Annotated in this window: 80 protein-coding genes, 1 tRNA gene and 1 riboswitch; of the genes, 48 read left to right on the top strand and 33 right to left on the bottom strand. The window is 72.1% G+C overall.

The window, feature by feature from the left end; all coding sequences use genetic code 11:
• The first annotated feature begins 377 nt into the window (after positions 1-377).
• The 11 genes from ACZ7EC_RS31985 to ACZ7EC_RS31935 all read left to right on the top strand — a co-directional run bounded on the left by ACZ7EC_RS31985 (position 378) and on the right by ACZ7EC_RS31935 (position 13,152).
• Positions 378-1,031 (top strand): SurA N-terminal domain-containing protein, encoded by a 654-nt coding sequence (locus tag ACZ7EC_RS31985; protein WP_471068428.1) that lies wholly within the window; start codon positions 378-380, stop codon positions 1,029-1,031.
• A 110-nt stretch (positions 1,032-1,141) separates the two neighbouring features.
• Positions 1,142-2,128: a nucleoside triphosphate pyrophosphohydrolase gene (locus tag ACZ7EC_RS31980; RefSeq protein WP_471068426.1), complete on the top strand. Its 987-nt coding sequence runs from the start codon at positions 1,142-1,144 to the stop codon at positions 2,126-2,128.
• A complete protein-coding gene (locus ACZ7EC_RS31975; protein WP_471068423.1) occupies positions 2,125-3,408 on the top strand; it encodes a cytochrome P450 family protein in 1,284 nt (427 codons plus the stop codon). The genes ACZ7EC_RS31980 and ACZ7EC_RS31975 overlap by 4 nt, the downstream gene beginning before the upstream one ends.
• A 213-nt stretch (positions 3,409-3,621) precedes the next feature.
• A complete protein-coding gene (locus ACZ7EC_RS31970) occupies positions 3,622-4,728 on the top strand; it encodes a transglycosylase family protein (protein WP_471068420.1) in 1,107 nt (368 codons plus the stop codon).
• Between the two features lie 176 nt (positions 4,729-4,904).
• Positions 4,905-5,074, top strand: a riboswitch (cyclic di-AMP (ydaO/yuaA leader).
• 4 nt (positions 5,075-5,078) lie between these two features.
• Entirely contained in the window at positions 5,079-5,795 is a 717-nt protein-coding gene (locus ACZ7EC_RS31965; protein WP_471068417.1) for a transglycosylase family protein, read from the top strand.
• A gap of 594 nt (positions 5,796-6,389) precedes the next feature.
• Positions 6,390-7,670 (top strand): phosphopyruvate hydratase, encoded by a 1,281-nt coding sequence (eno, locus tag ACZ7EC_RS31960; protein WP_471068414.1) that lies wholly within the window; start codon positions 6,390-6,392, stop codon positions 7,668-7,670.
• Positions 7,671-7,825: 155 nt separating this feature from the next.
• Entirely contained in the window at positions 7,826-8,302 is a 477-nt protein-coding gene (locus ACZ7EC_RS31955; protein ID WP_397985584.1) for a septum formation initiator family protein, read from the top strand.
• A gap of 46 nt (positions 8,303-8,348) precedes the next feature.
• Positions 8,349-8,888, top strand: coding sequence for a DUF501 domain-containing protein (locus ACZ7EC_RS31950; protein ID WP_397985585.1), 540 nt, complete (start codon positions 8,349-8,351; stop codon positions 8,886-8,888).
• Complete coding sequence (locus ACZ7EC_RS31945) at positions 8,885-9,826, top strand: Ppx/GppA phosphatase family protein (protein WP_471068410.1); 942 nt, start codon at positions 8,885-8,887, stop codon at positions 9,824-9,826. Before ACZ7EC_RS31950 ends, ACZ7EC_RS31945 begins: the two co-directional genes overlap by 4 nt.
• Before the next feature lie 444 nt (positions 9,827-10,270).
• Complete coding sequence (locus ACZ7EC_RS31940; protein ID WP_397985589.1) at positions 10,271-11,644, top strand: NAD(P)/FAD-dependent oxidoreductase; 1,374 nt, start codon at positions 10,271-10,273, stop codon at positions 11,642-11,644.
• A 209-nt stretch (positions 11,645-11,853) separates the two neighbouring features.
• The gene (locus ACZ7EC_RS31935) at positions 11,854-13,152 is read left to right on the top strand and encodes a class I SAM-dependent methyltransferase (protein WP_471068407.1); all 1,299 of its coding nucleotides are present in this window, start codon (positions 11,854-11,856) and stop codon (positions 13,150-13,152) included.
• Positions 13,153-13,224: 72 nt separating this feature from the next.
• Here the strand turns inward: ACZ7EC_RS31935 and ACZ7EC_RS31930 are convergent, their stop codons facing one another.
• Both ACZ7EC_RS31930 and ACZ7EC_RS31925 read right to left on the bottom strand, forming a co-directional pair.
• Complete coding sequence (locus ACZ7EC_RS31930) at positions 13,225-15,750, bottom strand: ABC transporter permease (RefSeq protein WP_471068404.1); 2,526 nt, start codon at positions 15,748-15,750, stop codon at positions 13,225-13,227.
• Complete coding sequence (locus ACZ7EC_RS31925; protein ID WP_471068401.1) at positions 15,750-16,520, bottom strand: ABC transporter ATP-binding protein; 771 nt, start codon at positions 16,518-16,520, stop codon at positions 15,750-15,752. The genes ACZ7EC_RS31930 and ACZ7EC_RS31925 overlap by 1 nt, the downstream gene beginning before the upstream one ends.
• A gap of 397 nt (positions 16,521-16,917) precedes the next feature.
• On the opposite strand from ACZ7EC_RS31925, the gene ACZ7EC_RS31920 reads away from it, so the two are divergent.
• Positions 16,918-17,004: transfer RNA gene (locus ACZ7EC_RS31920), tRNA-Leu, on the top strand.
• A gap of 508 nt (positions 17,005-17,512) precedes the next feature.
• Complete coding sequence (locus ACZ7EC_RS31915; protein WP_471068398.1) at positions 17,513-18,394, top strand: Bax inhibitor-1/YccA family protein; 882 nt, start codon at positions 17,513-17,515, stop codon at positions 18,392-18,394.
• A gap of 101 nt (positions 18,395-18,495) precedes the next feature.
• On the opposite strand, the gene ACZ7EC_RS31910 is transcribed toward ACZ7EC_RS31915, so the two are convergent.
• On the bottom strand, positions 18,496-18,726 hold the full coding sequence (locus tag ACZ7EC_RS31910) for a DUF4287 domain-containing protein (RefSeq protein WP_397985597.1): 231 nt from the start codon (positions 18,724-18,726) through the stop codon (positions 18,496-18,498).
• 99 nt (positions 18,727-18,825) lie between these two features.
• Here ACZ7EC_RS31910 and ACZ7EC_RS31905 point away from each other — a divergent pair, with 99 nt between their 5' ends.
• Positions 18,826-19,137: a hypothetical protein gene (locus ACZ7EC_RS31905; RefSeq protein WP_471068395.1), complete on the top strand. Its 312-nt coding sequence runs from the start codon at positions 18,826-18,828 to the stop codon at positions 19,135-19,137.
• A 63-nt stretch (positions 19,138-19,200) separates the two neighbouring features.
• Here ACZ7EC_RS31905 and ACZ7EC_RS31900 read toward each other — a convergent pair whose 3' ends face one another.
• The 3 genes from ACZ7EC_RS31900 to ACZ7EC_RS31890 all read right to left on the bottom strand — a co-directional run bounded on the left by ACZ7EC_RS31900 (position 19,201) and on the right by ACZ7EC_RS31890 (position 22,734).
• Positions 19,201-19,977, bottom strand: a complete 777-nt coding sequence (locus ACZ7EC_RS31900) for a hypothetical protein (protein ID WP_471068392.1) — start codon at positions 19,975-19,977, stop codon at positions 19,201-19,203.
• Positions 19,978-20,286: 309 nt separating this feature from the next.
• A complete protein-coding gene (locus ACZ7EC_RS31895; RefSeq protein ID WP_471068390.1) occupies positions 20,287-21,507 on the bottom strand; it encodes an acetyl-CoA C-acetyltransferase in 1,221 nt (406 codons plus the stop codon).
• A gap of 207 nt (positions 21,508-21,714) precedes the next feature.
• Complete coding sequence (locus ACZ7EC_RS31890) at positions 21,715-22,734, bottom strand: SGNH/GDSL hydrolase family protein (protein WP_471068387.1); 1,020 nt, start codon at positions 22,732-22,734, stop codon at positions 21,715-21,717.
• A 158-nt stretch (positions 22,735-22,892) separates the two neighbouring features.
• Here ACZ7EC_RS31890 and ACZ7EC_RS31885 point away from each other — a divergent pair, with 158 nt between their 5' ends.
• Positions 22,893-24,284: a cystathionine beta-synthase gene (locus ACZ7EC_RS31885; RefSeq protein ID WP_397985602.1), complete on the top strand. Its 1,392-nt coding sequence runs from the start codon at positions 22,893-22,895 to the stop codon at positions 24,282-24,284.
• A gap of 61 nt (positions 24,285-24,345) precedes the next feature.
• On the opposite strand, the gene ACZ7EC_RS31880 is transcribed toward ACZ7EC_RS31885, so the two are convergent.
• Together ACZ7EC_RS31880 and ACZ7EC_RS31875 are read right to left on the bottom strand one after the other, a co-directional pair.
• The gene (locus ACZ7EC_RS31880; RefSeq protein ID WP_471068383.1) at positions 24,346-24,537 is read right to left on the bottom strand and encodes a DUF397 domain-containing protein; all 192 of its coding nucleotides are present in this window, start codon (positions 24,535-24,537) and stop codon (positions 24,346-24,348) included.
• Positions 24,534-25,370: a helix-turn-helix domain-containing protein gene (locus ACZ7EC_RS31875; RefSeq protein ID WP_471068381.1), complete on the bottom strand. Its 837-nt coding sequence runs from the start codon at positions 25,368-25,370 to the stop codon at positions 24,534-24,536. The genes ACZ7EC_RS31880 and ACZ7EC_RS31875 overlap by 4 nt, the downstream gene beginning before the upstream one ends.
• A 121-nt stretch (positions 25,371-25,491) precedes the next feature.
• Here ACZ7EC_RS31875 and ACZ7EC_RS31870 point away from each other — a divergent pair, with 121 nt between their 5' ends.
• Both ACZ7EC_RS31870 and ACZ7EC_RS31865 read left to right on the top strand, forming a co-directional pair.
• Complete coding sequence (locus ACZ7EC_RS31870) at positions 25,492-25,950, top strand: hypothetical protein (protein WP_471068379.1); 459 nt, start codon at positions 25,492-25,494, stop codon at positions 25,948-25,950.
• Positions 25,951-26,041: 91 nt separating this feature from the next.
• The gene (locus tag ACZ7EC_RS31865) at positions 26,042-26,290 is read left to right on the top strand and encodes a hypothetical protein (RefSeq protein ID WP_397985607.1); all 249 of its coding nucleotides are present in this window, start codon (positions 26,042-26,044) and stop codon (positions 26,288-26,290) included.
• Between the two features lie 402 nt (positions 26,291-26,692).
• On the opposite strand, the gene ACZ7EC_RS31860 is transcribed toward ACZ7EC_RS31865, so the two are convergent.
• The gene (locus ACZ7EC_RS31860) at positions 26,693-27,139 is read right to left on the bottom strand and encodes a hypothetical protein (RefSeq protein WP_471068376.1); all 447 of its coding nucleotides are present in this window, start codon (positions 27,137-27,139) and stop codon (positions 26,693-26,695) included.
• 84 nt (positions 27,140-27,223) lie between these two features.
• The gene (locus ACZ7EC_RS31855) at positions 27,224-27,868 is read right to left on the bottom strand and encodes a carbonic anhydrase (RefSeq protein WP_471068374.1); all 645 of its coding nucleotides are present in this window, start codon (positions 27,866-27,868) and stop codon (positions 27,224-27,226) included.
• A 301-nt stretch (positions 27,869-28,169) separates the two neighbouring features.
• Between ACZ7EC_RS31855 and ACZ7EC_RS31850 the strand changes: the two genes are divergently transcribed.
• Both ACZ7EC_RS31850 and ACZ7EC_RS31845 read left to right on the top strand, forming a co-directional pair.
• On the top strand, positions 28,170-29,012 hold the full coding sequence (locus ACZ7EC_RS31850; RefSeq protein WP_471068370.1) for a MurR/RpiR family transcriptional regulator: 843 nt from the start codon (positions 28,170-28,172) through the stop codon (positions 29,010-29,012).
• A 148-nt stretch (positions 29,013-29,160) separates the two neighbouring features.
• Positions 29,161-29,715 carry a hypothetical protein gene (locus ACZ7EC_RS31845; RefSeq protein WP_471068442.1) on the top strand — a complete coding sequence of 185 codons (555 nt, stop codon included), beginning with the start codon at positions 29,161-29,163 and terminating at the stop codon, positions 29,713-29,715.
• A 25-nt stretch (positions 29,716-29,740) separates the two neighbouring features.
• Here the strand turns inward: ACZ7EC_RS31845 and ACZ7EC_RS31840 are convergent, their stop codons facing one another.
• The 5 genes from ACZ7EC_RS31840 to ACZ7EC_RS31820 all read right to left on the bottom strand — a co-directional run bounded on the left by ACZ7EC_RS31840 (position 29,741) and on the right by ACZ7EC_RS31820 (position 33,462).
• Positions 29,741-30,115 carry a roadblock/LC7 domain-containing protein gene (locus ACZ7EC_RS31840; RefSeq protein WP_471068367.1) on the bottom strand — a complete coding sequence of 125 codons (375 nt, stop codon included), beginning with the start codon at positions 30,113-30,115 and terminating at the stop codon, positions 29,741-29,743.
• A gap of 11 nt (positions 30,116-30,126) precedes the next feature.
• Positions 30,127-30,615, bottom strand: a complete 489-nt coding sequence (locus ACZ7EC_RS31835) for a roadblock/LC7 domain-containing protein (RefSeq protein ID WP_471068365.1) — start codon at positions 30,613-30,615, stop codon at positions 30,127-30,129.
• A 31-nt stretch (positions 30,616-30,646) separates the two neighbouring features.
• Positions 30,647-31,528, bottom strand: a complete 882-nt coding sequence (locus ACZ7EC_RS31830) for a transcriptional regulator (protein WP_471068362.1) — start codon at positions 31,526-31,528, stop codon at positions 30,647-30,649.
• The gene (locus tag ACZ7EC_RS31825) at positions 31,525-31,908 is read right to left on the bottom strand and encodes a hypothetical protein (RefSeq protein WP_471068359.1); all 384 of its coding nucleotides are present in this window, start codon (positions 31,906-31,908) and stop codon (positions 31,525-31,527) included. Before ACZ7EC_RS31825 ends, ACZ7EC_RS31830 begins: the two co-directional genes overlap by 4 nt.
• A 180-nt stretch (positions 31,909-32,088) precedes the next feature.
• Entirely contained in the window at positions 32,089-33,462 is a 1,374-nt protein-coding gene (locus ACZ7EC_RS31820) for a type III PLP-dependent enzyme domain-containing protein (RefSeq protein WP_471068356.1), read from the bottom strand.
• 138 nt (positions 33,463-33,600) lie between these two features.
• Between ACZ7EC_RS31820 and hutU the strand changes: the two genes are divergently transcribed.
• Genes hutU through hutI form a run of 4 tightly spaced genes read left to right on the top strand, consistent with a single transcriptional unit; the run spans position 33,601 to position 39,111 of the window.
• Positions 33,601-35,265: a urocanate hydratase gene (gene hutU, locus ACZ7EC_RS31815; RefSeq protein WP_471068353.1), complete on the top strand. Its 1,665-nt coding sequence runs from the start codon at positions 33,601-33,603 to the stop codon at positions 35,263-35,265.
• Positions 35,262-36,554, top strand: a complete 1,293-nt coding sequence (locus ACZ7EC_RS31810) for an allantoate amidohydrolase (RefSeq protein ID WP_471068350.1) — start codon at positions 35,262-35,264, stop codon at positions 36,552-36,554. The genes hutU and ACZ7EC_RS31810 overlap by 4 nt, the downstream gene beginning before the upstream one ends.
• Complete coding sequence (locus ACZ7EC_RS31805) at positions 36,551-37,885, top strand: formimidoylglutamate deiminase (protein WP_471068348.1); 1,335 nt, start codon at positions 36,551-36,553, stop codon at positions 37,883-37,885. Before ACZ7EC_RS31810 ends, ACZ7EC_RS31805 begins: the two co-directional genes overlap by 4 nt.
• A 50-nt stretch (positions 37,886-37,935) precedes the next feature.
• Positions 37,936-39,111 carry an imidazolonepropionase gene (hutI, locus tag ACZ7EC_RS31800; protein WP_471068344.1) on the top strand — a complete coding sequence of 392 codons (1,176 nt, stop codon included), beginning with the start codon at positions 37,936-37,938 and terminating at the stop codon, positions 39,109-39,111.
• A 90-nt stretch (positions 39,112-39,201) separates the two neighbouring features.
• Here hutI and ACZ7EC_RS31795 read toward each other — a convergent pair whose 3' ends face one another.
• The gene (locus ACZ7EC_RS31795) at positions 39,202-40,098 is read right to left on the bottom strand and encodes an RNA polymerase sigma factor SigF (protein WP_471068341.1); all 897 of its coding nucleotides are present in this window, start codon (positions 40,096-40,098) and stop codon (positions 39,202-39,204) included.
• Positions 40,099-40,345: 247 nt separating this feature from the next.
• Here ACZ7EC_RS31795 and ACZ7EC_RS31790 point away from each other — a divergent pair, with 247 nt between their 5' ends.
• Together ACZ7EC_RS31790 and ACZ7EC_RS31785 are read left to right on the top strand one after the other, a co-directional pair.
• A complete protein-coding gene (locus ACZ7EC_RS31790) occupies positions 40,346-40,732 on the top strand; it encodes an STAS domain-containing protein (protein ID WP_471068338.1) in 387 nt (128 codons plus the stop codon).
• 412 nt (positions 40,733-41,144) lie between these two features.
• On the top strand, positions 41,145-41,741 hold the full coding sequence (locus ACZ7EC_RS31785; RefSeq protein ID WP_471068336.1) for an ATP-binding protein: 597 nt from the start codon (positions 41,145-41,147) through the stop codon (positions 41,739-41,741).
• Positions 41,742-42,047: 306 nt separating this feature from the next.
• Here ACZ7EC_RS31785 and ACZ7EC_RS31780 read toward each other — a convergent pair whose 3' ends face one another.
• Positions 42,048-43,553 (bottom strand): peptide MFS transporter, encoded by a 1,506-nt coding sequence (locus ACZ7EC_RS31780; RefSeq protein WP_471068333.1) that lies wholly within the window; start codon positions 43,551-43,553, stop codon positions 42,048-42,050.
• 498 nt (positions 43,554-44,051) lie between these two features.
• Between ACZ7EC_RS31780 and ACZ7EC_RS31775 the strand changes: the two genes are divergently transcribed.
• Both ACZ7EC_RS31775 and ACZ7EC_RS31770 read left to right on the top strand, forming a co-directional pair.
• Positions 44,052-44,729, top strand: a complete 678-nt coding sequence (locus ACZ7EC_RS31775; RefSeq protein WP_020940464.1) for a response regulator transcription factor — start codon at positions 44,052-44,054, stop codon at positions 44,727-44,729.
• Between the two features lie 41 nt (positions 44,730-44,770).
• Entirely contained in the window at positions 44,771-46,042 is a 1,272-nt protein-coding gene (locus ACZ7EC_RS31770) for an ATP-binding protein (RefSeq protein ID WP_471068329.1), read from the top strand.
• 55 nt (positions 46,043-46,097) lie between these two features.
• Here ACZ7EC_RS31770 and ACZ7EC_RS31765 read toward each other — a convergent pair whose 3' ends face one another.
• On the bottom strand, positions 46,098-46,604 hold the full coding sequence (locus ACZ7EC_RS31765) for a GtrA family protein (RefSeq protein WP_471068327.1): 507 nt from the start codon (positions 46,602-46,604) through the stop codon (positions 46,098-46,100).
• A gap of 218 nt (positions 46,605-46,822) precedes the next feature.
• On the opposite strand from ACZ7EC_RS31765, the gene ACZ7EC_RS31760 reads away from it, so the two are divergent.
• The 3 genes from ACZ7EC_RS31760 to ACZ7EC_RS31750 all read left to right on the top strand — a co-directional run bounded on the left by ACZ7EC_RS31760 (position 46,823) and on the right by ACZ7EC_RS31750 (position 49,772).
• On the top strand, positions 46,823-48,013 hold the full coding sequence (locus tag ACZ7EC_RS31760) for a 5-(carboxyamino)imidazole ribonucleotide synthase (RefSeq protein WP_471068324.1): 1,191 nt from the start codon (positions 46,823-46,825) through the stop codon (positions 48,011-48,013).
• A gap of 77 nt (positions 48,014-48,090) precedes the next feature.
• A complete protein-coding gene (purE, locus tag ACZ7EC_RS31755) occupies positions 48,091-48,588 on the top strand; it encodes a 5-(carboxyamino)imidazole ribonucleotide mutase (RefSeq protein WP_471068439.1) in 498 nt (165 codons plus the stop codon).
• A gap of 5 nt (positions 48,589-48,593) precedes the next feature.
• Complete coding sequence (locus ACZ7EC_RS31750; protein WP_471068437.1) at positions 48,594-49,772, top strand: dipeptidase; 1,179 nt, start codon at positions 48,594-48,596, stop codon at positions 49,770-49,772.
• A gap of 71 nt (positions 49,773-49,843) precedes the next feature.
• Here the strand turns inward: ACZ7EC_RS31750 and ACZ7EC_RS31745 are convergent, their stop codons facing one another.
• Together ACZ7EC_RS31745 and ACZ7EC_RS31740 are read right to left on the bottom strand one after the other, a co-directional pair.
• Positions 49,844-50,236, bottom strand: coding sequence for a VOC family protein (locus ACZ7EC_RS31745; RefSeq protein WP_471068322.1), 393 nt, complete (start codon positions 50,234-50,236; stop codon positions 49,844-49,846).
• A gap of 24 nt (positions 50,237-50,260) precedes the next feature.
• A complete protein-coding gene (locus tag ACZ7EC_RS31740) occupies positions 50,261-50,629 on the bottom strand; it encodes a VOC family protein (RefSeq protein WP_471068319.1) in 369 nt (122 codons plus the stop codon).
• A gap of 83 nt (positions 50,630-50,712) precedes the next feature.
• On the opposite strand from ACZ7EC_RS31740, the gene ACZ7EC_RS31735 reads away from it, so the two are divergent.
• Positions 50,713-51,225 carry a CGNR zinc finger domain-containing protein gene (locus ACZ7EC_RS31735; RefSeq protein ID WP_471068316.1) on the top strand — a complete coding sequence of 171 codons (513 nt, stop codon included), beginning with the start codon at positions 50,713-50,715 and terminating at the stop codon, positions 51,223-51,225.
• A 726-nt stretch (positions 51,226-51,951) separates the two neighbouring features.
• Here ACZ7EC_RS31735 and ACZ7EC_RS31730 read toward each other — a convergent pair.
• Positions 51,952-53,295, bottom strand: a complete 1,344-nt coding sequence (locus ACZ7EC_RS31730; RefSeq protein WP_471068314.1) for a UDP-glucose dehydrogenase family protein — start codon at positions 53,293-53,295, stop codon at positions 51,952-51,954.
• Between the two features lie 199 nt (positions 53,296-53,494).
• Here ACZ7EC_RS31730 and ACZ7EC_RS31725 point away from each other — a divergent pair, with 199 nt between their 5' ends.
• A complete protein-coding gene (locus tag ACZ7EC_RS31725; RefSeq protein ID WP_093680693.1) occupies positions 53,495-54,652 on the top strand; it encodes an acyl-CoA dehydrogenase family protein in 1,158 nt (385 codons plus the stop codon).
• A 155-nt stretch (positions 54,653-54,807) separates the two neighbouring features.
• Entirely contained in the window at positions 54,808-55,164 is a 357-nt protein-coding gene (locus ACZ7EC_RS31720; protein WP_471068311.1) for a four-helix bundle copper-binding protein, read from the top strand.
• 84 nt (positions 55,165-55,248) lie between these two features.
• On the opposite strand, the gene ACZ7EC_RS31715 is transcribed toward ACZ7EC_RS31720, so the two are convergent.
• Entirely contained in the window at positions 55,249-56,502 is a 1,254-nt protein-coding gene (locus ACZ7EC_RS31715; RefSeq protein WP_471068309.1) for an LCP family protein, read from the bottom strand.
• Between the two features lie 119 nt (positions 56,503-56,621).
• Between ACZ7EC_RS31715 and ACZ7EC_RS31710 the strand changes: the two genes are divergently transcribed.
• Positions 56,622-57,179 carry an acyl-CoA thioesterase gene (locus tag ACZ7EC_RS31710; RefSeq protein WP_471068306.1) on the top strand — a complete coding sequence of 186 codons (558 nt, stop codon included), beginning with the start codon at positions 56,622-56,624 and terminating at the stop codon, positions 57,177-57,179.
• 49 nt (positions 57,180-57,228) lie between these two features.
• Here the strand turns inward: ACZ7EC_RS31710 and ACZ7EC_RS31705 are convergent, their stop codons facing one another.
• Positions 57,229-58,731 (bottom strand): LCP family protein, encoded by a 1,503-nt coding sequence (locus ACZ7EC_RS31705; RefSeq protein ID WP_471068303.1) that lies wholly within the window; start codon positions 58,729-58,731, stop codon positions 57,229-57,231.
• Positions 58,732-58,857: 126 nt separating this feature from the next.
• Here ACZ7EC_RS31705 and ACZ7EC_RS31700 point away from each other — a divergent pair, with 126 nt between their 5' ends.
• Positions 58,858-59,886 carry a glycosyltransferase family 2 protein gene (locus ACZ7EC_RS31700; protein WP_471068300.1) on the top strand — a complete coding sequence of 343 codons (1,029 nt, stop codon included), beginning with the start codon at positions 58,858-58,860 and terminating at the stop codon, positions 59,884-59,886.
• A 78-nt stretch (positions 59,887-59,964) separates the two neighbouring features.
• Here ACZ7EC_RS31700 and ACZ7EC_RS31695 read toward each other — a convergent pair whose 3' ends face one another.
• From ACZ7EC_RS31695 to ACZ7EC_RS31680, 4 genes are all read right to left on the bottom strand, one after another.
• Complete coding sequence (locus ACZ7EC_RS31695; RefSeq protein ID WP_471068434.1) at positions 59,965-61,590, bottom strand: LCP family protein; 1,626 nt, start codon at positions 61,588-61,590, stop codon at positions 59,965-59,967.
• A gap of 135 nt (positions 61,591-61,725) precedes the next feature.
• A complete protein-coding gene (locus ACZ7EC_RS31690; RefSeq protein WP_471068297.1) occupies positions 61,726-63,588 on the bottom strand; it encodes an LCP family protein in 1,863 nt (620 codons plus the stop codon).
• A gap of 231 nt (positions 63,589-63,819) precedes the next feature.
• Positions 63,820-64,983, bottom strand: coding sequence for an LCP family protein (locus ACZ7EC_RS31685; protein WP_471068295.1), 1,164 nt, complete (start codon positions 64,981-64,983; stop codon positions 63,820-63,822).
• 187 nt (positions 64,984-65,170) lie between these two features.
• Positions 65,171-65,917 carry a TIGR03089 family protein gene (locus tag ACZ7EC_RS31680; RefSeq protein ID WP_471068292.1) on the bottom strand — a complete coding sequence of 249 codons (747 nt, stop codon included), beginning with the start codon at positions 65,915-65,917 and terminating at the stop codon, positions 65,171-65,173.
• Positions 65,918-66,100: 183 nt separating this feature from the next.
• Between ACZ7EC_RS31680 and manB the strand changes: the two genes are divergently transcribed.
• The gene (gene manB / locus ACZ7EC_RS31675) at positions 66,101-67,183 is read left to right on the top strand and encodes a mannose-1-phosphate guanylyltransferase (protein WP_471068289.1); all 1,083 of its coding nucleotides are present in this window, start codon (positions 66,101-66,103) and stop codon (positions 67,181-67,183) included.
• A gap of 237 nt (positions 67,184-67,420) precedes the next feature.
• Here the strand turns inward: manB and ACZ7EC_RS31670 are convergent, their stop codons facing one another.
• From ACZ7EC_RS31670 to ACZ7EC_RS31655, 4 genes are all read right to left on the bottom strand, one after another.
• On the bottom strand, positions 67,421-68,446 hold the full coding sequence (locus ACZ7EC_RS31670; RefSeq protein ID WP_471068286.1) for a DNA-3-methyladenine glycosylase family protein: 1,026 nt from the start codon (positions 68,444-68,446) through the stop codon (positions 67,421-67,423).
• 88 nt (positions 68,447-68,534) lie between these two features.
• Positions 68,535-69,857, bottom strand: a complete 1,323-nt coding sequence (locus ACZ7EC_RS31665) for a coenzyme F420-0:L-glutamate ligase (protein ID WP_471068283.1) — start codon at positions 69,855-69,857, stop codon at positions 68,535-68,537.
• Positions 69,854-70,813 (bottom strand): 2-phospho-L-lactate transferase, encoded by a 960-nt coding sequence (gene cofD, locus ACZ7EC_RS31660; protein ID WP_471068280.1) that lies wholly within the window; start codon positions 70,811-70,813, stop codon positions 69,854-69,856. Before cofD ends, ACZ7EC_RS31665 begins: the two co-directional genes overlap by 4 nt.
• A gap of 34 nt (positions 70,814-70,847) precedes the next feature.
• Positions 70,848-71,366 (bottom strand): cysteine dioxygenase, encoded by a 519-nt coding sequence (locus ACZ7EC_RS31655; RefSeq protein WP_471068278.1) that lies wholly within the window; start codon positions 71,364-71,366, stop codon positions 70,848-70,850.
• Between the two features lie 696 nt (positions 71,367-72,062).
• Here ACZ7EC_RS31655 and ACZ7EC_RS31650 point away from each other — a divergent pair.
• From ACZ7EC_RS31650 to ACZ7EC_RS31640, 3 genes are all read left to right on the top strand, one after another.
• Positions 72,063-72,326, top strand: a complete 264-nt coding sequence (locus tag ACZ7EC_RS31650) for a WhiB family transcriptional regulator (RefSeq protein ID WP_003975777.1) — start codon at positions 72,063-72,065, stop codon at positions 72,324-72,326.
• Positions 72,327-72,550: 224 nt separating this feature from the next.
• Entirely contained in the window at positions 72,551-76,318 is a 3,768-nt protein-coding gene (locus ACZ7EC_RS31645; protein WP_471068275.1) for a glycosyltransferase, read from the top strand.
• On the top strand, positions 76,315-77,832 hold the full coding sequence (locus ACZ7EC_RS31640; RefSeq protein ID WP_471068271.1) for a DUF5719 family protein: 1,518 nt from the start codon (positions 76,315-76,317) through the stop codon (positions 77,830-77,832). The genes ACZ7EC_RS31645 and ACZ7EC_RS31640 overlap by 4 nt, the downstream gene beginning before the upstream one ends.
• Positions 77,833-77,934: 102 nt before the next feature.
• Here ACZ7EC_RS31640 and ACZ7EC_RS31635 read toward each other — a convergent pair whose 3' ends face one another.
• The gene (locus tag ACZ7EC_RS31635) at positions 77,935-78,390 is read right to left on the bottom strand and encodes a metallopeptidase family protein (RefSeq protein ID WP_471068431.1); all 456 of its coding nucleotides are present in this window, start codon (positions 78,388-78,390) and stop codon (positions 77,935-77,937) included.
• A gap of 327 nt (positions 78,391-78,717) precedes the next feature.
• Here ACZ7EC_RS31635 and ACZ7EC_RS31630 point away from each other — a divergent pair, with 327 nt between their 5' ends.
• The 8 genes from ACZ7EC_RS31630 (at position 78,718) to ACZ7EC_RS31595 (ending at position 87,153) form a co-directional block, all read left to right on the top strand.
• Positions 78,718-79,140: a DUF3499 domain-containing protein gene (locus ACZ7EC_RS31630; RefSeq protein ID WP_079661865.1), complete on the top strand. Its 423-nt coding sequence runs from the start codon at positions 78,718-78,720 to the stop codon at positions 79,138-79,140.
• A 181-nt stretch (positions 79,141-79,321) separates the two neighbouring features.
• Positions 79,322-80,686, top strand: a complete 1,365-nt coding sequence (locus ACZ7EC_RS31625; protein ID WP_471068268.1) for a phosphomannomutase/phosphoglucomutase — start codon at positions 79,322-79,324, stop codon at positions 80,684-80,686.
• A gap of 130 nt (positions 80,687-80,816) precedes the next feature.
• A complete protein-coding gene (locus ACZ7EC_RS31620; protein WP_020940431.1) occupies positions 80,817-80,987 on the top strand; it encodes a Trm112 family protein in 171 nt (56 codons plus the stop codon).
• A gap of 110 nt (positions 80,988-81,097) precedes the next feature.
• The gene (locus tag ACZ7EC_RS31615) at positions 81,098-82,225 is read left to right on the top strand and encodes an SIS domain-containing protein (protein ID WP_471068265.1); all 1,128 of its coding nucleotides are present in this window, start codon (positions 81,098-81,100) and stop codon (positions 82,223-82,225) included.
• Positions 82,226-82,345: 120 nt separating this feature from the next.
• Complete coding sequence (gene manA / locus ACZ7EC_RS31610) at positions 82,346-83,497, top strand: mannose-6-phosphate isomerase, class I (protein ID WP_471068263.1); 1,152 nt, start codon at positions 82,346-82,348, stop codon at positions 83,495-83,497.
• Positions 83,498-83,624: 127 nt separating this feature from the next.
• Positions 83,625-84,605, top strand: coding sequence for a cation diffusion facilitator family transporter (locus ACZ7EC_RS31605; protein WP_471068260.1), 981 nt, complete (start codon positions 83,625-83,627; stop codon positions 84,603-84,605).
• A gap of 296 nt (positions 84,606-84,901) precedes the next feature.
• Positions 84,902-86,359 carry an adenosylhomocysteinase gene (gene ahcY / locus ACZ7EC_RS31600; RefSeq protein ID WP_471068257.1) on the top strand — a complete coding sequence of 486 codons (1,458 nt, stop codon included), beginning with the start codon at positions 84,902-84,904 and terminating at the stop codon, positions 86,357-86,359.
• A 182-nt stretch (positions 86,360-86,541) separates the two neighbouring features.
• Entirely contained in the window at positions 86,542-87,153 is a 612-nt protein-coding gene (locus tag ACZ7EC_RS31595; protein WP_471068255.1) for a hypothetical protein, read from the top strand.
• Between the two features lie 141 nt (positions 87,154-87,294).
• On the opposite strand, the gene ACZ7EC_RS31590 is transcribed toward ACZ7EC_RS31595, so the two are convergent.
• Positions 87,295-88,263, bottom strand: coding sequence for an RDD family protein (locus tag ACZ7EC_RS31590; RefSeq protein WP_471068252.1), 969 nt, complete (start codon positions 88,261-88,263; stop codon positions 87,295-87,297).
• 148 nt (positions 88,264-88,411) lie between these two features.
• On the opposite strand from ACZ7EC_RS31590, the gene ACZ7EC_RS31585 reads away from it, so the two are divergent.
• The gene (locus tag ACZ7EC_RS31585) at positions 88,412-89,419 is read left to right on the top strand and encodes a stage II sporulation protein M (protein ID WP_471068249.1); all 1,008 of its coding nucleotides are present in this window, start codon (positions 88,412-88,414) and stop codon (positions 89,417-89,419) included.
• The last annotated feature ends 324 nt before the right edge of the window (positions 89,420-89,743 follow it).

Here is an 89,743-nt window from a genome sequence, read left to right as displayed (position 1 = left end):
GGCGTTGTCGTCGGTTGCCATGGCTCCGCCATGTCGCCCTCCTCCGCCTTGCGATGCACGGCACCAGACCCCGCTCCCTGATCCGGCCTGATCCAAACGAAAGACCCTAGAGCCCTCCGGCGGCCTACGGCTGTCCGGACCCGCCCCCGACAGGACGGATCTGCCGGGCAAGCTCTGGTACGCGCTGTACGACAACGGGGGCGCGCCGGTGCCCGAAGCGGCGGTGAATCGTTGGTCGAATGGGTTGGCCGCAGCAGTGCCACTGCCTACCATCGATCACCGCAAGACTTTGTGCGCCCGCCCGTCGCCCGGCCACCACTCCTGGCGGAGGCGCTGGCGCGCCGCACCTGTCCTGCACGCTTCCCCTGGAGGTCTCCTTGCACCGCCGCCGTCGCACCGCGCTCCTCCTCACCGCCGCGATCGCCGCCGCGGCCCCCCTGCTGACCGCCTGCGGAAACGACGCGCATCCGGGTGCGGCGGCCGTCGTCGGCGGGCAGCGGATCACCGTCGCGCAGCTGGAGAACCGGGTCGACGAGGTCCGCGCCGCCCAGCGGGCCGCGGTGCCCGACCAGGGCCAGTACCAGCAGGTGCTCGCCCAGACCAGCGGCCTCACCCGCGACACCCTGCACAGCATGGTCCTGGACCGGGTGATCCACCGCGCCGCGCGGGACGCCGGGGTCTCGGTCACGCCCAGGGAGGTCCAGCAGCTGCGGGCCGGCCTGGAGCAGCAGGCGGGCGGTTCCAAGGGCCTCCAGACCGCCTGGCTCCAGAAGTACGGCATCGCCCCCGCGCACCTGGACGAGAACCTCCGCCTCCAGCTGGAGGCGCAGAAGCTCGCGGCCCGGCTCGGTACCGACACCAGCCAGCCCGCCTTCTGGAAGGCCCTCGCCAAGGCGTCCGGGGAGCTCCACATCGACGTCAACCCGCGCTACGGCACCTGGGACGTGCAAAAGAGCAGCCGGGCGGACGCGAAGACGCCGTGGGTGCGGGAGGTCACGTCGGCGTCGGGCGGCACGCCGGTGACGGCGTAGGCGGTGCGACCGGCGGGGATCGTCGGCCTGGCAGGCATACGATCACACGACTCCCTCGCCCCTGTGGACAACCGGAACCGCTTGTCGGGGCGGTGGGTTACTTTCGGAGCGTGAACGCATCCAGCCCCGCCGGCCCCGGCCGCATCGTCCTCCTCACCACCAGTCACCGCGTCGCCCCCGGCCTGCTGTCCTGGCCCGCCTGGCAGGCGCTGCGCGCCGCCGACGCCGTGCTGTGCGCGGACGGCGCCCATCCGCAGCTGCCGTATCTGCGGGAGGCGGGCATAGCGGTGTCCGAGGCGGCGCCCACGGCGCAGGAGCTGGTCGACGCCTGCGCCGGCGGGCGCACGGTGGTGGTCGTGGCGACGGGTGAGGGGGAGCCCGCCCTCACCGACGGCCTGGCCCGGCTGGCCGGCTCCGGCCGGGTCGCCATGCCCGAGCTGGAGCTGCTGCCCGCCTCGTACGACCTGCCCGGCGCCCGCCTGCTGGACCTCGTCCAGGTCATGGACCGCATCCGCGTCGAGTGCCCCTGGTCCTCCCGGCAGACCCACGAGGGCCTCGCCAAGTACGGCATCGAGGAGGCGTACGAACTGGTCGAGGCGATCGAGGCCGGCGACCGCGAGGAGCTGCGCGAGGAGCTGGGCGACGTCCTCCTCCAGGTCGTCTTCCACTCCCGGATCGCCGAGGAGCACCCGGAGACCCCGTTCTCCATCGACGACGTGGCCGGCGGCATCGTCGCCAAGCTCATCCACCGCCACCCCCACGTCTTCGGCGACGCGACGGCGGAGACCCCGGAGGCGGTCAGGGAGCAGTGGCTGCGCACCAAGGCCGAGGAGAAGCGCCGCACCTCCGTCACCGAGGGCATCCCCCTCGGCCAGCCCGGCCTCGCCCTCGCCGCCAAGCTCGCCTCCCGCGCCCGCACCGCCGGCCTCGACGTCCCCCTGCCCCAGGGCGACGACGTCGGCTACGCCCTGCTCGCTCTCGCCGCCCGCGCCGAAGCCGCCGGCACGGACCCGGAAACCGCCCTGCGCGCCGCGGCCCGGACGTACCGGGACGCGATACGCAGGGCGGAGGGGCTGCCGGATACGGTCGAGGAGTGACCGACCAGCTTCGCCCCGACGACCCCGCGCCCGCCGCTCCCGAGCTGTTCACCTGGGAGTTCGCGGCCGACCCCTACCCGGCGTACGCATGGCTGCGCGAGCACGCGCCCGTGCGGCGGACGCGGTTGCCCAGCGGGGTGGAGGCGTGGCTGGTCACCCGGTACGCGGACGCCCGGCAGGCACTGGCCGACCAGCGGCTGAGCAAGAACCCGGCGCATCACGACGAGCCCGAGCACGCCAAGGGCAAGACCGGCATTCCGGGCGAGCGCAAGGCCGAGCTGATGACGCATCTGCTGAACATCGACCCGCCGGACCACACCCGGCTGCGCCGACTGGTCAGCAAGGCGTTCACCCCCCGCCGGGTCGCCGAGTTCGCGGACCGGGTGCAGGAGCTGACCGACCAGCTCATCGACCGGTTCGCCGAGCGCGGTTGTGCCGACCTCATCCACGAGTTCGCCTTCCCGCTCCCCATCTACGCCATCTGCGACCTGCTCGGCGTCCCGCGCGAGGACCAGGACGACTTCCGGGACTGGGCCGGCATGATGATCCGGCACGGGGGAGGCCCCCGCGGCGGCGTCGCCCGGTCGGTGAAGAAGATGCGCGGCTACCTCGCCGAGCTGATCCACAAGAAGCGCGAGGCACTGCCCGCCGAGCCCGCCCCCGGCGAAGACCTGATCTCCGGTCTCATCCGCGCCTCCGACCACGGCGAGCACCTCACCGAGAACGAGGCCGCGGCGATGGCCTTCATCCTCCTGTTCGCCGGCTTCGAGACCACCGTCAACCTCATCGGCAACGGCACCTACGCCCTGCTCACCCACCCCGAGCAGCGCCACCGCCTCCAGGCGGCCCTGGCCCGCGGCGACGACGAGCTGCTGGCCACCGGGGTGGAGGAACTGCTGCGCTACGACGGCCCGGTGGAGCTGGCCACCTGGCGGTTCGCCACCGAGCCGCTCACCATCGGTGGACAGCGGATCGCGCCCGGCGACCCGGTGCTCGTCGTCCTGGCCGCCGCCGACCGGGACCCGGAGCGGTTCGAGGACCCGGACACGCTCGACCTCGGCCGCCGCGACAACCAGCACCTCGGGTACGGCCACGGCATCCACTACTGCCTGGGCGCCCCGCTCGCCCGCCTGGAAGGGCAGAAGGCGCTGGCCACGCTGCTGACCCGGCTGCCCGACCTGCGGCTCGCCGCCGACCCGGCCGAGCTGCGCTGGCGCGGCGGGCTCATCATGCGGGGACTGCGCACCCTGCCGGTGGAGTTCACCCCGCCCACCCGGTAGTCCGGGCCCGCTCAGCCGAGGCGCCGCCGTGCCCGACGGGTGAGCCGGAAGGTGACGCAGCGGAGGGGCCGACGTTCACCTCTGTGATCTTCGCGTGATCTCTGCGGCATGAACTTGTGACAAGTGATCGTGTGCCGATACCTTCACCCCTCAGCGCGGCGGGCCCGCATCATCCGCCGCGCCGGTCCCCGCCGTCGCTCGAAAGGCTCCCGCATGATCTCCGGGAACGGTCGTCACCGCCGCCCCCGTCAGGCCCCGGCCCTCCTCGTCGCGGCCGGCGTGACCGGCTCCGCCATCGCCATCCCGCTGCTCGGCGCCACCGGCGCCCACGCGGCCGACGGCACCACCTGGGACAAGGTCGCCAACTGCGAGAGCGGCGGCGCCTGGAGCGCCGACCCCGGCAACGGGTACTACGGCGGCCTCCAGATATCCCAGGACGACTGGGTCGCGTACGGCGGGACGCAGTACGCCTCCTCGGCCGACCAGGCCAGCCGCTCGCAGCAGATCGCCGTGGCCGAGAAGATCCTCAAGGACAAGGGCACCGCGCCCTGGGCCACCTGCGCCCTGCTGTCCGGGCTGACCTCGAACTCCGGTTCGGTGAACGTCGATCCGGGCGTCGGCGACGGTGACAGCGGCAGCGGCCAGACCGGCGGCACGACCGACCCCTCCGGCCTGCCCGACCCCTCTTCCCCGGCCGGTACGCCGAGCGGCGACCAGGACGGCACCGGAACCGGCACCGGTTCCGGCAAGGCGTCCACCGACTCGTCCAGCCCCTCCTCTTCACCGAGCCACGCCTCGGGCTCCGGCTCCGGCAAGCAGACCGGCAAGCACACGAGCCCGCAGCCGGGCAAGCGCACCGGCACCGGCACCGGCACCCCCGCCCCGGACCCGTCCGGCCCCTCCGGTTCGACCTCCTCGGCCCCCTCCGCCTCCACCCCGCCGTCCGCGCCGGCCCACGGCTCCGGAACGCCCACGCCCTCCACCGGCACCCCGGCCAACCCCGAGCAGGCCGCGGGCACTTGGAATCTGGTCGACACCGGAGCCCTCGGCGGCGGGCGCCACCGCGGCGGCAGCGCGGACGAAAGCGCGGCAAACGGACAGAACGACTCTGCCTCCGGCCGGCACGCGACCCACGAGCCGGACAGCTACACCGTCCGCCAGGGCGACTCGCTGAGTGCCATCGCCGACTCCCTTGACGTGGACGGCGGATGGCACGCGCTCTACGCCGCGAACAAGAAGGTCGTGGGCGCCGACCCGAATCACATCACCGCCGGTCAGACCCTGAAAGTCGGTGACGAAACGGGCGCGGACCAGGGCTAGTTGACGCCCCACTTGATCGCTAAATGTCCGGTTTGGCGAAAGTGTGGGATGAGTCTCAGAAGCCCTGATCGTCTTTGAAATTCCGCGGATCACCTGGCTACGGTCAAGGCCGCTCGTCACCACGAGCCCCGGCGGCCGCAACGCCGAATCCTGCCAGCGGCTTCCGGGAACAGTCGTCGCGTCAAGCGCCGCAGGCAGGAGCGGGGGACCCAAGGTAGGCGCCGGGCCCGGCAGTTGATGCCGGACCGGCTTGGGGTGAAGCCACACCTCCGGGAGGAGGGGTGGCCGGGCAACTCAACCGGCCCGAACCCGACAGCTCACCTCGCAGGCGTCGGTGAGGGGATCGTTCCATGCTGTTTTCCGGCAAGGGCAAGCACCGCCGTCCGTCCAAGGCCGTCCGCGCCGTCACGCTCGCCGGTGTCACCGGTGCCGCCGTGGCCGCTCCGCTGATGGCGGCCGGCGGCGCCTCCGCCGCCACCGCCTCCCAGTGGGACACGGTCGCCCAGTGCGAGTCCGGCGGCAACTGGGCCATCAACACCGGCAACGGTTACTTCGGCGGTCTCCAGTTCTCCGCCTCCACCTGGGCCGCGTACGGCGGTACCGCCTACGCGCCGACCGCCGACAAGGCCAGCAAGTCGCAGCAGATCTCCGTCGCCGAGAAGGTCCTGGCCGCGCAGGGCAAGGGCGCCTGGCCGGTCTGCGGCACGGGTCTGACCGGCACTCCGTACAACGGCTCCGCCCCGACGACCACGTCGTCGTCCGGCACCGCCACCCGCTCCACGGACCAGCAGGCCGCCACCCGCTCCACCGAGCGCACCACCCCGGCCCCGTCCAAGTCCACGAGCACCTCCACCGGCTCGTCCGCGGGCAAGACCGTCACCACCCCGACCGGCAAGAAGGTCAAGAAGGGCGACGGCGAGTACAAGGTGGTCAAGGGCGACACCCTCAGCTCCATCGCGGCCGCGCACCACGTGGCCGGCGGCTGGAAGAAGCTGTTCGATCTGAACAAGGACATCATCGACAACGCCGACCTGATCTTTCCGGGTCAGCAGCTCCACTTGAAGTAACCCGGCCCGGCCACGGCCGCCGCGAGCCCCGCACGGGGCTCGCCCGGCTCCGCTCACCCGGCCCGACGGGCCCCTCGCAGCGCGACGGGCCCATCGCAGGGGGCGGCCCCCGACGTCGTACCCCGGTGTCGTACCCCCGCCGCCGCGCCCCCGAGGGCCCGCCCCCCGGCGGCCCGGAGGAACCCCGCCCCTGGTGACCCGCCCCAACGGCCAGGGGCACCCACCCCCCGGTGGGCCCCCATCCCCCAGCGGGCCCCCACCCCCCCGGCGGCCTCCGAGCCCCAGGGCCCACCCCCCCCGGTGGCCCCCAGGCCCCGGCCCCGTCCCCCCAAAGCCCCCCACCCCGGCGCGATTCCCCCGTTCGCGCCGGGGTGGGGTCTTGCGTTCTCCCGGTCTCCCGGTCTCCCGTCGGACCCTGTCCGGGTCCTGTTTTGTTCCGGTAGTGAACAATAGGTACCGTCTGCATGTCCCCGTCGCTCACCAGGCAGTCGGTCGGTGGTCCGCGACGCCGGGACGGTTAGGCTCTAGTCGCAAGGGCGCAGCCGCACGGCCGCCTCCCGCACTTCCAGCGTCACATCCAAGAAGGAGATGCTCGTGCCGTCCATCGACGTCGTCGTAGCCCGGGAAATCCTGGACTCCCGAGGCAACCCCACGGTCGAGGTCGAGGTCGGCCTCGACGACGGCAGCACCGGTCGTGCCGCCGTTCCGTCCGGCGCCTCCACCGGCGCCTTCGAGGCCATCGAGCTGCGCGACGGTGACCCCAACCGCTACCTGGGCAAGGGTGTCGAGAAGGCCGTCCTCGCCGTCATCGAGCAGATCGGCCCGGAGCTGGTCGGCTACGACGCCACCGAGCAGCGCCTGATCGACCAGGCCATGTTCGACCTGGACGCCACCGACAACAAGGGCTCGCTCGGCGCCAACGCCATCCTCGGCGTCTCCCTGGCCGTCGCGCACGCCGCCTCCGAGGCGTCCGACCTGCCCCTCTTCCGCTACCTGGGCGGCCCCAACGCGCACCTGCTGCCGGTGCCGATGATGAACATCCTGAACGGCGGCTCGCACGCCGACTCCAACGTGGACATCCAGGAGTTCATGATCGCGCCGATCGGCGCCGAGTCCTTCTCCGAGGCGCTGCGCTGGGGTGCCGAGGTCTACCACACCCTCAAGAAGGTCCTGAAGCGCCAGGGCCTGGCCACCGGTCTCGGTGACGAGGGCGGCTTCGCCCCGAACCTCGGCTCCAACCGCGAGGCCCTGGACCTGATCCTCGAGGCCATCAAGGAAGCCGGGTACGCGCCCGGCGAGCAGATCGCCCTCGCCCTCGACGTCGCCGCCTCCGAGTTCTACAAGGACGGCAAGTACCTCTTCGAGGGCAAGGAGCGCTCCGCCGCCGAGATGACGGAGTACTACGAGGAGCTGGTGGCGGCCTACCCGCTGGTCTCCATCGAGGACCCGCTGTTCGAGGACGACTGGGCCGGCTGGAAGATCATCACCGACAAGCTCGGCGACAAGGTCCAGCTCGTCGGCGACGACCTGTTCGTCACCAACCCCGAGCGCCTGGCCCGCGGCATCGAGGAGGGCACCGCCAACGCCCTGCTCGTCAAGGTCAACCAGATCGGCTCGCTGACCGAGACCCTGGACGCCGTCGAGCTGGCCCAGCGCAACGGCTTCAAGTGCATGATGTCCCACCGCTCCGGCGAGACCGAGGACGTCACCATCGCCGACCTGGCCGTCGCCACCAACTGCGGCCAGATCAAGACCGGCGCCCCGGCCCGCTCCGAGCGCGTCGCCAAGTACAACCAGCTGCTGCGCATCGAGGAGATCCTCGACGACGCCGCGGTGTACGCCGGCCGCAGCGCCTTCCCGCGCTTCAAGGGCTGAGCGAACCCTCCGGGGCCGCCCGCCGGGCCGCCCCTCGGGCCACCTCTTGGCCAGTCGTACGTACGTCCCCGTACCCGGTCCCGTACCGTGTCCGGGGACGTACGCACGTGTGCGACCGCCGGACAACGGCGTGAAAGGGGAGGCGGAGAGCCGACATGGCCGCAAGGGACCGGGACCGTTTCTCCACCGCGACCAGGCTGCGGCTGCTCGGCGAGCAGACCGCGGCCCGCGTCTACCGCTCGCAGACCAAACGGCAGGCGCGCCGCTCCCGGCTGACCGGCCGGGCCGCGCTGCTCGCGCTGGTGCTGTGCTCGCTGGTGGTCGCGCTCGCCTACCCGATGCGGCAGTACGTCTCCCAGCGCGCCCAGATCTCCGACCTCCAGCGGCAGCAGGCCGAGGCCCGCGAACGCGTCGAACAGCTGCGCGACCTCAAGGCGCGCTGGCAGGACGACGCCTATGCCGAGCAGCAGATCCGCAAACGTCTGCACTATGTGATGCCCGGCGAGACCGGGTACGTGGTGGTCGATCCGGGCGCGGCCCGGCAGTCCCGTACCGATCTCCGGGCCGCCCACCGGCCCTGGTACACCAACATCTGGGACGGGGTCGACAAGTCCGACGCCTCCGCCCAGTGACCGGCCTCCCGCCGGCGACCCACAGAAAGCCACTCTGAAAGCAGTCATGGAAACCCCTCCGCCGCCCACCCCGCGCACCGAGCCCACCGACGCGGACGTCGAGGCCTTCAAGCAGCAGCTCGGCCGCCCCCCGCGGGGTCTGCGCGCCATCGCGCACCGCTGCCCGTGCGGCCAGCCGGACGTCGTGGAGACGGCGCCGCGCCTGCCCGACGGCACCCCCTTCCCGACGCTGTACTACCTGACGTGCCCCAAGGCCGCCTCGGCCATCGGCACGCTGGAGGCGAACGGCGTCATGAAGGAGATGACCGAGCGCCTGAAGACCGACCCGGAGCTGGCCGCCGCCTACCGGGCCGCGCACGAGGACTACATCCGGCGCCGGGACGAGATCGAGGTGCTGGCGGGCTTCCCGAGCGCGGGCGGCATGCCGGACCGGGTGAAGTGCCTGCACGTCCTGGTCGGCCACTCGCTGGCCGCGGGCCCCGGCGTCAACCCGCTCGGCGACGAGGCGATCGCGATGCTGCCGGAGTGGTGGCGCAAGGGCGCGTGCGTGACGCTCGCGCAGGACCCGAAGGAGGAGGCGCGGTGACCAGGGTCGCGGCGATCGACTGCGGTACGAACTCCATCCGGCTGCTGGTCGCGGACGCGGATCCGGCGACCGGTGAACTGACCGACCTGGACCGCCGGATGACCATCGTGCGGCTCGGCCAGGGCGTCGACCGCACCGGCAGGCTCGCCCCGGAGGCGCTGGAGCGCACCTTCGCCGCGTGCCGGGAGTACGCCCGGATCATCAAGGAGCACGGCGCCGAGCGGCTCCGCTTCGTCGCCACCTCCGCGTCCCGCGACGCCGAGAACCGCGACGACTTCGTGCGCGGCGTGCTGGACATCCTCGGTGTGGAGCCGGAGGTCATCAGCGGCGACCAGGAGGCCGAGTTCTCCTTCACCGGTGCGACCAGGGAGCTGGCGGGCCGCACGGATCTCGCCAGGCCCTATCTGGTGGTGGACATCGGCGGCGGCTCCACCGAGTTCGTCGTCGGCGACGACCGGGTGCGGGCCGCGCGCTCCGTGGACATCGGCTGTGTGCGGATGACCGAGCGGCACCTGGTGCACGGCGGCGAGGTCTCCGACCCGCCCACCGGGGAGCAGATCGCCGCGATCCGCGCCGACGTCGAGGCCGCGCTGGACCTCGCCGAGCGGACAGTGCCGCTGCGCGAGGCGCGCACCCTGGTCGGCCTCGCCGGCTCGGTCACCACGGTCTCTGCCATCGCCCAGGATCTGCCGGACTACGACTCCGCGCGCATCCACCACTCCCGGATCCCGTACGCCCGCGTCCGCGAGATCACCGAGCGCCTGCTGCACTCCACCCACGCCGAACGCGCCGCCATCCCCTCCATGCATCCGGGGCGGGTCGACGTCATCGGCGCCGGCTCCCTGATCCTCCTCGCGATCATGGAGCGCACGGGCGCCGAGGAGGTCGCGGTCAGCGAACACGACATCCTCGACGGCATCGCTTGGTCGGTGGCGTAGACCGCATTTGTTACCAGTCGGTAGCATCCGCCTGAGCAGGTCGGATAACGTTTGAGCGCCTTCGAGGGGCCCTTCGGGGCCCCTCGTTCGCACCCCGGTGGAAACCTTCGTGAAGTTCTTCACAAGGAAATGGGTCCTGACCGCCGCCCGGAGAGGGCCACTTGGCCCTTCCGGGGGGTCAAAACCCGTTTGAACATGTTCAGGTGAGGCGCGCAAAGATGGCCGGAAGGAGGGGTTCCGCGGACCGTCCCGGAGTCCCTACGATCACCTCGCGGACTCGGAGCAGCAGCTCACACGGCCTTGACAACGGTACGAACCGCCTCGCGGTTCCCCCTCCGCGACATGATCTGCGTCACGCGGGCCGCGGAGTTTAGCACAGCCCCTCCAGAAGCTTGTGAAGGGGCGCACGAGCCACCCCCCTTGAGCGGGTGGATACTCGATGCCATGAGCACCACGGAGCGTCCCAGGATCCTCGTAGTAGGCGGTGGGTACGTAGGCCTGTACGCAGCTCGGCGCATTCTCAAGAAGATGCGCTACGGCGAGGCGACCGTCACGGTCGTCGACCCCCGGTCGTACATGACCTACCAGCCCTTCCTCCCCGAAGCCGCCGCCGGCAGCATCTCCCCTCGCCACGTCGTCGTCCCGCTGCGACGCGTGCTGCCGAAGGCGGAGATCCTCACCGGTCGGGTCACCACCATCGACCAGGACCGCAAGGTCGCCACCATCGCCCCCCTCGTGGGCGAGGCGTACGAGCTGCCGTTCGACTACCTGGTCATCGCCATGGGCGCGGTCTCCCGCACCTTCCCGATCCCCGGCCTCGCCGAACAGGGCATCGGCATGAAGGGCATCGAGGAGTCCATCGGCCTGCGCAACCACGTCCTGGAGCAGCTGGACAAGGCCGACTCCACGACCGACGAGGAGATCCGCCGCAAGGCGCTCACCTTCGTCTTCATCGGCGGCGGCTTCGCGGGTGCGGAGACCATCGGCGAGGTCGAGGACATGGCCCGCGACGCGGCGAAGTACTACAAGAACGTCTCCCGCGAGGACATGCGGTTCGTCCTCGTGGACGCCGCGGACAAGATCCTTCCCGAGGTCGGCCCCAAGCTCGGCCAGTACGGCAAGGAGCACCTGGAGAGCCGGGGCGTGGAGATCTACCTCTCCACCTCCATGGACTCCTGCGTCGACGGCCACGTGGTCCTCAAGAACGGCCTCGAGGTCGACGCCAACACGATCGTGTGGACCGCCGGCGTCAAGCCGAACCCGGCCCTGTCCCGCTTCGGCCTGCCGCTCGGCCCGCGCGGCCACGTCGACTGCGAGCCCACGCTCCAGGTCAAGGGCACCGACTACATCTGGGCCGCGGGCGACAACGCCCAGGTCCCGGACCTGGTCGGCCGCAAGGCTGGCAACGAGAACGCCTGGTGCCCGCCGAACGCCCAGCACGCGCTGCGCCAGGCCAAGGTCCTCGGCGACAACGTGGTCTCCGGCATGCGGGGCTTCCCGCAGAAGGAGTACGAGCACGCCAACAAGGGCGCGGTCGCCGGTCTCGGCCTGCACAAGGGCGTGGCGATGATCGTCCTGGGCAAGACCAAGATCAAGCTCAAGGGCCGCCTCGCCTGGTACATGCACCGCGGCTACCACGGTCTGGCGATGCCGACCTGGAACCGCAAGATCCGCATCTTCGCCGACTGGACGCTGGGCATGTTCCTCAAGCGCGAGGTCGTGTCGCTGGGCGCCATGGAGAACCCCCGCGAGGAGTTCTACGAGGCTGCCAAGCCGGCGCCCGTCGCCGCCGCGAAGACCGAGGCCAAGGCTTCCTGACCGCCGGTCGCCTGACCATCCGAAGGACCTCCCGCCATCCGTGGTGCGGGAGGTCCTTCGGCGTTTCCGGCGGCCTTGGGCGCGGGTCCAGCCAGGTGGCTACTGCAACCATTTTGCCCAGTCGTAACTCCTTCGCGGGACTGTGTGGAAGGCTCCACGGTGTTTACGTGGTATCCGGCATCCGGGATCTCGTCTTGGAGGTGTGCGTCATGGCCGACGCCGCGTCGCGGCTGAGCAGTCTTGCCGAGCAGGTACTGGGGGTCCCGCTCCCGGTACGGCTGCGAGCCTGGGACGGATCGCAGGCCGGGCCTCCGGGCGCCCCCACCCTCGTCGTGCGCAACCGGCGAGCGCTGCGCCGCATCCTCTTCAAACCGGGGGAGTTGGGCCTCGCCCGCGCCTGGGTCGCCGGAGACCTGGCCATCGAAGGGGACCTGTACACGGCGCTGGACGCCATGGCGGGACTGATCTGGGAGCGCGGCGAGGACGGCCGTACGCTGTTCCAGGCGCTGCGCGACCCCGCCGTACGGGCCGCGGGCCGCGAGCTGCTGAAGCTCGCCGGGCCGCCCATCCCGCCCGCGCCCCCCGCGGAGGAGGTGCGCAGGCCCCGGCATCTGCACACCCGGCACAGCGACAGACGGGCCATCAGCCACCACTACGACGTCGGCAACGACTTCTACGAGCTGGTCCTCGGCCCCTCGATGGTGTACTCCTGCGCCTACTGGGAGTCCTTCGGCGAGGGCGCCACCCTGGAGGACGCCCAGCGCGACAAGCTCGAACTGGTCTGCCGCAAGCTGGGCCTGAGGGAGGGTCAGCGGCTGCTGGACGTCGGCTGCGGCTGGGGCTCCATGGCCCTGCACGCGGCCCGTGAGCACGGCGTGCACGTCGTCGGCGTCACCCTCTCCCAGGAACAGGCCGGTTACGCCCGCAAGCGCATCGCGGACGAGGGCCTGAGCGACAGGGTGGAGATCAGGGTCCAGGACTACCGGGACGTCTCCGACGGCCCCTTCGACGCCATCTCCTCCATCGGCATGGCCGAACACGTGGGCGCCGAACGGTACCTGGAGTACGCGCGCCAGTTGTACGGCCTGCTGAAGCCCGGCGGACGGCTGCTCAACCACCAGATCGCCCGCCGCCCGCAGACCGACGAATCGGCGTACTCCGTCGACGAGTTCATCGACGCCTACGTCTTCCCGGACGGCGAGCTGGCCCCCATCGGCACCACCGTCACCCAGCTGGAGCGCGCCGGGTTCGAGGTACGCGACGTGGAGGCGCTGCGCGAGCACTACGGCCGGACCCTGCGCGCGTGGGTGGCCAACCTGGAGGCCGACTGGGACCGCGCGGTCCGGCTGAGCAGCCCCGGCCGGGCGCGGGTGTGGCAGCTGTACATGGCCGCCTCCGCGCTCGCCTTCGAGCACAACCGCATCGGCGTCAACCAGGTCCTCGCGGTCCGCACCCCGGTCTCGGGCGCCTCCGGACTGCCGCCGCGCACCCGCACCTGGCAGGCCTGAACCCGGCGGTACGACGAGGGGCCCCGCTCCGCTGACGGAACGGGGCCCCTGCCGGTGCCGTACGGCCGTCCGCTACTCGGCCTTGATGGCGGACAGCATGTTCAGCCTGGCCGCGCGGCGGGCCGGCCACAGGGCGGCCAGGATGCCGACCACGCCCGCGAGCAGCAGGAAGACCACCAGCCGGCCCCAGGGCAGGACCAGTTCGTACGTGGGCATCTTGGTGCCGAGCAGCTCACCGGCCGCCCAGCCGAAGAACACGCCGAGACCGATGCCGAGCACCCCGCCGAAGACCGAGATCACCAGGGACTCCAGCCGGACCATCCGCTTGACCGACCGGCGGTCCAGGCCGATCGCGCGGAGCATGCCGATCTCCTGGGAGCGCTCGAACACCGACATCGCCAGGGTGTTGACGACGCCGAGGACCGCGACGATCACCGCCATGCCGAGCAGGCCGTAGACCATGTTCAGCATCATGGTGAAGGCCTGGGCGATGCCGTCGGAGATGTCCTTCTTGTCCTGGATCTTGATCGCCGGGTTGGTACCCAGGGCGCTCGCCAGCCGGTCCTTGGTCGCGGTCGAGGCGCCGTCCGCCGTCTTGACCATGACCTGCATGTCGGTGGGCCGGCTCAGATGCGGGGTGAGCACCTTGTTGTCGAGCATGATGCCGTGGATCATCTCGTTGCCGTCGTAGATCCCGGCGACCGTGAAGGTGTGCGCCTTGCCGTCCTCGAAGTGGGTGCTGAAGTGCGAGCCGGGCGTCCAGCCGTACTCCTTGGCCTGGTCCTTGTCCACGACGATGCGGTCACCGCCGACCGCGAAGCTGCCCCGGTCCATCTTCAGGTCCGTCAGTTTCGCGATGGACGAGCCGTCCACGCCGGTCACGAACTCGGTCTTGCCGTCGATGCGGGTCTCGGCGTTGCGCAGCGGGCTGCTCGCCGTGACGCCGCCGGTGGTGGCGATCGTGCGTGCCACGTCCGGGGAGAGCGCGGAGCCGTTCGCCATGGAGACCACGTAGTCGGCGCGGATCGCGGAGGCGGCCATCTTGTCGATGGACGACTGGAGGCTGCCCGCCATCACCGTCATGCCGGTGATCAGGGTCAGGCCGATCATCAGCGCGGAGGCGGTGGCCGCCGTACGGCGCGGGTTGCGCACCGAGTTCTGGCGGGCCAGCTTGCCCGACACGCCGAACGCGCGCAGCAGCGGGGCGGCGGCCGCGATCAGCGGGCGGGACAGCAGCGGGGTCAGCACGAACACGCCGATGATCAGCAGGACGGCGCCGAGACCCATCGGGCCCTCGCCGGCGGAGGCCTCCATGGACGTGGCGGCGACGATCACCGCGGCACCGGCCGCCGTGAACAGCGCGCCGATCGTGTTGCGCAGCACCAGCGACTTGGTGGTCGCCTGCGCGTGCACGCTGTTCATGGCCGCCACCGGCGGGATCTTGGCGGCGCGGCGGCCGGGCAGCCAGGCGGCGAGCATGGTGATGAGGATGCCGACCGCGAGGGCGGACGCCACGGTCCCCGGACTGATCACGAGCGGTCCGTCGGGCATGCTCGCGCCGAAGGAGCCCACCAGGGCGCGCAGTCCCGCGCCGATGCCGATGCCGGCGGCGAGGCCGGCCACACCGGCGACCGCGCCCACCACGAACGCCTCGATCAGCACCGAGCGGGTGACCTGGCGGCGGGAGGCGCCGACCGCCCGCAGCAGGGCCAGCTCCCTGGTGCGCTGGGCGACCAGCATGCTGAAGGTGTTGGCGATGATGAACGTGCCGACGAACAGGGCGATCCCGGCGAAGACCAGCAGGCCCTCCTTCATGCTGCTCATCGAGTCGGCGATGGTCCGCGCCTGGTCGGCGGCGAGCTTGTGGCCGGTGGTGGTCTCCACCTGGTGCGTGGGCAGTGCCTTGTCGAGCGCGTCCTTGAGTGCGGTCTGGGTGGTGCCCGGCTCCGCCTTGACGTCGATCTCGTCGTAGCCCTTCTTGTGGAACAGCTGCTGCGCGGTCGGCGTGTCGAACAGGGCGAGGCTGCCGCCCGCGGTCACGTTGCCGTCGTCGGTGGTGAAGATGCCCGCGACGGTCGGGGTGAGCACGGGACCGTCGACCGAGAGCCGCACGGTGTCGCCGACCTTGTAGCCGGCCCGCTGGGCGGTCTTGGCGTCGAGCAGTACCTCGTGCGCGCCGTGCGGGGCGTGTCCGCTGGTCAGCGGGTACCGGGCGTCCTTGGTGCCCCAGTAGTTGCCGCCGCGGGACTGCCAGTCGCCGCCGACGAGCTTGCCGTGCTTGTCCGCGACGGCGGTGAAGCCGCCGACCACACCGGTGGCGGAGGCGGCGCCGGGCACCTTGGCGGCCTTGTCGAGTACGGCCCGAGTCAGGTCGGGCGTCCGGCCGACCTTGTCGCCCTCGGAGTCCTGGTACTTCGCCGTGACGGCGACGTCGACCTGGTCGAAGCCCTTGGCGGAGCTGTTCTGGTAGGCGTCGGAGATGGTGTTGGTGAAGACGAGCGTCCCGGAGACGAAGGCCACGCCGAGCATCACGGCGAGCACCGTCATCAGCAGCCGGGCCTTGTGCGCGAGGACGTTGCGCAGGGCGGTGCGGAACATCAGCTGGTACGGCCCTTCGCGTCGAACTGCTTCATCGTGTCGAGGACCGAGTCGGCGGTCGGGCCGTACAGCTCGTCCACGATCCGGCCGTCGGCCAGGAAGATCACCCGGTCCGCGTAGGCGGCGGCCACCGGGTCGTGGGTGACCATCACCACGGTCTGGCCCAGCTCGCGCACGGAGTTGCGCAGGAAGCCGAGGACCTCGGCGCCGGAGCGCGAGTCGAGGTTTCCGGTCGGCTCGTCGCCGAAGATGATGTCCGGCTTGGAGGCGAGGGCGCGGGCGACGGCGACGCGCTGCTGCTGGCCGCCGGAGAGCTGGGACGGCCGGTGGCTCAGCCGCCCGGACAGGCCCACCATCGAGATGACCCGGTCCAGCCAGGCCTTGTCGGGCTTGCGCCCGGCGATGTCCATCGGGAGGGTGATGTTCTCCAGCGCGGTCAGGGTCGGCAGCAGGTTGAACGCCTGGAAGATGAAGCCGATCTTGTCGCGGCGCAACTTGGTGAGCTGCTTGTCCTTCAGGGAGCCCAGCTCGGTGTCGCCGATGCGCACGGAGCCGGAGGAGAAGGTGTCGAGGCCGGCCACGCAGTGCATCAGGGTGGACTTGCCGGAGCCCGAGGGACCCATGATCGCGGTGAACTCGGCCTGCCGGAAGTCGACGGAGACCCGGTCCAGGGCGACCACCCGGGTCTCACCCTGCCCGTAGATCTTCGACAGCTCCGTGGCGCGGGCGGCCACGGTGGTGGCCGTGCCTGCGGTGGGTGTGGTGGTCACGGGACGGTGCTCCTCGGGACGGTGGGTCGTGGGGACCTCTCCATCCTCCCGGCGCCCGGAAGGCGGGGAGTCAGCCGCTGTTCCGGTTCACGGGGGCGACTCGGGTCGGACCGCGGGGTGCCGCGTCATACCTGGGGAGGACGCCGGACCCTGAGGCCGGGGGAGGGGCGCCGGCGCCGAGAACGGGGGGAGCGCCCTTCTTCAGACGGTGAAATTCCGTCATTCCGCATACGCGTGCACGTGTGTCACGTCACGCTATTGGCAAGTGCGGATGGCCAGTTCCGTGGTCTGATGCACCCTCAGACGTCAATAAAATAAGACAACATCGGTCCGCCGTTCCGCTGTTCGGGGGATGCGTCCCGATAGGCTCAAACCCTCGAAGCGGAGCCCATGGCCTGCCCGGATGGTGGAATGCAGACACGGCGAGCTTAAACCTCGCTGCCCCTTCGCGGGCGTGCCGGTTCAAGTCCGGCTCCGGGCACCAACCCTTCCACGCCGCGTGATCGCGGAGACGGCCCTACGGGGCCGTTTTTCGTTTCTCGCGCAGGAGTGCGAAGAGATCGCGATGCCCGCCGGTGCCCGCCGCGGCACGCGCCCGAGAGTCGGCTTGCGCGCGATCGCCCGCCTCGCTAAGGGCCGGTCGCCCGCGGACTCCGGGGCGCCGGGTCGCCGACGTCCGTTCCGGGGCCCGCGGGTGGTGTCCGTCGCGGTGCCCTGATGTGCCCGGCGGGTCGCCTGCGCACGGCCCGGATGCTGCGGGACTGGGCGGCCGACCCCGCGGCGGAGGTCGAACGGCGCGCCGCCGCGAGCCGAGCCCGGTCAGGTAGCAAGTTCGTCATGGAAGGCGATCACCCATGGCCGGGACGTACCGCTCCGCGTAGCGTGTGCGTCAATACGGCAGGGGAAAGATCCTCCTCAGGTAGCATGATCCATCCTTTGCCAATCCATTACGCTTGAGCCAAGGCTGCGCGAGGCAGCCATGGAGGAGTGAGATGAGGAGCAGTAACCCGGTCTTCTCGCGACGGGGCTTCAGCCGCGACCACGGCTACGCCGGCTTCAACACCGCACCGCAGGCCGGGTACGTAGGAGCCGACCCGTACGCGCAGAACCCGTACGCGCAAGGTGCCCAGGCCCCGCAGAACCCGTACGCCCCCGCCGGCTTCGGACAGCCGGACGTCGCGTACGGCGCCCCGGCCGGCACCGGCCGGATGACCATGGACGACGTCGTCGTCCGCTCGGCGATGACGCTCGGTACCGTCGCGCTGGGCGCCGTTCTCGCCTGGGCCCTGCTGCCGGTCTCGCCCACGAGCTACGGCCTGGCCGTCGGCTCCGCGCTGATCGCGTTCGTGCTGGCGATGGTCCAGAACTTCAAGCGCACCCCGGTGCCCGCGCTGATCCTCGGATACGCGGCCTTCGAGGGCGTCTTCCTCGGCGTCATCAGCGAGATGTACAACAGCCGCTGGCAGGGCGCCCCCTTCCAGGCGGTGCTCGGCACCATGGCCGTCACCGGCGCCACCCTCCTCATCTACAGGGCGGGCTGGATCCGCGTCACCGCGCGCTACGCCCGCATCGGCCTCGCCATCGCGATGGCCTTCGTCGGCGTCATGCTGGTCAATCTGCTGCTGGTCGTGTTCGGCGTCGCCGAGGACGGCGGACTGCGCAGCTTCGGCCCGCTCGGCGCGGTCGTCGGCATCATCGCGATCCTGCTCGGCGCGTTCTTCCTGACCCTCGACTTCAAGCAGATCGAGGACGGCATCGCGTACGGCGCGCCGCGCAACGAGTCCTGGCTCGCCGCGTTCGGACTCACCGTCACCCTCGTGTGGATCTACCTGGAGATGCTGCGCCTGGTGGCGATCTTCACCAACAACGACTAGCGACCAGCGACCGACGGCGACCAGCGCGCGTACGGCGCGCGGTCCAGGCAAGGGCCCCGGACTCCCCGTCCGGGGCCCTTCGCCGTCCGGGGGCGGGTGGCTCAGAGCAGCTTGCGGGCCGCCCTGCGCAGGTCGTATTCGTGCACGATGGCCTTGGCGTGGCCGTACGCCAGGTCGTACTCGTGCCTCAGCCAGCTGACCTTCTCCTCGAAGCGGAACAGGGCGGGGCCGTTCTCGACGGTGCGCAGCCAGTCGGCGACCTCACGACCGGTGCAGTGCGGGATGCGGGCGAGCATATTGCGATGGGTCTCCTCGGAGAAGACTTGGGACATCGGCACCTCCGGGCGCAAAGGGGATGTAAGCCGGTCCTTCACGTCACCGTGCCCGAGGGTTCGCCGCTTGGCAACAGTGCGGCGCGTTACGCTCGGCGCGTGGTTGATACGACGCCCCTGAGCCAAGCAGTGGATCACTTCGCCGACCGGCTGCGTGCCGCGCCGCAGAGCAGGCTCCAGCGCAGCGCCGCCGCCGAGGCGCTGGCGCTGGCCCGCGAGTTGTCCCGGCGGGCGCAGGCGGTGGAGGAGCCGGGCGCCGAGCCGCGGGAGATGCCGGACGCGGGGATGTTCGCGGTGGCGGACCAGATCCTGGTGGCCGCGCACGACTTGGCGCTGGTGCTGGAGAGCGACGACGAGGTCGGGGAGGCCGTGCGGCTGGTCGAGGAGGCACGGGCGCGGGCGGGGGTCTGAGCGCGCCGCCAGGTCGGGAAAAGGACGGGAAGTCAGGCGCCGCGCGCAGTCGGCGCCTTCGCGCTACAGGGACGCGATGACGCGGTCCGCGAGGATGTAGACCATCTCCCCGCCGCACGCGAAGGTGAGCGTGTAGGCGCCGGAGACGCCCGAACCGCCCAGCAGATAGGGGGCTTCGCCCGCCTCCACGGCCCGCGCGAGGCGCTCGGCCGTCTCCCGGTGACCCGGCGTCATGCACAGCGTGGTGCCGTCGGCGAAGACATAGACATCGAGGGTGCCGAGCGGGCCGGGGCGTACGTCGGACAGCTCCACGCGCTCGTCGGCCAGGTGCTCCAGCGTGCCGGCCGTGCGCTCGTGGTCGCCCGCGGCCGACTGGGCCGGGACGAAGTCCGGGTGGGAGGGGTGCCGGCGGCGGGCCGCGGCCAGCTCCGGGGACTCGCCGGCGAACTCGTCGGCGTCGGCGGTCTCCGCCACCGACTCCAGGCCCGCGAAGTCGGACGGCCGCGGCAGGAACGGCTCGTGGTCGGACAGGCCGAGCACCGAGGGGGCGTCGGAGGCGTCCCGCGCCTCCTGCGCGGCCCAGAAGGCGCGCGCTTCCGCGAGTTCCCGCTCCCGCTCCTCCGCGAGCGCCTCGGCCACGGCCGCGCGTATCCGCTCGGTGTCCGAGTGGGTACGGGCGTGCGGCAGCAGCGCGTGCGTCGCCGCGGACTGGTTCTCCGCGAGCTGTGCCTGGAGCTCCGTGAGCTGGCGGCGCAGCTTCAGCACGGTGCGCAGGACGGCGACGCCCACGGCGCCCGTGGCGGCCGTGGTGAGCAGCAGGGCGATCGGCATGGCGCTCACTGACGTACTCCCAGGTTCAAAAGTCGACCCCCGACTTCCTACATCAGCTTGAAGGGCGGACTACCCAACTGTCAGTGCGTAACGTCACGAAACGGACAGTTCTCTGGCTCCGTGGACCCGCCGGACGGCATGCCGTCCGGTGCTGACCTGCGCCGATGTCCGGGACGGGGAGATAGGTCACATCCTGGGGGAGATTGGATCACAGAAAGGCCCAGAACCCGGTGGTTTCGCGGGTTCTGGGCCGATCCCTGACGTGAAGTGCCCGGTCCGCTACGGACCGTTGGCGCCGGTCGGTGCGGGCGGGCCGGGTCAGCTGAGGCGCTCGATGACCATCGCCATGCCCTGGCCGCCGCCGACGCACATCGTCTCCAGGCCGAACTGCTTGTCGTGCCACTGAAGGGAGTTGATCAGCGTGCCGGTGATCCGGGCGCCGGTCATGCCGAAGGGGTGGCCGACGGCGATCGCGCCGCCGTTGACGTTCACCTTGTCGAGGTCGAAGCCCAGCTCGCGGTAGGAGGGGATGACCTGGGCGGCGAAGGCCTCGTTGATCTCGACCAGGTCGATGTCGTCGGTGGTCAGACCGGCCCGGCGCAGCGCCTGCCGGCTCGCCTCGACCGGGCCGAGGCCCATGATCTCGGGAGAGAGGGCGGAGACGCCGGTGGAGACGATGCGGGCGAGCGGGGTCAGGCCCAGCTCGCGGGCCTTGGTGTCGCTCATGATGACGAGGGCCGCGGCGCCGTCGTTGAGCGGGCAGCAGTTGCCGGCGGTGACCAGGCCGTCGGGGCGGAAGACCGGCTTCAGGCCCGAGACGCCCTCCATGGTGACGCCGGCGCGCGGGCCGTCGTCCTTGCCGACGACGGTGCCGTCGGGCAGCGTGACCGGGGTGATCTCGCGCTCCCAGAAGCCGGCCTTGATGGCCTCCTCGGCGAGGTTCTGCGAGCGGACGCCGAACTCGTCCATCTCCTGGCGGGTGATGCCCTTCCAGCGGGCCAGGTTCTCGGCGGTCTGGCCCATCGCGATGTACGCGTCCGGCACCAGGCCGTCCTCGCGCGGGTCGTGCCAGGTGGTGCCCTCCTGCTGCGCGACCGCCGCGGTGCGGGCCTCGGCCTCGGCGAAGAACGGGTTGCGGGTGTCCGGGAGGCTGTCGGAGCTGCCCTTGGCGAAGCGGGAGACGGTCTCCACACCGGCCGAGATGAAGACGTCGCCCTCGCCCGCCTTGATGGCGTGCAGGGCCATCCGGGAGGTCTGGAGGGACGAGGAGCAGTAGCGGGTGATGGTGCAGCCGGGCAGGTGGTCCATGCCCATCTGTACGGCGACGATCCGGCCGAGGTTGTTGCCCTGCTCGCCGCCGGGCAGACCGCAGCCGAGCATCAGGTCGTCGATGTCCTTCGGGTCCAGCTCGGGGATCTTGGCGAGCGCGGCCTGGATGATCGTGGCGGTGAGGTCGTCGGGGCGCAGATCCTTGAGCGAACCCTTGCCGGCGCGGCCGATGGGGGAGCGGGCGGTCGAGACGATCACGGCTTCGGGCATCGGGGCTCCAGGTGAACGGGTTTTGTTGCAGGGCCGGTCTGGAAGTTACCCGGCCGTAGTTGACAGGTCATCGGTGTCGGGGTGTGACGCTGACCGCAGTTTCTAAGCGCTTGCTTTGGCCTGCGTGGGGCCGCGGGCCGGGTGGGGGCCGTCGCCGGGCCGGGCGAGCGCCGTCACAGGTACCGGTCACCCACCCGATCGGCGCCGTCAGGTGGACCGTGCCGCAGGCTCGGCCTCCGGGACGCGGCGGCGGTGGCGTCGCTTGAGCAGCGCCCAGGGGCCGCGCGGTCCCGTCGGCATCGCGGCCGTGACTTCCGTACCGGCCTCCGCCGCCGCCTCGGCCGCCGCGCGGGCCACCGGCAGGAAGCCCTCGCGCCGGGTCAGGTCCGGCCGGTCCTCCTCCGCCGGCCACAGGCCCAGCGCCGCGCACACCGTGGGCAGCACGGCCATCGCCGCCGTCGCGTAGCCCTCGGCCGAGGGGTGGTAGTTGTCCGGGCCGAACAGCTCGCGGGGATTGGCCGCGAACTCAGGGCCCAGCAGATCGCCCAGCGAGACCGTGCGCCCGCCCTGCTCCACCACCCCGATCGTCTGCGCCGCCGCGAGCTGCCGCGACGCCCGCCGCGCCAGCCAGCGCAGCGGCTGCTGCACCGGCTCGATGGTGCCCAGGTCGGGACAGGTGCCGACGACCACCTCCGCGCCGGCCGTGCGCAGTCTGCGCACCGCCGCCGACAGATGCCGTACCGAACGCGTCGGCGGCATCCGGTGCGTCACGTCGTTCGCGCCGACCATGATCACGCAGATGTCCGGGGCGGGCCGTCCGCCGGACAGCACCAGCGCGACCTGCCGGTCCAGATCGTCGGACTGCGCCCCCGGCAGCGCCACGTTGCGCAGCTCCACCGGGCGTTCCGCGACCGCCGCGAGCCCGGAGGCCAGCAGCGCGCCGGGAGTCTGCCCGGACCGGTGCACCCCCTGCCCCGCGGCCGTGGAGTCGCCGAGCATCACCAGCCGCAGCGGCGGCTCGCCGGGCACGTCGTACACCCGGCCGTACATCCCCTCCGCGCCCGGTACCCGCTCGCCGGTGCCGTTGCCCACATGGCGGCGGGCCAGCCGTACCTCGGCGAGCAGCAGGCCGACCGCGGCCGCCCCGATCAGCCCGGCCCCGCCCCCGCCGTACGCCGCCCCGGCCGCGATGCGCCGGGCCACCCGCGCCCTCGACATGTTCGTCATGCGTGGCCGCCACCTCCTCGTAGCCGTACACCCACTCCTTGCCCCGTACAGGGCGTGCGCCAATCTCGACGGGGAGTGAACGACCGCCCGAGGCGGGCCGGGGGCCGTAGGCTGACGGCACCACTACGACCACTTTTTTGCAGCGACCGGAGACAACGGTGCGATTCCACGACTCGATGATCAGCCTCGTCGGCGACACCCCGCTGGTGAAGCTCAACAACGTGACCAAGGGCATCCAGGCGACCGTCCTGGCCAAGGTGGAGTACTTCAATCCGGGCGGTTCCGTGAAGGACCGCATCGCCCTGCGCATGATCGAGGCCGCCGAGGAGAGCGGGGAGCTGAAGCCCGGCGGCACCATCGTGGAGCCCACCAGCGGAAACACCGGTGTGGGTCTGGCGATCGTGGCCCAGCAGAAGGGCTACAAGTGCATCTTCGTGTGCCCCGACAAGGTGAGCACCGACAAGATCAACGTACTGCGTGCCTACGGCGCCGAGGTCGTCGTCTGCCCGACCGCCGTGGACCCCGAGCACCCGGACTCGTACTACAACGTCTCCGACCGCCTGGTGCGCGAGACCCCCGGCGCCTGGAAGCCCGACCAGTACTCCAACCCGAACAACCCGCTGTCGCACTACCACTCCACCGGCCCGGAGCTGTGGGACCAGACCGAGGGGAAGATCACCCACTTCGTGGCGGGCGTCGGCACCGGCGGCACCATCTCCGGCACCGGCCGCTACCTGAAGGACGCCAGCGACGGCAAGGTCAAGGTCATCGGCGCCGACCCCGAGGGCTCCGTCTACTCGGGCGGCTCCGGCCGGCCGTACCTGATCGAGGGCGTCGGTGAGGACTTCTGGCCGACCGCCTACGACCGCACCGTCGCCGACGAGATCGTGGCCGTGTCCGACAAGGACGCCTTCCAGATGACCCGCCGCCTCGCCAAGGAGGAGGGCCTGCTGGTGGGCGGCTCCTGCGGCATGGCCGTGGTCGCCGCGCTGCGCGTTGCCGAGCGGCTCGGCCCGGACGACGTGGTCGTGGTCCTGCTCCCGGACAGCGGCCGCGGATACCTCTCGAAGATCTTCAACGACGAGTGGATGGCGGACTACGGCTTCCTGGAGGACGAGGGCCCGAGCGCCCGCGTCGCCGACGTCCTGAACGACAAGTCCGGCGCCACGATCCCGTCCCTCGTGCACATGCACCCGGAGGAGACCGTCGGCCAGGCCATCGAGGTGCTGCGCGAGTACGGCGTCTCGCAGATGCCCGTCGTCAAGCCGGGCGCCGGTCACCCGGACGTGATGGCCGCGGAGGTCGTCGGCTCGGTCGTGGAGCGCGAGCTGCTGGACGCCCTGTTCTCCCAGCGCGCCTCCCTGGAGGACCCGCTGGAGAAGCACATGTCCGCCCCGCTGCCCCAGGTCGGCTCCGGCGAGCCGGTCGGCGACCTGATGCAGGTGCTGGGTGCGGCGGACGCGGCGATCGTCCTCGTCGAGGGCAAGCCGAAGGGCGTCGTCAGCCGCCAGGACCTGCTGGCGTTCCTGGCCAAGGGCGGCAACAAGTAGTACGACCGACACGGGCCCCTTCCCGAACGGGAGGGGGCCCGCTTTTTCGTGCCCGGTGCGTTCAGACGCTCTGGTGAGAGGCGAACCGGACGAACGCGGACCAGGCGTCGGCGCGGAAGGTGAGGGTGCCGGCGTCGCGGTCCTTGGTGTCGCGGACGGGAACGGTGCGGGGGATGTTGGTGGCGACTTCCACACAGTCGCCGCCGTTGTTGCTGTAGGAGGACGTGAACCAGCGGGGGAAGTCGGTCGTCACGGGGTGCCCTTTCGTGCCTCATTGATCATGGCCACCGATGCCGCCTGCGGCAGAGCTTCGGCCTGCAACTGATGGTAGGCCGACAACAGGGGCAGTACGGCTGCCGTATCGCGTTCCACGTGCCCTCGCAGCTGGGATTCCGCGTACGCGACGACGGACAGGTCCGACATCGTCAGCAAGTTCATGGGAAAGTCGAATGTGCGACGCTCTCCTATGCCGTACGGGGCGATCTGGAGGACGGTATTCGGCAGTTCGGCGAACTGTGCCAACCGATCAAGCTGCGCGTTCATGACTTTGGGGCCGCCGACCGGTCTACGAACGCAGCTCTCGTCCATCACCACCAGCATCATGGGCGGCCGGGGACGCTCCAGGGCCGCTTGCCGCTCCGCCAGGAACGCGACGCGCTCATCCGCCTGTTCGGGTGTGATGGCGCCTCGCTGTGCTGCGCTGTTCGCCAGTACACGTGCGTAGTCCGGCGTCTGGAGCAGTCCAGGGATGATCCCAATCTGAAACAGCCGGATCTCCGCAGCCCTGCCCTCGTACTTGATGTACTCCGGGAAGCCCTCCAGCAGGTTGCCGTGCTTGATCTCGCGGTACTCACGCTCGAACGACTCTGCCGTGTCCGAGATGCCGAACGCTCTGTCGGCACTACGCGAAAAGCGGAGGGTTGGAGGCTTCCGACCAGTTTCGATGGCCGAGATATGCACGCTGGAATATTCCGTGAGGGTGGCGAGGTCCTCCTGGGTCCAGCCGCGTGCCTCCCGCTTGCTGCGCATACGCGCCCCGAAGGCCGCCTGCGGCGAGGCGTCGGGGTTCAACTCCTTGCGGTTCAAGGGTCGTTCGACGTCCTTCCGTTCCAGCCTGACCAGTTGAAGGGGTTTCCACTGTAGGTCACGCTGAAGGCGCTCGGTAGCGATTCCGCTACACAGAGCAGTGGTTGAGAAAGGCTGGGCGATGCATCCCCACAGCAGCATGGCCATCGAGGTCGCGGAGATCACCAACTCACTCGCGGCGGCCCTGGACGAGGCCGCCATCAAACTCCCCCAGTTCCACACCAGATTGGCGCCGAACGAGTGCCGTGACTTCGTCATCCGGCTGGGTGACTGCAACGTGAGGCAGGGGCGTGCCCTGCTCGGCCTGCTGCTGGACGGGCTGACGCTGCGGCAGCAGCACGCCGACGCGTCCCCGGCGGCCACCCCGGTGAGACCCGCGCCCAGCGAGCTGGAGCCGCACGACATGCTGGTGAGGCTGAAGGGCGCGTTCAGCGCGGCCGGTTGGCTGGTCGACGTGGACGTCATCCAGACGGCCTCGGGGCCGCGCCTCGCCTTCCGTAACGGCCTGGGGCTGGACCACGTGGACGAACTGATCCTGACGGTCGAGGCCGGTGTCAGGGCGAGGGTGATCAAGCTTTGACCATGACGCTCGCGGTGTACCGGGTGGACCGCCAGGGGAACCGGCAGGTGGTGCGGAAAGAGCACGAGGTGACTCCCCTGAAGGCGCCGGAATGGTCCAGCGCCTGGCCGCCGTGCCGGTGCCCGAGGCATCGCCGGCACGACCGCCCATGAGGTCCCGGCCCCTGACGCGGGGCTTCTGCCTCCTCTGCCGCCATACCAAGGACGTCTTCTGGATCGGTCCGGTCGAACACGACGGACAGCGCGCGCCGGCCTATGCCTGCGAGGACTGCTGCGCGTTCGTACGGGCCTACATCAACCAGTCCAACCGGCGCTGGGACCAGCGCCCCGCCATGCCGTGAGACGCCGCCGCCTCCGCCGACCGGGGCCCCTGCCGACGGAAAGTTACGGCTGACGAGTGACGGCAGCTCGGTACCGCTGCTGACCGGTCGCGCGCCCGGAGCCTCGACCACGGGCCCGTGACCTCGGCGAACGCGGAGTGACCGCGGCCGTTCGCGGCATCGCGGAAGTGGTACGAAGGCGTCACGTGTACGCAGCACTCGCTTAACACGCGTCCGGCAGATTGGGGGGTGTCGGCGTCACGGACCTCCGGAGCGGCTCCCGGACCTCCATGGACGCCAAGGGCGCGCGGCCCGGCCCTGACCCGGCCCGCGCCCCCCGCGGGGACCGCCGTCGTCCCGCCCCCCGGCAACGGGGGTGCGGCGGTCCCCGCGCAAGACCTTCCGCGCGCGGGGGAGCGGGGGCTACTCGTCTCCACCGGACCCGCGGGACCGTCCCGGCAGCAGCTCGGGGTGCTGGCGTATCGCCTGGATCGCGTTGACACCGACGATCCCGATCCAGGTGGCCACTATTCCGGAGAAGCCCGCGAGGCCGCCGGCGATCGCGGACAGCGGGACGGCGAGGATCAGGGTGAGCAGGGCGAAGCCGTACCGCTCGCCCCAGGAGTCCACCGGGTTCCGCTGGCGGGCGGTGCCGCGAACGGCCGCCATCTGCTGCTCGGCGAGCTGCCGCCGCACCCGCCGGTCCACCGCCCCGTCGAGCCGCTGCTCGACCTTCTCCAGGAAGGATTCGACCAAGGCGGAGTCGTATTCGTCCCCCAGGTCCCGGCGGGCCCGGACGGTCGCGTCGAGGTCCTTCCGCAGCTCGGCGTCGCCTTTGAGTCCGACGTCCTGCGGGTCACGTGCGCTCATGCCCTCACCCTAGAAAACGCCGGGCCCCGGGCGCACTGGGGAAAGCCCCCCTCTCCAGGTGGTGCGAACCCCTCGTCGGCCCGTTCAGGGCAGCAGGGACACCAGCCCCGGCCCGGCGTCCATCCGTGCGGCCACCACCCGGGCGGCACCGAAGGCCGGGTCGGCGCGGATCGCGTCCCGCACCCACGTGGTCTGGGCCCGCAGGGTGTGCTCGGCCCAGTCGCCCGGCCGGTTCCGGGTGCGGCGGGCGGCGGGGGCGATCTCCTCCACCAGCAGCTCCAGATGGCCCGGCACCGGCGCCCCGGTGCGCAGCCGCTCCAGGGTGGCGGCCACGGCGGCGCACCGCTCGTGTCCGAGGACCAGCACGAGCGGTGCGCCGAGCTCCTGGACGCCGTACTGGACGGAGCCGAGTACGGCCTCGTCCAGCACCTGCCCGGCGGTGCGGACGCACAGCAGGTCCCCGAGCGCCTGGTCGAGGACCAGCTCCGGCGGGGCGGGGGCGTCCACGCAGCCGACGACCACCGCGCACGGCCGCCGCCCGGCGGGCCGGACGTACGGCTGCCGTGGACGGCCGGAGACGTAGCGGGCGTTGCCGGCGAGGAGTTCACCGAGGACGGCGGCGGCGGTGGGCCGGGGCGCGTCCGCGTCGGGCGCGGGGACGAGCGAGGGACAGGGCGGACGGGGAGCGGGCGCGGTCGGCGTCCGTAAGGCCCGGTGGGGGGTGGCCATGACGCTTCCTCGGTGGTCGTGCCAGTAGGAATCACTCTAGGCACGCGCATCGTCACTCTCGGTGGCTGTTTAACGACACTTGGCCGTATCCGCGCCGGATCATCGCCGCCGGGATACCGCCCCTTGAACGGCGCGACGAGGTCCGGGCGGAGGTTGAGCCCTCCTAAATGCAGAGAGTCGGCGGAGCCCCTTCCTGTATAACGGCATACAGGAAAGCATTGTCTGAATATCGGTCCGTGTCGGTGCGGCCTCGGGGCTGTACTCTCCCGAGGCGGCGAGGACCTCCGAGGGGGAGTACGTGATGAGCGTGACCGACAGCCCGGCCAACCGGTTGCAGGCGCTTTTCGAGGGTCACCGGCTCACGCCGACCCAGCGCCGTATCGCGCACAGCATGGTGCGGCGCGCCGCCGACGTGCCCTTCCTGTCCAGCGTGGAGCTGGCCGAGCTGGCCGGGGTCAGCCAGCCGTCGGTGACCCGGTTCGCGGTCGCCCTCGGCTTCGACGGGTATCCCGCGCTGCGCCGGCACCTGCGCGAGGTCGTACCCGCCGAGCCCGCGCCCGAGAACGGCGTGCACAACGAGTACCAGCTCGCCGTCGAGGCCGAGATCGAGAACCTGCGCCACCTCGCGGACCTGCTCGCCGACCCGCGCCCGGTGCAGCAGGCCGGGCGGATCCTCGCCGCCTCCCGCCCGCTGCCGGTGCTCGGCCTGCGCGCGGCCGCCTCCCAGGCGTACGGCTTCGCGTACTTCGCCGCCAAGGTCCACCCGGACGTCCGGCTGCTCGACGAGGGCGGCACGATGCTCCAGGACCGCATCGACGCGGCCGTTCGCGCGGGCGCCGGCGCCCTGCTCTGCTTCGCGCTGCCCCGGCACCCGCGCGAGGTGGTCGACACCCTCGCCTACGCGCAGGAGGCCGGCCTGACCGTCGTCACCGTCGCCGACTCCGCGTTCGCGCCCGTCGCCAAGCACTCCGACCTGCTGCTGCCCGCCGCCGTCGGCACCGGCCTCGCCTTCGACACCGCGTGCGCGCCGATGCTGCTGGGCCGGGTGCTGCTGGAGGCCGTCTGCGACGATCTGCCGGAGGCCCAGGCCCGGCTGGAGGAGTTCGACGCGAAGGCCGCCGCGCGGGGTCTGTTCGTGGAGTGAGTCCTGGCGCTCTCAGGTTTGTCTCACGTTCGCCCGCTAAGGTCCCCGCCGGACACAGGTACTGTGCGGACTCGTGACACGGGAGGTCGACGTGGCGCGCGGAGAGCGTGGAGAAGGCAGGGAGCGCGGCGGCCGGGGACTGGCCCGGCTGGCCGTCGTCGTCCGGGCGGGAGCCGGCCCGCTGTGGTGGTCCGGGGTGGTCGCCGCGGGCGTCGGCGCCGCGCCCGAGGGATGGACGGGGCGCCGGACCGGGGCGCTCGCCGGGGCCGCGCTGTTCCTCCTGGCCACGGCCGTGGTGGCGCTGGCCCGGCGCCGCCGGTACGCCGCCCTCGTCCGGGGCGTGAGCCGCGCGGGCAAGTACGACGTGCTCCAGGACCGCGCGGTGACCGTGCGCAACTGGCGCCGCGGCCACCGCTGGTGGCTGGTGCTGGCCTGGGCGCTCGCGATCGGCTCCGCCTTCGCCGTGCCGGTGGCCGGCGGACTGCTGCTGGCCGGGTGCGGCACCGGGCTGTGGCTGAAGGCCGCCTGGCTCGGGCGGCGCGAACGGGTCCTGGAGAGCCTGCTCTGGGTACGGGTCGACTGGCTCGACGGACACGCCGGCCGCCCGGCCGGCAAGGCGGTCAGGGGGCTGCGGGCCACCGGCATCGCGGCCGGCGACGCGGCTCCGGGCGGGGCGCGCCGCCGTACCGCGGCCCTGGTCTGACCGGCCTGAGCCGAGCGAGAGGTCCTCAGACCTCCAGGCTCTCCTCGATCCGCTTCAGCTGGTGGCGGGCCATCGCCAGGTTGGCGCGGCCGGAGTCCAGGACCAGGTAGAGGAACAGGCCGTTGCCGCCGCGCCCCTGGAGCAGGCGGATCAGGTGGTACTGGTCGGAGAGCGTGATGAGGATGTCCTCGATCTCGCTCTTGAGGCCCAGCATCTCCATCGTGCGCATCTTGGCGCGGATCACATCGGTGTTGCCGGCGGCGGCCACGTTCAGGTCGAAGGTGTTGCCGCCGCCCATCGTGCCCAGCGCCATCCCGCTGGTGTAGTCGACGAGCGCGACGCCGGTGGCGCCCTCGATCGAGGTCAGCGCCTCTTTGAGGGCGGTCTCGGTGTTGGCCATGTCGGGTCCTCTCAACTGTCGGTTGTGGTGCGTGCGGTGGTCGTGCGCGGGGTCCGCGGGGCGCGGGCGCGCGTGGCGGCGGTGGCCTGGCGTGCGGGCGCGTTCCGGGCGGCCGCGGCCTCGGCGGCGTCCAGGAGTTCGCCGATCCGGGCGCCGGAGCGGCGGCCCTCCAGATGGAGCCGGCCGACGTTGACCCGGTCCTGCGCGAGCAGGGTCAGCACGGCGCTGCGCCCGGCCGCGTAGGTGGCGACGTAACCGCGCTCGCCGCGCACCAGCAGTTCCCGCAGGCCGCCGTTGCCGGTGGCGTCGGCGACCCGTACGGAGACGCCGAGCGCGGCCGCGGTGAGCGCCGCGAGCCCGTCGGGATCGACGCCGGGCGTGTCATGGGCGACGACGAGTCCGTCGACGCCGGCCGCGAGCGCGCCGGTGAGCTGCGGCACGCGGGTGCGCAGCCGGTGCAGCTCCTCCAGGACGGTCCGAAGGTCGTCCTCGGACACCATCAGCTCTCTCCTCTCGGCGGGGCGTGGCCGTTCAAAGGGCCTCCAGCGCATCCCTGAGCCTCTTCAGCAGCGCGATGTCGGGGTCGGTGACCGGAAGCAGGGGCGGGGGCAGGTTCCGGGCCTGCTCCGGTGCGGTCGGGGCCGGCGGCGCGGGGGTAGGCGCGGCCGGCGCCAGGGGCCTGAGGTGCCCGGCCGCCGCCAGTCTGCGGACGTCGACCAGCGTGTGGAACGCCTGCCGGCCCAGGTCCAGCGCGATGTCGGCGGCCGTACGGGTGCCGTCCACGCGGTCCAGGACGGCGCGCTGGCGGGGGGCGACGGGGGCGGGGCGGCCGGGACGCTTCGCCGGCGGGCCCGTGCGCGCCGGGCGGGTGGGGGCGGGGTCCGCGCGGACCAGCGGCGCGGTGTCCGCGGCCGGGTCCGGCCACAGGCGGTGCAGTTGCAGCCGGCGGCGCAGGGTCTCGCGTTCCAGGGCGACCACCGGGACCGAGGGCAGCGGGCCGGTGCGGGGCTCGCCGTCGTAGTGGAAGCGGCCCGGCGTGCTGCTCGGTGCCAGGGCGAAGTACCCGGCGTCGTACAGCGCGTCCAGATGGCACAGCTCCAGCGCGCCGGCGGGTAACAGGCCGGACTCCAGGAGGAGTTCGGCCGCCCGTAACGGGCCCTCGGCCGCACCGGCGGCCCGCTGCCATGCGGCGGTGGCCAGGGTGCCGTGGGCCGTGAGGAGCACGTCGAGCCCCGGCGCGAGCGGGCTCTCGGCGTGCACCACCCGGCCCTCGGCCAGGTACAGGGTGCCGTGCTCGCGGACCAGGACGCCGGTGGCCCGCTCCTCGGCCAGCCGGTTGAGCATCGGGGACAGCGCGCGGGCGGCGGCCTTGTCCCGCACCGGCAGCGGCGGCGGCGTACGGACCATGGTCATCCCAGCACCAGGCGGGCGGCCATCTCACCGAGCCGGATCCGGGCGAGCGCGAGATTGCCCTCCTCGCGCCCCAGCCACAGGTGCAGGAACACGCTGCTGTCGAAGGAGGTGTCGACGAACCGCAGCAGGTGGTAGCTGTCCGCGTTGCTGACGATCAGGTCCTCCACCGGCGGCCGGTCCGCTCCCGGCGCCGTGAACGTGCCGTGCTCCGCGGCCAGCCGGGCCAGCTCGGCGGCCTCGGCGGCGGCCGTCTCGTGGTCGCCGCCGGGCGCCTCCCCGACCGTGCCGAGCGCGAGGCCGCTCGTCCAGTCCACCAGCGCGGCACCGCGGGCACCGGGCAATCGCATCGCTTCCAGCAGGCACTCGTCGATTCCGGGCACCGCGTGGCTCCCCTCCCGCCTGGGACTCCGGATGAGTGACCCCGACACTACGCAACGTGTGGGGGAGGGGTGAGCTGTTTGGCATTTTCCGTTGGAACATGCTTCCGGCGTACTAGTGTTGGGCAACTGGCCCGTGTGCCACCGGAGTTACTTCATTTGTTCGACTGAGGCGGGGGCGCGTCAACGGCTCCCGGATGCACCCAGGGTGGTGAGCGCCGAAGCGTGCGCGCCCCCGGACTCCGCCACCACCTGAGCGATCGTCTGCGGTTCCCGCACGGTGGCGAAGGCGACGCCCCCCGCACCGTTCGGCGCGAAGCCGTAGACACCGGGCCGGACGAGGGAGTTGTAGGCGTAGTGGTGCGCGAAGTAGTACGCGCCCGTGTCCAGCGCCGCCGCGTAGTCCCCCTGCTCCAGCTCGGGCAGCGCGCGCCCCTCGGCCAGCAGGTCGCCCGAGAAGCACGCCGGGCCCGCCACGTCCTGCACCACCTCGGGCCCCGGCTTCGGCCGCCCCTTGGCGTCGTACGCCGCGATCCGCAGCGGCCACGCCCCCGGCGCGTACACCGTCCGCGTCGCCACCTGCACGCCCGCGTGCGTCACCGCGATCCGCCGGCCGCCCGAGCGCTTGGCGTACTCCACCCGCGCCACCACCGTGCCGTGCTTGGCCAGCAGTGACCGCCCGAACTCGGTCACCAGTCCGTACCGCCCCGCGCACAGCCCCGGCACCTGCTCGGCCAGCAGCCGGGCGTACCGCGCGTACGACGGCTCCGTCGCCTCCCCCGCGAAGTTCACCGGCAGCCCGCCGCCGATGTCGAGCGTGTCGATCTGCCGCCGCCCCACCCGCGCGTTGACCTCCTCCGCCAGCGCGTACGTCTCCGCCACGCCCCGCGCCAGCAGCTCCAGCGGAATGCCCTGCGAGCCGGTGTGCGCGTGCAGCCGGGTCAGCCACGGCCGCTCCGCGTACGCCCGTACGACCCACTCGCGCGCCCCCTCGTCCCGCAGCGCCACCCCGAACTTCGAGGTCTCGGTCGCCGTCGAGGTCGCCCCGATGCTGCCCCCGCCGATCTGGGGGTTGACCCGGAGGCCGAGCGGGGAGCGGGTCGGCGCGGACCGCACCAGGGCGTCCAGGCGGTCCAGCTCCTGCGGGTTGTCCGCGTTCACGGCGATACCCAGCGCCAGCGCCTCGCGCAGCTCCGCCGGGGTCTTGGCGGGCGAGTCCAGCACGGTCCGCCCCGCCGGTACGCCGGCCGCGCGCGCCAGCGCCAGCTCGCCGGGGCTCGCCACCTCGGCGCCGATGCCCTCCTCGTGCAGCAGCCGCAGCACCGGCACGAGCGGGCACGCCTTCACCGCGAAGGCGTGCAGCACCGGGGTGCCGGGCGCCAGCACCGCCTCGAACGCCGCCCGCAGCGCCGCCGCCGACTCCCGGATGCCGGTCGCGTCGAGCAGCCCCACCACCGCCGCGTCCGGCCCCAGCAGACCCCGCTCCACGGCGGCGCGCACCGCCTCGTCCCGTCGCCCGGCCCGCTCCCTCGCCCCGGTCTCGGCCTCGTGGTCCACCGCGATTCCCTCCTGTCGGCCGTCCGCTGGTTCCAGCCAAACACCCGGAACGCGCGGACGGGGCCGCCCCGATGTATTGACTAGCTCTATTCAGACAGCCAGGATGTGAATAGACGCAGCAACAGCAGGAGGCAGACGATGTCGGGACCCCGCCCCGTACGAGCACCGCGCGGCACGGAACTCAGCGCCCTGGGCTGGCAGCAGGAGGCCGCCCTGCGCATGCTCCAGAACAACCTCGACCCCGAGGTGGCCGAGCACCCCGACAAGCTCGTGGTCTACGGCGGCACCGGCAAGGCCGCCCGCGACTGGCGCTCCTTCGACGCCATGGTGCGCACCCTGCGCACCCTCAAGCAGGACGAGACCATGCTGGTCCAGTCCGGCCGCCCGGTCGGCGTCATGCAGACCCACGAGTGGGCGCCGCGCGTCCTCATCGCCAACTCCAACCTGGTCGGCGACTGGGCCAACTGGGAGGAGTTCCGCCGCCTGGAGGCCCTCGGCCTGACCATGTACGGCCAGATGACCGCCGGCTCCTGGATCTACATCGGCACCCAGGGCATCCTCCAGGGCACCTACGAGACCTTCGCCGCCGTCGCCGCGAAGAAGTTCGGCGGCACCCTCGCCGGGACCATCACCCTCACCGCGGGCCTCGGCGGCATGGGCGGCGCCCAGCCGCTCGCCGTCACCATGAACGACGGCGTCGCCATCTGCATCGACTGCGACCCGCGCGCCATCGAGCGCCGCATCGAGCACCGCTACCTGGACGTCAGGGCCGACAGCATCGACCACGCGCTCCAGCTCGCGACCGAGGCCCGCGACGCCCGCCGCCCGCTGTCCATCGGCGTCCTCGGCAACGCGGCCGAGCTGGTCCCGCAGCTGCTCGCGATGAACGCCCCCATCGACATCGTCACCGACCAGACCTCCGCCCACGACCCGCTGGCCTACCTGCCGGTCGGCGTCGCCTTCGAGGACATGGCCGACGCCGCCGCGAAGGACCCGGCCGGGTTCACCACGCGGGCCCGCGAGTCGATGGCGCGGCACGTCGAGGCCATGGTCGGCTTCATGGACGCCGGCGCCGAGGTCTTCGACTACGGCAACTCCATCCGCGGCGAGGCCCAACTCGCCGGGTACGACCGCGCGTTCGCCTTCCCCGGCTTCGTGCCCGCCTACATCCGGCCGCTGTTCTGCGAGGGCAAGGGCCCCTTCCGCTGGGCCGCGCTGTCCGGCGAGGCGGCGGACATCGCCAAGACCGACAAGGCACTCCTCGAACTCTTCCCCGAGAACGAGTCCCTCGCCCGCTGGATCAAGATGGCCGGCGAGCGGGTCCACTTCCAGGGCCTGCCCGCGCGCATCTGCTGGCTCGGCTACGGCGAGCGGGACAAGGCCGGCGAGCGCTTCAACGACATGGTCGCCTCCGGCGAGCTGGCCGCGCCGCTCGCCATCGGCCGCGACCACCTCGACTGCGGTTCCGTCGCCTCCCCGTACCGCGAGACGGAGGCCATGCTCGACGGCTCCGACGCGATCGCCGACTGGCCGCTGCTGAACGCCATGGTCAACGTGGCCTCCGGCGCGTCCTGGGTGTCCATCCACCACGGCGGCGGCGTCGGCATGGGCCGGTCCATCCACGCCGGGCAGGTCACCGTCGCCGACGGCACCAAGCTCGGCGGCGAGAAGATCCGCCGCGTGCTCACCAACGATCCGGGCATGGGCGTCATCCGGCACGTGGACGCCGGGTACGACATCGCGGAGTCCGTCGCCGGCGAGCGGGGAGTCCGGGTGCCGATGCGTGAGGGTGACGGCGCGTGACGCAGCAGTCCGGCGGGCACGGCAGCGCCCTGGCGGCGGCCGGGGGCTCGGCACCGACCGCGGGTCGGCCCGGCTCGTCGTTCCACGAGATGTGGCGTCAGCTGCTGCCCATCGGACGGAACGCCGACTCCGGTGGATACCGGCGGTACGCCTGGACCGGGCCCGACGCCGAGTGCCGAGCGTGGTTCAAGGAGCAGGCCGAGAGCCGGGGGCTCGCGTACGAGGTCGACCGGAACGGGAACCAGTGGGCCTGGCTCGGCGACCCGGCCGCCGGGGACGCCGTCGTCACCGGGTCCCACCTGGACTCGGTGCCGGACGGAGGAGCCTTCGACGGGCCCCTCGGGGTGGTGTCCTCCTTCGCCGCACTCGACGAACTCCTGCGCCGGGGCGCCCGGTTCACCAAGCCCCTCGCCATCGTCAACTTCGGCGACGAGGAGGGCGCCCGGTTCGGCCTCGCCTGCGTCGGCTCGCGGCTGACCTCGGGCGCGCTGACCGCCGGGGACGCGCACCGGCTCACCGACGGGGACGGGATCAGCCTGCCCCGCGCCATGGCCGCCGCCGGGTACGACCCCGACGCCATCGGGCCCGACCCCGAGCGGCTGGCCCGGATCGGCGCCTTCGTGGAACTGCACGTCGAGCAGGGCCGCGCGCTGGACCTGTCCGGCGACCGGGTGGGCATCGCCAGCGCCATCTGGCCGCACGGCCGCTGGCGGTTCGACTTCCGGGGCGAGGCCAACCACGCCGGCACCACCCGGCTGGCCGACCGCCGCGACCCGATGCTGTCGTACGCCGAGACGGTGCTCGCCGCCCGCCGCGAGGCCGGACTCGCCGGTGCCGTCGCCACCTTCGGGAAGATCGCGGTGGACCCCAACGGCGTCAACGCGATCCCCTCGCGGGTGCGCGGCTGGCTCGACTCCCGCGCCGCCGACCAGGAGACCCTGGACACGGTGGTCGGCGCCATCGAGCAGGCGGCCCGGCAGTACGCAGACGCGCACGGCGTGGACCTGGACGTCGTACGGGAGTCCTTCACGCCCGTCGTGGAGTTCGACCACGCGCTGCGCGACGAACTCGGCCGCATCCTGGGCCGGGACACCGGCCGCACGGTGCCCGTCCTCGGCACCGGCGCCGGACACGACGCCGGAATCCTCTCCGGGAGCATCCCCACCGCCATGCTGTTCGTGCGCAACCCCACCGGCGTCTCGCACTCCCCGGCCGAGTCCGCGGCAGAGGACGACTGCGTGGCCGGAGTGGACGCACTCGCCGACGTACTGGAAGGGCTGGCCTGTTGACCAGGGCGACGTACTGGCTGGAGCACGCCTGGATCGGCGACCGTGTCGAGCCGGGGGTGCTGGTCGAGACCGCGGGCGGACGGATCGGTGCCGTGCGCACCGAGGCGCCCGCCCCGCCGCCCGGCGCCGAGGTGCTGCGCGGACTCACCCTGCCGGGGCTGGCGAACGCCCACAGCCATGCCTTCCACCGGGCGCTGCGCGGCACCGTCCAGGTCGGCAGCGGGACGTTCTGGACCTGGCGCGAGGTGATGTACTCCGTCGCCGACCGGCTGACCCCGGACACCTACCACGCCCTCGCCCGCGCGGTGTACGCCGAGATGGCGCTGGCCGGCATCACCTGTGTCGGCGAGTTCCACTACGTGCACCACGCCCGCGGCGGCACCCCCTACGCCGACCCCAACGCCATGGGCGAGGCGCTGATCGCGGCCGCCGCCGAGGCCGGCATCCGGATCACCCTCCTCGACACCTGCTATCTCGCGGCCGGTTTCGGCGAGGCGCCCAACGCCCACCAGCTCCGCTTCTCCGACGGCAGCGCGGAGGCCTGGGCCGAACGCTGTGCAGTTCTCAAGGAACGGGATCACGCACGGATCGGGGCGGCGATCCACTCCGTACGGGCCGTGCCCGCCGGACAGCTGGCGACCGTGGCCAGCTGGGCCGGGGAGCGGCGGGCTCCGCTGCACGTCCACCTCTCGGAGCAGACCGCCGAGAACGACGCCTGCCTGGCCGCGCACGGCCGCACCCCCACCCGGCTGCTCGCCGACCACGGCGTCCTCGGGCCGCGCACCACCGGGGTGCACAACACCCACCTCACCGACGAGGACATCGCCCTGCTCGGCGGCTCGCGCACCGGCACCTGCATGTGCCCGACCACCGAACGGGACCTCGCCGACGGCATCGGTCCGGCCGTCGCCCTCCAGCGGGCGGGCTCCCCGCTCTCCCTCGGCTCCGACAGCCACGCCGTCATCGACCTGCTCGAAGAGGCGCGCGCGATGGAGTTGAACGAGCGGCTGCGCACCCGCACACGGGGCCACTGGACGGCCGCCGCCCTGCTGCGGGCCGCCACCGCCGACGGGCACGCCGCCCTCGGCTGGGAGGAGGCCGGCCGCATCGAGCCGGGCGCGCTCGCCGACCTGACGACGATCGCCCTGGACTCGGTCAGGACAGCGGGCCCGGAACCCCGGCTGGGCGCCGAGACGGCCGTATTCGCGGCGGGCGCGGCCGACGTACGGCATACGGTCGTGGGCGGCCGGCAGGTCGTACGCGACGGCGCGCACACGCTCGTACCGGATGTGCCCCGCGCGCTGGCAGCGGCCGTCGAAGCCCTGCGCTGACCGCGCCGGACCCCGCGCCGACCCCCACCGCCCCCCACGAGGACGACACCATGAGCAGCAGCACCGCCATCACCAATATCGCCACGCTGGTCACCAACGATCCCTCCCTCGGAGGAGGCTCCCCCCTCGGTCTGATCCAGGACGCGGCCGTCGTCATCGAGGGCGACCGCGTCGTGTGGACCGGTGAATCAAGCAAAGCACCCGCCACTGACAATCGGGTCGACGCGGGCGGCCGGGCGGTGCTGCCGGGCTTCGTGGACTCCCACTCCCACCTGGTCTTCGCCGGGGACCGCACGCAGGAGTTCAACGCCCGGATGTCCGGCCGCGCCTACTCGGCGGGCGGCATCCGCACCACCGTCGCCGCCACCCGCGCCGCGAGCGACGCGGAGCTGGCGGCGAACCTCACCCGCTACCTGGCCGAGGCGCTGCGCCAGGGCACCACCACCTTCGAGACCAAGTCGGGCTACGGCCTGACCGTCCAGGACGAGGCCCGCGCGCTGCGCATCGCGGCCGAGCACACCGACGAGGTGACCTACCTCGGCGCGCACATCGTCTCCCCCGACTACGCCGACGACCCGGCGGCCTACGTCGCCCTGGTCACCGGCGAGATGCTGGACGCCTGCGCCCCGCACGCCCGCTGGATCGACGTGTTCTGCGAGAAGGGCGCCTTCGACGGCGACCAGGCCCGCGCGATCCTCACCGCGGGCAAGGCGAAGGGCCTGCACCCGCGCATCCACGCCAACCAGCTCTCCTACGGCCCCGGCGTGCAACTGGCCGTGGAACTGGACGCCGCCAGCGCCGACCACTGCACCCACCTCACGGACGCCGACGTGGACGCGCTGGCCAGCGGGAACACCGTCGCCACGCTGCTGCCCGGCGCCGAGTTCTCCACCCGCGCCCAGTGGCCCGACGCCCGCCGGCTGCTGGACGCCGGGGTCACCGTCGCCTTGTCCACGGACTGCAATCCGGGCTCGTCGTTCACCTCCTCCGTGCCCTTCTGCATCGCCCTGGCCGTGCGCGACATGGGCATGACCCCCGACGAGGCGGTCTGGTCCGCCACGGCGGGCGGCGCCGCGGCCCTGCGCCGCACCGACATCGGCCGCCTCGCCCCCGGCGCCCGCGCCGACCTGACCCTCCTCGACGCCCCCAGCCACGTCCACCTCGCCTACCGGCCGGGCGTGCCCCTGGTCAGCGGGGTGTGGCGGAGCGGCGTACGGGTGGTCTGAGGCCCCGGACACGCCGAAGCGGCCCGGACGGGGAGTCCGGGCCGCTTCGGCGTGACCGTGCGGGAGAGGGGACGGCCGCCCCTGTGGGGGTCACTCCTCCACCGTCAGCCCCTTGCGCAGCCGTACCAGCGTGCGGGACAGGAGACGGGACACGTGCATCTGGGAGATGCCGAGCTCCTCGCCGATCTCCGACTGGGTCATGTTGGCCACGAACCGCAGCGAGAGGATCTTCCGGTCGCGCTGGGGCAGCCCGGCGATCAGGGGCTTGAGCGACTCGATGTACTCGATGCCCTCGATCCCGTGGTCCTCGTACCCGATGCGGTCCGCGAGCGCGCCCTCGGTCTCGTCCTCCTCGGGCTGGGCGTCCAGGGACGAGGCGGTGTACGCGTTCGAGGCGGCCATGCCCTCGACCACCTCCTCGTTCGAGATGCCCAGGCGCTCGGCCAGCTCGGCGACCGTCGGCGCGCGGTCCAGCCGCTGGGCCAGCTCGTCCCCGGCCTTCGCCAGGTCCAGGCGCAGCTCCTGAAGCCGCCGCGGTACGCGCACGGACCACGAGGTGTCGCGGAAGAAGCGCTTGATCTCGCCGATGATGGTCGGCATCGCGAAAGTGGGGAACTCGACACCGCGAGACAGCTCGAAGCGGTCGATCGCCTTGATCAGGCCGATGGTGCCGACCTGGATGATGTCCTCCATCGGCTCGCTGCGGGAGCGGAAGCGGGAGGCGGCGAACTTGACGAGTGCGAGGTTCAGCTCGACGAGGGTGTTGCGGACGTACGCGTACTCGTGCGTCCCTTCCTCCAGCGCCTCCAGGCGCGCGAAGAGGGTCTTGGACAGGGCCCGTGCGTCGACGGGGCCGATCTCGTCGTACGGGGGGATCTCCGGGAGTCCCTCGAAGGGGTCGTGGAGATCGATGGGATGATCCAGTTGTACCGGTGGGGGTGTCGACGTCGCGGTCGGGGTAAGCGAGGCGTCGAGCCGGGGTGACATGGGTGTCCTCCATCGTTCTCGGCATACGGCTGCCGAAGCCATCAGGTGCACTACGGAGTGCGGCGCCTCCAAAGCCGGCGTGTAGAAGTACGTGTCTCTCCTAGCCCTATCGGCTTTGTCGGAGCGATCGCAAGTGCGTTCTGTTCAGGTATGTCCGATTATGTGAGGTTGTTCGGGTGCCGGACCGCGCCAGGAAGGCGTAATGTTCGAGGGCATCAGCAAGCCACGACCTCGGGAGAGAGACGGCATGGACCACGGGATGGTCGGCAGCGCACAGTCGGGCCGGCTTCTGGTGGAGGTGCGTGAAGAGGGCTCCAGCGCGGTTGTCACACCGGCGGGTGAACTTGACCACCACACCGCCGATCTGCTGCGCGAACCCCTTGACGACCTCCTGGGCAAGGGCTTCTCGCGGCTCGTGGTGGACTGCTCGCGCCTGGAGTTCTGCGACTCCACGGGGCTGAACGTCCTGCTCGGCGCCCGCCTGAAGGCGGAGGCCGCCGGCGGAGGCGTCCATCTGGCGGGAATGCAGCCCGTAGTCGCTCGCGTGTTCGAGATCACCGGGGCCGAGGCGGTCTTCACCGTCCACGACTCCGTGGCGGACGCCCTGGCCGGGGAGGGTGACGGCGCCGACTGAGCCCGCGGTCACGTGCGGCCGGGTGCGCTGTGCCCCCCTCGCCCGCCCCTTCCGGGGCCCCGGAGACTCCAGGGATCCCAGAGGGCCCGTGTATCCCACGGAAGACGGGGGGTGTTCCGGCGCTCGGGTCGGGCAGGAGAGATGCTGACGACCATCCTCACCAGGCGGCGTCGCCGCGCTCCGGGTGTGACGCACCCGAGGGTGTGCGACGGACTCGAACGGGCAGGGACCTGTCCGGACGGGACGACCGCGGCAGGGGTGCGGGTGTTTTCGCGCGACGGGCGGACGGGACTGATGTGCGGATGACGGGACGTGCGACGGGCGGTGGCGCCGATGGCGGACGGACCAACCGGTACCGGGAAGTACCGGGCTTTTCAATCGTGAACTGGTGATTCGGTGAGGTGAAGCGCTGATGAGCACCACCCGGCCCTACCCGCCGGGCGACCGCGGCCACGAGCCCAGCGGCGCTTCCGGGGTGTCCGAGGCCTCCGGGGAGGAGACGCCGGCCGGCGCCGCCATGGCGTCCGTCACGGGCGCGGCGGCCTCGCCGGCGCCGCCCCCGCCCCCCGCCGACACCGGCGGCGCCGAGCCGGCGCGGGGCCGGCAGCTCCGCAGACTCGAACTCCAGGGGGCCAGCGGCGTCGTGCCGCTCGCCCGTGACTTCACCCGGCAGGCCCTGTACGACTGGGGGTGGCTGCCCGCCGCGACCGCGGACCAGCGAGCCGCCGCCGAGGACGTGCTGCTCGTCGTCTCCGAACTCGTCACCAACGCCTGCCTGCACGCCGAGGGGCCCGACGAGCTCGCCCTCGCCTGCGACAACAAGGTGATCCGGCTGGAGGTCACCGACCGCGGCACCGGCCAGCCGGCTCCGCGCACTCCCCACCGCGCCGGCCGCCCCGGCGGCCACGGCATGTTCATCGTCCAGCGCCTGTGCCTGGACTGGGGCGTGGTGCGCGCCCAGGGCCGCCCCGGCAAGACGGTCTGGGCGGAGCTGGGCGCCCCCGCCTGACGACGCGTGGCGGCCCCGTTCCGGGGCCGACGCCGGATCGACCGGTGTGCGACGCCGAGCGGCGCCAGGAGCGCCGTGTCGCCGGATCCGGGCCCCCTCCGCCGCTGAGCCCCTGAACCGCCGGCGCTGGTGCGGCTGAGACCGTTGACGCCATTCACGCCACTGAGGCCGCTGACGCCCCTAAAGCCGCGTAAAGCCGCGACGATCCCCTCCGGCCGCCCCGGCGCGGCCCCCACGAGACGGAAAACCGGGAGGGCCGCCACACCCCTCCAGGGTGCGACGGCCCTCCCGGCCACGTTCCGGCGACTAGCGCACGTCGCCCATCAGCTTCTTCACCTTGCCGCGGTACGTCCACACCGCCACACCGGCGATCACCGCGAGGACGGCCTCCAGCATCACGAAGCCCATCTTGTCGAGGTTGACCCCGCCGACCGCCGGGTTCGACAGCAGCGCGGTGATGGAGTCGCCCGCGGTGACCGCGAGGAACCAGACGCCCATCATCTGCGAGGCGTACTTCTTCGGCGCCATCTTCGTGGTCACCGACAGACCCACCGGCGACAGCGTCAGCTCACCGACGGTCTGCAGGAAGTAGATGCCGACCAGCCACATCGCCGCGGCCTTGTGACCGCCCTGAGCGATGGACAGCGGGGCGAGGAACACGAAGAAGGAAGCGCCGACCAGCACCAGACCGGAGGAGAACTTCACGATCGTGCTCGGCTCCTTGCCGCTCCGGTTCAGCCACAGCCACAGCCAGGCGAAGACCGGCGCGAGGGCCATGATCATGACCGGGTTGACCGACTGGTACCAGGAGACCGGGAAGTTCCAGCCGAAGATCGTGTTCTTGGCCGAGGCGCTCGCGAACAGCGACAGGGTCGAACCACCCTGGTCGTAGATCATCCAGAAGACCGCGGCGGCCACGAAGAACCAGATGTACGCGCGGACCTTCGAGCGCTCCTCGCCGTCGAGGTCCTTGTCGCGCAGGATCCGGCCGATGACCAGGATCGGCACGATGAGACCGATGACGGTCAGCGGGATCAGCGCCCAGTTGAGGGTGAAGTGACCGGTGCCGCCGACGATGCCGTAGAAGACCGCGGCGATGACCAGCCAGATCAGGCCCTTGCGCAGGGTGGTCGCCTTCTCCTGGGCCGTCATCGGCGTCGGGACGACCTTGCTCTCCTCGCTCAGGTGGCGGCTGCCCAGCAGGTACTGGGCCAGACCCAGAGCCATGCCGAGCGCGGCCAGCGCGAAGCCGAAGTGCCAGTTGACGTTCTCACCGATGGTGCCGATGACCAGCGGAGCGACGAAGGCGCCCAGGTTGATGCCGATGTAGAAGAGGGTGAAGCCACCGTCGCGGCGCGGGTCCTTCGGGCCGTCGTACAGGTGACCGACCATCGTGGAGATGTTGGCCTTCAGCAGGCCGGAACCGATGGCGACCAGCACCAGGCCGACGAAGAAGCTCGCGGCGGCCGGCAGCGCCAGGCACAGATGGCCCAGCATGATGATCAGACCCGCAAACATGACCGTCTTGCGGGGGCCGAGGAGCCGGTCGGCGACCCAGCCGCCGGGCAGCGCGAGCAGGTACACGAGCGACAGATACACGGAGTAGATCGCCGTCGCCGTGCCCGCGCTGAGGTGCAGGCCGCCCGGAGCCACCAGGTAGAGGGGGAGCAGGGCCCGCATGCCGTAGTAGGAGAACCGCTCCCACATCTCGGTCATGAAGAGAGTGGCCAGGCCGCGGGGGTGGCCGAAGAAGGTCTTCTCGGTGCCGGGGGTGCCCGGCTGGACCGAGTCCTTCGTCAGGCTGGACGCCATGGTCGTTCCTTGCTGGTCGGGACGCGCGGTGGAGCGTTGCGCGCCCGGTGGGGGTGGCGGCCGGCACCGGCAGGGTCGGTCGTCCGCCCCCAACGCCCGGAGGGTGTCCGCCCCGGATCACGGAACGGTGGACGGCGACCACCGGGATCCACGCTCCGTGACGCGACAATGCGTCCGGAGCCCGGCCAGAGGTCATTCCTTTCAAGGCCGGTCAGACGTGACCGGCCCGCACACAACAAGGACCTTCAGCGACGATGTCCGCCAAAGGTCCCCTGGTGTACTACAGGCGTTCACGTCACTGTACGTCAGGACACCGCCCGGTATGGAAGGACTTGAGACGCGGATCACAGGCGTCCAGGGAACCGCGCGACGGATTTCGAAGGTCCCTTCTACGATCGCATCCCACAGGTGATGGTTCGTACCAGGGGGGCCTCCGGGTAAGAATCCCGCGAACCGATCACACCCCGGCACCGCACGCGGGCGGTCTACCATCACCTCATGACCCGTGTACTGCTCGCCGAGGACGACGCGTCCATCTCGGAGCCGCTGGCCCGCGCCCTGCGCCGGGAAGGTTACGAGGTCGAGGTGCGGGAGGACGGACCCACCGCGCTCGACGCCGGAATGCAGGGGGGCGTCGACCTGGTCGTACTGGACCTGGGCCTGCCCGGCATGGACGGCCTGGAGGTCGCCCGCCGGCTGCGCGCCGACGGCCACACCGTGCCGATCCTCATCCTGACCGCGCGCGCCGACGAGGTGGACACCGTCGTCGGCCTGGACGCGGGCGCCGACGACTACGTCACCAAGCCCTTCCGTCTCGCCGAACTGCTCGCCCGCGTACGGGCCCTGCTGCGCCGCGGCGCGGCCGAGCCGCAGCAGCCGCCGGCCACGCACGGCGTGCGCATCGACGTGGAGTCGCACCGCGCGTGGATGGGCGACGAGGAACTCCAGCTCACCGCCAAGGAGTTCGACCTGCTGCGGGTGCTGGTGCGCGACGCCGGCCGCGTGGTGACCCGCGACCAGCTGATGCGCGAGGTCTGGGACACCACCTGGTGGTCCTCCACCAAGACCCTCGACATGCACATCTCCTGGCTGCGCAAGAAGCTCGGCGACGACGCGGCCAACCCCCGCTACATCGCCACCGTCCGGGGCGTGGGCTTCCGCTTCGAGAAGAGTTGAGCCCCGCACCGGGGGCCGGCGATCACCTCAGGTAACGGAACATGCGTCGACGTCTCATTCAATCCACCCTCGCCGTCGTCCTCGTGGTGATCGCCGTCTTCGGCGTCTCCCTGGTGATCGTCGAGACCCGGACGATCACCAACAGTGCCCAGGAGCGCGTGGACTCCGAGGCGGTGCGGCTGGCCAGCATCGTGGACAGCCGGATCCTGGCCGCGGAGAACGTCAACGCCGAAGCGCTGCGCAATCCGGTCAGCAAAGAGCAGTACGCGGTGATCGCGATGCCCGGCCGGCCGCCGATCGAGATCGGCACCCGGCCCGTCGGCGACGTCATACACGCCACCCAGCACGGCGAGGAGGGCGAGACCGTCACCGTGCAGGAGCCGCGCTCCGCGGTGACCCGCGAGGTCGGCCGCACCCTGCTGATCATCGCCCTGGTGGCGCTGCTCGCGGTGGTCGCCGCCGTCCTGCTCGCGGTCCGCCAGGCCAACCGACTCGCCTCCCCGCTGACCGACCTCGCCTCGACCGCCGAGCGCCTCGGCTCCGGCGACCCGCGCCCGCGGCACAAGCGGTACGGCGTCCCCGAGCTGGACCGGGTCGCCGATGTGCTGGACTCCTCCGCCGAGAAGATCGCGCGGATGCTGACCGCCGAGCGGCGGCTGGCCGCCGACGCCTCCCACCAGCTGCGCACCCCGCTCACCGCGCTGTCCATGCGCCTGGAGGAGATCACCCTCACGGATGACCCGGACATCGTGAAGGAAGAGGCGAACGTCGCGCTGACGCAGGTCGAGCGGCTGACCGACGTGGTCGAGCGGCTGCTGACGAACTCCCGCGACCCGCGCACCGGTTCCGCCGTCACCTTCGACCTGGACGAGGTCATCCAGCAGCAGCTCGCCGAGTGGCGGCCCGCCTACCGCAGCATGGGCCGGGCCATCGTCAGCTCCGGCAAGCGGCACCTCCAGGCGGTGGGCACACCGGGCGCGGTCGCCCAGGTGCTGGCCGCGCTGATCGAGAACTCGCTGATGCACGGCGGCGGCACCGTCGCCCTGCGCACCCGTGTCACCGGCAACCAGGCCGTGGTCGAGGTCACGGACGAGGGGCCCGGAGTGCCGGCCGACCTCGGGGCGCGGATCTTCGAGCGGACCATCAGCGGCCGCAACTCCACGGGCATCGGCCTCGCCGTGGCACGGGACCTCGCCGAGGCCGACGGCGGCCGTCTGGAACTGCTCCAGGCCCAGCCCCCGGTCTTCGGCCTCTTCCTGTCCCGCACGCCCCCGGCCCGCAAGGCGGACGAGGAGCAGCCGACCGTCCGCTGAGCGCCCGGTCGGCCGGGAACTGCCACTCTTCTCGGTCCGCTGAGCCGGGCAGCGGTCAGGGAACCCGCTGGGTGCTCGGCTCGGGCTCGCTAGGGGAGCGGCGCGACTCCGCCGCCAGGATCGACTCGGCCTCCTGCGCGGGCAGCGCACGGAACACCCAGGTGCGGTACGACCAGAACCGGAACAGGGTCGCGACGCCGATGCCGAGGAACTTGAAGACGTTGCTCTCCAGCGGGCTGTCCCAGCCGAGGCCGTAGGTGGCCAGGAAGAGGATGCCGTTCTCGATCACCAGGCCGATCGCGCTGAAGAACAGGAACAGCGTGAGTTCCTTGGTGCGCCCGCTGCGATCGCGGTCCCGGTACGTCCAGTAGCGGAAGCCGACGTAGTTGAAGACGATGGCGACCACGGTCGCGATGATGCTGGCGCGCACCACCGGCAGGTCGGAGACGTGCCGGACCAGGTTGAACACGGCCAGATTGACCAGGACTCCGGCCCCGCCGACGGCGCCGAACTTCGCCATCTCGCCCACGAGCCGTTGCAGCCCCGAGGAACGCTGTTCCATGGCGTTGCAGCTCCCGTCGGTAGATTTCCGTCAACCCGGCCATGCTAGCGGCGCGCGGGGCCCGCTGCCTGAGGAGCAGGCCAGTGCGGGGAAACAGGTCGGAAAGAGGCCGGAAAGCGGTGGGTAAGAGCCGGGGGGCGGGCGGGGCACGCCGGTGTGAGGGAGCCCCGGCGGAGGGAGGCGATCCGGCGGCCCGCGGTGGCCGATACGCTGTAGGTGTGACGTTCCCGGTAGTCGGCATGGTCGGCGGTGGTCAGCTCGCGCGTATGACGCACGAGGCGGGCATTCCGCTGGGCATCAGGTTCAAGCTCCTCAGTGACACCCCTCAGGATTCCGCGGCGCAGGTCGTGAGCGATGTCGTCATCGGCGACTACCGCGATCTGGACACGCTGCGCGAGTTCGCGCGCGGCTGTGACGTGATCACCTTCGATCACGAGCACGTGCCCACCGAGCATCTCAAGGCCCTGGAGGCGGACGGCATCCCCGTGCGTCCGGGGCCCGACGCGCTCGTGCACGCCCAGGACAAGGGCGTGATGCGGGCCCGGCTCGACGCGATCGGCATCCCGTGCCCGCGGCACCGGATCGTCGCGGACCCGGAGGACGTCGTCCGGTTCGCGGCGGAGCTCGCACAGGGCGGGCAGGAAGTGCCCTCCGGCGAGGGCGGCGGGCGGCCGGCGGGCGGCTTCCCGGTCGTCCTCAAGACCGTCCGCGGCGGCTACGACGGCAAGGGCGTATGGGTCGTCAAGAACGCCGAGGAGGCCGCCGAGCCGTTCCGGGCGGGCGTGCCGGTCCTCGCCGAGGAGAAGGTCGACTACGTCCGCGAGCTCGCCGCCAACGTCGTACGCTCCCCGCACGGCCAGGCCGTCGCCTACCCGGTGGTGGAGTCCCGGCAGGTGAACGGCGTGTGCGACACGGTCATCGCGCCGGCCCCCGACCTGTCCGAGGACCTCGCCCTGCACGCCGAGCGGCTGGCCCTGACCATCGCCAAGGAGCTGGACGTCGTCGGGCACCTCGCCGTCGAGCTGTTCCAGACCCGCGACGGCCGCATCCTCGTCAACGAGCTGGCGATGCGCCCGCACAACTCCGGCCACTGGACCCAGGACGGCGCGATCACCTCGCAGTTCGCCAACCACGTCCGCGCCGTCCTCGACCTGCCCCTCGGCGACCCGCGCCCGCGCGCCAAGTGGACCGTGATGGTCAACGTGCTGGGCGGGGACTACCCGGACATGTACTCCGCGTACCTGCACTGCATGGCCCGCGACCCCAAGCTCAAGATCCACATGTACGGCAAGGACGTGAAGCCCGGCCGCAAGGTGGGACACGTCAACACCTACGGCGACGACCTGGACGACGTGCTGGAGCGCGCCCGTCACGCAGCCGGCTACCTGAGAGGCACGATCACCGAATGAGCCCCGCCCCGCCGTCACCCGACCACCGCCCCTCGACGAGCGCCGGGGCGCGTCCCGTTCCGCTGGTCGGCATCGTCATGGGGTCGGACTCCGACTGGCCCGTCATGGAAGCCGCGGCCAAGGCCCTGGACGAGTTCGAGATCGGCTACGAGGTCGACGTCGTCTCCGCGCACCGGATGCCCCGCGAGATGATCACGTACGGCGAGCAGGCGGCCGACCGCGGGCTCAAGGTGATCATCGCCGGGGCCGGCGGCGCCGCCCATCTGCCGGGCATGCTCGCCTCCGTCACCCCGCTGCCGGTCATCGGCGTGCCGGTGCCGCTGAAGTACCTGGACGGCATGGACTCCCTGCTGTCGATCGTGCAGATGCCGGCCGGGGTCCCGGTCGCCACGGTCTCCGTCGCCGGCGCCCGCAACGCCGGTCTGCTCGCGGCCCGCATCCTCGCCACGCACGACGAGGACCTGCTGCACCGCATGCGCGACTTCCAGCACGACCTGAACGACCAGGCCACCGAGAAGGGCAGGCGGCTGCGGTCCAAGGTCGGGGGCGCCGGCGGCTTCGGCTTCGGGAAGTGAGCGCCGTGACGCATCTGGACGAGGCTCGCGCGCTGCTGCGCGAGTTCCCCGTGGTCGACGGGCACAACGACCTGCCCTGGGCGCTGCGCGAGAAGGCGGGTTACGACCTGGACCGCCTGGACATCGCCGGCCACCAGCACGGGCACCTGCACACCGACATCCCCCGGCTGCGCGCGGGCGGCGTCGGCGCCCAGTACTGGTCGGTGTACGTGCCGGCCGAGCAGCCCGACCCGGTGGCCGCGACGCTGGAGCAGATCGACTGCGTACGGCAGCTCCTCGACCGCTACCCGGCGGATCTGGCGCCCGCGCTGACCGCCGCCGACATGGAGGCGGCGCGCGGTGAGGGCCGTATCGCCTCGCTGATGGGCGCCGAGGGCGGCCACTCGATCGCCAACTCGCTGGGCACCCTGCGCGGTCTGTACGCGCTCGGCGTGCGCTACATGACGCTCACCCACAACTCCAACGTGGACTGGGCGGATTCGGCGACCGACATTCCGAAGGCGAACGGCCTGACCGCGTTCGGCCGCGAGGTGGTCCGCGAGATGAACCGGCTCGGCATGCTGGTCGACCTCTCGCACGTGGCGCCGTCGACCATGCGCGACGCGCTGGACGCGAGCGGCGCGCCGGTGATCTTCTCGCACTCCTCGGCCCGCGCGGTCTGCGACCACCCCCGCAACATCCCGGACGACGTGCTGGAGCGGCTGCCCGCCAACGGCGGCGTGGCGATGGTGACGTTCGTGCCGAAGTTCGTGCTCCAGGCGGCCGTCGACTGGACGGCCGCGGCCGACGAGAACCTGCGCGCCCACGGCCTGCACCACCTGGACACCACCGCCGAGGCGATGAAGGTGCACCGCGCCTTCGAGGAGCGCACCCCGCGCCCGGTCGCCACGGTGCCGGTGATCGCCGACCACCTGGACCACATGCGCGAGGTCGCCGGCATCGACCACCTCGGCATCGGCGGCGACTACGACGGTACGGCCTTCACCCCGGACGGCCTCGACGACGTCTCCGGCTACCCGAACCTCCTGGCGGAACTGCTGGACCGCGGCTGGTCCAAGGCCGACCTCGCCAAGCTCACCTGGCAGAACGCGGTACGGGTGCTGGGCGCGGCGGAGGACGTGGCCCGCGACCTCCAGTCGAAGCGTGCGCCGTCCCACGCGACGATCGAGTCGCTGGACGGCTGAGCCGCGGTGACCCGAGGGGGCGGGGCGGCCGATCGGTCACCCCGCCCCCTCGGCGTACCGGCGCACGCTCCTCACCGGTGTTCGATCCGGCACAGGCAGAACGGATGCCCGGCCGGGTCGGCGTACACCACGAAGTCCTTCTTCTCGCGGTCCTCCTGGTCCAGCGGGCGGGCGCCGAGCGCCAGAACCCGCTCATGGGCCGTGTCCATCTCCGCCCAGGTGCTGCCCGCGTCGAAGTCCAGGTGGAGCTGCTGGCCGTTGTGGTCGGCGCGGGGCCACTCGGGCGGGGTGTGGCCCTCGGCCCGCTGGAAGGCCAGCCGGGGCCCGCCGGGGATCTGGAGCACGACCCAGCTGTCGTCCTCGGCCACGGGCGTGCCCCCGCCCACCGCCGCGTAGAAGGCGGCCAGGGCGTGCGGGTCGGGGCAGTCGAGCACGACGTTGCGGAAGTGGGCGACGGACGCCATGGTTTTCCTCCTCGGGAGACGGTTTCAGCCGGCGCACAGGCAGAACGGGTGCCCGGCGGGGTCGGCGTACACCCGCCAGGACCGGCCGGGCTCCCCGGCGTCCAGGAGCGCCGCCCCCAGTTTCAGCACGCCCTCCTGCGCCGCGTCCAGGTCCGGCACGTCCAGGTCCAGGTGGAACTGCTGGCCGTCGTGGTCGGCGCGGGGCCACTCGGGCGGGGTGTATCCCTCGGCCTGCTGGAAGGCGAGCGCCTGCCCGCCGGGCACCTTCAGGTCCACCCAGCGGCCGTCCTGCTCGCGCTCCACCGTGCCGCCGAGCACTTCGGCGTAGAAACCGGCCAGCGCGTCGGGATCCGGACAGTCCAGGACCACCACACCGAGCTTCGCGAGAGCCATGTCGACCTCCTTCTGTTACCTGTAGAGCCGGGTAACCGGTAACGGTGACCTCATGCTCCCCGCAAAGGGGTAACGTCGCAACCATGTACGAGAGATCGGCCGCTCCCGGAGGTCTGGCGCTGATCGAGTCCCTGGTCAACACCGTGGACCTGGCGGACGGCACCGACGCGCTGGACACCGAGGAGGGGCGCCGGGTTTTCGGGATCACCGAGGACGGGCTCGCGCGGGCGCGGGAGCTGCGGGAGTCGCTGCGGGCCGTCCTGCTCGCCCATGCCGGGCATCCGCCGCACCGGCCCATCGCCCCGCTCGGCGAACTGCTGGCCCGCGCGCCGCTGTACGTCGCCGTGGACGGGCGGGACGGCTCGGCGGCGCTCGCCCCCGCCCCCGCCGCGGACGCGGATCTGTTCTGCCGGGTCGCCGTCGCCGTCGCCGAGGCGCTGGCGGCGGGCACCTGGATGCGGCTGAAGGCGTGCGAGGCCGCGACGTGCCACTGGGCGTACTACGACCGCAGCCCCGCCGGACGCGGCCGCTGGTGCTCGATGCGGGTCTGCGGGGCGCGCGAGAAGATGCGGCGGTACCGGGCCAAGGGGGCGTAAAGCGCGGGAAGCCGGGGCCCTGGGGCACAGGAGGCTGGGGCAAAATGCCAGACGGCGCCGGTTCGGCCGACTGAGCCTCGGCCGAACCCGCGCCGCCTTCCCGGCCCGCCGGACGACGCCCGTCAGGCAAACCTGCCCGCCGGACGACCCGCCCGCCGGGCAACCCGTCTGTCGGGCGACCCGCGCGCGGACGACGCCCGCCCGACGACCTGCCCGTCAGGCAAGCCTGCCTGTCGGATGATCCGCCCGCCGGGCGACCCGGCTGCCGGACGACGCCCGTCGGACGATCCGGCCGCCGGGCAACCCGTCTGTCGGGCAACCCGTCTGTCGGGCGACGCACTGGGACAGCCTGCCCGTCAGACAAGCCTGCCCGCCGGACGACCCGCCTGTCGGACGATCCGCCCGCCGGGCAAGCCTGCCTGTCGCACGACCCGCCCGCCGGACGACGCCCGTCAGGCAAGCCTGCCCGCCGGACGATCCGGCCGCCGGGCAACCCGTCTGTCGTACGACCCGCGCGCCGGACGACGCCCGTCAGGCAAGCCTGCCTGCCCGACGACCCGCCTGCCGGGCAACCCGTCCGCCGGACAACCTGCCCCTCAGGCAAACCTGCCTGCCGGATGACCCGCCCGCCGGACGACGCCCGTCAGACAAGCCTGCCCAGTCGGGCGACCCGGCCGCCGGACAACCTGCCCGTCAGGCAAACCTGCCCGTCGGGCGACCCGCTCGTCAGGCGGTCGGCCGCCCCATCGCCCGGTACGTCCAGCCCGCACGGCGCCACAGCTCCGGGTCGAGGGTGTTGCGCCCGTCGAGCAGCACCCGTGCCGCCGCGACCGCGCCCAGCCGGGCCGGGTCCAGCTCGCGGAACTCGCGCCACTCGGTCAGGTGCAGCACGACGTCCGCGCCGCGCACCGCGTCGAGCGCCGACTCGGCGTAGCCCAGGGTGGGGAAGACCTTGCGGGCGTTGTCCATGCCCTTCGGGTCGTACACCGTCACCTGGCCGCCCTGGAGGTGTATCTGGCCGGCCACGTTCAGCGCGGGCGAGTCGCGGACGTCGTCCGAGTCGGGCTTGAAGGTGGCGCCGAGCACCGCGACCCGCTTGCCGAGGAAGGAGCCGCCGCCCAGCGCCTCGCGGGCCATCTCCACCATCTGGCCGCGCCGGCGCATGTTGATGGAGTCGATCTCCCGCAGGAAGGTCAGCGCCTGGTCCGCGCCCAGCTCGCCGGCGCGGGCCATGAACGCCCGGATGTCCTTGGGCAGGCAGCCGCCGCCGAAACCGATCCCGGCGCGCAGGAACTTGCTCCCGATCCGGTCGTCGTGCCCGATCGCCTCCGCCAGCTTGGCCACGTCGCCGCCGCCGGCCTCGCAGACCTCCGCCATCGCGTTGATGAACGAGATCTTGGTGGCGAGGAAGGAATTGGCGGCGGTCTTCACCAGTTCGGCGGTGGGGAAGTCGGTGACGACGAAGGGAGTGCCCTCGCCGATCGGCGTCGCGTACACCTCGCGCAGCAGCTTCTCGGCCCGCTCGCTGCGCACCCCGACCACGATCCGGTCCGGGTGCAGGGTGTCCTCGACGGCGAAGCCCTCGCGCAGGAACTCCGGGTTCCAGGCCAGCTCGGCGTCGCCGCCCGCGGGGGCGTGCCCGGCGAGGTAGGCGGCCAGCCGGTCGGCCGAGCCCACCGGCACCGTGGACTTGCCGACCACCAGGGCGGGGCCGCGCAGATGGGGGGCGAGGGAGGCGATCGCGGAGTCGACGTACGACATGTCGCAGGCGTACTCGCCGTGCTTCTGCGGGGTGTTGACACACACGAAGTGCACATCGCCGAAGGCGCCGACCTCGGCCCAGTCGGTGGTGAAGCGGAGCCGCCCGGTTGACCCCTCGATGCCGGTCACGTGCCGGCGCAGCAGCTCGTCGAGGCCCGGCTCGTACATCGGGGTCTCGCCGCGCTCCAGCAGGGCGATCTTCTCGGGTACGACATCCAGGCCCAGCACCTCGAACCCCAGCTCGGCCATGGCCGCGGCGTGGGTGGCGCCGAGATACCCGGTGCCGATCACGGTGATCTTCAGGCTCATGGACGCGCTCCAGCTCGGGGATTCTCTCGTGCGGGCCCGAGCATAGCCGGGCCGGTCGGGGGGCAACTTTCCCGCTGTCGCCAACCTCACGTAGGCGAGTCGGGGACAGGGCCCTAAAATTTGAGTTACTTAACGGTAATTAGCGTTTGTAATGTCCGTGATGCGTCATCATCACTGCGTCTTTGGAGCGTGAGAGACCTTGGCCGGATCGGCTGACTTCGACCTGTACCGCCCGTCCGAGGAGCACGACATGCTCCGCGACGCCGTCCGCTCCCTGGTCGAGGCGAAGATCGCGCCGTACGCCGCCGCGGTGGACGAGGAGGCCCGCTTCCCGCAGGAGGCACTCGACGCGCTGGTGGCCAACGACATGCACGCCGTGCACGTCCCCGAGGAGTACGGCGGCGCCGGCGCCGACGCGCTCGCCACGGTCATCGTGATCGAGGAGGTGGCCCGCGCCTGCGTCTCCTCCTCCCTGATCCCCGCGGTGAACAAGCTGGGCTCGCTCCCCGTGATCCTCTCCGGCTCCGAGGAGCTGAAGAAGAAGTACCTGGGCCCGCTGGCCAAGGGCGACGCGATGTTCTCGTACTGCCTCTCCGAGCCGGACGCGGGTTCGGACGCGGCCGGCATGAAGACCAAGGCGGTCCGCGACGGCGACCACTGGATCCTCAACGGTGTCAAGCGCTGGATCACCAACGCGGGCGTCTCCGAGTACTACACGGTCATGGCCGTCACCGACCCGACCAAGCGCTCCAAGGGCATCTCGGCCTTCGTGGTGGAGAAGTCGGACGAGGGCGTCTCCTTCGGCGCCCCCGAGAAGAAGCTCGGCATCAAGGGCTCCCCGACCCGCGAGGTCTACTTCGACAACGTCCGCATCCCCGCCGACCGCATGATCGGCGAGGAGGGCACGGGCTTCATGACGGCGATGAAGACCCTGGACCACACCCGCATCACCATCGCCGCCCAGGCGCTCGGTGTCGCGCAGGGCGCCCTGGACTACGCCAAGGGCTACGTCCAGGAGCGCAAGCAGTTCGGCAAGGCGATCGCCGACTTCCAGGGCATCCAGTTCATGCTCGCGGACATGTCGATGAAGATCTCCGCCGCCCGCGCCCTGACCTACCAGGCCGCCGCCGCCTCCGAGCGCGGCGACGCCGACCTGACCTACCTGGGCGCCGCCGCCAAGTGCTTCGCCTCGGACGTCGCCATGGAGGTCACCACCGACGCCGTCCAGCTCCTCGGCGGCTACGGCTACACCCGCGACTACCCGGTCGAGCGCATGATGCGCGACGCCAAGATCACCCAGATCTACGAGGGCACCAACCAGGTCCAGCGCATCGTCATGGCGCGCAACCTGCCGTAACGGCGCACGCATGACCGGAAGGCGTCCCGCGGGGCGCCTTCCGTGCGTTCGGGCGGCCTTACGACCGGTCGGTCACATGCGAGGGCGGTCCTGGCGACGTAGGACGGAAGCACACGGGACCCATGCACAGGGTCCCCCTGCTCCGAGGAGGAGCCATGGCCCAGCCCGGAACGACGATGCCCGCCATGACCCAGCAGATGCAGGACTGCATCGAGGCCTGCATGAACTGCCACAGCGTCTGCGAGGAGACCATGAGCTCCTGCATGCAGCAGGGCGGGCAGGCGCAGATGCAGATCATGCGCGCGCTCATGGACTGCTCCGAGACGACCCGGATGTGCGCCGACATGATGATGCGCCGCTCGCCCATGTCGGGCGAGATGTGCGCGATGTGCGCCAAGGCGTGCGACATGGCCGCCGAGGCGTGTATGGCCATGCCCGACGACCCACAGCTGATGCGCTGCGCGGAGGCGTGTCGCACGTGCGCCCGGATGTGCCGCGCGATGGCCATGTGACCACGGCGGAGGGCGGCCGGTGTTGCCGCACGGGGGCCTGCCCGCCCGCGCGGCGGCCCGGCCGCCCCTGTCGCGCCGTCCTGGCTAGCTGCCGGAGACCGTGATCTTCTGGTCGTTGTTCAACTCGTCCACCAGCGTCTTCACCTTCGCCTTGTCCCAGACGAGGTTGCCGCCGGTGGAGCCGGAGATGGGCATGTTCATGGACGTGCCGTCACCGCCGTTGACGCCCTTCATGGCCCAGAACATCGAGGCCAGGTCCCACAGGGACATGTCCTTGTCCACGATCAGCGAGTCCAGACCCGCGCCCATGGTCGGATAGAACCTGAACGGGTTCAGCACGGTCGAGGGCGTCGCCACCTCGTGGGCCAGCGCCGACAGGAACTTCTGCTGGTTCTTGGTCCGCTGCAGGTCGGAGGCGGCGAAGGCGTGCCGGGTGCGCACGAAGGCGAGCGCCTGCCGGCCGTTCAGGGTCTGCTTGCCGGCCTTGAAGTCGGCGCCGGACCACTTGTCCTTGAAGCCCTTGTCGATGTCGATCTGGACCCCGCCGACCGCGTCCACGATGTTGGCGAAGCCCTCGAAGCCGATCTCCACGTAGTGATCGATGTGCAGCCCGGTGTTGTACTCGATCGTGCGCACCAGCAGCGTCGGCCCGTCCTCGGCGTAGGCCGCGTTCAGCTTCTCCTGCCGGCCCGTGGCGGGGTAGACCTTCCCGGAGGTCGAGCCCTTGTACGAGGGGATCACCACGTTCGAGTCGCGCGGCAGCGAGATCAGCGTGTCGCCGTTGTCGCCGACGTGCAGGATCATCATCGAGTCCGTGCGCTTGCCCTCGGCGGCGCCGGTGTGCAGCTTCTGCTCGTCCGCCTTGGACATGCCCTCACGGCTGTCCGAGCCGACGATCAGATAGTTGGTGCCGGACCCCGACTGCGGCCGGTCGATCACCTTGGACAGGTCGACCTCGCGGCGCAGCTTGGAATCGGCCCAGAAGTAGGTCGCGACCGATGTGACGATCAGCACGGTCACCAGGGTGATCGCGGTCCACTTGATCCGCCGCCGCCAGTTCGGGGCGGGTCTCTGGCCTGCGCCCGGCGCGCCACCGGGGCCCCGGCCGCCGGGGGTGCCGTAGACCTGGCCGGTGTTGTAACCGCTGTCGTACTCGCTGTCGTAGCCGCCGTCCGCGTACGACGGCTGCTGCGGAACGCCGGCCCCGTACTGCGGTGCCGCCGGGCCGCGCCGCACCTGGCGCATCGCGCGGGCGCCTTCGGGCTGTGCGCCGCCACTGCCGCGTCCATAGCGGGGGCCGCGGTTGTCGTCGGACCATGCCTCGGGCCAGTCATTCATGCCGACCAGTGTGCAGGGCTCCGCCGTATGGCTTACAAGAGCTGTCGGAAAATAAGGGCGGCGCTGTTGCGAAGCTGACACAAATTCCGCGAAAGCGGCTTCGGCATAAGGTGGAGGGCATGACAGACCAGGCCACGGAGTCGGAAGCAGTGGAACCGGATATTCCGGGCAAGCCCACGTCCGCGTCGCGCACCACGCTCAGCCACATCATGACCCACAACGACACCAACCTGCTGGGTACGGTGCACGGCGGGGTGATCATGAAGCTGGTGGACGACGCGGCGGGAGCCGTGGCCGGCCGGCACTCCGGCGGCCCCGCCGTCACCGCTTCCATGGACGAGATGGCCTTCCTCGAACCGGTCCGCGTCGGTGACCTGGTCCATGTGAAGGCGCAGGTCAACTGGACCGGCCGGACCTCCATGGAGGTCGGCGTACGGGTCCTCGCCGAGCGCTGGAACGAGTCCGACCCGCCCACCCAGGTCGGCTCGGCCTACCTGGTCTTCGCCGCCGTGGACGCCGACGGCAAGCCCCGCCAGGTGCCCCCGGTGATACCGGAGACCGACCGGGACCGGCGCCGCTACCAGGAGGCGCAGATCCGCCGCACCCACCGGCTGGCCCGCCGCCGCGCCATCCTGGAGCTGCGCGAACAGCGGGCGGCGGACGGGTTCCGGGACTAGCGGACGGGTTCGGGCACCGAAATCGGAGGCGGCCGGGAGAGGTGTCCGCTCAGGCGTCCCCCGAGCAGACCACCTCGTTGCCGCGCACCACGCCCCCGGCGCCCTGCGCCGGGCGCCCCGGATCCTCGAAGCGCACCGCCCGCACGCCCTTGAACCCGTCCCCCGCGATCACCTTCAGCACCGGCCCCTGACCCGGCGCCGCGCGCAGCTCGCTGCCCGGCAGGGCCGCCGCCAGGGTCTGCGCGGAGCGGTCCCAGCGGGGGTCGTACGTGATGACGGTGGTCGGCAGCCGGGCGGGCGCGGTCACCGGCTGATGGGTGGTGGCGAAGCCGGTCGCCGCCAGCTCGGCGTCGATCCGCTTGGCCAGCCCGCTCGTGGCGGTGCCGTTAGCCACCTCGACCCGGATTCCCCGCGGGTCCGTCTCGACGGTCACCGGGGCGTCGGCGGGGTGCGGGCGGGGCGTGCTGAGCGGTTTGTCGTCGCGCAGCGCCTGGAACAGCCGGGCCGAACGGGCCGGGTCCCACTTCAGGGTCGAGCCGACGCCCTTGACCGGGTAGTCCATCCGCCCGATGGGCACGGTCGTGAACTCGGAGGACGAGGGCGAGAAGTTCCGCATCGCGCGCCCGAGGTCGAGCAGCTCGTCGGTGCCGAAGCCCACATCGGCGCGCACGGAACCGAGCACCGCGCGGGTCACGTCCCGGAAGCGCATCGGGTTCAGCAGCACCCCCGAGGACGTCGCTTTGTCGATCAGCGCGGCCAGGAACCGCTGCTGCCGCTTCATCCGGCCCAGGTCGCTCGCCCCGTCCAGGTGCCGTGAGCGCACGTACTGGAGCGCCTCACCGCCCAGCAGGGTGTGCGTGCCGGGCGCGAGGTCGAGCCCGCTGTAGCTGTCCTTCAGCGGCGTCGCCGTACAGATGCGCACCCCGCCGAGGACGTCCACGGTCCTCATGAAGCTGGAGAAGTCGATCTCCAGATAGTGGTCGATCTTCACATGCGTCATGCTCTCGACCGTGCGCACGGTCAGCTGGGGACCGCCCTCGGCGTAGGCCGCGTTCAGCTTGAGCGGGTGCGGGCCGAGCTGCCGGCCGCCGGTCTGGTCCCGGTGCGCGGGGACCTCGGCGAAGGAGTCGCGCGGCAGGCTCACCACCGTGGCCCGCTCCCGGTCCGCCGAGATGTGCACGATCATCATCGTGTCGGTGCAGTGGCAGGGCTGTCCGCCCAGGTGGAAGGCGCGCCGCTGCCGTTCGGTGATCTTGTCCCGGCCGTCGGTGCCGACCAGCAGGATGTTCATCCCGTGGCCCGCCTGCGGCCGGTTCTTCATGTCCTTGAAGGCGTCGACGCGGGCGATCCCCGCGTCCAGGCTGGTGACCACCGCGTGCCCGATGCCCGCGGAGGCGAGCACCACCACCGACAGCGTGGTCATCGCCCGCATGGCCCAGCGTGGCCGTCGTCGGGGCAGGGGCCGCGCCGTCCGCTCGGGCGGGGGCGGCAGCCGGTGGGGCGGCTGCGGGCGGCGCTGGGGTCGCGCCGGGGACCGGGGCGGGCTGGCCAAGGGACACCTCCGGACGAGGCCGTACGTGGGATCCGTGAGCACAGTAGGCCGATACGATCTCCATCCCGCGTCAGAGCCCCGGCGGCGCGCACCGGTGTCCCCCGTTCGCGGTAACGTGATGGCCCTATGAACGCCAAGTCCGACGTGCGGTTCCCCGCTGTATCCGTGATCATGCCCGTCCTCAACGAGGAGCGGCATCTGCGCGGGGCCGTCCAAGCGATCCTCGCGCAGGAGTACGGCGGCGAGATGGAGGTCGTGATCGCCCTGGGTCCGTCCACGGACCGCACGGACGAGATCGCCGCCGCGCTCGTGGCCGAGGACCCCCGCGTCCACACCGTCCCGAACCCGACCGGCCGCACCCCCGCCGCGCTCAACGCGGCGATCAAGGCATCCCGGCACCCGATCGTGGTCCGCGTCGACGGCCACGGCATGCTCTCGCCGAACTACATCGCCACCGCCGTGCGGCTGCTGGAGGAGACCGGCGCGCAGAACGTCGGCGGCATCATGCACGCCGAGGGCGAGAACGACTGGGAGCACGCGGTCGCCGCCGCCATGACCTCCAAGATCGGTGTCGGCAACGCGGCCTTCCACACCGGCGGCGAGGCGGCCCCCGCCGAAACGGTCTACCTCGGGGTCTTCCGCCGCGAGGCGCTGGAGCAACAGGGCGGCTACAACGAGGAGTTCATCCGCGCCCAGGACTGGGAGCTGAACTTCCGCATCCGCGAGGCGGGCGGCCTGATCTGGTTCTCACCGGAGCTGAAGGTCTCGTACCGCCCCCGGCCCTCGGTGCGGGCCCTGGCCAAGCAGTACAAGGACTACGGGCGCTGGCGCCATGTCGTCGCCCGCTACCACTCCGGCTCGATCAACCTGCGCTACCTCGCGCCGCCGACCGCGGTCTGCGCGATCGCCGCGGGCCTGGTGGTCGGCGTGGCCCTGACCCCCTGGGGCCTGGTGGTCCCCGGCGGCTATCTCGCCGCGATCGTCCTCGGCTCCCTGCCCGCCGGCAAGGGCCTGCCCCTCCGGGCCCGCCTCCAGATCCCCGTGGCCCTCGCCACCATGCACATGTCCTGGGGCTGGGGCTTTCTGACCAGCCCGAAGTCCCTGGCGAAGCGGGTCATCGCCTCGCGCCGCCCGGTGGTGCGGAGCGCCGCCTGACGGACGCGGGTGTCGGGCGGAAAAGGCGGGGCCCCTCCGGGAAGGAGGGGCCCCGCCTCGTCGGTGCCGGTGCGGCGTTCACCACTGGTACGGCTTGTACACGTCCATGCAGCCGCCCTTGTCCGCGCCGTTGATGGCGTCGGCGTTGGACGGGAGGTCGCCGGCCTTGGGCTTGGCCTGCTTCGGGAAGGCCGTACCGGTGCGCCAGTCGGCGCCCAGCAGCAGGGTGACGCCGGAGACCGAGGTGGACTGCTTCACCGCGGTGGCCGGCAGGCCCAGCGCCTTGGCCACGCCCTGGGCGTCGCCCTGGAGGTCGGCGCTCGGGTACTCGATCACCGTCTTGTCCTGCGGCGCCGGGGGCGCGGTGTCGGCCGTCGCCCTGCTGTAGCCGTCGGCCGCGAGCGCCTCGGCGATGGTGCGGGCGCGGCCGGGGACCGCCGCCTCGGTGGCCGAGCCGGTGCCGTTCTGGACCAGGACGCCGAGCCTGGACGGATCGGTGGAGGGCGACTTCGACGCCTCCGGCTTGTCCGCGGCCTGCTTGGAACCCGACGCCCCGCCGTTCTTGTCGAGCGGGATGTCGTCCCGGAGCATCTCCCAGAGCTTGCTCGCGTCGGTCGTGTTCGGGATGACGTGGTTGTCGGGATCACGCGGATCCGGCACGTTGGGCATCGTCACGCTCGTGATGCGGTCCGACGGCACGGACTTCATCTCCATGCCGAGGTCGTAGAGCTTCTTGACCGTGCCGATCTCCTCGGAGACCTTGAGGGACTTGATGGCCGCGTCGGACAGGTCCATCAGGCGCCCGGTGTCGGTGAACACGCTCTGCGACTTCAGCGTGCGGAGCATGGAGTTGAGGTACATGTGCTGGGCACGGGCCCGCATCAGGTCGCTGCCCCAGGCGTGCCGGGTGCGCAGCCACTGGAGCGCCTGCACGCCCTTGACCTTGTGCGTCCCGGCGGTCAGCTTCAGCCCGGAGCCGCCGCGCTGGGCCGCGGTCGGGCGGTCCCAGACGTTCTGCTTCACACAGACGTCGACGCCGCCGATGGCGTCCGCCATCCTCACCACGCCCGCGAAGTCGATCGTCATCCAGTGGTCGATGTAGACCCCGGTGAGGTTCTCCCAGGTGGCCAGTGTGCAGCCGGCGCCGCCCCGGCCGAGAGTGGTGTTGATGATGTCGTCGGTGGCCGGATAGACCTTGCCGGTGTCCGGGTCCGTGCACTTGGGGATGTCGACACGGGTGTCGCGCGGGATGCTCACCATCGCGGCGCTCTTGCGGTCCGCGGATATGTGGATGAGCATCTGCACGTCCCCGAGCGGCGGGTCGCCGACGCTGCTCTTGCTGCCGCCGAGCTTCAGGTTCTCCGCCGAGTTACGGCTGTCCGAGCCGATCAGCAGGATGTTCAGCGGGGTCTGTCCGGCCGCGTTCGGGGCGGTCTTCTGCGCCTTCGCGTCACCGCTGTTGCGCTCGCCCTTGCGTATGCTGGCGTTCAGATGCTCGTAATAGAGGTATCCGGCGCCCGCCGTGCCGAGTATGACCACCGCGAGGATCGTCGCCGACCAGCGCAGCGCGCGCCGGCGACGCCGCCGGCCGGCCGTGGCGCCTCCCGGACCGTCCGGACCTCCTGAACCCGAGCCCCCCTTGCGCCGCCCGCCGTGCCGTCCGGCACTCGCTTCCGGGTTCGCCGTCCGCGGGTTGAGCGCCATCGTGTCGTCCACTTCGGCAGCGTCACCCCGCACTTCGCTCTGCGCCACTTTCCCTGCCCTCCCCGCCCTTTTGCGCCATGCGACGGGCCCGTCCCGCGCCGAGTAGTTAGACGCACGACGGGCCCGCAGGGTTACCTATGAGGCGCACTTAACCTCGTTGGCCGTTGACTTGTCGACCTTCGGCGCCTTGTCCGGGGCGGCGATCGGCGTGCCCGCGCCCTTGAAGTCCTTGCCCAGGGTCAGGGTCATCGCGGGCAGTCCCTGGGAGTTGACGACGCTCGAACCGGGCTTGAGCGCCGAGCCGGGCAGCCCCATCAGCGCGGCCAACTCCCGTGCCTGCGCGGCCTGGTCGGGTGCGTATTCCAGCGTGGTCTGCCGCAGCCCGGCCGGGGCGTTGCCCGCGTTCTCCGACTTCAGCACGCCCTCGGTGTTCTGCAGCCAGTCGAGGACCGCCTGCGCGCTGCCCGGCGCCGCCTCGCTGTTGAGGATGCGCACACGTACGTCGCCGGGCGCGGACCTGGTGCCCTTGAGCCGGGCGGCCTGCGCGTCCTTGGCGGCCTTCTCCTTGCGCTTGACGTCGGTGAAGGACACGTCGTTCTGTATGGCCTGGAAGACCGCCGGCGCCTCCGCCTGGTTGAGCACCACCGTCGCGTGGACCTTCTCGGCGGGGTTGTCCACCACCGGCACCGTGGTGAAGGTGATGTTCTTCGGCGGCACCTTCTTGAGTTCGAGCGCCATGTCCTTCAGCGTGTTGATGCTCTTTATGCCGGTGTCGACGGTCAGCGCCTTGGTGGCCGCCTCCGCGAGGTCCATCACCTTCGAGGGGTTGGTGAGGGTGTCGCTGGAGGACATCTTGCGCATCAGCGAGCCCAGGAACTGCTGCTGGACCTTGATGCGGTCCAGGTCGCCCTGGTTGCCGAAGCTGTGCCGGGTGCGCACGAAGGCGAGGGCCTGCTCGCCCTCCACCACCGACTTGCCCGCCGGCAGCTTGAGGTGGGACTCCTTGTCGTCCACCGGGTGCGCGACGCACACCTCGACGCCGCCCACGGCGCTGGTCAGCGTCTTCACCGCGTTGAAGTCGGCCATCATGAAGTGGTCGACGTGTATGCCGGTGACCGCTTCGACGGTGCGCATGGTGCAGCCCGGATCGCGGCCGTCCTGGCCGAGGCTGGTGTTGAAGCGCACGTTGTCCGTGCCGGGGATGACCTTCTTGCTGCCGTCGGGCTGGATGGTCGCGCAGTCCGGGACGTTCACGATCAGGTCGCGCGGGATGCTCAGCGCGGTCGCGTTCGTCCGGTCCTTCGAGACGTGCAGCAGGATGTTGGTGTCCGCGTGCCCCACGCTGCCCGAGTCGCCGTAGCCCTCGTTGCCCTTGCCGGTGCGCTTGTCGGTACCGATGATCAGCAGGTTGAAGGCCTCGTCCTTGCTGAAGCCCTTGGAGCCCGCGTCCCCGACGTCGGTGGCGCTGATGTTGCCTTCGAGGTGCTTGAGATACAGGTATCCGGCGGCGCCGACCGCGACCAGCGCGAAGGCGGTGCCGCCGGCGGTCCACGCCAGCACCTTCTTCGCCTTCGACTTCTTCTTCACCGGCCGCCGGCCGCGCCGCCCCGGTGCGCCCTCGGGCTCGGTGGTACGGCGCCGGGAGGTCCTCGGCGGCGGCACGTTCCCGGCGCGCGCCTTGTCCCCGGCGCGGGAGCCCTCTCGGGTACGGCCCCCGTCCCGGGCCCGCGTCCCGTCCTGGGTGCGTGTCCCGCCCCCCTCGCGCCCGCCGTCCTGCGCGGGCACCGTGCTCATCTCGCGGGTCTCACCGGGCGCCATGTCGTTGCGCCGGCGGCGCCGGGGTCCGTCTCCGTCCTGGGCGGACGGCTTGCGCGGTCCGGGGACCGACTGCGTTCCGGAAGGAGGCAGTCGCAGTTCGTATTCGCCGGTGTTCGGATTGAGTACCCACTGGTCTGCGGGATCGATGTTCTCCGCCCGCCCACGGCCTTGCGCGTCCACGGTTGTCCGAATCCTCCGTCGGGGCCACGCGGCGCCTTCCCCCGCAAAGGCGCTCGGGTCTCGGTGAATCAGTGCACGACCCCAGGTCGGACCTCGTGGCCACGTGCACCGGATCGCTCACACTATCCGCCCAGTTCAGCGTCTAGGGGCCCCGGTGACAAATCCGTCGTCCCTACAACTGGGCAATCCGCCTCATTTTCCGAGCGGAAGCCGGACGACGCGGTGAACGCCTTAGGCACAGCCCTGCTCGGCGGCCGTGTTCCCGGCGTAGGTGGGCGCGGGGGAAGGGCTGCTCTTGGTGTCCTTCCGCGGCGCCGGCGGCTTCTCGGACGCCTGCCCGGCGACCACCACCGGCTGGTCCGCACGCAGCCGCTGGAACAACTTCTCGGCCTCGGGCTCCACGAGTTGGTCGCGGTCGGCGTCGTAGACGTACTGCTCCCTCGGCACCGTCAGGAACTGCATCCGCCCGGTGGGGATGCCGCGCAGTGTCCGCACCAGCCGGTACAGGTCGCCCAGATCCGCGAGGCCCGGATCGGTGGTCAGCGAGGAGGCCGCCGCGTCCAGGACGGCGTACAGCCGCAGCGGGTTCAGCAGTACGTCGTTGCCGCGCACCCTGGTGACCAGCGCGCCGAGGAATCGCTGCTGGCGCCGCATCCGCTCGGTGTCGCTGCCGTCGCCCAGCGACTCGCGGGCCCGTACGTAGCCGAGGGCCTGCTCGCCGTCGAGCGTGACCTCGCCCGCGGGCAGCCTGAGCCGCGCGGCCTTGTCGTCGATGGGCTCCTTCAGGCAGACCCGTACCCCGTCCACGGCGTCCACCATGTCCTTGAACCCGCTGAAGTCCACGACCATGTGATGGTCGACGCGGATGCCCGTGAGCTTCTCCGCGGTGCGCACCGTGCACGCCGAACCGCCCAGCTCGAAGGCGTGGTTGAACATCGCGAACACCGGCCGGCCGCGGGTGCCGTCGCCCTGGAGGCAGTCGGGGATGTCCACCATCAGGTCCCGCGGCACGGACACGGCGGTGGCGCTGCGCCGGTCCGCCGCCAGGTGCAGCAGGATCGTCGTGTCCGACCGCTGACTGCCCAGGTCCCGCCCGTAGCGGGAGTTTCCGTCCCCGGCCCGGCTGTCGGACCCGATCAGCAGGATGTTCTGCGCGCCGGGCGCCACGACCGCGGGCCGCTCGCGCGCGTACCGGCCCAGCTCGGCGGCCGCCGCGTCATCGGCCCGGATATGGGCACTGAGCCGGGCGTACGCCGCCCACCCCGCCCCGACGGCCGCCACCACCAGGAGCGCCGCCCCGAGCCCCGCCCCCTTGGCCCACCGCCGCCGACGCCGCCGCGCCAGCCCGGCCCCGGTCGCGGACGACCCGTCGGCGGGAGCGGGGGAGTGGATCATGGCGTCGGTCCCTCGGGGTGCGGGAGGTGCTTCCTGGTACTCCTACGACGATGGGCGGAAGGGCGCAGCGGGGCGCCCGCTGCTACTCCAAGGGGAGGACGCACCGCTACCCGAGGGGCGCGGGGACGCGCGCGACAGGCCACGACGCACCGGCACCCGGCATCCGGCCGCCGTCATCCGCGCGCGGTCACCGCCGTACCGCCGTCACCTTCTCGCTCTCGATCCGCTTCGCCAGCGCCTCCTCGTCCAGGCGCTCCAGATTCCGGCAGAGCACCACGGACCCCCCGCTGGCCAGCGGCGCGAACAGCCCCGCGCTGAGCCCTTCCCAGGTGTCGTACGGCAGCCCCGACAGCAGTCGCGAACCGGGCCCCGTCAGCTCCAGCCCGGCCGCGTCGGCGAGGGCCTTCTGCACGACCTCGGCCCCGCTGAACTCCGCGCCGGCCACGATCAGCGCCGACTCCCCGCCGTACGCGGAGGCGAACCGGTCGCCCTGGCCCGGCACCTCCACGGCGTAGTCGAGGAACCCCTGCGGCGGCTGCGGGAACCGACCGCCGAGCGGCCGCAGGGACAGCGCGACCCGTTCGCCCCGGCACGCCCGCGCGGCCTCCAGCGTGTCCGGGCCGCCGACGACCACGTCGGCCGCCGCGGGGTCGCCGGCCACGTCCGCGACCGCGCCCACCGAGGCGCAGGCCAGCAGCCACACCGCGGTCTGCCAGTGCGCGGGCAGCAGCAGCGCGACCCGGTCGCCGGGTTCGACGGAGAGGTCGCCCTGGAGGAGGTTCGCGGTCTTGGCCACCCAGTTGGCGAAGGTGGCGACCGAGAGTTCGACGCGTTCGCCGGTGGCATCGTCGTAGAAGGTCACCAGCGGGCGGCCGGGATCCGCGGCGAGGGCGGAAGTCAGCAGGTCGGCGGGGGTGCGATCGGTGGCGTTCACCCGGCACAGGGTACGCGCGCGCAGGCGCGCCGCGAGGGCGCGTCTCTCACTGATCTCACACCCGTCTCATGGCTAACCGCGTGGCCGTCACGGCCTCCGTCGCTACCGTCTGCATACACTGACCGGCCGATACGAGTAGAACGAGACAGTTCGGCCGGTCCCGGCAGGAAGCAGAGACGACAGGTGACAGAAGCGATCCTCCTGGTCGGCGGCAAAGGCACCCGGTTGCGCCCGCTCACCGTGCACACGCCCAAGCCCATGGTCCGGGCCGCGGGCGTGCCGTTCCTCACCCATCAGCTGGCGAGGGCGAGAGCCGCGGGCGTCGAGCACATCGTCCTTGCCACCAGCTATCTGGCCGAGGTCTTCGAGCCGTACTTCGGCGACGGCTCGGCGCTGGGCCTCCGCCTCGAATACGTCACCGAGGAGGAACCCCTCGGCACCGGCGGGGCGATCCGCAACGTCGCCTCGCGGCTGCATTCGGGACCCGACGAGCCGGTGCTGATCTTCAACGGCGACATCCTGACGGGCCTGGACATCCGGGCCCTGGTCGACACGCACGAGTCGACGGGCGCGGACGTCTCGCTGCATCTGACGAAGGTGTCCGACCCGCGGGCCTACGGCCTGGTGCCGACCGACGAGACGGGCCGGGTCCTGGCGTTCCTGGAGAAGCCGCAGACGCCGGAGGAGATCGTCACCGACCAGATCAACGCGGGCGCCTATGTCTTCCGGCGCTCGGTCATCGACACGATCCCGGCGGGCCGGCCGGTGTCGGTGGAGCGCGAGACGTTCCCCCAGCTGCTCGCGGCCGGGGCACACCTCCAGGGCATGGTCGACTCGACGTACTGGCTGGACCTCGGCACCCCGGCGGCGTTCGTGCGCGGCTCGGCGGACCTGGTGCTCGGGCGGGCGCCGTCGCCCGCGGTGCCGGGGCGCTGCGGCGACCGGCTGGTGCTGCCGACGGCGCGGGTGGCGCCGGACGCGAAGCTGACCGGGGGCACGGTGGTGGGGGAGGGCGCGTTCGTCGCCGAGGGCGCGCGGATCTTCGGCTCGACGATCCTGCCGGGGGCGGTCATCGAGCCGGGCGCGGTCATCACCGACTCCCTCATCGGCGCCCGCGCCCGCGTCGGCGCCCGCTCCGTCCTCACCGGCACGGTCATCGGCGACGGCGCGGTCATCGGCCCCGACAATGAGCTCCGCGAGGGGGCGCGGGTGTGGTGCGATGCGCGTATTCCGGCGGGGGCGGTGCGGTTCTCGTCCGACCAGTAGGTCCAGCGGGCCCGCACGACGATGGCGGGCCCCTACGGGACGGGGGTGCGGCCGCCCCCTACGGGATGCGCCCTACGGGATGCGTGGGGGCGGTGCGGGCGGATCGCCGGGTGCGGGCGGGCCGTGGCTGATCGCGCGGTTCCCCGCGCCCCTTCGGGGGCGATTGATCGCTCGGCCGCGGGCAGTCGTGCCGCGCGGGGTCCTGGGGGTCCCCCCAGCGTCCACCCCCGCCTCAGCTCACAGCAACCCGATGTCCACCCGAGGCATCTTCGGCACCCGCCGCGCCGGGGCGAGGCCGCTCAACAGGATCAGCCGGGCGGCACGATGCCGTTGCCCCGCGTACGGCTCCAGCAGACGCAGCATCTCGGAGTCGTCGGCGTACCGGTTCCCCGCCAGCACCCACCCCACGATCCCCGGCAGGTGCAGGTCTCCGACCGTCACCTCGTCCGGCGCCCCGTGACTGCGCTGCACGACCTCCGCCGACGTCCACACCCCCACTCCCGGCACCACCTGCAACCGCGCTCGGGCCTCCGCGGCCGGCATCCCCGCGGCCTGCTCCATCCGCGCGGCCACCCGCACCGCCCGCAGGATCGTGGACGCGCGCTTGTCGTCGACTCCGGCCCGGTGCCACTCCCAGGAGGGGATCAGCGCCCATGTCCGCGCCGCGGGCATGACGGACATCGGCCGTTCACCGAGCCCCGCCGGCCCCGGCGCGGGCTCCCCGAACCGCCGTACGAGCAGCCGCCACGCCCGGTACGCCTCATCCGTCGTGACCTTCTGCTCCAGCACCGACGGGATCAACGACTCCAGCACCAGCCCGGTCCGCGTCAGCCGCAACCCCGGCCGCCGGTGCCGCGCCAGTGCCACCACCCGGTGCCGGGGCACGAACGCCGCCGGATCGTCGGCCGCGCCGAGCAGCGCGGGCAGGCCGTCGAGCAGCCACTCCGCGCCGGGTCCCCACGCCTCGCCGAGCACCTCACCGCCGTACGCCCGCACCCGCAGGGTGCCCGGCCCGGCCGGGGTGCGGCACGCCCGCCACACCGACCCGTCCGCCGTCGCCCGGAACGTCGGATCGGCGGGCCCGCGTCTGAGCGGTCCGAGCACCAGCCCGAGATCGAGCGGCCCCTCGGGCACCCACCGCCGCACCCGCGCGGGCACCACGGCCTGCCGCGGTATCCCGGCCGCACCACCGCCCGCGGACACGCCGGCCTGCCCGCCGCGCACGGTGGTGCGCGTGGGCCGCTGAACGAAACGTCCTGCCACGGATCAGATCCTCAAGATGCCGGTACGGCCGCTGCACGCGGTGCCGCCCTTCGAGACTAGGGCCTCGGGACGAGATCCCCGCCTCGTCTCACCGCACCTCGATGAACGCCTGTGCGTCCCGCTCCCCCCGAGGCTTCGGCGCCTGGGCCGGGTGACCGATCGCCACGGCGCCCATCGGATCCCACTCCGGGGGCAGCCCGAGCGTCTCGCGGACCACGTCCCGGCAGAACATCGTGGACGACACCCAGGCCGAGCCGAGGTGCTCCCCGGCCAGCGCCACCAGGAAGTTCTGCACGCCCGCGCCCATGGCGACGACGAACATCTCCCGCTCGGCGGTGTCGCGCCGCTCGTCCCCGTAGTGGTGCGAGCCGTCCATGACGAGGCAGGGCACCGCCAGATACGGCGCGCCGCGCAGCACCTCGCCGCGCCGGACCCGCTTGGCGATGGACTCCTCGCTCCTGCCGTCCCGGCGCAGGTCGGCGATCCAGGCGTCCCGCATCGCGTCCAGCAGCCGGTTCCGCGACTCGGCGGATTCCAGCAGCACGAACCGCCAGGGCGTGGTGTGGTGCGGCGCGGGCGCGGTCACGGCCGCGGCCACCGCCCGCCGCACCGCACCCGGATCCACCGGCCTGTCGTTGAACGCCCTTACGGTGCGCCTCAGGGTCACGGCCTCGCGGACCGCCTCGGAGGTGCCGAGCCGGAACATGTCGTCGGCCGCGGAGCGCACCAGCGCCCGCGCGCCGGTGTCCGCCTCGCCGCCCAAGTCCACCATGCGCGCGAGGCCCCGCACCACTGCGACCGGCCGCCCCCCGGCCTTGCCCTTGACCAGGTCGCCGGCGGCGGCCAGCTCGTCCGCCGTGGCCACCACGGTGGCGGTGAGCGGATTGCCGTACGCGTCCGTGCCCCCGCGCAGATCGTCCAGCACCCGCACCCCGGCGGCGCCGATCGCCACGTCCGTCAGCCCCGCGCGCCAGGGCCGCCCGAAGGTGTCACTGACGATCACCCCGACCTCGACCCCGAGGGTGTCGCGCAGTCCGTCGCGGATCGCCCGTGCGGACGCGTCCGGGTCCTCGGGGAGCAACAGCACGGTCCCGGCGGGGGTGTTGGAGGCGTCGACCCCGGCCGCGGCCATGACCAGGCCCTGCCGGTTCTCCACGATCCGCAGGGTGCCCCGGCGGGCGACGACCCGCACGGCCTCCGCGTCGATCGCGGCCTCCCGGTCGTCGGCCTGGACGATCCGGCCCTCCGCCTTGGACACGATCTTGGAGGTGACGATCACCACATCCCCGTCCGCCAGGGCGGGTTCGGCGGCCGCGATCAGCTTGGCGAGGTCGTCGCCGGGCTGCACCTCGGGCAGCCCGGCGGGAGCCCACACCTGGAACGCGGGATGCCCCGCGCGGTTCGCGCTCACGCGTCGCGCACCTCCTCGGCCAGTGCCAGTGCCTCCCGCGCCATCTGCGCGGTCGCGGCCACGTCGGTCATCATCAGCGGCACCGCCCGGCAGCGGATGCCGTCGGCCTCCACGCGCTCCACCGACCCGGCGTCCACGGTGTCGACCAGCCAGCCGTCCAGCAGGCCCGAGCCGTAGTGCTCGGCGACCGCGGCGGCCGTGGACTCCACACCGACCGCGGCGAGCACCTTGTCGGCCATCCCGCGCACCGGCGCGTCGCCGACGATGGGGGACAGGCCGACCACGGGCACCCCCGCCTCCGCGATGGCTTCCCTGATGCCGGGGACCGCGAGGATCGTGCCGATGGACACGACCGGGTTGGACGGCGGGAAGAGGATGACGTCCGCCTCCGCGATGGCCTCCAGGACGCCGGGGGCCGGCTTGGAGTGCTCGGCGCCGACCGGCACCACCGCCTCGGCGGGCACACCGGCCCGCATCCGCACCCAGTACTCCTGGAAGTGGACCGCCTTGCGTTCGCCGTCGATCTCGACGGCCACATGCGTCTCCACCCGGTCGTCGGTCATCGGGATCAGCTTCACGCCCGGCTTCCACCGGTCGCACAGCGCCTCGGTGACCGCGCTCAGCGGATAGCCGGCGCCGAGCATCTGCGTCCGCACGATGTGCGTGGCGAAGTCCCGGTCGCCGAGCCCGAACCACTCGGGCCCGACCCCGTAGGCCGCCAGTTCCTCCTTGAGATGGAAGGTCTCCTCGGACCGCCCCCAGCCCTGCTCCTCGTTGATGCCGCCGCCCAGCGTGTACATCACCGTGTCGAGGTCCGGGCAGACCTTCAGCCCGAAGAGGTGGATGTCGTCGCCGGTGTTGCCGATGACCGTGACGTCCGCGTCCGGCGCGGCCTGCTTGAGACCGCGCAGGAACCGGGCACCACCGATGCCGCCTGCCAGAACCACAATGCGCATGGGACCCAGTCTTGCAGGAGGGTCCGACAGCGCGTCAGGCAGTCACCGGACGCGCCTCGCAGAAGGGGGAGGCACCCGCACCGGCGTGCGAAGCGGGGTGCATGGGCATCTCGGTGAGCCCCGGATAGTAGATGTGCAGGCTGACGGCCGGTTCCAGCGCGTCGTTGACGACCTCGTGCGCGTACCCCGGCGCGAACACGTGCTGGGCGCCGGGCGTGAGCGTCCTGGAGCCGTGCCGGGTGTGCTCGGTGAGCGTGCCCTCCAGGACGGTGAGGACGCCGGAGGAGCGGCCGTGGTCGTGCCGCCCGGTGCCCTGCCCCGGCACCCAGGACAGCAGCCAGACCTCGTATCCGGGGCCGGTGCGCAGCCGGTGGTACCAGCGGGTCGTGGCGTCGTAGCGCACGAGGTCCGCCCACTGGGCGCGGTCGGCGGCGATGGCGCGGGCCAGGCCCGCGAACTCCGCGACGGTGGCCGGGTGCTCGCGCGGTGGCTGCAGCAGGTGCGGCACCTCGAGCAGGTCACCGGCGATCTGGAGGTCGTTGTCGCTGTTCATGGGGTGTGCTGGTTCCTCGGCGGAGAAGAGTGGAAGCCCGGCGGGAGGGGCTGCGAAGGAAGAACGGCCGAGCCCGCGCGGGGGGCGGGGCGTCGGCGGCGGCCGGAGCGGAGACCCGGACAAGCGGGAGGGGTCGGCTCAACAGCTGGAACAGCGACAACAGCTACAGCGGGCCCGGACAGCACCGTGGGACCCGGCGGGGCGGGTCGAGGTGGATACCGAGTTCGCGAGCATGCCCCCTAGGACAACGGTTCACACCTGCACTGTCAACCGGATGCCCGCCATGTGGGACACATTTCACCTCATCCGGGTCATCTGCCCGCGGTGAGGTTTGCTGCTCGGGAAGCCGGGACACATGGGGCACATCCGAGCGCTCGACGAGCGGTGCAACGCGATCGAACGTCGGGACGTCTTTCTCCGTACAGGAGCCGTGCGGGTGCCGGAACAGGGCCGCGCGGGTGCCGGGCGGAGTGCGGCGTCCGACGGATGTCGACCGCGCGGTCGGCCGTGTGTCGGGGTTTATGCCGATTTGAACACTTTCCGCATGGCCTTGGTTCCGCAGAGTGAATAACGGGCTCAATAGCAGATCTCGGCTTGACTCGCCCGGAGCAGCACACTTGTAATTTCACTCGTGTCGTTCAGCCGAAATCGGTAACGGCTACGCACGGGGACGTGAAAGACAGACGAGGGGCGCACATGACCGAGCTGGTGCAGCAACTGCTGGTCGACGACGCGGACGAGGAACTCGGCTGGCAGGAGCGCGCGCTGTGCGCCCAGACCGACCCCGAGTCCTTCTTCCCCGAGAAGGGCGGCTCCACCAGAGAGGCCAAGAAGGTCTGCCTCGCCTGCGAGGTCCGGTCCGAATGCCTCGAATACGCACTCGCCAACGACGAGCGCTTCGGTATCTGGGGCGGCCTGTCCGAGCGGGAGCGCCGCCGGCTGAAGAAGGCCGCCGTCTGACCGCGCGCCGGCGGCGCGGGCACCCGGTACATACCCGCGCCATACCCGAGAAAACATCACGAACGGCCCGCTGCCCGTGGGTTATCCACAGGCGGCGGGCCGTCGTCGTGGGCAGCCGATAGTGTGGTCGCTCGTCCGAGACGCCCCGCTGTCCCCGCGAGCCCATCGAGGCCCTGGGGGCGCGGGTGTCCACCGCAGTCCAGCGAACCGGGGCCCGTACCTCGATGTCCGTGCACAGCCATACGGCCGCCCAAGACCCGGCCGCCGCAGCAGCGTTCGACCCAGCCCGCCAGGCGGCGTTCGATCCGGCCCGTCCGCCCGAGTTTCCGCGTCACGTCGTCACCGCCGTCCTCGTCTCCCACGACGGCGCGCGCTGGCTGCCCGACGCGATCGCCGGGCTGCTCGGCCAGGAGCGCCCCGTCCAGCACGCGGTGGCCGCCGACACCGGCAGCGCGGACGACTCCGCCCAGCTGCTGGGCGAGGCCCTAGGCGACGCGGGCGTGCTGCACCTCGCCCGCCGCACCGGCTTCGGCCAGGCCGTCGAGGAGGCGAGCCGCACCGCCCCCCTCCTCACCCCGGACGAGCTGCCGTACCTCAAGCGCCCCAGCGGCTGGGACCCGGCCACCCGCACCTGGCGCGACGACGCCTACGACCTCCCCGAACTGCCGTACGGCGAACCGATCCAGTGGCTCTGGCTGCTGCACGACGACTGCGCCCCCGAACCCGACGCCCTCGCCCAGCTCCTGAGGGTCGTCGAGAACGAACTCGAACTCGGCCGCGACGACGTGGCGATCGTCGGCCCCAAACTCCGCGGCTGGTACGACCGCAGGCAACTGCTGGAAGTCGGCGTCTCCATCGCCAACTCCGGCCGCCGCTGGACCGGTCTGGACCGCCGCGAACAGGACCAGGGCCAGCACGACCACGTCCGCACCGTGCTGTCCGTCTCCACCGCCGGCATGCTGATCCGCCGCGACGTCTTCGAACAGCTCGGCGGCTTCGACCGCCGGCTGCCCCTGATGCGCGACGACGTGGACCTGTGCTGGCGCGCCCACCTCGCCGGCCACCGCGTCCTGATCGCCCCCGAGGCGGTCGTACGACACGCCGAGGCCGCCTCGCGCGAGCGCCGCGCCGTGGACTGCGTGGGCCGCACCGCCGCCTCCCCGCACAAGGTCGACAAGGCCGGCGCCGTCCACACCCTGCTCGCCAACACCCGTACGGCCGCGCTGCCCTGGGTGCTGATCCGGCTCGTCCTCGGCACCCTCCTGCGGACCGTCGCCTACCTCGTCGGCAAGGTACCGGGCCAGGCCGTCGACGAGATCCGCGGCCTGCTGGGCACCCTGCTGCGGCCCGAGCGGATCATCGCCGCCCGGCGCCGCCGCGGCACCCCGAAGATCGGCAAGGACGAACTGCGCGCCCTCTTCCCGCCCCCCGGCGCCACCATCCGCGCCACCGTGGAACAGTTCGCGGGCAACTTCACCGGCGGCTCCGACACCGACACCACGGCCGGCCGGCACGGCGGCGCCGTGGAGTCCGGGCCCGGCGGCGACGACGCCGACTTCCTGGAGGTCGAGCAGTTCGTCCGCCTCAAGCGGATCGCCCGCAGGCCCGGACCGGTCCTCTTCCTCGCCCTGCTGGTCATCTCCCTGGTCGCCTGCCGCGCCCTGCTCGCCGGCGGCGCGCTCGGCGGCGGCGCCCTGCTGCCCGCCCCGGCGGGCGCCGGGGACCTGTGGTCCCGCTTCGCGGACGCCTGGCACCCGGTCGGCGCCGGCGGCACCCCCGCCGCACCGCCCTACCTCGCCATCGTCGCCACCCTGGCCACCCTGCTGTTCGGCTCCGCCGGAGTCGTGGTCACCGGGCTGCTGGTCTGCTCGGTGCCGCTCGCCGGATTCACCGCCTACTTCGCCTCCCGGCCCCTGGTCACCTCCCGGCTGCTGCGCGCCTGGGCGGCCATCGCCTACGCCTTCCTGCCCGCCACCACCGGCGCCCTGGCCGGCGGCCGCATCGGCACCGCCGTACTCGCCGTGCTGCTGCCGCTGATCGCCCGCGCGGGCATCGCCGCGGGCGGCCTCACCAGCCGCACCGGCGCCCGCGGCAGCTGGCGCGCCACCTGGGCCTACACCCTGCTGCTGACCATCACCACGGCCTTCACCCCGATAGTCTGGCCCATCGCGCTGATCCTCGGCCTCGGCGTGCTGGTGCTGCGCCGCGCCGACCTGGTCGCCCACGGTCTGCGCCTGCTCGTCCAGCTCGGCACCCCGCTGCTGCTCCTGGCCCCCTGGTCGCTGACCCTGCTGCCGACCGGCTTCTTCAAGGAAGCGGGCCTGGACTACGGCGCCTCCTCCGCCTCCGCGCTCGACCTGCTCGGCGCCAGCCCCGGCGGCCCCGGCACCATGAGCGGCCTGCTGCTGCTCGGCATCGTGCTCGCCGCCCTCGCCGCGCTGCTGCGCTCGCAGCGGCAGCTGGGCATCCGCACCGCCTGGGCCGTCGCCCTGACCGGCCTCGTCTTCGCGGTCCTCGCCAACCGGTCCGCCTGGGCCGGTCCCGCCACCCTCGTCTACGGCATCGCCCTGCTGGCCGCCGCCGCCCTCGGCGCCGACGGCGCCCGCGCGCGCGTGGCCGAGCAGAGCTTCGGCTGGCGCCAGCCGCTGGCCGCCCTGATCGCCCTCACCGCGGCCGTGGGCCCCCTGGCGCTCGCCGCCGCCTGGATGGTCCGCGGCGCCGACGGCCCCGTGCAGCGCCGCGACCCGGCCCAGGTGCCCGCGTTCGTCGCCGAGGACTCCACCACCGGCGACCGGGCCCGCACCCTCGTCCTGGACAGCGACTCCACCGCACGCGTCGGCTACACCCTGGTGCGCGGCGCCGGCGCCCGCATGGGAGACGCCGAACTCGCCGCCGCCGACGGCCACAACGCACGCCTGGACAAGGTCGTCGCCAACCTGGTCGCAGGCTCCGGCGCCGACCAGGCCGACGAACTCGGCGGCTTCGCCGTCCGCTACGTCCTCGTCCACAAGGGCGCGCCCCGCGACATCACCCGCGTCCTCGACGCCACCCCCGGCCTGGCCCGGCTCAGCCAGCAGAACGGCAACGCCCTGTGGCGTGTCGACCAGGAGGTCTCCCGCGCGGTCATCCTGCCCGCGGCCACCTCCGACTCCGTCGGCTCCGGCGGCGCCCAGCCGGTCGAGTCGGGACCGGTGGACATCCACACCACCGTCCCGGCCGGTTCCGACGGCCGCGTGCTGCGCCTCGCGGACAGCGCCGCCCCCGGCTGGACCGCCACCCTCGACGGCAAGCCGCTCACCCGCACCACCGTCGACGGCTGGGCCCAGGGTTTCCGACTCCCCTCCAGCGGCGGGCGGTTGGACGTCACCTACGACGAGCCGATCACCCACACCGCCTGGCTGTGGGCCCAGGGCGCGCTCGCCGTCGTCCTGGTCGTCCTCGCCCTGCCGGGCCGCCGCCGCGACGTGGACGACGACCTCCCCGAGGAGGAGCCGCCGCCCGCGCAGACCGCCACGGGCGAGGGCCGTCGCGCCCGCCGCCTGCGCGCCCAGGCCGAGGAGGAGTCCGCCGCGGAACCGCCCGCGGCGCAAGCCCCCGCAGGGGAAACCCCCATGGGGGAGATGCCCGCAGGGGACGCCCCGGACATGCCCCCGGCCCCGGCCGAGCCCTACATCCCGCACCAGCAGCCGTACGACCCCTCCTACGACGAGTCGTACGCCACTCCCTACGCCGACGCCCCGTACCCCGGCTACGGCACCGACCCCTACCAGCAGGGCGGCTACGACCACCAGACGTACCAGGCCGACCCCTACGGCACGGCGTCGTACGACCCGTACGGCTACGGCGGCACCGCCGAACAGCAGCCGTACGACCCGGCGGCGTACCAGCAGCAGGTCTACGACCCGGCGTACGACCCCGCCCAGCAGGGCTACGACCCCGCCCAGCCGCCCCACGGCACCGGCAGTGAGCGCCCCGACGGGAGCCAGCAGTGAACCGCACCACCCTGTCCTTGATCGCCGGCACCACCGCGCTGGCCGCCGTCACCGCGTTCGCCGCGCTGACCACCCCGTCCGCGTCCGGCGCCGCCGTGTCCGGCGCCGCCGCCCAACTGCCCGTGCAGCGCACCGGACTGCTGTGCCCGGCGCCCAGCGTCTCGGACATCGCGGACACGACGTACACCTCGTTCACGCCCGTCACCCGGGGCGCCCCGAGCAGCGGCAAGGCCCAACTCCAGGCCGCCCCCGCGCAGTCGGCCGACGGCACGGGCGGCACGCCGCAGGGCAAGAGCAAGGGCAAGAGGGGCAAGAAGACGACCGCCGACCAGCCGGCGCTCACCCCGAAGGCGCCCGGCACCCCGGTCACCGGCGACACCTCCGGCGCCGACACACCCGCGCTGATCGGCACCGCCGACGGGAAGTTCGCGCCCGGCTGGACCCTCCAGGAGACCACCGGGATCGCCGCCGGCACCGGCCGCGGTCTCCAGGGCGTCGCCTGCACACCCGCCGACACGGAGTTCTGGTTTCCGGGCGCCAGCACCGCGGCCAGCCGTACCGACTACGTCCATCTGACCAACCCGGACGACTCCACCGCCGTCGTGGACGTCGAGCTGTACGGCAAGAACGGCGCGATCAAGTCGCCGCTGGGGGAGAACCTCACGGTCAAGCCGCACACCAGCGAGCCGATCCTGCTGTCCACGCTGACCGACGAGCGGCAGGAGGACCTGACCGTGCACGTCAGCGTGCGCAGCGGTCGGGTCGGTGCCACGGTGCAGGCACTGGACGACAAGTCGGGCGGCGACTGGCTGGCCGCGGCCGCCGACCCGGCCGGCAGCCTGGTGCTGCCCGGCATTCCCAAGGACGCCACCGACGTGCGCCTGATCGCCTTCACGCCCGGTGGCGACGACGCCGACCTCAAGATCCGCCTCGCCTCGCCCGACGGCCTGATCACCCCGGCGGGCAACGAGGAACTGCACGTCAAGTCCGGCATGACCACCGCGGCCGACCTCGGCCCGCTCACCCGCGGCGAGGCCGGCTCCCTGGTCCTGACCCCCACCGACCAGTCGGTGCCGGTCGTCGCCGCGCTGCGGGTGGTCCGGGGCAAGGGCGCGAGCCAGGAGACCGCGTTCATTCCGGCCACCGCCCCCGTCGGCGCGCGCGCCACCGCGGCCGACAACAGCGCCAAGAGCACCACCCTCGCCCTGACCGCGCCCACCGCCACGGCCAGGGTCAAGGTCACCGCCTCGGCGGGCAGCGAGGGCGGTACGGCGGTCAGCAAGACCTACACGATCAAGTCCGGCACCACCCAGGACATCGACGCCCCGGTCCCCGCCGGCGCCAAGGGCACCTACGCCCTGACCGTCGAGCCCCTCACCACCACCCCCGTCTACGCCTCCCGCACCCTCACCTCGACCGACCCCTCCGGCTTCACCATCCAGACCCTGCCGAGCGACAGGGGCCTGGTCTCGGTCCCGAAGACGGACGAGGACCTGTCGATCCTCCAGAAGTAGGGGCCACGCCCTACGGGGGCGGGTGAACGCCACCCGCCCCCGGCGCGCGACGGCACCGACCGACCGGACAGCGCGGTCGGCCGACAGGTGGGGGGCGGGGGCCTACTCCTCCCCGTACCGCGGATCCACCGTCTCCGGCGTCAGCCCCAGCAGCTCCGCGACCTGCTCCACGACCACCTCGTGGACGAGCGCCGCGCGCTCGTCCCGGCCCTTCGACCGGATCTCCACCGGCCGCCGGTACACCACGACCCGCGCCTGCCGCCCCTGCCGTGCCGGCACGATCCCCCCGAGGGGCACCGCCTCGTCCTCCCACAGGGCGACCGACTCCTGCCCTTCGAGGCGAGGCACCTCCAGCACCAGGAACTCCACCTCGGCGAGCTGCGGCCACCGCCGCTCCAGCCGTTCCACGGAGTCCTGCACGAGATCGGCGAACACCTCCGCCCGGCTCGCCGCCAACGGCACCTGCGGCGGTGCGATCGGCCCCCGCATGCCCCGCCCGTGACGATCACGGCGACGGGGTCCGGGGCCTGCGGCTCGGGGCGGTACACGGTTGTCCATCACTGGTGAAGCGTAGTCCCCGGCCGCCTCGCCCGCCCGGTCGCACGCGCCAACCGGCCACCGGCGACTTCCCGTCGCGTTCTGCCGTATTTCCTGCCGTGTTCCTGCCGCGGGACGACCGTTCCGGCCAAGGCCCGGTTCCTTTCGGCAACCGTCCACGAACCCTTCAAGTCCCCGGAAATCAAGGCAATTGACCGTATTTGTACTGGCTCATGACCGGAAACAGTCCCGCCCGAGCACCCCGAAGCCCCCCTCCGCGCGGCCCAACAGGGCCTGTTCTCAGGGGTATGTGGGGCGTCTCACAGCACGACACGGGGGAGTGACCTGGTGGAGAGTCGTCGCGGCCCGCTCAAGAGTGCGGTACCGTCCAACGTCGTGAGCCCTGTACGTCGCTGTTCGCGCACCGCCTGCGGCCGACCCGCCGTCGCGACGCTGACGTACGTCTACGCCGACTCGACCGCGGTCCTCGGCCCGCTCGCCACCTACGCCGAACCCCACTGCTACGACCTGTGCGCCGAGCACTCCGAGCGCCTCACCGCCCCGCGCGGCTGGGAGGTCGTCCGTCTCCTCGACGGCTCCGCCCCCGCCCGGCCCAGCGGCGACGACCTGGAGGCGCTCGCCAACGCCGTACGCGAGGCCGCCCGCCCCCAGGAGCGCGCGGCCGGAGCCGGCGGAGGGGCCCGCACCGCGGACCCCATGGAGGTGGCCCGCCGGGGCCATCTGCGGGTCCTGCGCTCCCCCGACAACTGACCGGCCTCCGCGGGGGGATGGCGGGCGGTCACCCGTAGGGGTCGTCCCCGAGGGCCACCCGCCCCGGCCGCTCCTCCCGGTGCCTCCCGGCGGAGAACACGCGTCCCAGGTGTCCGCACACCTCCCCCTTACCGCGGACGGGTAGTTTGTGGGGGCCAGAGAACTTTCAGGAGGGTTGGCCGTGACTGCTGATCTGTCGCAGATCGTGAAGGCGTACGACGTACGCGGCGTGGTCCCGGACCAGTGGGACGAAACACTGGCCGGACTCTTCGGTGCCGCCTTCGCGCAGGTGACGGGCGCGTCGGCGATCGTCGTCGGCCACGACATGCGGCCCTCGTCCCCCGGTCTGTCCCGCGCCTTCGCGCGCGGCGCGGCGGACCGCGGCGTGGACGTGACCGAGATCGGTCTGTGCTCCACCGACCAGCTCTACTACGCCTCCGGCGCACTGGACCTGCCCGGCGCGATGTTCACCGCCTCGCACAACCCGGCCCAGTACAACGGCATCAAGATGTGCCGCGCCGGCGCCGCTCCCGTCGGCCAGGACACCGGTCTCGCGCAGATCCGCGAACTGGTCGAGGAATGGCTGGAGTCGGGCGCCCCGGAGCCGGCCGCCGAGCCGGGCGCCCTCGGCTCGCGCGAGACGCTGGAGGACTACGCGGCGCACCTGCGCTCGCTGGTGGACCTGCGCGCGATCCGCCCCCTGAAGGTCGTGGTCGACGCGGGCAACGGCATGGGCGGCCACACGGTGCCCACCGTCTTCGCCGGCCTGCCCCTGACCCTCGTGCCGATGTACTTCGAACTGGACGGCACCTTCCCGAACCACGAGGCCAACCCGCTCGACCCGGCCAACCTCGTGGACCTCCAGAAGCGCGTCCCGGCCGAGGGCGCGGACCTGGGCATCGCCTTCGACGGCGACGCCGACCGCTGCTTCGTCGTGGACGAGAACGGCGACCCGGTCTCCCCGTCCGCGATCACCGCCCTGGTCGCCGCGCGCGAGCTGGCGCGGCACGGCGGCGAAGGCATGATCATCCACAACCTGATCACCTCCCGCACGGTCCCCGAGGTCGTCCGCGAGAACGGCGGCACCCCGGTCCGCACGCGCGTCGGCCACTCCTTCATCAAGGCCGAGATGGCCCGCACCGGCGCGATCTTCGGCGGTGAGCACTCCGCGCACTACTACTTCAAGGACTTCTGGAACGCCGACACCGGCATGCTGGCCGCGCTGCACGTCCTCGCCGCCCTCGGTGGCCAGGAGGGCCCGCTGTCCGCGCTCGTCGCCCAGTACGACCGCTACGCGGGCTCCGGCGAGATCAACTCCACCGTCGCCGACCAGTCCGGCCGCCTCGCCGCGATCCGTACGGCATACGAGGGCCGCGCCGACGTCACCCTGGACGACCTCGACGGCCTCACCGTCTCCGCCCCGGACTGGTGGTTCAACGTCCGCCCCTCCAACACCGAGCCCCTCCTCCGCCTGAACGCCGAGGCGAAGGACGAGCCCACGATGACCAAGATCCGCGACGAGGCGCTGGCCATCATCAGGGCGTGACATCCCCGGCCCCGCCCCTGGGCCAGGCGATTCGCGCGGGCGGGCGGGTGGGCAAGGCCCCGCCCCACCCGCCCCGCAGCGGTACGCTGACCAGCGGTCCGAGAAACCCCGCCCCGAAGGGACACACCCCATGCCGCTCGAAGCCGGCCTCCTAGAGATCCTCGCCTGCCCGGCCTGCCACGCCCCCCTCAAGGAGCAGGACGCCGAGCTGATCTGCACCGGCCAGGACTGCGGCCTCGCCTACCCGGTCCGCGACGGCATCCCGGTCCTCCTCGTGGACGAGGCCCGCCGCCCCGCGTGACGCGGGCCCACCCGTCGTACCGTCGAGGACACCGCCGTACCGTCCAAGGCCCCGCACCCGTAGGGTCTTGAGACGTCGTAGCCACCCCCGGCCATCGGAGGCTGCCGCCCATGCTGGACGAATCGCTGCTCGACAGCCCGGAGGGCCTCGCCGAGGCCGACCGCCGGGGCCTGCTGCGCGGTGCCGCCGAGGCCGGCGCCCGCGTGCGCACCGCCGCCCGGCACGCCGCCGAGGCCGGCGTCGGCAACCTCAAACCCGACGGCCGCCCCCGCGCCGTACTGATCGCCGGGCCCGGCGCCGCCGCCACCCACACCGCCGACCTCCTCGGCACCCTCGCGGGCCCCGGCAGCCCCGTGGTCCGCCTCGCTCCCAGCGGCGTCGCCCCCGCCGCGGGCGCCCTGCGCTGGGAGCTCCCCGGCTGGGCGGGCTCGGTCGACCTGCTCCTGATCACCACCCCGGACGGCACCGAACCCAGCCTCGCCCTCCTCGCCGACCAGGCGTACCGCCGCGGCGTCACCGTCGCCGCCGTCGCCCCGGCCGGCACCCCCCTCGCCGAGTCCGTCGGCGGCGCCCACGGACTGTTCGTCCCGATGGCGACGGCACCGTACGACCAGGACGAACCGCTCGCCGCGTCCTCGCCCGGCGTCTTCTGGGCCCTGCTGACCCCGCTGCTCGCCCTCCTGGACCGCATCGGGCTGCTCTCCGCCCCGCCCGAGGCCATGGAGAAGATCGCCGACCGCCTCGACCGGATCGCCGAACGCTGCGGCCCCGCCATCGCCGCCTACAGCAACCCCGCCAAGACCCTCGCCGCCGAACTCGCCGACGCGCTCCCCGTGGTGTGGACCGAGGGCACCTCCGCGGGCCCCGCGGGCCGCCGCTTCGCCGCCGCCCTCGCCGAACTCGCCGGACGCCCCGCCGTCGTCGCCGAACTGCCCGAGGCGCTCGCCGCGCACGGCGCCCTGCTGGCCGGCCCCCTCGCCGCCAGCGCCGACCCGGACGACTTCTTCCGCGACCGCGTGGAGGAGGCGCCCGCGCTGCACGCGCGCGTGGTGCTGCTGCGCGACCGCCCGAGCGGCGGCCTCACCGCCGCCCCCGCCGCCCGTGACCTGGCCCTCAGCCACGACACGCCGATCAGCGAACTCGAACCCGAGGACGGCGGCGAACTGGAGACCCTCGCGGAACTGATCGCCGTCACGGATTTCGCCGCCGTTTACCTGGCGCTCGCTTCCGGGGCCTGATCTGGCCACAGGCCGGTCCGCACCGGCCACGGGCCCGCCCTTCCGCGGCCCGCACCGGCACCCCGCCCCGCGCGAGGCCCGCCGGCCGAGCAGCGCACGCACGGAAGACAGAGAAGACACATGGACCGCCTCGACAACACCGTCCGCCCCTACGCCTGGGGTTCCCCCACCGCCATCCCGCACCTCCTCGGCGTCGAGCCGACCGGTGAACCCCAGGCGGAGATGTGGATGGGCGCCCACCCCGGCGCCCCGTCGCGCACCCCGCGCGGCACGCTCGCCGAGGTGATCGACGCCGACCCGGAGCACGAACTGGGCAAGGAGGCGGTGGCCAGATTCGGCCCGCACCTGCCCTTCCTGCTGAAGATCCTCGCCGCCGGCGCGCCCCTGTCCCTCCAGGTGCACCCCGATCTGGAACAGGCCAGGGAGGGTTACGACGACGAGGAGCGCAGAGGCGTCCCGATCGACGCGCCGTACCGCAACTACAAGGACGCCAACCACAAGCCCGAACTGATCTGCGCCCTCACCGAGTTCGACGGCCTGTGCGGTTTCCGCGATCCGGCCCGCGCCGCCGACCTGCTCGCCGGTCTCGGCGTCGACTCCCTGAAGCCGTACGTCGATCTCCTGGGCGCCCGCCCCGAGGAGGCGGCGCTGCGCGAGGTCCTCACCGCGATCCTCGGCGCGGACCGCGACGACATGGCCCGCACCGTCGCCGACGTCACCGCCGCCTGCGCCCGCCTGGGTGGCGACTACGCCCCGTACGCCGGCCTCGCCCACCACTTCCCCGGCGACCCCGGCGTCATCGCGGCCATGCTGCTCAACCACGTCCGCCTCCAGCCCGGCGAGGCGCTGTTCCTGGGCGCCGGCGTCCCGCACGCCTATCTCGCCGGCCTGGGCGTCGAGATCATGGCCAACTCCGACAACGTCCTTCGCTGCGGTCTGACGCCCAAACACGTCGACGTGCCCGAACTCCTGCGCGTGGTCCGCTTCGAGGCAGGCGACCCCGGCGTGCTGCGGCCCGAGGCCGCCCCGGACGGCGAGGAGGTCTACGAGACGCCGATCGACGAGTTCCGGCTCTCCCGGTACGTCCTGGCCGAGGGCGGCACCGCCCACGACCTCACCCGTGACACCCCCCAGATCCTGCTGTGCACGGCTGGCTCCGTCCACGCCGGCGAGCACGAACTGACCCCTGGTCACTCGGTGTTCGTCCCGGCCGGCGAGAAGGCCGAGATCTCGGGCGCGGGCACGATCTTCCGCGCCACCGTGCGCGTTTGACGGATCGTCCGACCGGGGCTGTGGACACCTGACGCGCCGGGGCCCGGCCGGGCTGCAACAATGACCCACCGGCAAAGGTCGGGCAAAGGCGCACAGCGGGCAGAGACCGAAGGGACAACGCGGACACATGAGCGCGTCAGGCGGTACCAGGGCGATCATGGCGGCACTCGGCGCCAACCTCGCGATCGCGGCAGCGAAGTTCGTGGCGTTCGCCTTCAGCGGCTCCTCCTCGATGCTCGCCGAGGGCGTCCACTCGCTCGCCGACTCCGGCAACCAGTTCCTGCTGCTCATCGGCGGCAAGAAGGCCCAGCGCGAGGCCACCCCGCAGCACCCCTTCGGCTACGGCCGCGAGCGGTACATCTACGCCTTCCTCGTCTCGATCGTCCTCTTCTCCGTCGGCGGCATGTTCGCCATCTACGAGGGCTACGAGAAGATCTCCCACCCGCACGCCCTGGAGAACTGGTACTGGCCGGTGGGCGTCCTCGTCTTCGCGATCCTCGCCGAGGGCTTCTCCTTCCGCACCGCGATCAAGGAGTCCAGGGAGCTGCGCGGCTCGCTGTCCTGGTCGCAGTTCATCCGCCGCGCCAAGGCCCCCGAGCTGCCAGTCGTCCTGCTGGAGGACTTCGGCGCGCTCATCGGCCTCGTTCTCGCCCTCGGCGGCGTCGGCCTCTCCCTGCTCACCGGCGACGGCGTCTGGGACGGCGTCGGCACCGTCTGCATCGGTGTCCTCCTCGTCTGCATCGCCCTGGTCCTGGCCGCCGAGACCAAGTCGCTGCTGCTGGGCGAGGCGGCCGGCCTCGACGTGATCAAGAAGATCGAGGACGCGACCGTCGACGGCGCCTCGGTCACCCGCATCATCCACATGCGCACCCTCCACCTCGGCCCCGAGGAACTGCTGATCGCCGCCAAGATCGCGGTACGGCACGACGACACCGCCGCCGAGGTCGCCGCCGCCATCGACGCCGCCGAGGACCGCATCCGCACCGCCGTCCCCATCGCCCGTGTGATCTACCTCGAACCCGACATCTACAGCGAGGCCGAGGCCGCCAAGGGACCCGACCCGGCGGCGACCCCCGGCGGCCCGAACCCGCACGCCGGCGGCCACTGACCCGGCGCCGCCCACCCCGCCCCGAACCGCGCCGCGGCCTTGGATACGGCTTGAACCATCCGGACGCGGACTGTGGGCGAGCAGGCGGTCCGGTGTAGCTTGGGACGGAGCCAGACGTCGCTGCTGATGGCGGTCGGGCGGTCGCACCACGGACCGTCCGAGGGAGAGAGGGCCTCCGACGGACTGCGCTGCGCGCACGTGGGCATGCCCATGTCCTCTTTCCGGGCATCCGTATGCCCGCCGCCGCGCAGATCAGCCGTGTCCACCCTCGCCCCGATTCCGAGGAGCAGCTCGTAATGACGACTGTCGACAACCGACAGGACTTCAAGGTCGCCGATCTCTCGCTGGCCGAGTTCGGCCGCAAGGAGATCACCCTCGCCGAGCACGAGATGCCCGGCCTGATGGCGATCCGCAAGGAGTACGCCGAGAGCCGGCCGCTGGCCGGTGCCCGGATCACCGGCTCCCTGCACATGACCGTGCAGACCGCCGTGCTGATCGAGACCCTGGTCGCCCTCGGCGCCCGCGTCCGCTGGGCGTCCTGCAACATCTTCTCCACCCAGGACCACGCCGCCGCCGCCATCGCCGTCGGCCCGGACGGCACCCCGGACAACCCTCGGGGCGTCCCGGTCTTCGCCTGGAAGGGCGAGACCCTGGAGGAGTACTGGTGGTGCACCGAGCAGGCGCTGACCTGGCCGGACAGCCCCACCGGCGGCCCGAACATGATCCTGGACGACGGCGGCGACGCCACCCTCCTCGTCCACAAGGGCGTCGAGTACGAGAAGGACGGCAAGGTCCCCGGCCTGGAGACCGCCGAGTCCGACGAGCACCGCGTCATCCTCGAACTGCTGCACCGCACCATCACGGACGGTTCGCAGAAGTGGACCCAGCTCGCCTCGGAGATCCGCGGGGTGACGGAGGAGACCACGACGGGTGTGCACCGGTTGTACGAGATGCAGCGTGACGGTGTGCTGCTGTTCCCGGCGATCAATGTGAACGACGCGGTGACGAAGTCGAAGTTCGACAACAAGTACGGGTGCCGGCATTCGCTGGTGGACGGTATCAACCGTGCGACGGACGTGCTGATCGGCGGGAAGACCGCTGTGGTGTGCGGTTACGGTGATGTGGGCAAGGGGTGTGCGGAGTCCCTGCGGGGGCAGGGCGCGCGGGTGATCGTCACCGAGATCGACCCGATCTGCGCGTTGCAGGCGGCGATGGACGGTTATCAGGTGACGACGCTGGACGAGGTCGTCGAGACGGCGGACATCTTCGTCACCACGACGGGCAACAAGGACATCATCATGGCCTCGGACATGGCCAGGATGAAGCACCAGGCGATCGTGGGGAACATCGGTCACTTCGACAACGAGATCGACATGGCCGGTCTGGCGCGGGTGCCGGGGATCGTGAAGGACGAGGTCAAGCCGCAGGTCCACACGTGGACGTTCCCGGACGGCAAGGTGATCATCGTGCTGTCCGAGGGCCGTCTGCTGAACCTGGGCAACGCGACCGGGCACCCGTCGTTCGTGATGTCGAACTCCTTCGCGGACCAGACGCTGGCGCAGATCGAGCTGTTCACCAAGCCCGACCAGTACCCGACCGGCGTGTACACGCTGCCCAAGCACCTGGACGAGAAGGTCGCCCGCCTCCACCTCGACGCCCTCGGCGTCAAGCTGACCACGCTGCGCCCGGAGCAGGCGGCGTACATCGGTGTCGAGGTCGAGGGTCCGTACAAGCCGGACCACTACCGCTACTGACCCGCCCCGAGCCGCGCCACCGCGTCTCGGCCAGGTCCGCAGAGGCAGGCCCCCGCACCCCCGTGCCGGGGGCCTGCCCCTTTGGCCGGTCCGGTCCGGCCTTCACACACCGGTCCGGCGCGCACGCCCACGGACCGACGTACCGCGGCGACGCCCCGAGCCCGTCACGACCCAGGACCCCCATGCCCCGCGGCCGCTATTCGCTCCACGATCCGCACGATCACACCCCCCTCGGTGAAGAACACTTCCAGTGCGCCCCCGGCCCGTCCGGCTGGCGCTACGTCTCCCGGCTGACGACCCCCGCCGGCGACCAGCGCGGTTCGGTCGACCTCGCCCTGGACGACCTCGGCCGCCCCATCCGCCTCGAACTCCACGCGGGCGGCTGGCAGGTGCGCGGTGCCGCCCTCGACGGCGTCACCTGGGTCCGCACGGACCCCACCGGAACCCATGCCACCGAAGGCAATGTGCGCGCCCACGCCTTCACCGGCACGTCCCCCGCGTTCCTCGTCGCCACCGCTCGTCTCCTGCGCCTCACCCCCTCCTCCGCGACCCGCGTACGACTTGTCGCCCTCACGGACCCGGTCCTCGCCCCCCGCACCGTGGACCAGTCCTGGGCACTGGTGAACAGCGAAGCACACGCCACTGACAACGGCCCCCTGACCGTGGACGAATACCAGGTCAGCGCCCTGGACACGGGCGAACGGCACACTGTCCACATCGCCGGCGACGTGGTGCTGGCCGCGCCCGGAATCGAGTTGGAGGACCTGGAGTCACCGCCGTCGACGTTCCGCTGAGCAGCGGGGCGGGCGGGGCGTAGGGGGCGTCTCGCGCGGGCAGGAGAAGGGCGCTGCCCGGCGCGCCGGAGCCATCGTCCACCCGGGGCGTCCGCGGGCGGGGCAGGAGCGGGCCGTGCTTCGCGGCGAGCGCGGTCGCCCTTAAGCGGGCGGCGCGAACCCGGTGGCCGGCCGCTCGCCCGGCGGCTGCTGCCCCGAAGGCACGGCCGACGGCACGACCGGCACGGCGGACGCCTCCGGCCGGGCCGGCACCGGAGCCCGATCCACCGACCAACCACCGGCCTTGGCGACAGGACCGGCACCCGGCGCGTCAGCCCCGACCGCGCGCGGGACCTCTCCCGCCACGGAACCGCCCGCGCCGAACGGCCGCCGCACCTGGCGGGACTCCCGCGACTGCCGTTCGTGCACCACGGCGGCCAGAAAGACGGCAGGAGGAAGATCGGCGGGCAGCGGAGCTCCCGTGCGCGCCGCGAGATCACCGGCGAGCCGCCGTGCCATGTCCCAGGACACACCGGGATCCAGCTGCTGCATCCGCGTCAGGTACTGCCGCACGGCCAGCCACAGCCCGTCCGGCACGGCCGACAGATCGAGGCCGGTGAACCGCTGCGCGAGATGCGGCGGCGGAGGCGGGAGGAGACCGGTCCGCCCCACCGGAATCCGTTCCCGCACGACGAGGGTGCCCGCGAACACGTCCCCGAGCCGCCGCCCCCGCGCCGAGACCAGCGACGCGATGGACGCGATCGTGCCGAACGTCATGAGGATCTCGATCACCCCGATCGCACCCCGCACCAGCGCGTGCCGGAAGCGGATCGGCCCGCCGTCGTCCCGCACCACCCGAAGCCCCAGCGCCATCTTCCCGAGCGAACGGCCGTGGCTCAGCGTCTCCACCGCGATCGGCACGCCGATGGGCACCAGCAGGAACGTCGCGATGCCCAGCGCCGTCTGCGCGGCGCTGTCCAGGGAGGACGTCGTCACCACGAGGAGCACGGTGACCGCGACATACGCGACCACCGCCGCCGCGAGGTCGAGCAGTACGGCCAATGTCCTGCTCGGAAATTTCGCCGGCAGCAGTTCGAGCGCCACCGCCTCGCCGGTCACCAGCTCGCTCACGCCCGCCCCGTCCTTCCCCTGGTCCTCCGCCCCGTGGGCGGCAAGTCTGCCAAGCTATGGGCGCATGCGCGCCAGTACGACAAGCTGACAGCAAACACGATCATCGACGACGATCAGTCGACGACCGGCCGAGGAGCAGGCAGACCCGATGGACCTGGACGTCTTCGTCTCCGCACACCGAGCCGAATGGGACCGCCTCGACGCCTTGCTCCGCCGTCGGCGACGCCTCGACGGCGCCGAGGCAGACGAACTCGTCACCCTCTACCAGCGCACCGCGACGCACCTCTCGCTCATCCAGTCCAGCGCCCCCGACCCGCAGCTCACCGGACGGCTCAGCCAACTCGTCGCCCGCGCGCGCAGTGCCGTCACCGGCGCCCGCACCGCGTCCTGGCGCGATGTGACCCGCTTCCTGACCCGAGGCTTCCCGGCCGCTGTCTATCGCGCGCGCCGCTGGTGGGTCCCCACGGCGCTCGTCTCCACGGCCGTCGCCGTCCTGCTGGGCTGGTGGATTGGCGCGCACCCGGAGGTGCAGTCCTCCATCGCGGCCCCTGGCCAGCTGCGCCAGCTGACCCGCCCCGGCGGTGAGTACGAGACCTACTACTCCAGCCATCCGGCGGCCTCCTTCGCCGCCCAGGTGTGGACGAACAACGCCGAGGCGGCCGGGATGTGCCTGATCCTGGGTGTCTTCCTGGGCCTGCCGGTCCTGTGGATCCTCTTCGAGAACATGCTCAACCTCGGCGTCGGCTTCGGCCTGATGTCCTCCGCCGGCCGACTCGACACCTTCCTCGGCCTGGTCCTGCCGCACGGCCTGCTGGAACTGACCGCGGTCTTCGTAGCGGCCGGTACGGGACTGCGTCTGGGCTGGACCGTCATCGACCCCGGACCCCGCACCCGGCGCGCCGCGCTCGCGGGGGAGGGGCGGGCCGCCGTGGGCATGGCGATCGGTCTCGCCCTGGTCCTGTTCGTCTCCGGCGCCATCGAAGGCTTCGTGACACCGTCCGGCCTGCCCACGTGGGCCCGCATCGGCATCGGCATCGTGGCCGAGGTGGCTTTCCTGACGTACGTCTACGTCCTCGGGGGCCGCGCGGCACGTGAGGGCGAGACGGGTGATCTCGACGCGGCCGACCGCAGTTCCGCCGTGCCCACCGCCGCCTGATGTGCGTCCGGCACTTCTGAGCTGCTAGTCTCCTCTTCGCCCACGGGAGCCGTTGACACGGGTCGCGCGGGGAGGTAGATTCAAACAGTTGCCTAGAACTGGACACGTCCGGTAGGCGATCGCTAGACTCTACTGGCTTCCAAGAAGTCGCTATCGACATTCAAAAGAAGCATCCTCCCGATTACTCAGAAATGAGCGGCCGGTCAGACCGGTCAAGAACTTCTGATAAAGTCGGAACCGCCGGAAAGGGAAACGCGAGAGCGGGAACCTGGAAAGCACCGAGGAAATCGGATCGAGAAAAGATCTGATAGAGTCGGAAACACC

The organism is Streptomyces sp. NPDC037203 (genome assembly GCF_055605065.1).
The sequence above is the reverse complement of the archived record's forward strand: the minus strand, read 5'-3'. Positions and strand labels throughout refer to the sequence as shown.

What these genes read in the sequence shown, in the direction of transcription:
- ACZ7EC_RS31970 (WP_471068420.1), top strand. Translation starts at nt 3,622, where the DNA reads ATGATCTCCGGGAACGGTCGTCACCGCCGCCCCCGTCAGGCCCCGGCC.
- ACZ7EC_RS31965 (WP_471068417.1), top strand. Translation starts at nt 5,079, where the DNA reads ATGCTGTTTTCCGGCAAGGGCAAGCACCGCCGTCCGTCCAAGGCCGTC.
- ACZ7EC_RS31955 (WP_397985584.1), top strand. Translation starts at nt 7,826, where the DNA reads ATGGCCGCAAGGGACCGGGACCGTTTCTCCACCGCGACCAGGCTGCGG.
- ACZ7EC_RS31950 (WP_397985585.1), top strand. Translation starts at nt 8,349, where the DNA reads ATGGAAACCCCTCCGCCGCCCACCCCGCGCACCGAGCCCACCGACGCG.
- ACZ7EC_RS31940 (WP_397985589.1), top strand. Translation starts at nt 10,271, where the DNA reads ATGAGCACCACGGAGCGTCCCAGGATCCTCGTAGTAGGCGGTGGGTAC.
- ACZ7EC_RS31935 (WP_471068407.1), top strand. Translation starts at nt 11,854, where the DNA reads ATGGCCGACGCCGCGTCGCGGCTGAGCAGTCTTGCCGAGCAGGTACTG.
- ACZ7EC_RS31930 (WP_471068404.1), bottom strand. Translation starts at nt 15,750, where the DNA reads ATGTTCCGCACCGCCCTGCGCAACGTCCTCGCGCACAAGGCCCGGCTG.
- ACZ7EC_RS31915 (WP_471068398.1), top strand. Translation starts at nt 17,513, where the DNA reads ATGAGGAGCAGTAACCCGGTCTTCTCGCGACGGGGCTTCAGCCGCGAC.
- ACZ7EC_RS31910 (WP_397985597.1), bottom strand. Translation starts at nt 18,726, where the DNA reads ATGTCCCAAGTCTTCTCCGAGGAGACCCATCGCAATATGCTCGCCCGC.
- ACZ7EC_RS31895 (WP_471068390.1), bottom strand. Translation starts at nt 21,507, where the DNA reads ATGCCCGAAGCCGTGATCGTCTCGACCGCCCGCTCCCCCATCGGCCGC.
- ACZ7EC_RS31890 (WP_471068387.1), bottom strand. Translation starts at nt 22,734, where the DNA reads ATGACGAACATGTCGAGGGCGCGGGTGGCCCGGCGCATCGCGGCCGGG.
- ACZ7EC_RS31870 (WP_471068379.1), top strand. Translation starts at nt 25,492, where the DNA reads ATGCATCCCCACAGCAGCATGGCCATCGAGGTCGCGGAGATCACCAAC.
- ACZ7EC_RS31865 (WP_397985607.1), top strand. Translation starts at nt 26,042, where the DNA reads ATGGTCCAGCGCCTGGCCGCCGTGCCGGTGCCCGAGGCATCGCCGGCA.
- ACZ7EC_RS31860 (WP_471068376.1), bottom strand. Translation starts at nt 27,139, where the DNA reads ATGAGCGCACGTGACCCGCAGGACGTCGGACTCAAAGGCGACGCCGAG.
- ACZ7EC_RS31855 (WP_471068374.1), bottom strand. Translation starts at nt 27,868, where the DNA reads ATGGCCACCCCCCACCGGGCCTTACGGACGCCGACCGCGCCCGCTCCC.
- ACZ7EC_RS31850 (WP_471068370.1), top strand. Translation starts at nt 28,170, where the DNA reads ATGAGCGTGACCGACAGCCCGGCCAACCGGTTGCAGGCGCTTTTCGAG.
- ACZ7EC_RS31840 (WP_471068367.1), bottom strand. Translation starts at nt 30,115, where the DNA reads ATGGCCAACACCGAGACCGCCCTCAAAGAGGCGCTGACCTCGATCGAG.
- ACZ7EC_RS31835 (WP_471068365.1), bottom strand. Translation starts at nt 30,615, where the DNA reads ATGGTGTCCGAGGACGACCTTCGGACCGTCCTGGAGGAGCTGCACCGG.
- ACZ7EC_RS31830 (WP_471068362.1), bottom strand. Translation starts at nt 31,528, where the DNA reads ATGACCATGGTCCGTACGCCGCCGCCGCTGCCGGTGCGGGACAAGGCC.
- hutU (WP_471068353.1), top strand. Translation starts at nt 33,601, where the DNA reads ATGTCGGGACCCCGCCCCGTACGAGCACCGCGCGGCACGGAACTCAGC.
- hutI (WP_471068344.1), top strand. Translation starts at nt 37,936, where the DNA reads ATGAGCAGCAGCACCGCCATCACCAATATCGCCACGCTGGTCACCAAC.
- ACZ7EC_RS31795 (WP_471068341.1), bottom strand. Translation starts at nt 40,098, where the DNA reads ATGTCACCCCGGCTCGACGCCTCGCTTACCCCGACCGCGACGTCGACA.
- ACZ7EC_RS31790 (WP_471068338.1), top strand. Translation starts at nt 40,346, where the DNA reads ATGGACCACGGGATGGTCGGCAGCGCACAGTCGGGCCGGCTTCTGGTG.
- ACZ7EC_RS31785 (WP_471068336.1), top strand. Translation starts at nt 41,145, where the DNA reads ATGAGCACCACCCGGCCCTACCCGCCGGGCGACCGCGGCCACGAGCCC.
- ACZ7EC_RS31780 (WP_471068333.1), bottom strand. Translation starts at nt 43,553, where the DNA reads ATGGCGTCCAGCCTGACGAAGGACTCGGTCCAGCCGGGCACCCCCGGC.
- ACZ7EC_RS31775 (WP_020940464.1), top strand. Translation starts at nt 44,052, where the DNA reads ATGACCCGTGTACTGCTCGCCGAGGACGACGCGTCCATCTCGGAGCCG.
- ACZ7EC_RS31770 (WP_471068329.1), top strand. Translation starts at nt 44,771, where the DNA reads ATGCGTCGACGTCTCATTCAATCCACCCTCGCCGTCGTCCTCGTGGTG.
- ACZ7EC_RS31765 (WP_471068327.1), bottom strand. Translation starts at nt 46,604, where the DNA reads ATGGAACAGCGTTCCTCGGGGCTGCAACGGCTCGTGGGCGAGATGGCG.
- purE (WP_471068439.1), top strand. Translation starts at nt 48,091, where the DNA reads ATGGGGTCGGACTCCGACTGGCCCGTCATGGAAGCCGCGGCCAAGGCC.
- ACZ7EC_RS31745 (WP_471068322.1), bottom strand. Translation starts at nt 50,236, where the DNA reads ATGGCGTCCGTCGCCCACTTCCGCAACGTCGTGCTCGACTGCCCCGAC.
- ACZ7EC_RS31740 (WP_471068319.1), bottom strand. Translation starts at nt 50,629, where the DNA reads ATGGCTCTCGCGAAGCTCGGTGTGGTGGTCCTGGACTGTCCGGATCCC.
- ACZ7EC_RS31735 (WP_471068316.1), top strand. Translation starts at nt 50,713, where the DNA reads ATGTACGAGAGATCGGCCGCTCCCGGAGGTCTGGCGCTGATCGAGTCC.
- ACZ7EC_RS31730 (WP_471068314.1), bottom strand. Translation starts at nt 53,295, where the DNA reads ATGAGCCTGAAGATCACCGTGATCGGCACCGGGTATCTCGGCGCCACC.
- ACZ7EC_RS31720 (WP_471068311.1), top strand. Translation starts at nt 54,808, where the DNA reads ATGGCCCAGCCCGGAACGACGATGCCCGCCATGACCCAGCAGATGCAG.
- ACZ7EC_RS31715 (WP_471068309.1), bottom strand. Translation starts at nt 56,502, where the DNA reads ATGAATGACTGGCCCGAGGCATGGTCCGACGACAACCGCGGCCCCCGC.
- ACZ7EC_RS31710 (WP_471068306.1), top strand. Translation starts at nt 56,622, where the DNA reads ATGACAGACCAGGCCACGGAGTCGGAAGCAGTGGAACCGGATATTCCG.
- ACZ7EC_RS31700 (WP_471068300.1), top strand. Translation starts at nt 58,858, where the DNA reads ATGAACGCCAAGTCCGACGTGCGGTTCCCCGCTGTATCCGTGATCATG.
- ACZ7EC_RS31695 (WP_471068434.1), bottom strand. Translation starts at nt 61,590, where the DNA reads ATGGCGCTCAACCCGCGGACGGCGAACCCGGAAGCGAGTGCCGGACGG.
- ACZ7EC_RS31685 (WP_471068295.1), bottom strand. Translation starts at nt 64,983, where the DNA reads ATGATCCACTCCCCCGCTCCCGCCGACGGGTCGTCCGCGACCGGGGCC.
- cofD (WP_471068280.1), bottom strand. Translation starts at nt 70,813, where the DNA reads ATGCGCATTGTGGTTCTGGCAGGCGGCATCGGTGGTGCCCGGTTCCTG.
- ACZ7EC_RS31655 (WP_471068278.1), bottom strand. Translation starts at nt 71,366, where the DNA reads ATGAACAGCGACAACGACCTCCAGATCGCCGGTGACCTGCTCGAGGTG.
- ACZ7EC_RS31650 (WP_003975777.1), top strand. Translation starts at nt 72,063, where the DNA reads ATGACCGAGCTGGTGCAGCAACTGCTGGTCGACGACGCGGACGAGGAA.
- ACZ7EC_RS31645 (WP_471068275.1), top strand. Translation starts at nt 72,551, where the DNA reads ATGTCCGTGCACAGCCATACGGCCGCCCAAGACCCGGCCGCCGCAGCA.
- ACZ7EC_RS31635 (WP_471068431.1), bottom strand. Translation starts at nt 78,390, where the DNA reads ATGGACAACCGTGTACCGCCCCGAGCCGCAGGCCCCGGACCCCGTCGC.
- ACZ7EC_RS31620 (WP_020940431.1), top strand. Translation starts at nt 80,817, where the DNA reads ATGCCGCTCGAAGCCGGCCTCCTAGAGATCCTCGCCTGCCCGGCCTGC.
- ACZ7EC_RS31615 (WP_471068265.1), top strand. Translation starts at nt 81,098, where the DNA reads ATGCTGGACGAATCGCTGCTCGACAGCCCGGAGGGCCTCGCCGAGGCC.
- manA (WP_471068263.1), top strand. Translation starts at nt 82,346, where the DNA reads ATGGACCGCCTCGACAACACCGTCCGCCCCTACGCCTGGGGTTCCCCC.
- ACZ7EC_RS31605 (WP_471068260.1), top strand. Translation starts at nt 83,625, where the DNA reads ATGAGCGCGTCAGGCGGTACCAGGGCGATCATGGCGGCACTCGGCGCC.
- ahcY (WP_471068257.1), top strand. Translation starts at nt 84,902, where the DNA reads ATGACGACTGTCGACAACCGACAGGACTTCAAGGTCGCCGATCTCTCG.
- ACZ7EC_RS31595 (WP_471068255.1), top strand. Translation starts at nt 86,542, where the DNA reads ATGCCCCGCGGCCGCTATTCGCTCCACGATCCGCACGATCACACCCCC.
- ACZ7EC_RS31585 (WP_471068249.1), top strand. Translation starts at nt 88,412, where the DNA reads ATGGACCTGGACGTCTTCGTCTCCGCACACCGAGCCGAATGGGACCGC.